Source organism: Pseudomonas sp. ERMR1:02, assembly GCF_002277815.1.
GTDB lineage: Bacteria > Pseudomonadota > Gammaproteobacteria > Pseudomonadales > Pseudomonadaceae > Aquipseudomonas.
Genome location: NZ_NKJI01000004.1, coordinates 173015 through 288357, shown reverse-complemented (window position 1 = coordinate 288357; position 115343 = coordinate 173015). Strand labels below are relative to the sequence as shown.

General features: G+C 58.7%; 93 protein-coding genes and 19 pseudogenes (2 of these 112 running past the window's edge). 66 read left to right on the top strand and 46 right to left on the bottom strand.

Features of this window, described 5'->3' with window-relative positions:
- On the bottom strand, positions 1 to 148 hold the beginning of the coding sequence (gene miaB, locus CES87_RS09995) for a tRNA (N6-isopentenyl adenosine(37)-C2)-methylthiotransferase MiaB (protein ID WP_128606002.1). The gene continues 1178 nt to the left of window position 1, outside the view; only the first 148 of its 1326 coding nucleotides appear in the window; its start codon is at positions 146 to 148; its stop codon lies off the left edge, out of view.
- Between the two features lie 135 nt (positions 149 to 283).
- On the opposite strand from miaB, the gene CES87_RS09990 reads away from it, so the two are divergent.
- Positions 284 to 613 (top strand): DUF1820 family protein, encoded by a 330-nt coding sequence (locus CES87_RS09990; RefSeq protein ID WP_077045543.1) that lies wholly within the window; start codon positions 284 to 286, stop codon positions 611 to 613.
- A 113-nt stretch (positions 614 to 726) separates the two neighbouring features.
- Here the strand turns inward: CES87_RS09990 and CES87_RS09985 are convergent, their stop codons facing one another.
- The 4 genes and pseudogenes from CES87_RS09985 to CES87_RS09970 form a co-directional block, all read right to left on the bottom strand.
- Positions 727 to 1281: a tetratricopeptide repeat protein gene (locus CES87_RS09985; RefSeq protein ID WP_128606001.1), complete on the bottom strand. Its 555-nt coding sequence runs from the start codon at positions 1279 to 1281 to the stop codon at positions 727 to 729.
- Positions 1282 to 1505: 224 nt separating this feature from the next.
- Complete coding sequence (hemL, locus tag CES87_RS09980; RefSeq protein ID WP_128606000.1) at positions 1506 to 2789, bottom strand: glutamate-1-semialdehyde 2,1-aminomutase; 1284 nt, start codon at positions 2787 to 2789, stop codon at positions 1506 to 1508.
- A 31-nt stretch (positions 2790 to 2820) separates the two neighbouring features.
- Positions 2821 to 3444 carry a thiamine phosphate synthase gene (thiE, locus tag CES87_RS09975; RefSeq protein ID WP_128605999.1) on the bottom strand — a complete coding sequence of 208 codons (624 nt, stop codon included), beginning with the start codon at positions 3442 to 3444 and terminating at the stop codon, positions 2821 to 2823.
- Between the two features lie 18 nt (positions 3445 to 3462).
- Positions 3463 to 4259 (bottom strand): annotated as a pseudogene (locus CES87_RS09970) (hydroxymethylpyrimidine/phosphomethylpyrimidine kinase).
- A gap of 364 nt (positions 4260 to 4623) precedes the next feature.
- On the opposite strand from CES87_RS09970, the gene CES87_RS33005 reads away from it, so the two are divergent.
- The 5 genes and pseudogenes from CES87_RS33005 (at position 4624) to CES87_RS09945 (ending at position 11135) form a co-directional block, all read left to right on the top strand.
- Entirely contained in the window at positions 4624 to 5307 is a 684-nt protein-coding gene (locus CES87_RS33005) for a 7TM-DISM domain-containing protein (protein ID WP_256590855.1), read from the top strand.
- Positions 5196 to 7004: a 7TM diverse intracellular signaling domain-containing protein gene (locus tag CES87_RS09960; RefSeq protein WP_256590861.1), complete on the top strand. Its 1809-nt coding sequence runs from the start codon at positions 5196 to 5198 to the stop codon at positions 7002 to 7004. The genes CES87_RS33005 and CES87_RS09960 overlap by 112 nt, the downstream gene beginning before the upstream one ends.
- Before the next feature lie 74 nt (positions 7005 to 7078).
- Positions 7079 to 8728, top strand: a complete 1650-nt coding sequence (locus CES87_RS09955; protein ID WP_128605998.1) for an acyl-CoA dehydrogenase family protein — start codon at positions 7079 to 7081, stop codon at positions 8726 to 8728.
- A gap of 195 nt (positions 8729 to 8923) precedes the next feature.
- Positions 8924 to 10422: pseudogene (gene amn, locus CES87_RS09950) on the top strand (AMP nucleosidase).
- A 71-nt stretch (positions 10423 to 10493) separates the two neighbouring features.
- On the top strand, positions 10494 to 11135 hold the full coding sequence (locus CES87_RS09945; protein ID WP_128605997.1) for a pseudouridine synthase: 642 nt from the start codon (positions 10494 to 10496) through the stop codon (positions 11133 to 11135).
- Here CES87_RS09945 and CES87_RS09940 read toward each other — a convergent pair.
- Together CES87_RS09940 and CES87_RS09935 are read right to left on the bottom strand one after the other, a co-directional pair.
- A complete protein-coding gene (locus CES87_RS09940) occupies positions 11130 to 11339 on the bottom strand; it encodes a DUF2788 domain-containing protein (RefSeq protein ID WP_128605996.1) in 210 nt (69 codons plus the stop codon). The two genes, CES87_RS09945 and CES87_RS09940, sit on opposite strands and share 6 nt — an antisense overlap.
- A 213-nt stretch (positions 11340 to 11552) precedes the next feature.
- Entirely contained in the window at positions 11553 to 12032 is a 480-nt protein-coding gene (locus tag CES87_RS09935) for an Lrp/AsnC family transcriptional regulator (protein WP_007894448.1), read from the bottom strand.
- A gap of 435 nt (positions 12033 to 12467) precedes the next feature.
- Between CES87_RS09935 and CES87_RS09930 the strand changes: the two are divergent.
- Positions 12468 to 13536 (top strand): annotated as a pseudogene (locus tag CES87_RS09930) (DUF6515 family protein).
- On the opposite strand, the pseudogene CES87_RS09925 reads toward CES87_RS09930, so the two are convergent.
- Together CES87_RS09925 and CES87_RS09920 are read right to left on the bottom strand one after the other, a co-directional pair.
- Positions 13521 to 14425, bottom strand: a pseudogene (locus CES87_RS09925) (cation diffusion facilitator family transporter). The pseudogenes CES87_RS09930 and CES87_RS09925 sit on opposite strands and share 16 nt — an antisense overlap.
- A gap of 29 nt (positions 14426 to 14454) precedes the next feature.
- The gene (locus tag CES87_RS09920; protein ID WP_128605995.1) at positions 14455 to 14874 is read right to left on the bottom strand and encodes a polyribonucleotide nucleotidyltransferase; all 420 of its coding nucleotides are present in this window, start codon (positions 14872 to 14874) and stop codon (positions 14455 to 14457) included.
- Between the two features lie 109 nt (positions 14875 to 14983).
- Here CES87_RS09920 and hrpB point away from each other — a divergent pair.
- From hrpB to argE, 7 genes and pseudogenes are all read left to right on the top strand, one after another.
- Positions 14984 to 17498: pseudogene (gene hrpB / locus CES87_RS09915) on the top strand (ATP-dependent helicase HrpB).
- A 493-nt stretch (positions 17499 to 17991) separates the two neighbouring features.
- A complete protein-coding gene (locus CES87_RS09910; RefSeq protein ID WP_128605994.1) occupies positions 17992 to 18354 on the top strand; it encodes a DUF6124 family protein in 363 nt (120 codons plus the stop codon).
- Positions 18355 to 18662: 308 nt separating this feature from the next.
- Complete coding sequence (locus CES87_RS09905; RefSeq protein ID WP_128605993.1) at positions 18663 to 19160, top strand: hypothetical protein; 498 nt, start codon at positions 18663 to 18665, stop codon at positions 19158 to 19160.
- Positions 19157 to 20497, top strand: coding sequence for a PAAR domain-containing protein (locus CES87_RS09900; RefSeq protein WP_256590854.1), 1341 nt, complete (start codon positions 19157 to 19159; stop codon positions 20495 to 20497). Before CES87_RS09905 ends, CES87_RS09900 begins: the two co-directional genes overlap by 4 nt.
- Positions 20498 to 20560: 63 nt before the next feature.
- On the top strand, positions 20561 to 20935 hold the full coding sequence (locus CES87_RS09895) for a hypothetical protein (RefSeq protein ID WP_128605992.1): 375 nt from the start codon (positions 20561 to 20563) through the stop codon (positions 20933 to 20935).
- 195 nt (positions 20936 to 21130) lie between these two features.
- Positions 21131 to 21808, top strand: coding sequence for a DUF1028 domain-containing protein (locus tag CES87_RS09890; RefSeq protein WP_128605991.1), 678 nt, complete (start codon positions 21131 to 21133; stop codon positions 21806 to 21808).
- Positions 21801 to 22963: pseudogene (argE, locus tag CES87_RS09885) on the top strand (acetylornithine deacetylase). Before CES87_RS09890 ends, argE begins: the two are co-directional and overlap by 8 nt.
- Positions 22964 to 23119: 156 nt before the next feature.
- Here the strand turns inward: argE and CES87_RS09880 are convergent.
- Positions 23120 to 24034: a LysR family transcriptional regulator gene (locus CES87_RS09880; RefSeq protein ID WP_128606106.1), complete on the bottom strand. Its 915-nt coding sequence runs from the start codon at positions 24032 to 24034 to the stop codon at positions 23120 to 23122.
- 376 nt (positions 24035 to 24410) lie between these two features.
- On the opposite strand from CES87_RS09880, the pseudogene CES87_RS09875 reads away from it, so the two are divergent.
- From CES87_RS09875 to CES87_RS09860, 3 genes and pseudogenes are all read left to right on the top strand, one after another.
- Positions 24411 to 25465 (top strand): annotated as a pseudogene (locus tag CES87_RS09875) (ABC transporter substrate-binding protein).
- A 309-nt stretch (positions 25466 to 25774) separates the two neighbouring features.
- Positions 25775 to 27039: pseudogene (locus CES87_RS09865) on the top strand (flavin-containing monooxygenase).
- A gap of 73 nt (positions 27040 to 27112) precedes the next feature.
- On the top strand, positions 27113 to 27538 hold the full coding sequence (locus tag CES87_RS09860) for a RidA family protein (RefSeq protein WP_128605990.1): 426 nt from the start codon (positions 27113 to 27115) through the stop codon (positions 27536 to 27538).
- A gap of 121 nt (positions 27539 to 27659) precedes the next feature.
- Here CES87_RS09860 and CES87_RS09855 read toward each other — a convergent pair whose 3' ends face one another.
- A complete protein-coding gene (locus CES87_RS09855; RefSeq protein WP_128605989.1) occupies positions 27660 to 28739 on the bottom strand; it encodes an endonuclease/exonuclease/phosphatase family protein in 1080 nt (359 codons plus the stop codon).
- 65 nt (positions 28740 to 28804) lie between these two features.
- A complete protein-coding gene (locus CES87_RS09850) occupies positions 28805 to 29479 on the bottom strand; it encodes a YciC family protein (RefSeq protein WP_128605988.1) in 675 nt (224 codons plus the stop codon).
- A 178-nt stretch (positions 29480 to 29657) separates the two neighbouring features.
- On the opposite strand from CES87_RS09850, the pseudogene CES87_RS09845 reads away from it, so the two are divergent.
- From CES87_RS09845 to CES87_RS09835, 3 genes and pseudogenes are all read left to right on the top strand, one after another.
- Positions 29658 to 30460: pseudogene (locus CES87_RS09845) on the top strand (DUF2076 domain-containing protein).
- Positions 30461 to 30620: 160 nt separating this feature from the next.
- Positions 30621 to 31100: an NYN domain-containing protein gene (locus CES87_RS09840; RefSeq protein ID WP_096514962.1), complete on the top strand. Its 480-nt coding sequence runs from the start codon at positions 30621 to 30623 to the stop codon at positions 31098 to 31100.
- Positions 31101 to 31122: 22 nt separating this feature from the next.
- Positions 31123 to 31732: pseudogene (locus CES87_RS09835) on the top strand (PolC-type DNA polymerase III).
- 129 nt (positions 31733 to 31861) lie between these two features.
- Here CES87_RS09835 and CES87_RS09825 read toward each other — a convergent pair.
- Positions 31862 to 32307: pseudogene (locus CES87_RS09825) on the bottom strand (Lrp/AsnC family transcriptional regulator).
- Positions 32308 to 32471: 164 nt separating this feature from the next.
- Between CES87_RS09825 and yedA the strand changes: the two are divergent.
- Together yedA and CES87_RS09815 are read left to right on the top strand one after the other, a co-directional pair.
- Positions 32472 to 33401 carry a drug/metabolite exporter YedA gene (gene yedA / locus CES87_RS09820; protein ID WP_128605987.1) on the top strand — a complete coding sequence of 310 codons (930 nt, stop codon included), beginning with the start codon at positions 32472 to 32474 and terminating at the stop codon, positions 33399 to 33401.
- A gap of 66 nt (positions 33402 to 33467) precedes the next feature.
- The gene (locus CES87_RS09815; protein WP_128605986.1) at positions 33468 to 34805 is read left to right on the top strand and encodes a DEAD/DEAH box helicase; all 1338 of its coding nucleotides are present in this window, start codon (positions 33468 to 33470) and stop codon (positions 34803 to 34805) included.
- Positions 34806 to 34929: 124 nt separating this feature from the next.
- On the opposite strand, the gene CES87_RS09810 is transcribed toward CES87_RS09815, so the two are convergent.
- Both CES87_RS09810 and CES87_RS09800 read right to left on the bottom strand, forming a co-directional pair.
- Entirely contained in the window at positions 34930 to 36171 is a 1242-nt protein-coding gene (locus CES87_RS09810) for a TIGR03862 family flavoprotein (RefSeq protein WP_128605985.1), read from the bottom strand.
- 284 nt (positions 36172 to 36455) lie between these two features.
- A complete protein-coding gene (locus CES87_RS09800; protein WP_128605983.1) occupies positions 36456 to 37376 on the bottom strand; it encodes a histone deacetylase in 921 nt (306 codons plus the stop codon).
- 93 nt (positions 37377 to 37469) lie between these two features.
- Between CES87_RS09800 and CES87_RS09795 the strand changes: the two genes are divergently transcribed.
- The 3 genes from CES87_RS09795 to CES87_RS09785 all read left to right on the top strand — a co-directional run bounded on the left by CES87_RS09795 (position 37470) and on the right by CES87_RS09785 (position 39604).
- The gene (locus CES87_RS09795; protein ID WP_128605982.1) at positions 37470 to 38039 is read left to right on the top strand and encodes a GNAT family N-acetyltransferase; all 570 of its coding nucleotides are present in this window, start codon (positions 37470 to 37472) and stop codon (positions 38037 to 38039) included.
- 105 nt (positions 38040 to 38144) lie between these two features.
- Positions 38145 to 39014, top strand: coding sequence for an acyl-CoA thioesterase II (tesB, locus tag CES87_RS09790; protein WP_128605981.1), 870 nt, complete (start codon positions 38145 to 38147; stop codon positions 39012 to 39014).
- The gene (locus tag CES87_RS09785) at positions 39011 to 39604 is read left to right on the top strand and encodes an HAD family hydrolase (protein ID WP_128605980.1); all 594 of its coding nucleotides are present in this window, start codon (positions 39011 to 39013) and stop codon (positions 39602 to 39604) included. The genes tesB and CES87_RS09785 overlap by 4 nt, the downstream gene beginning before the upstream one ends.
- 98 nt (positions 39605 to 39702) lie before the next feature.
- Here CES87_RS09785 and CES87_RS09780 read toward each other — a convergent pair whose 3' ends face one another.
- The 4 genes from CES87_RS09780 to CES87_RS09765 form a co-directional block, all read right to left on the bottom strand.
- Complete coding sequence (locus tag CES87_RS09780) at positions 39703 to 40674, bottom strand: alpha/beta fold hydrolase (RefSeq protein ID WP_128605979.1); 972 nt, start codon at positions 40672 to 40674, stop codon at positions 39703 to 39705.
- Complete coding sequence (locus CES87_RS09775; RefSeq protein WP_128605978.1) at positions 40675 to 41568, bottom strand: neutral zinc metallopeptidase; 894 nt, start codon at positions 41566 to 41568, stop codon at positions 40675 to 40677.
- Between the two features lie 148 nt (positions 41569 to 41716).
- Entirely contained in the window at positions 41717 to 42574 is an 858-nt protein-coding gene (locus CES87_RS09770) for a neutral zinc metallopeptidase (RefSeq protein ID WP_128605977.1), read from the bottom strand.
- Positions 42575 to 42735: 161 nt separating this feature from the next.
- Positions 42736 to 44469: an FAD-dependent oxidoreductase gene (locus tag CES87_RS09765; protein WP_128605976.1), complete on the bottom strand. Its 1734-nt coding sequence runs from the start codon at positions 44467 to 44469 to the stop codon at positions 42736 to 42738.
- 171 nt (positions 44470 to 44640) lie between these two features.
- On the opposite strand from CES87_RS09765, the gene CES87_RS09760 reads away from it, so the two are divergent.
- The 3 genes and pseudogenes from CES87_RS09760 (at position 44641) to CES87_RS09745 (ending at position 47512) form a co-directional block, all read left to right on the top strand.
- Positions 44641 to 45414 carry an IclR family transcriptional regulator gene (locus CES87_RS09760; protein WP_128605975.1) on the top strand — a complete coding sequence of 258 codons (774 nt, stop codon included), beginning with the start codon at positions 44641 to 44643 and terminating at the stop codon, positions 45412 to 45414.
- Positions 45415 to 45665: 251 nt separating this feature from the next.
- A complete protein-coding gene (locus CES87_RS09755; protein WP_128605974.1) occupies positions 45666 to 46481 on the top strand; it encodes a sugar phosphate isomerase/epimerase in 816 nt (271 codons plus the stop codon).
- A 155-nt stretch (positions 46482 to 46636) separates the two neighbouring features.
- Positions 46637 to 47512 (top strand): annotated as a pseudogene (locus CES87_RS09745) (DMT family transporter).
- A 125-nt stretch (positions 47513 to 47637) separates the two neighbouring features.
- On the opposite strand, the gene CES87_RS09735 reads toward CES87_RS09745, so the two are convergent.
- Positions 47638 to 48978, bottom strand: a complete 1341-nt coding sequence (locus CES87_RS09735) for an MFS transporter (RefSeq protein ID WP_128605972.1) — start codon at positions 48976 to 48978, stop codon at positions 47638 to 47640.
- 423 nt (positions 48979 to 49401) lie between these two features.
- Between CES87_RS09735 and quiC the strand changes: the two genes are divergently transcribed.
- Together quiC and CES87_RS09725 are read left to right on the top strand one after the other, a co-directional pair.
- Entirely contained in the window at positions 49402 to 51303 is a 1902-nt protein-coding gene (quiC, locus tag CES87_RS09730; protein WP_128605971.1) for a 3-dehydroshikimate dehydratase QuiC, read from the top strand.
- Positions 51304 to 51405: 102 nt separating this feature from the next.
- Positions 51406 to 52083, top strand: a complete 678-nt coding sequence (locus tag CES87_RS09725) for a TetR family transcriptional regulator (RefSeq protein ID WP_128605970.1) — start codon at positions 51406 to 51408, stop codon at positions 52081 to 52083.
- 76 nt (positions 52084 to 52159) lie between these two features.
- On the opposite strand, the gene CES87_RS09720 is transcribed toward CES87_RS09725, so the two are convergent.
- The 3 genes from CES87_RS09720 to CES87_RS09710 all read right to left on the bottom strand — a co-directional run bounded on the left by CES87_RS09720 (position 52160) and on the right by CES87_RS09710 (position 54510).
- Positions 52160 to 53014, bottom strand: coding sequence for a shikimate dehydrogenase (locus tag CES87_RS09720; RefSeq protein ID WP_128605969.1), 855 nt, complete (start codon positions 53012 to 53014; stop codon positions 52160 to 52162).
- 5 nt (positions 53015 to 53019) lie between these two features.
- Positions 53020 to 53460: a type II 3-dehydroquinate dehydratase gene (gene aroQ / locus CES87_RS09715; RefSeq protein WP_128605968.1), complete on the bottom strand. Its 441-nt coding sequence runs from the start codon at positions 53458 to 53460 to the stop codon at positions 53020 to 53022.
- 138 nt (positions 53461 to 53598) lie between these two features.
- The gene (locus CES87_RS09710) at positions 53599 to 54510 is read right to left on the bottom strand and encodes a LysR family transcriptional regulator (RefSeq protein ID WP_128605967.1); all 912 of its coding nucleotides are present in this window, start codon (positions 54508 to 54510) and stop codon (positions 53599 to 53601) included.
- Positions 54511 to 54631: 121 nt separating this feature from the next.
- Here CES87_RS09710 and CES87_RS09705 point away from each other — a divergent pair.
- Positions 54632 to 54837, top strand: a pseudogene (locus tag CES87_RS09705) (4-oxalocrotonate tautomerase family protein).
- A gap of 199 nt (positions 54838 to 55036) precedes the next feature.
- Here the strand turns inward: CES87_RS09705 and trmA are convergent.
- Together trmA and CES87_RS09695 are read right to left on the bottom strand one after the other, a co-directional pair.
- Entirely contained in the window at positions 55037 to 56116 is a 1080-nt protein-coding gene (gene trmA / locus CES87_RS09700) for a tRNA (uridine(54)-C5)-methyltransferase TrmA (RefSeq protein WP_128605966.1), read from the bottom strand.
- The gene (locus CES87_RS09695) at positions 56113 to 57408 is read right to left on the bottom strand and encodes an NCS2 family permease (RefSeq protein ID WP_128605965.1); all 1296 of its coding nucleotides are present in this window, start codon (positions 57406 to 57408) and stop codon (positions 56113 to 56115) included. The genes trmA and CES87_RS09695 overlap by 4 nt, the downstream gene beginning before the upstream one ends.
- 244 nt (positions 57409 to 57652) lie before the next feature.
- On the opposite strand from CES87_RS09695, the gene CES87_RS09690 reads away from it, so the two are divergent.
- Both CES87_RS09690 and CES87_RS09685 read left to right on the top strand, forming a co-directional pair.
- Entirely contained in the window at positions 57653 to 58090 is a 438-nt protein-coding gene (locus tag CES87_RS09690) for a DUF4879 domain-containing protein (protein ID WP_128605964.1), read from the top strand.
- 97 nt (positions 58091 to 58187) lie between these two features.
- Entirely contained in the window at positions 58188 to 58739 is a 552-nt protein-coding gene (locus tag CES87_RS09685) for a DJ-1 family glyoxalase III (RefSeq protein WP_128605963.1), read from the top strand.
- A 5-nt stretch (positions 58740 to 58744) separates the two neighbouring features.
- On the opposite strand, the gene CES87_RS09680 is transcribed toward CES87_RS09685, so the two are convergent.
- The 3 genes and pseudogenes from CES87_RS09680 to CES87_RS09670 all read right to left on the bottom strand — a co-directional run bounded on the left by CES87_RS09680 (position 58745) and on the right by CES87_RS09670 (position 60646).
- The gene (locus tag CES87_RS09680) at positions 58745 to 59032 is read right to left on the bottom strand and encodes a HigA family addiction module antitoxin (RefSeq protein WP_128605962.1); all 288 of its coding nucleotides are present in this window, start codon (positions 59030 to 59032) and stop codon (positions 58745 to 58747) included.
- Positions 59033 to 59045: 13 nt separating this feature from the next.
- Positions 59046 to 59323, bottom strand: a pseudogene (locus tag CES87_RS09675) (type II toxin-antitoxin system RelE/ParE family toxin).
- An 84-nt stretch (positions 59324 to 59407) separates the two neighbouring features.
- A complete protein-coding gene (locus CES87_RS09670; protein WP_128605961.1) occupies positions 59408 to 60646 on the bottom strand; it encodes an MFS transporter in 1239 nt (412 codons plus the stop codon).
- Positions 60647 to 61129: 483 nt separating this feature from the next.
- Here CES87_RS09670 and CES87_RS09665 point away from each other — a divergent pair, with 483 nt between their 5' ends.
- The 3 genes from CES87_RS09665 (at position 61130) to CES87_RS09655 (ending at position 63831) form a co-directional block, all read left to right on the top strand.
- Entirely contained in the window at positions 61130 to 62566 is a 1437-nt protein-coding gene (locus CES87_RS09665; RefSeq protein ID WP_128605960.1) for a cytochrome ubiquinol oxidase subunit I, read from the top strand.
- A gap of 3 nt (positions 62567 to 62569) precedes the next feature.
- Positions 62570 to 63577 (top strand): cytochrome d ubiquinol oxidase subunit II, encoded by a 1008-nt coding sequence (gene cydB / locus CES87_RS09660; RefSeq protein WP_128605959.1) that lies wholly within the window; start codon positions 62570 to 62572, stop codon positions 63575 to 63577.
- Between the two features lie 86 nt (positions 63578 to 63663).
- The gene (locus tag CES87_RS09655; RefSeq protein ID WP_128605958.1) at positions 63664 to 63831 is read left to right on the top strand and encodes a DUF2474 domain-containing protein; all 168 of its coding nucleotides are present in this window, start codon (positions 63664 to 63666) and stop codon (positions 63829 to 63831) included.
- A gap of 73 nt (positions 63832 to 63904) precedes the next feature.
- Here CES87_RS09655 and CES87_RS09650 read toward each other — a convergent pair whose 3' ends face one another.
- Positions 63905 to 65029 carry a methyltransferase gene (locus tag CES87_RS09650; RefSeq protein ID WP_128605957.1) on the bottom strand — a complete coding sequence of 375 codons (1125 nt, stop codon included), beginning with the start codon at positions 65027 to 65029 and terminating at the stop codon, positions 63905 to 63907.
- 161 nt (positions 65030 to 65190) lie between these two features.
- Positions 65191 to 65925 carry an autoinducer binding domain-containing protein gene (locus CES87_RS09645; RefSeq protein ID WP_128606105.1) on the bottom strand — a complete coding sequence of 245 codons (735 nt, stop codon included), beginning with the start codon at positions 65923 to 65925 and terminating at the stop codon, positions 65191 to 65193.
- Positions 65926 to 66255: 330 nt separating this feature from the next.
- On the opposite strand from CES87_RS09645, the gene CES87_RS09640 reads away from it, so the two are divergent.
- Positions 66256 to 67032: a ferredoxin--NADP reductase gene (locus CES87_RS09640; protein WP_128605956.1), complete on the top strand. Its 777-nt coding sequence runs from the start codon at positions 66256 to 66258 to the stop codon at positions 67030 to 67032.
- 123 nt (positions 67033 to 67155) lie between these two features.
- Here CES87_RS09640 and mscL read toward each other — a convergent pair whose 3' ends face one another.
- Complete coding sequence (gene mscL, locus CES87_RS09635; RefSeq protein ID WP_128605955.1) at positions 67156 to 67569, bottom strand: large-conductance mechanosensitive channel protein MscL; 414 nt, start codon at positions 67567 to 67569, stop codon at positions 67156 to 67158.
- 538 nt (positions 67570 to 68107) lie between these two features.
- On the opposite strand from mscL, the gene radA reads away from it, so the two are divergent.
- Complete coding sequence (gene radA / locus CES87_RS09630) at positions 68108 to 69475, top strand: DNA repair protein RadA (RefSeq protein WP_128605954.1); 1368 nt, start codon at positions 68108 to 68110, stop codon at positions 69473 to 69475.
- A 197-nt stretch (positions 69476 to 69672) separates the two neighbouring features.
- On the opposite strand, the gene CES87_RS09625 is transcribed toward radA, so the two are convergent.
- The gene (locus CES87_RS09625) at positions 69673 to 70041 is read right to left on the bottom strand and encodes a PilZ domain-containing protein (RefSeq protein ID WP_128605953.1); all 369 of its coding nucleotides are present in this window, start codon (positions 70039 to 70041) and stop codon (positions 69673 to 69675) included.
- A 158-nt stretch (positions 70042 to 70199) separates the two neighbouring features.
- Here CES87_RS09625 and CES87_RS09620 point away from each other — a divergent pair.
- The 3 genes and pseudogenes from CES87_RS09620 to yjiA all read left to right on the top strand — a co-directional run bounded on the left by CES87_RS09620 (position 70200) and on the right by yjiA (position 73571).
- A pseudogene (locus CES87_RS09620) lies at positions 70200 to 72265 on the top strand (carbon starvation CstA family protein).
- A gap of 14 nt (positions 72266 to 72279) precedes the next feature.
- Complete coding sequence (locus CES87_RS09615; RefSeq protein ID WP_008058222.1) at positions 72280 to 72477, top strand: YbdD/YjiX family protein; 198 nt, start codon at positions 72280 to 72282, stop codon at positions 72475 to 72477.
- 122 nt (positions 72478 to 72599) lie between these two features.
- Positions 72600 to 73571: a GTPase gene (gene yjiA, locus CES87_RS09610; protein ID WP_128605952.1), complete on the top strand. Its 972-nt coding sequence runs from the start codon at positions 72600 to 72602 to the stop codon at positions 73569 to 73571.
- A 103-nt stretch (positions 73572 to 73674) separates the two neighbouring features.
- Here yjiA and CES87_RS09605 read toward each other — a convergent pair whose 3' ends face one another.
- The 5 genes and pseudogenes from CES87_RS09605 to CES87_RS09585 all read right to left on the bottom strand — a co-directional run bounded on the left by CES87_RS09605 (position 73675) and on the right by CES87_RS09585 (position 82878).
- Positions 73675 to 74382: a GntR family transcriptional regulator gene (locus CES87_RS09605; RefSeq protein ID WP_128605951.1), complete on the bottom strand. Its 708-nt coding sequence runs from the start codon at positions 74380 to 74382 to the stop codon at positions 73675 to 73677.
- A 24-nt stretch (positions 74383 to 74406) separates the two neighbouring features.
- Positions 74407 to 75117: a FadR/GntR family transcriptional regulator gene (locus tag CES87_RS09600; RefSeq protein ID WP_128605950.1), complete on the bottom strand. Its 711-nt coding sequence runs from the start codon at positions 75115 to 75117 to the stop codon at positions 74407 to 74409.
- A 53-nt stretch (positions 75118 to 75170) separates the two neighbouring features.
- A pseudogene (locus CES87_RS09595) lies at positions 75171 to 76483 on the bottom strand (C4-dicarboxylate transporter DctA).
- Between the two features lie 1107 nt (positions 76484 to 77590).
- Positions 77591 to 78844, bottom strand: coding sequence for a serine hydroxymethyltransferase (glyA, locus tag CES87_RS09590; RefSeq protein WP_128605949.1), 1254 nt, complete (start codon positions 78842 to 78844; stop codon positions 77591 to 77593).
- 186 nt (positions 78845 to 79030) lie between these two features.
- Positions 79031 to 82878: pseudogene (locus CES87_RS09585) on the bottom strand (EAL domain-containing protein).
- A gap of 285 nt (positions 82879 to 83163) precedes the next feature.
- Between CES87_RS09585 and ettA the strand changes: the two are divergent.
- Both ettA and gdhA read left to right on the top strand, forming a co-directional pair.
- Complete coding sequence (gene ettA / locus CES87_RS09580; RefSeq protein WP_128605948.1) at positions 83164 to 84828, top strand: energy-dependent translational throttle protein EttA; 1665 nt, start codon at positions 83164 to 83166, stop codon at positions 84826 to 84828.
- Between the two features lie 350 nt (positions 84829 to 85178).
- The gene (gene gdhA, locus CES87_RS09575) at positions 85179 to 86516 is read left to right on the top strand and encodes an NADP-specific glutamate dehydrogenase (protein WP_128605947.1); all 1338 of its coding nucleotides are present in this window, start codon (positions 85179 to 85181) and stop codon (positions 86514 to 86516) included.
- Here the strand turns inward: gdhA and CES87_RS09570 are convergent.
- From CES87_RS09570 to CES87_RS09560, 3 genes are all read right to left on the bottom strand, one after another.
- Positions 86513 to 87007: a GreA/GreB family elongation factor gene (locus CES87_RS09570; RefSeq protein ID WP_128605946.1), complete on the bottom strand. Its 495-nt coding sequence runs from the start codon at positions 87005 to 87007 to the stop codon at positions 86513 to 86515. The two genes, gdhA and CES87_RS09570, sit on opposite strands and share 4 nt — an antisense overlap.
- A gap of 47 nt (positions 87008 to 87054) precedes the next feature.
- Positions 87055 to 88908: a DUF4105 domain-containing protein gene (locus CES87_RS09565; RefSeq protein ID WP_128605945.1), complete on the bottom strand. Its 1854-nt coding sequence runs from the start codon at positions 88906 to 88908 to the stop codon at positions 87055 to 87057.
- Between the two features lie 223 nt (positions 88909 to 89131).
- Positions 89132 to 89620, bottom strand: coding sequence for a DUF3015 domain-containing protein (locus tag CES87_RS09560; protein WP_128605944.1), 489 nt, complete (start codon positions 89618 to 89620; stop codon positions 89132 to 89134).
- A 279-nt stretch (positions 89621 to 89899) separates the two neighbouring features.
- On the opposite strand from CES87_RS09560, the gene CES87_RS09555 reads away from it, so the two are divergent.
- Both CES87_RS09555 and CES87_RS09550 read left to right on the top strand, forming a co-directional pair.
- Positions 89900 to 92338: a Lon protease family protein gene (locus CES87_RS09555; protein ID WP_128605943.1), complete on the top strand. Its 2439-nt coding sequence runs from the start codon at positions 89900 to 89902 to the stop codon at positions 92336 to 92338.
- Between the two features lie 309 nt (positions 92339 to 92647).
- Positions 92648 to 92989: a hypothetical protein gene (locus tag CES87_RS09550; RefSeq protein ID WP_128605942.1), complete on the top strand. Its 342-nt coding sequence runs from the start codon at positions 92648 to 92650 to the stop codon at positions 92987 to 92989.
- 6 nt (positions 92990 to 92995) lie between these two features.
- On the opposite strand, the gene CES87_RS09545 is transcribed toward CES87_RS09550, so the two are convergent.
- Positions 92996 to 94825: a hypothetical protein gene (locus tag CES87_RS09545; RefSeq protein ID WP_128605941.1), complete on the bottom strand. Its 1830-nt coding sequence runs from the start codon at positions 94823 to 94825 to the stop codon at positions 92996 to 92998.
- A gap of 158 nt (positions 94826 to 94983) precedes the next feature.
- Here CES87_RS09545 and CES87_RS09540 point away from each other — a divergent pair, with 158 nt between their 5' ends.
- The 3 genes from CES87_RS09540 to CES87_RS09530 all read left to right on the top strand — a co-directional run bounded on the left by CES87_RS09540 (position 94984) and on the right by CES87_RS09530 (position 96726).
- Positions 94984 to 95472, top strand: a complete 489-nt coding sequence (locus tag CES87_RS09540; protein ID WP_128605940.1) for a TIGR00645 family protein — start codon at positions 94984 to 94986, stop codon at positions 95470 to 95472.
- 207 nt (positions 95473 to 95679) lie between these two features.
- Positions 95680 to 95988, top strand: coding sequence for a DUF6482 family protein (locus tag CES87_RS09535; protein ID WP_128605939.1), 309 nt, complete (start codon positions 95680 to 95682; stop codon positions 95986 to 95988).
- Between the two features lie 120 nt (positions 95989 to 96108).
- Positions 96109 to 96726 carry an FKBP-type peptidyl-prolyl cis-trans isomerase gene (locus tag CES87_RS09530; RefSeq protein WP_128605938.1) on the top strand — a complete coding sequence of 206 codons (618 nt, stop codon included), beginning with the start codon at positions 96109 to 96111 and terminating at the stop codon, positions 96724 to 96726.
- A 125-nt stretch (positions 96727 to 96851) separates the two neighbouring features.
- On the opposite strand, the gene CES87_RS09525 is transcribed toward CES87_RS09530, so the two are convergent.
- From CES87_RS09525 to CES87_RS09515, 3 genes are all read right to left on the bottom strand, one after another.
- Entirely contained in the window at positions 96852 to 97109 is a 258-nt protein-coding gene (locus CES87_RS09525; RefSeq protein WP_128605937.1) for a hypothetical protein, read from the bottom strand.
- Positions 97110 to 97314: 205 nt separating this feature from the next.
- Positions 97315 to 97656, bottom strand: a complete 342-nt coding sequence (locus CES87_RS09520; RefSeq protein ID WP_128605936.1) for a zinc ribbon domain-containing protein YjdM — start codon at positions 97654 to 97656, stop codon at positions 97315 to 97317.
- A gap of 181 nt (positions 97657 to 97837) precedes the next feature.
- A complete protein-coding gene (locus CES87_RS09515; RefSeq protein WP_128605935.1) occupies positions 97838 to 98806 on the bottom strand; it encodes a polyprenyl synthetase family protein in 969 nt (322 codons plus the stop codon).
- A 240-nt stretch (positions 98807 to 99046) separates the two neighbouring features.
- Here CES87_RS09515 and rplU point away from each other — a divergent pair, with 240 nt between their 5' ends.
- The 5 genes from rplU (at position 99047) to CES87_RS09490 (ending at position 102808) form a co-directional block, all read left to right on the top strand.
- Complete coding sequence (rplU, locus tag CES87_RS09510) at positions 99047 to 99361, top strand: 50S ribosomal protein L21 (protein WP_003176051.1); 315 nt, start codon at positions 99047 to 99049, stop codon at positions 99359 to 99361.
- Positions 99362 to 99395: 34 nt separating this feature from the next.
- The gene (rpmA, locus tag CES87_RS09505) at positions 99396 to 99671 is read left to right on the top strand and encodes a 50S ribosomal protein L27 (RefSeq protein ID WP_003215862.1); all 276 of its coding nucleotides are present in this window, start codon (positions 99396 to 99398) and stop codon (positions 99669 to 99671) included.
- A 194-nt stretch (positions 99672 to 99865) separates the two neighbouring features.
- Positions 99866 to 101089 (top strand): Obg family GTPase CgtA, encoded by a 1224-nt coding sequence (gene cgtA / locus CES87_RS09500; RefSeq protein ID WP_128605934.1) that lies wholly within the window; start codon positions 99866 to 99868, stop codon positions 101087 to 101089.
- Positions 101090 to 101212: 123 nt separating this feature from the next.
- Positions 101213 to 102331 (top strand): glutamate 5-kinase, encoded by a 1119-nt coding sequence (gene proB, locus CES87_RS09495; RefSeq protein WP_077047080.1) that lies wholly within the window; start codon positions 101213 to 101215, stop codon positions 102329 to 102331.
- 12 nt (positions 102332 to 102343) lie between these two features.
- Positions 102344 to 102808: a CreA family protein gene (locus CES87_RS09490; RefSeq protein WP_128605933.1), complete on the top strand. Its 465-nt coding sequence runs from the start codon at positions 102344 to 102346 to the stop codon at positions 102806 to 102808.
- A gap of 198 nt (positions 102809 to 103006) precedes the next feature.
- Here CES87_RS09490 and rpsT read toward each other — a convergent pair whose 3' ends face one another.
- On the bottom strand, positions 103007 to 103285 hold the full coding sequence (gene rpsT, locus CES87_RS09485) for a 30S ribosomal protein S20 (RefSeq protein ID WP_007970922.1): 279 nt from the start codon (positions 103283 to 103285) through the stop codon (positions 103007 to 103009).
- A 388-nt stretch (positions 103286 to 103673) separates the two neighbouring features.
- On the opposite strand from rpsT, the gene murJ reads away from it, so the two are divergent.
- The 6 genes from murJ to ispH all read left to right on the top strand — a co-directional run bounded on the left by murJ (position 103674) and on the right by ispH (position 111162).
- Positions 103674 to 105212, top strand: coding sequence for a murein biosynthesis integral membrane protein MurJ (gene murJ, locus CES87_RS09475; RefSeq protein ID WP_128605932.1), 1539 nt, complete (start codon positions 103674 to 103676; stop codon positions 105210 to 105212).
- Positions 105213 to 105341: 129 nt separating this feature from the next.
- Positions 105342 to 106280, top strand: coding sequence for a bifunctional riboflavin kinase/FAD synthetase (gene ribF, locus CES87_RS09470; protein ID WP_178081409.1), 939 nt, complete (start codon positions 105342 to 105344; stop codon positions 106278 to 106280).
- Between the two features lie 13 nt (positions 106281 to 106293).
- On the top strand, positions 106294 to 109125 hold the full coding sequence (ileS, locus tag CES87_RS09465) for an isoleucine--tRNA ligase (RefSeq protein WP_128605930.1): 2832 nt from the start codon (positions 106294 to 106296) through the stop codon (positions 109123 to 109125).
- Positions 109118 to 109630 (top strand): signal peptidase II, encoded by a 513-nt coding sequence (gene lspA / locus CES87_RS09460; protein WP_128605929.1) that lies wholly within the window; start codon positions 109118 to 109120, stop codon positions 109628 to 109630. Before ileS ends, lspA begins: the two co-directional genes overlap by 8 nt.
- A gap of 7 nt (positions 109631 to 109637) precedes the next feature.
- Positions 109638 to 110075 (top strand): FKBP-type peptidyl-prolyl cis-trans isomerase, encoded by a 438-nt coding sequence (gene fkpB / locus CES87_RS09455; protein WP_178081412.1) that lies wholly within the window; start codon positions 109638 to 109640, stop codon positions 110073 to 110075.
- Between the two features lie 139 nt (positions 110076 to 110214).
- Entirely contained in the window at positions 110215 to 111162 is a 948-nt protein-coding gene (gene ispH / locus CES87_RS09450; RefSeq protein WP_128605927.1) for a 4-hydroxy-3-methylbut-2-enyl diphosphate reductase, read from the top strand.
- Here ispH and CES87_RS09445 read toward each other — a convergent pair.
- Positions 111139 to 111681: a GspH/FimT family protein gene (locus CES87_RS09445; protein WP_128605926.1), complete on the bottom strand. Its 543-nt coding sequence runs from the start codon at positions 111679 to 111681 to the stop codon at positions 111139 to 111141. The two genes, ispH and CES87_RS09445, sit on opposite strands and share 24 nt — an antisense overlap.
- A 129-nt stretch (positions 111682 to 111810) precedes the next feature.
- Here CES87_RS09445 and CES87_RS09440 point away from each other — a divergent pair, with 129 nt between their 5' ends.
- The 7 genes and pseudogenes from CES87_RS09440 to thiO all read left to right on the top strand — a co-directional run.
- Positions 111811 to 112284: a GspH/FimT family protein gene (locus tag CES87_RS09440; protein WP_128606104.1), complete on the top strand. Its 474-nt coding sequence runs from the start codon at positions 111811 to 111813 to the stop codon at positions 112282 to 112284.
- Positions 112281 to 112730, top strand: coding sequence for a type IV pilus modification protein PilV (gene pilV / locus CES87_RS09435; RefSeq protein WP_128605925.1), 450 nt, complete (start codon positions 112281 to 112283; stop codon positions 112728 to 112730). Before CES87_RS09440 ends, pilV begins: the two co-directional genes overlap by 4 nt.
- On the top strand, positions 112727 to 113440 hold the full coding sequence (locus CES87_RS09430; RefSeq protein ID WP_128605924.1) for a PilW family protein: 714 nt from the start codon (positions 112727 to 112729) through the stop codon (positions 113438 to 113440). The genes pilV and CES87_RS09430 overlap by 4 nt, the downstream gene beginning before the upstream one ends.
- Before the next feature lie 11 nt (positions 113441 to 113451).
- Positions 113452 to 113930, top strand: a pseudogene (locus tag CES87_RS09425) (PilX N-terminal domain-containing pilus assembly protein).
- 159 nt (positions 113931 to 114089) lie between these two features.
- Positions 114090 to 114367: pseudogene (locus tag CES87_RS09420) on the top strand (pilus assembly protein PilY); the annotation flags it as partial.
- 14 nt (positions 114368 to 114381) lie between these two features.
- Positions 114382 to 114783, top strand: coding sequence for a type IV pilin protein (locus CES87_RS09415; RefSeq protein ID WP_128605923.1), 402 nt, complete (start codon positions 114382 to 114384; stop codon positions 114781 to 114783).
- A 55-nt stretch (positions 114784 to 114838) separates the two neighbouring features.
- A protein-coding gene (gene thiO / locus CES87_RS09410; protein WP_128605922.1) for a glycine oxidase ThiO crosses the window boundary here: on the top strand, positions 114839 to 115343 show its 5' portion. It continues 596 nt past the right edge of the window; the window shows 505 of its 1101 coding nt (coding positions 1-505); its start codon is at positions 114839 to 114841; its stop codon lies off the right edge, out of view.

The window sequence follows — 115343 nt, the reverse complement described above, 5'->3', positions numbered from 1 at the left end:
AGCAGGTGTTGAGCAGGATCACGTCGGCGTCTTCGGCACGAGCGGTGACTTCCAGGGCCTGGTGTTTGCCCAGCAGATCGACCATGCGCGAGCTGTCGTACTCGTTCATCTGGCAGCCGTGGGTTTCGATGTAAAGCTTCTTGGCCATGGAAAAGGGTCATCACGTGATTCGAAGAACCGCGCATTATAGGGAACATGTTCCAAGGTTCCTACCGCTGCGCGTCCGGTGGCTATGCTATAGTTCGCGCCCTCTTTTTATCCCCCGATGTGTTGCTCGCCCACCATGACCAAACGTGAAGCTCCAATCTACAAGGTGATTTTCCTCAACCAGGGCCAGGTGTTCGAAATGTACGCCAAGCAGATCTATCAGAGCGATCTGTGGGGCTTTCTGGAAGTGGAAGAGTTCGTCTTTGGCGAGCGCACGCAAGTGGTCGTCGATCCGAGCGAAGAGAAGCTCAAGGCGCAGTTCGAAGGTGTGGTGCGCAGTTTCGTGCCGATGCATTCGATTGTGCGCATCGATGAAGTCGAGCGCCTGGGCACCCCGAAAATCAGCGAAGCCCGCGGTGCGGTTGGCAATGTGATGCCGTTTCCGGTGCCGATGCCTGAGAAGTAAGCCTCAAGACCGAGTCGCCTTATTCGCGGGCAAGCCTCGCTCCTACAAGAACAGCGCTGCCTTTGTAGGAGCGAGGCTTGCCCGCGAAAGGGCCAGGGGGATCAACGAGCAATTCAGGGAAGAGGAGAGAAAGGCGTACGCCCATCGGCGCTCTGCAATTCCATCAGGTATTTACGGAAAATCTGCCCGAGCACCTGAGTGGCGACTTCGAGTTCCTGGCGAGGCATTTTCTCGGTGACTTCGTCGGCAGTGTCCAGCGCATCTTCAGCGCCGTTGACCGCAGCCATTTTCAGCAGGATGTAAGCCTGGATGTTATTGGCCGGAACGCCTTCACCGTGGAAAAACATGGTGCCAAGTTTGAATTGCGCCTGGGCGTGGCCTTGCAGCGAGGCCTTTTCGAAGTAACTCAGGGCTTGATTAAGGTCGCGCGGCGCGTTTTTTCCTTCGTAGTAGAACTCACCCAACTCGTATTGCGCTTGTGCATCCCCTTCATCCGACGCTTTCTGGCAGGCGGCGAGTGCCTGTGCCAGATCTTGCGGCTGGGTATTGAGGGTGCAGCGACCCATCGCTGGAATTAACAACGAGTTACCGCCTGCTTGTGCGAGCGCGAGCAGGGGCTGAAGGAGCAACAGGCAGCCCAGTGAAAGGGCGCGGCCGGTGCGGTTCATGGGAATCGACTTACCTCTGAAGGGCGCGCGGACCCATCGAGGGATCCAATAAGCGCGCATTATGAAATAAGCAGGGCCAACCTTACAAAGTCTTTACTCGTTTTTCTGCTGCGCGGGGAATATATCGCCCACATTGCGGGGGATTATCGGCCGATGAGTAGGAAAAAGCGCGGGAGTGTAGGTGAAAGCTGACGCTGGCGATGGCCAACGTCAGCGCTACAGCGTCACTTCAATGCAGCGAATGCGCGCTCGGCGGCATCGAGGGTCAGTTTCAGCTCGGCTTCTCCATGGGCGATCGAGGTGAAGCCGGCTTCGAAGGCGCTCGGGGCCAAATACACACCGCCTTCCAGCATCAGATGGAAGAAACGACCGAACAGGGCGGCGTCGCTGGCCATGACGTCATCGAAGGTCACGATGTCGTCGGCGCCGCTGAAGTACAGACCAAACATGCCACCGGCCTGAGTGGTCACGAACGGAATGCCCGCCGCATCGGCACGCACTTGCAGGCCATCGAGCAGGCGCGTGGTGTAGTCGGTCAGCTCGGCGTGGAAGCCTGGACGGCTGATCAGGCGCAGAGTGGTCAGGCCGGCTGCCATCGCCAGCGGGTTACCCGACAATGTGCCTGCCTGATAAACCGGGCCGAGCGGAGCAATGCGCGACATGATTTCGCGCTTGCCGCCGAAGCAGCCTACCGGCATGCCACCGCCGATGATCTTGCCGAAAGTGGTCAGGTCCGGCGTAACACCGTAATGAGCCTGGGCGCCGCCGAGGGCGACACGGAAACCGGTCATCACTTCGTCGAAGATCAGCACCACGCCGTGCTTGTCACACACGGTGCGCAGGCCTTCGAGGAAGCCGGGAGCCGGCGGTACGCAGTTCATGTTGCCGGCTACCGGCTCGACGATGATGCAGGCCACTTCCTGGCCGACTTCGGCGAGCATGCTTTCAACGGCATCGATGTCGTTGAACGGCAGGGTAAGCGTGTGTTTGGCGAAGGCCGCCGGTACACCGGCCGAACTTGGTACGCCCTGGGTCAGGGCGCCGGAGCCGGCCTTCACCAGCAGACTGTCGGAGTGGCCGTGGTAGCAACCTTCAAACTTGATGATGCTGTCGCGACCGGTGAAACCACGGGCCAGGCGGATAGCACTCATTGTCGCTTCGGTACCGGAGCTGACCATGCGCACCATTTCCATTGACGGCACCAGTGAGCAGACCAGGTCCGCCATCTGGGTTTCCATCTCGGTTGGCGCACCGTAGGACAACCCATGCACAAGCTGCTTACGCACCGCATCCAGCACGTCAGGGTGGCTGTGACCGAGAATCATCGGCCCCCAGGAACCGACGTAATCCACATAACGCTTGTTGTCTTCGTCGGTGACGTAGGCGCCTTCGGCGTGCTTGAAGAACAACGGCGTGCCGCCAACGCTTTTGAACGCGCGAACCGGCGAATTCACGCCACCAGGAATGTGTTTCTGGGCATTGGCAAACAGGGTTTCGGAACGAGACATGATCGGGCTCTCAAATCAGATTTTAAGGCACTTAAATAGAAAGCAGGTCGTTGAACGCACGGGCGCGGCGGGTCACTTCAGCCGGGCTCTGGGCGCCAAACAGGCCATGTACCACGGCGAGCAGATCGACCCCGTGGGCCACCAGCGGCGCGGCATTGTCCAGGGTGATGCCGCCAATCGCGCAGATCGGCAGGTGCAACTGCCCGCGAGCCTTGTCGAGCAGTTCAAGGCTGCAGGTCGGCGCGCCGGGTTTGGTGCTGGAATTGAAGAAGCGGCCGAAGGCGACGTAACTGGCGCCTTCTTTGGCGGCCTGCTCGGCGAGTTCGAGTTGCGCATGGCAAGTCGAACCGATGATGGCCTTGGAGCCGAGCAACGCGCGGGCCGGGGTCAGCGGGCCGTCGGTCTGCCCCAGATGCACGCCAACGTTCAGGCGTGCTGCCAGTTCGGCGTCGTCATTGATGATCAATTGGGTCTTGTAGCGGTCGCACAAGTCGCGCAAGGCTTCGGCTTCACGCAGGCGGCGGGCCTCGTCGCTGCTTTTGTCGCGGTACTGCAACAGGGTGACGCCGCCTTCCAGCGCCGCCTCCACGTACGACAGGAATTTACCGGCCAGCAACGTGCTGTCGGTGATGGCGTACAGGCCACGTAGTTTCATCGGACAGGCCTCATGGCGTTACGAACAGAAGTCCAGTGGCAGGCGGCGCGGCACGAACTGGCCTTTGCCCAACTGCTCGGCATCACGCAGGGTGCGCCACGTGTAGTTAAGCGCGGTCTGAACAGCACTGGCGAGGTTTTCACCTTGGGCCAGACGACCGGCAAGCGCGCTGGCCAGAGTGCAGCCGGAACCGTGATAGCTGCCGGGCAGGCGCTGGCAGGTGTAGGTTTCGCACAGGCCATCGCGGCTATAGAGGCGATTGTGGATTTCGGTTTCGTCGCCATGGCCGCCGGTGATCAGCAGGTGTTTGACGAACGGCAGAAGCTTTTCAGCGCACTCGTCCGCGGTGCCTTCAGGCAGTTCGGCGAGGATTCGGGCTTCGGGGAGGTTGGGGGTGGCGATGATCGACAAGGGCAGCAGGCGTTCGCGCATGGCGTAGCCGACTTCGTCCTTGCCCAGACGTCCGCCGCCGCCAGCACGCAGCACCGGGTCGCAGACCACTGGCAAATGCGGGTGCGCCGAAAGCAGTTCGACAACGGTGTCGACCATTTCCAGGGAACCGAGCATGCCAGTTTGACCGCAGCGACTTCGGAGTCGTTGAGCACGGCATTGGCCTGGGCCAACACCCACTCACGGTCCAGGACGCGGAAGTCGGTGACATTGACGGTGTCTTGCACGGTCAGGGCTGTGACGGCTGGTGCCGCATGGCAACCCTGAGCAAGCAGGGCTTCGATATCTGCCTGCAAGCCGGCGCCACCACTTGGGTCGTGGCCGGAGAGACAGAGGACAACGGGGCGAGAGCTGTAGATATTCATGGTGCGCGAGCTTACCACCAGTCGACCAGCGAGTCATGACAGTCCCAGTAGGAGCGAGCTTGCTCGCGATGGTCGTTAACGATAACGCGGCGTTACAGGATAAACGCGGCGCTCTTGAGTACATCGCGAGCAAGCTCGCTCCTACAGACAGGTGGTTTGATCGAACAAATAGCTCTATCTCAATTATCTTCTCTGGAACTCCCGTGCTAGAGCCTTTGTAGGAAAAATTTCTATAGTGCTCAATAGCCATCAACGGCTATGCTAGAGTGGATCCAAACCAATAATAGGTAACACCGGTTTTACGTCTACTCAAAGGGAATGGGGGGCTTCCTGACAGAACCGGACAGGCCACGCTGGGGCATAAATGCGCTATTTGCTAATGTTGCTATTGTGTTTGCCCCTCCTGGCGAACGCCGTCGAATTCGATGAGTTCACTCAAAGCCTCCCCCTGGGCCGGACCCTGCAAGTGTTTGAAGATGTCGATGGTCAGGCGACCATCGCGCAAGTACGTACGCAAGCTGCGTCAGGCAACTTCAAACCACACGATAAAGCCACCCTCAATGCCGGGTATTCGCGTTCGGTTTTCTGGCTGAAAATCGATTTGCGTTACCACCCGACCAACCCGGCGACGCACCGTACCTGGCTGCTGGAACTGGCCTATCCGCCTCTCGATCACCTTGATCTGTATTTGCCCGATGCGGCCGGAAACTATCAATTGGTGCGCCAGACCGGCGATGCCCTGCCGTTCGCCAGTCGCGAGATACGCCAGAACAACTTCCTGTTCAATCTGGACTTCACTCCCGACCAGACGCAGACCCTGTATCTGCGCCTGCAAAGCCAGGGTTCGATCCAGGCGCCGGTCACGCTGTGGTCGAGCACCGCGTACCTCGAAGAGCAACCGTTGCGGCTCTACGTGTTGGGGCTGATCTACGGTGTATTGCTGGGGATGCTGGTCTACACCTGTTCATCTATCTCAGCGTACGCGACACCAGTTACCTCTATTACATCTTCTATATCGCCTCGTTCGGTTTGTATCAGCTGTCGGTGAACGGCGCGGCCGTGCAGTACTTCTGGCCGGACAATCCCTGGTGGGCCAATGCGGCGACGCCGTTTTTCATTGGCTGCGCCGGGCTGTTCGGCAGTCAGTTCGCCCGCGGTTTCCTGCAGATGGCCACTTACAGTCGCTGGCTTGACCGCTTGTTACTGGCGCTGGTCGCGTTCAGTGCGTTGGTGGTCGGGTTGTCGCTGATGACAAGCTATGCCCTGGCATTGCGCCTGGCGACGGCTCTGGCGCTGATCTTCACGGTGGTGATTTTTGCGGCGGGATTTTGCCTGGTTGCGCGGGCTGCGGGTCGCGCGTTATTCATTATTGCCTGGTCGGCGTTTTTGCTCGGCGGCATCATCAATACCCTGATGGTGCTGGGCTACCTGCCGAACGTGTTCCTGACCATGTACTCCAGCCAGATCGGCTCAGCCATCGAAGTGGCGCTGTTGTCGCTGGCGCTGGCCGACCGCATTAATGCCATGCGTGAGCAGCAGGCACAAACCCTGCTCGACGCCGGGCAAAAACTGGAAGTCCTCAACCAGCAGCTGGCGCGCAGTAACCGACTCAAGGACGAGTTTCTCGCGACCCTGACCCATGAGTTGCGCACGCCCATGAACGGCGTGATCGGTTCGCTGGAACTGATGCAAACCGTTGAAATGGACCCGGAGCTGGAGCAATACCAGCAAACGGCCTCGGGTTCGGCGCGGGACATGATGCGCATGGTCAACGGCATTCTTACGCTGACCGAATTGCAGGCCGGCAAGCTCAAGGTTTTCCCTTCGGCCTTTAGTCTGCGTGGCGTGGTCGAGGCATTACGCGCGCAATTCGACGGCAATGCTTGCAGCAAGTCGCTGGACTTCAAGGTCGACGTGGCGCCGGGTGTGCCGGATCGCTTGCACGGCGACAGTGCCAAGTTGGCGCAATGCCTGGAATGTCTGTTGGATAACGCCATCAAGTTCACCAGGGTCGGTGGCCTGGCGCTGCGGGTGACCGGGAAAATGGTCGGCCCTGATCGGCTGGCGTTGTCCTTCGCGGTGATCGACACCGGCATCGGCTTTACCGATCTGGGTGAGGCGACAATGTATCAGCGGTTTTTCCAGCTCGACGGTTCGATGACCCGTGAGTACGGCGGGCTGGGTGTTGGCCTGGCGATCTGCCGGCAACTCATCGAATTGCTCGGCGGCCGCCTGACGCATCGCTCCGAGCCGGGGCGTGGCAGCCGTTTCCAGCTCGACGTCGAATTTGAAATCCCGGTGGTCGAGCCTCCGTCAGTGCCCTTCATGACCGGGAATTTCCCGCGCCTGCGACTGCCGCAGGATTGCACCGTACTGCTGGTGGATGACAACAGCATCAATCAATTGGTGATGCGTGGCATGTTGCTCAAGCTCGGGTTCCGGGTGCGTACCGCCGACAACGCAATCGCCGCGCTCGATTTCCTGCAGCGTGAAACCTTTGATGCCGTATTGCTCGATAGCCAATTGCCGGCGCTGGAAGGTGAGTCCGTCTGCTGCCAGATTCGTGCATTGCCGGGTCGCGCCGAGTTGCCGGTGTTCATGCTCTCCCAGGGCGTGGATCGAGAGCGCTGCCCGACCGGCGCGCTGATTGATTACCTGAGCAAACCGGTGAAGTTCGAAGATTTGCAGGCTGCGCTCTATCGTAGGGTTCTCTGTCCGAAACAGGGCGAAAGCGCCGGCAGTTAGGCGGATATGACACTTTGTTCGGCCGAGGGGCAGTGCTTAACTGAAATTCCTTGGCTGACCAAAGGAGCCCCCTCATGAACCTGCATCAGTTCGCCGAAACCCACGAAGTCACCAACCAGCCGCCGTCACTGGACGGCGCCAACCTGTATCGCATTGATTTGCCATTGCAGGAGTGGTCGCGGCGTTTCGGGGCCGGTTGGGCCGAGTCGCGGATCGAGGCTTACGGCGCATTGGCTGGCGGGCCGCTGATGGAAGCGGGGTTTCTGGCCAATCAGAACAAACCGGTGTTCAACAGTCACGACCGCTATGGTCACCGTATCGATCTGGTGGAGTTTCACCCGGCGTATCACCAGCTGATGCGCGCGGCGATCGAGCATGGCTTGACCTCGCTGCCTTGGGCGCATCCGCAGGACGGCGCCCACGTCGCCCGGGCATCCATGACGTATCTGCACAGCCAGGCTGAAGCCGGCAGCGGTTGCCCGCTGACCATGACCTTCGCCAGTGTCCCGGCGCTGCGCCTGCAACCGGACCTGGCGCAAAAGTGGCTGCCAAAAATCCTCGCCACCGAATACGACCCGCGTAACGTCGGCATGGCCCACAAGGCCGGTGTCACCATCGGCATGGCCATGACCGAAAAACAGGGCGGCACCGATGTTCGGGCCAACACCACCAAGGCTTATCCGGTGGGTGCCAGCGGTCCTGGTCAGCCTTACGAACTGGTAGGGCACAAGTGGTTCTGTTCGGCGCCGATGTGCGATGCCTTCCTGACTTTGGCGCAGACGGATAAAGGCCTGACCTGCTTCTTGCTGCCGCGCCATCGCCCGGATGACACGCGCAATCAGTTCTACATCCAGCGCCTGAAGAACAAGCTCGGCAACTGCTCCAACGCTTCCAGCGAAGTGGAGTTCCGTGGTGCCTTGGCATGGATGGTCGGCGAAGAAGGCCGGGGCGTTCCGACCATTATCGAAATGGTCGCCATGACTCGCTTCGATTGCATGGTCGGTTCCAGTGCCTTGATGCGTCAGGCGCTGACCCAGGCCAGCCATCACTGCGCCCACCGTATGGTCGGCGGCAAACTGCTCAGCGAACAACCCTTGATGCAAAACGTGCTGGCGGACCTGGCGCTGGAAAGTGAAGCGGCGCTGGCTCTGAGCCTGCGCATGGGCCGGGCGCTGGATCATCTGGAGGACGCGCAGGAAGCGAAATTCGCCCGACTGGTAACGGCCGTAGGCAAGTACTGGATCTGCAAACGCGCGCCGGCGATGATCAACGAAGCGGCTGAATGCATGGGCGGTGCGGGATATGTTGAAGACAGCATCCTGCCGCGCCTCTATCGTGAAGCACCGGTGAACTCGACATGGGAAGGTTCCGGCAACGTGCAATGCCTTGATGTGCTGAGGGCCCTGTCGAAAGAGCCGGGCGTGCTGGACGCCTTGTTCAGCGAGTTGGGTGACGGCCATGGCGACAAGCGCCTCGCCGCCCACATCAATCAATTGCAGACAGCTTTCAAGGACACCAGCGACATTCAGTACCGCGCGCGGCAATTGACTGAAGATATTGCCCTTGGGCTTCAGGCCAAGCTGTTGCTGGAGGCGGGCAATTCAGTGGTGAGTGATGCGTTTATTGCCAGTCGTCTGAATGGCGGAGGCCGGGTCTACGGCGGATTGCCACGAGGGTTGGATGTGGGAGCGCTCGTCGCTCGTTCGACTCCGCAGGGCTTCTGATCACGGCTTCATGATCCACACTGAACAAATGTGGGAGCGGGCTTGCTCGCGAATGCGATTCAGCATTCAACAGTTGTATTGGCTGATAGTCCGCTTTCGCGAGCAAGTCGAATTGTCGCACCGCCGCTCCCACATTTGATTTTTGGTGAGCCAGTATTTGTGTAAGTGTTCCCGTGAAGCGGCGATGCAGGCAAGATGAAGCTCTGCAAGTCAGAACACAGGATGCTGATCGTGACCGAAGCTTTTATTGTCGTTCAAACCGCCGAGCAAGCCGTGGATCAGCTTGCGTATTTGCACCATCGTGCAACCACCGCACTGAGTCAGGCGCTCAAGCGCTATCTCAAGGATCGCATCGAGCCGGATGCCGAGCAGCGGGCGAGTTTTCGTTATCCCGAACTGCGCCTGACCTACCACTGCCAGGGCGAAGTCCCACAGACCACCCGCGCGTATGCCAAGGTCCAGTTGCCGGGCACCTACAGCGTCACCGTCACCCATCCATCCGCTTTCCGTAAGTACCTGCTGGAACAGCTGGTGCCGTTGATGCACGACTTCACCGTGACCGTGGAAGTCGGTGTCAGCGAGCAGAACATCCCTTATCCGTACGTGGTCGAGCAGGGCGATGAACTGGCCGGCTCTGGCGTCACCGCTGCCGTGTTGGCGCGGGTGTTCCCGAGTACTGATCTGTCGGCGGCGACCGACGGCATTGCCGATGGTTTGTACGATTGGGAAAACACCGATCCGCTGCCCCTGGCCTTGTTCGACGCGGCGCGGGTGGATTTCTCCCTGCGCCGCCTGGTGCATTACACCGGCAGTGACTGGCGCCATGTGCAGCCATGGATTCTGCTGACCAACTATCACCGTTACGTCGACCAGTTCATTGTCCACGGGCTGGAGCAGTTGCGCAGCGATCCGCGTTTTGTGCGCATGGTGTTGCCGGGCAACGTGATTATCGAAAAGAGCATGGACCACGGCGAAGCCTCGGCGATTGCCGCCGGTGTGGTCTGGCACCGTTACCAGATGCCGGCCTATCATCTGATCGCCAGCGATGGTCACGGCGTGACGTTGGTAAACATCGGCGTCGGTCCGTCCAATGCCAAGAACATCACCGATCACCTGGCGGTGTTGCGTCCGCATTGCTGGCTGATGATCGGTCACTGCGGCGGCTTGCGTCAGTCGCAGACCATTGGCGACTACGTGCTGGCTCACGCTTACATGCGTCGCGATGGCATTCTCGACCGCGTGGTGCCGCCGAACATTCCGATTCCGGCCCTGGCCGAAGTGCAGATGGCCTTGCAGCAAGCGGCGGCGAACATCACCGGCGAGAAAGGCGACGAACTGAAGAAACGTCTGCGCACCGGCACCGTGCTGACCTACGACGACCGTAACTGGGAACTGCGCTGGGCCCAGGAACGGCCGCTGATCAACCTGTCCCGCGCCGTGGCGGTGGACATGGAAAGCGGCACCATTGCCGCCCAGGGTTATCGCTTGCGGGTGCCGTACGGCACGTTGCTCTGTGTTTCGGACAAACCGCTGCACAGTGAAATCAAGCTGCCTGGCTCGGCCAACGCGTTTTATGAGCGCGCGGTCAGCCAGCACTTGAAATCGGTATCGAAGCGGTGGATCTGCTGCGTACCGAACTCAATTCGCTGCACTCGCGCAAACTGCGCAGCTTCGACGAACCGCCGTTCCGCTAACGGTTGTCATGGTCATTTGGCGGTCAGGCCACTAGCATAGTGAGCCCTGACCGTTAGATGTTCCCTCTCCCATGTCTCGTCCTCAACGTCCCGTCTCCCGCCGTCCTGGCGCGAAGCCCTCGTCACTATCCTCAGCCCCACGCCGTGTCGCCAAAGCGGCTCCGGCTGAACCAAAGCTGATCCTGTTCAACAAGCCGTTCGACGTATTGACGCAATTCAGCGACGGCGAAGGGCGGGCGACGCTCAAGGACTTTATCGAGATTCCAGGAATCTATCCGGCAGGGCGACTGGACCGCGACAGCGAAGGTTTGCTGCTGCTGACCAACGATGGCCAGCTTCAGGCGCGCATTGCCGACCCGAAGCACAAACTGGCCAAGACCTATTGGGTGCAGGTGGAGGGCGAGCCCAGCGCCGAGCAGTTGCAGCGTTTGCGTGAAGGCGTCGAGTTGAACGACGGCATGACCTTGCCTGCCCAAGCGCGACAACTGGATGAGCCCGAGTTGTGGCCGCGCAATCCGCCGGTACGCTTTCGTAAAAGCGTGCCGACGAGCTGGCTGGAGCTGGTGATTCGCGAAGGCCGCAATCGGCAGGTAAGACGCATGACGGCGGCGGTCGGACTGCCGACGTTGCGGCTGGTGCGAGTCAGGATCGGCGACTGGACGATCGAAGGGCTCGATCAAGGCCAGTGGAAGGAAGTGCCGGCGCGCTTATAAGGCGCCGGATTCGATCAGGCCGATCACCACGCTCTTGATGATGAACGCCGCCACCCCAAGGCCCAGCACGGAAAACAGAACGAACGAACCGAAGCGCCCGGCCTTGGACTTCTTCGCCAGATCCCAGACGATAAAACCCATGAAAATGATCAGGATGCTGACCAGTCCGGTCATCATCCACTCTTCTAATACTGCAGGATCCATTGGACATCTCCAGCGTGGGCGGGGCTAAAAGGCGCTGGAGTATAAGGCATGGAGGGTGCGTGCAGTGCTGGCCTGCGGCGGTGTGTCGCAGCTATTCGTCGCCTGTACCGGCCTCTTCGCGGGCAAGCCTCGCTCCTACGGGTTTTGTGTCGGTCGCGAAAATTTCGTCCGACACAAAACCTGTAGGAGCGAGGCTTGCCCGCGAAGGCGTCATTAGCTACGCAGATGAGTCAAAGGTAGTTCGGTGCTGTTGAGGACTTGGTTCAGCACAAAACTCGAACGCACACTGGTGACCCCTTCAATCCGCGTCAGGTGCCCCAGCAGCAGCTTCTGATAATGGTCCATGTCCGGTACCACGACCTTGAGCTGATAGTCGGCATCCATCCCGGTCACAAGGCTGCATTCCAGCACTTGCGGCAAGGTGCGGATGGCTGCTTCGAAGTTCTCGAAACGCTCCGGGGTATGGCGGTCCATGCCGATCAGCACATACGCCGTCAGGCTCAGGCCCAGCATCTTGCGGTCGAGCAGCGCGACCTGGCGAGTGATATACCCATCATCTTCCAGTTGCTTGACCCGACGGGAGCAGGGTGAGGGTGACAGGCCGATGCGTTCGGCCAGCTCCTGATTGGAAATGCGCGCATCGCGCTGCAATTCAGCCAGAATGCTCAGGTCGTATCGGTCGAGTTTGCTCATCAATCGGCTCCTTGTTGTAACTATTGCGGAAGATTATCTATCCAGGGTCAAAAATTGCGCAAGTGATGTTTATTTGAGCAATCTTCGCAATCCTCTGCCGGCGCTCAGAGCCTATTCTTATCACCAGAATCACTGCTCGGACAAACAGTCCAGTGCGGCTCGCCCAAACAGGCCAGCTGCGGTCGCCACCCCCACAGGGGATGAGCCGGCCCCCGAGCTACACACTGTCCAGAAGACGGCGTGAGGTGAGCCGACGTCAAAAGCGTCGAGCACGGACGAAGTTCTCAAGGGGAGGCCGACGGGTCTCCCCTTTTTCTTGTCCGAAATTTGGCACCCGCCCTCAATAAATAAGTTGCGCGACTGCTAACCTGTTGCAGAACCGGCCTGAGCTTTCCCAGTCTTACGTACAGGCCCTAACCCGCAGTGAGGAAAAGCATGAAGTCGCGCATCTGGCGTTTAGCCGGTGTTGGTTTGTTGTGTATCAGTGTCACTGCGCACTCTCTGGCCGATGACCCACAGAGCCGGCGTCCCGATGGCGGCAGCGCGGGGAGGGTGAACATCAGGGCAATAATCAGGGCCATGGTGGCAACAATCAGCCACGTCAGCAGCAGAATGGTCAGCAACAGAATGACCAGCAACAGAACCAACCGCGTCCGCACAACAACGATGTCATTCGAGGCGATAACAGCCGCCAGTTCGAACACAACGGCCAGCATCAGAACAATGGCCAGTGGCAGAATCGACCGCAGCCCGACTTCAACAATCCCGTTCGATCGCCACCACCATCGCCGCAATTGCCGGCCAATGACCTGCCGATCCAGCCGCGCCCCGACGCCGTGCGCCAGACCCAGCAACCACAGCGTGGTTACTACCAGGACCAGCCGCGGCGCAATGATAACAATCAGCACTGGAACGGCTATATAGGCTCACCGTCCCATGACAATCGGGAGCCTGGGCACGGTAACGGTTGGGGCCGGGGCCGCAGTATCGGCCTGGTCAGGTGATCGACCGTTTCCCGGACCGTGACTACCGCGTGCCTTACCGTGGCATGGATTACTTCTATTCCGGCGGTTACTGGTATCGTCCATTGGGGCCGCGTTATGTGGTTGTAGAACCGCCGCGCGGGATTCGGGTCAGCTATTTGCCGGACTACGCCGAGCAGGTCTTGATCGGAGGGGCGGTGCTGTTCCTTGCGGCCGGTTCGTACTACGCCTATCAAGAGAGCACCCAGGATTACGTCGTGGTCGAGCCACCCATTGGCAGCGTGCAGCCGCAACAGCCGCAACCGGCCAGCAGCGGTTATGACGTGACGGCATATCCAGCCAACGGGCAGTCGCCGGAGCAGGTCAATCGGGATGGTTACGAGTGCTATCAATACGCGGTGCAGCAGAGTGGCTTCAATCCGCGAACCGCGACCTATCAACCAGACCCGTCAGTGGTGCAAGCCTACCGCCAGGCACAGGGCAATTGCCTGGGCAGTCGCGGGTATCAAGTGAGCTTCTGAGCCTTGGTGGCTTTCACCACTTCCTGCGGGTCGGCGTGCACCAGCACTTCGGCCCGCGGGTAGGCCGCATGAATCGCGTCGACGGCCTGATCGCTGATGCCATGGGCGACTGACAAGGTCAGCTCCCCCGGCAATTCCAGATGCAACTGCACAAACCACTGGTTGCCGGAAATCCGCGTGCGCAGGTCGTGCGCGCCTAGCACCCCCGGCACGCTGCAAGCCAGTTCCAGCATGTGCTGGCTGACATCCGGCGGCAGTTCCTCATCCATCAACACCGTGAAGCTTTCCCGAGCGATCTGTACCGCACTCCAGAGGATGTACGCGGCGATCCCCAGGCCAAACCAGGCATCAACCTGAGGCCAGCCAAAACCGGCCAGCACCAGCGCCAACAGGATGCTGCCGTTGAGCAACATGTCCGAGCGGTAATGCAGTGAATCGGCGCGCACCGCGTTGGAGCCAGTGGCCTTGACCACCCGATGCTGCAACATCAGCAATGCCAGGGTCAAACCCAGCGAGAACACAATCACCCCGATGCTGATCCACGGCGCGCCCACTGGTTCCGGATGCTTGAGCCGATGGAATGCCTGCAAGCAATCAGTACCGCGCTGCCGCCGATGAACAGCGCCTGCGCCATGCCGGCCAGCGATTCGGCCTTGCCATGGCCGTAGCGATGGTCATCATCGGCGGGGCGCAGGGCGTAGTGAACGGCCAGCAGATTGAGCAGCGAAGTGACGCCGTCAAGTGCCGAGTCGGTGAGCCCGGCGAGCATGCTCACCGAACCGCTCAGCCACCAGGCGATGGCTTTGGCGATGATCAGTGTGCAGGCCACCGCCACCGAGGCACGGGTTGCCAGCCGCAGCAGGCGGGCGTGTTCGGAGCTGGAATTCATGAGTGCGGCTATTCCTTCAAATGCACCGCTTAAGCGGCAGGTTGTAGGCCGAACATTGCCAGTTGCTGCGTGCTGCCCTTGTGCTGGATCAAACGTGGATCATCCAGCGGCAAGCTGCGGCCCAGTTCACGCTCCAGAATAGTCTGCAACTTGAGGTTATCGACCTTGCCGTCGGCACCGATGGCTTGCTTGAGTTTTTCCGGGGCGACCTGGGCAGTCTTGCCCGGTTCGAAGTAAATCGCGCCGGTGGCGAAGTCCACGGCAAACGCGATCAGGCCGGGGATGATGTAGAACAGCAGGCCCACGGCATCGAGTACGGCAATCGCCGGGTCGATCTTGCCGTCGATCTGGCCACGACGATCCGGGTAGAAAATCGAGCCGCAAGCGGTCACTTGGGTCAGCAGGGTCGCGACCAATACACCGCCAATCAGGCGAAAGGGAATACGCATATGAAATCTCCTGAGTAATCTCAAAACGAAACGTCGTCGATATGAATTAGGACCGCAACGAACACCGGGCAGTTCGCCGTTATACTCGGCCCTCTGTTTGGGAGCCAGCATGAATTCTTTGCCAATCGATGAAGTTTTACCCGCCCTGCGTGAAGCCCTCGCTACACGCCACGAAGCTGTGCTCGAAGCACCGCCCGGCGCCGGTAAAACCACCCGCGTGCCCCTGGCCTTGCTCGATGAGCCGTGGCTGGCCGGCAGACCATCCTTATGCTCGAACCGCGCCGCTTGGCGGCGCGGGCGGCGGCGGAGCGTCTGGCCAGTGAACTGGGTGAGAGGGTAGGCGAAACCGTGGGCTATCGCATTCGGCTCGACAGCAAGGTCGGCCCCAACACCCGTATCGAAGTGGTCACCGAAGGCATCCTCACCCGGCGTTTGCAGGATGACCCGGCGCTGGAAGGCGTGGGGCTGCTGATATTCGACGAATTCCATGAACGCAGCCTCGACGCTGATCTGGCGCTGGCCCTGAGCTTGAATGGCCGGGAACTGTTCCGTGACGATCAGCCGCTGAAAATCCTGTTGATGTCGGCCACCCTCGAAGGCGAGCGTCTGGCCGGGTTGCTCGACGATGCGCCGATCCTGCGCAGTGAAGGCCGCATGTACCCGGTGGCGATGCGCTGGGGCCGTCCGTTTCAATCCGGTGAATTCATCGAGCCACGGCTGGTGCAGACCATCCTCGAAGCCCTGAACGATGAAACCGGCAGCGTACTGGTGTTCCTGCCGGGGCAGGCGGAAATCCGTCGTGTCCATCAACAATTGGCCGATGCGTTGGGCGACAACCCTCAAGTATTGCTCTGCCCGTTGCACGGTGAACTGGACCTGAATGCGCAACGTGCGGCGATTGATCCGGCACCGGCAGGCAAACGTAAAGTGGTGCTGGCCACCAACATCGCCGAGACCAGCCTGACCATCGACGGCGTGCGGGTGGTGATCGATGCCGGGCTGGCGCGGGTACCGCGTTTCGATCCTGGCAGCGGCATGACCCGCCTCGACACCCAACGGATTTCCAAGGCCAGCGCTACGCAACGCGCGGGCCGGGCCGGGCGCCTGGAGCCGGGCGTGTGTTATCGCTTGTGGTCGCAGGATCAGCACGAACAACTGGCGGCCTACGGCAGTGCGGAAATTCTCTCTGCCGACCTCGCCGGGCTGGCCTTGCAACTCGGCCGCTGGGGCGTGGTACCGGGCAATTGGTCTGGCTCGATGTGCCACCGGCCGCGGCCTATGCACAGGCGCAGGATCTGCTCGAACGCCTGGGCGCATTGGAAGGCGAGGCGCTGACCCGTCACGGTCAGGCCATGGCCGAATTGCCGGCCCATCCACGCATCGCCCATTTGCTGTTACGCGGACAGGCGTTGGGGCTGGCGGACATGGCTTGCGATGTCGCGGCGCTGCTTGGCGAGCGCGATATCTTGCGTGGTGCCGGGGCGGATCTGCACAGCCGGCTGGTGTTGTTGTCCGGCGAAGAACGGGCCGCTCGGGGCGCCCAGGGCGGGGTGCAACGGGCCCGGCAACTGGCGCGGCAGTATCGTGGTTATCTGCGCGGCAAGGCATCGGAGCCGGTCAGCGATCCCGATCATCCGCGCTGGCTCGGCGCGTTGCTGGCGCTGGCCTATCCGGATCGCGTCGCCCAGCAGCGCCGAGCCGGCGGCGCGGAGTATCGCTTGGCCAACGGGCGTGCCGCGTTGTTCGCCGAAGCCGACAGCCTGATGAAACAGCCGTGGCTGGTGATCGCCGATCTTGGCAGCCGTCAGGGCCAGCGTGAAGAACGGATTTATCTGGCGGCGGATTTCGATCCGGCGTTGTTTGACTCGGTGCTGGCTGAACAGGTGCGTTGCGTCGATCAACTGGACTGGGACGAGCGCGAAGGCGTGTTGCGCGCCGAGCGCCAGCGCAAGGTCGGTGAGCTGATCCTCAGTCGTGAACCATTGACCGGCCTCGACGAAACCGCCCGCAGTCAGGCGCTGGTGAGCCTGGTGCGGCGCAAAGGCCTGGAGTTGTTGCCATGGACGCCGGAACTGCGTCAGTGGCAAGCGCGGGTCGCGTTGCTGCGTCAGCTGGATCTTGGCGGCAAAGGCGAAAGCGAATGGCCGGATGTCAGCGACGCCGCACTGCTTAAAAGCCTCGAGCACTGGTTGATGCCGTACCTGGGCAAAGTCTCGCGGCTCAGTCATTTCGCCAATCTGGATCTGTCCAGCATCGTCCACAACCAGCTGCCATGGCCGCTGCCGCAACGGCTAGACGAGCAGGCGCCGCATCATTTGAGCGTGCCTTCAGGTTCGTCGATTCGTCTGGACTACAGCGAGCAGCCGCCGATTCTGGCGGTGCGTTTGCAAGAACTGTTTGGCCTGGCAGAAACCCCGCGCATCGCGGGTGGCCGCCAAGTGGTGAAGCTGCATCTGTTGTCCCCAGCGCGGCGACCGGTGCAGGTGACCCAGGATCTGGCGAACTTCTGGCGCAGCACCTACGCCGAGGTGAAAAAAGACCTGAAAGGTCGCTATCCGAAACACTATTGGCCGGACGACCCCTTGGTGGCCGAGGCCACGGCACGCATCAAACCGCGCAAATGAATGTAGGAGCGAGCTCTGCTCGCGATGGACGTCAACGATCACGCTGGAAACCTGACACCCCTCGGCGTTCTCGGGTTCATCGCGAGCAGAGCTCGCTCCTACAGATGTTCATCTTTGTAGGAGGCACGCGTCAGCTCGTTAAACGCTGATGAGGAGATCACGTTTAAGCGTCATCGAAATTACTTCCTGAAAGCCACGCAACCTTGCGCCGTTGCCTACCGTTACGCCAGAATCCGCCGGCTTGTGCGCCTTGGAGCCGCTGGGTAACTTGATTCGCGTCACTGCCCATCAGTGATCGGGTTTAGCAGCCCGTGGTATTACGAGCGCATTTGCATCCAGACAGTCAGGTCATTTCATGCCTGCACTTCATGGTAGCTGTGTGCAGGGCGCCCTCGGGCGCGCCGGTTTCGTACTCCCGGTCTGCTAACCTGCGCACAGCTGCCACCCTTCGTTTAGCAGCGATTCGGTGACGGCACCACTTAGAGTACGAAGTATGAAAAAGCCTTCACCAAACCCGCCGGACACCGATCCGGCATCCCCGTACGAAAGCCCCGATTCAAACAAGCTCAACGAGGCCGCCGAACGTGCCCTTGACTTCCACTTCCCCTCGACTGCCGACATCAAAGCCACCCCGCGCTCACCCAGCACACTGTTTTCCGTGGACCCTGAAGCCACGACGGAAACCCTGGTGGTTTATCTGGTCGAGACGCTGGCCTCGGTGGATGTGATGGTTCATCAGTTGGTGGATCACCTGGACGGTGGATCGCGTAATGCGCTGTTGGGGATTTCCAACAGCGTGATGCTGGCGGAGATCACCGCGAACCGGGTGCTGGATCAGATTGATCCGCCTGAGTAGGGAAATGGGGACATCCTTTGGCCTTGAGTAGAAATTGGCTAAAGGATGTCCCTTTTGCATTCCTGAGCGCCGCAGGAAAAGGATCTATGGTCCCGAGGCATTTCGGCTTGTCGACCAGACTGTTATGTAGGAATCGGCTTCGTTACTTTGCAGAAATTTCCTAATCGCTCCTGACGGCCGTGCCACCGGGCTTGCAGCCTGTAAGCGCCAAGCCGTCTTATTGTCGTCGCCCCTATGTTCGTCCGGCACAGTGTTCCTGCCGAGGCCGAAGGGAAACTCTCAAGCCGACAACGATAAGGAATCTGCAAATGAATGGACCTCTGCACCCCTCGTATACCAACGAAGTCTCCCCTGAGTTTTTCCGCAGTCTGAACAACTCGCCTTTCACCGAGGCGCAACTCGCGCAATTTGACGAAGAAGCCCGGGCGATCATTGATCAGCAGCGTGCTTACCTTGAAGCTCATCCCCCTCGCGCCATTTACCGATTTGCAACCGAAGGTAGCCAAACCCGCGACGGCGGGGTGATCCACCATGCGACCTCGCGGCTGGAGTTCACATTGGACTGTGGCCGGAAAGTGCGTGCGGCACAGCAAGGCGATGTCGCCATTTATGCCGATGGCAGAACGGCGCAGATCGTAACCACTGCCGGGGAAGGGAACAGTTATCTGGCGCTGGTTGGCAGCCGTCTCAGCAACGGCGACGAAATCATCAACACGCCGCAAGACATTGGCTTGTTCGTCGTACACGAAGGTGACTCGATGTCAGACGATTTTCTGCCCTCTACCGAGGGAGAGAAAATCCCATGACCAAAGGCTATTTCATTGGCAAGGATGACAAGACTGCCTGCGGTGGCAAGGTACTGGATGGCGATACTCACGCCATAATGCATGGCGTCGCCCGTGCTCATGAGGGTGATCGAGTCACCTGTGGCAAGGACGGCAAGACGTACACCATTGTCGGTGGCATTCCGTATATGACCAGCAACGGTAGAGCCGTGGCTGGCACGTTGGACAGCCGTAGCGGTTGTCCGTGCAAAGCGGAATTGATTCCGTCGGTATTTTCGGCCGGTTACCGCACCGAAATGTCTGCACCGCCAGTGCCCAGGCGAACCGCTCCACCCGTCGAGCCGGTGGTAAGCAGCCGTTCGGTGGCGAGTGGGCAATCCGGTTTCGGTCCGGCAAGCCATCCACTATCACCGGTATTCGGCAGCGCGCTCGCTGAGGAACCCGGCTTCTATGTCGCGCCTGAAAGCATGACTCGCGAAGCACTGGAAGCTGCGCTTTTCGGCTCGCGCGATCCGGCGGTAATGCGCAAGTTTCAAGCGCTGAATCCCGGTCTTGGCGACGTCAAGGCGGGTTCGATGATCGTGCTGGGCGATCCGAAAAACACCTCCTGCACTTATCAGGAAGCCCAACTGATGCAAGCCGCGCAACAGGTCAAAGCGGCCCTTGAACCTCTGACGCCGGATGAGGCCGAGTTCATGCATCGCCACGCGGCGGAAATCGCCAGCTTTACCGGCCAGACCTCGACCTGGCTCGGTGTCAGCGCGGCGATGATGGAACAACATCTGAACCGAATGCGCGACACACTGCTCGCCATGGAACGCCTGCATCAGGATACCTATCGCCAGCACGGTCATCTCAGGTCGCCCCAGTTTTTCCAGTATCGCAAGCACCTGCTGAGCCAGCTCGATGCCCAACTGCTGAACTCCACCCGCCTGCGTGGCCAAACGACCCTGGGCGATCACCCCAAGCTTAAAACCGCCCTGGGCATTTCAAGCCGCAGCCTGGTGCATCGCTGGGACAAAGCCGGTGGGCCGGGGCAGATACCGGGTTATGCGACGCACGTGGATGCCACCAGTCGTGCCGCCAAATACATGCAGACCGGTGGTTACATCGGGATCGGACTGGGTGCGGTTTCTTCGTTGCTGGCTATTCAGGAGGTTTGTAATGGTGGGTCGGGGGAGGCTTGCGAGAAAGTCTGGTTTACAGAGGGTGGCAAGTTTACCGGATCTGTCTTTGGGGGCTCCGTCGGCGCAGCGCTTGGACAAGCTGTCAGCGAATCAGCCTGCGTGGCACTAAAGCGCACACCGGTTGGCGGGGTTATCTGTGTTCTTATCGGGACTGGGGTGGTGCATGGGTAGGCGCGTCTTTAGGAGAGGACGCTGGTAAGTTAATGGGAGAAATTTGTACGAATCGACACTGCCATGATGGGCGAAAACTTTTGGTCGTCTTGGACGGCTTTTTGGTTAGCGGGCAGCACTTTCGTGCTGGACTTTCTGTTTCTTGCATTCAATTTTTACCTGAGTCGGCGTTATCTGGATGCAATGATAGAGGCCTTGCCTAACAGTCGATACCTTTACCTCTGGGAAACGTATTGGAAGAATTTTGGGTGGTTTGGTCGTTTCTGGCTGATGAACAAAATCGCAGCCATGGTGGTGTGGCCGTCGACACATATCCGTTGGGGTAATGTAGACCTTATCGATCTTCAGAACATCCCTCCTCACCTCAAGCGACTGATACGCATCCATTCAATTTTGCTTTACGGTGCAGGGATCTGGATGCTTGTTTCTACGCGCTGAGGAAGCTCGGATGATTGTTGGGGCAACGTAGTCGTAGATTGAAAAAAAACGGGCGCCATCGAGGCGCCCGTTTGATTTACTCATCAGCGCACCCCAGTTTTTCCTACCCCAAAGCCACAAAAAACCTGCTTTCTCCCTTTCCTGTGCATGAACAGAATACAAATCCGCCTGCACAGGAAATCTAAGGAGTGAGCCATGACGTTCTCAATTATCGGGCGCTGCCCTGAAACCGGGCAGCTCGGTATTGCCATCAGCTCTTCAAGTATTGCGGTAGGCGCACGTTGCCCTTGGGCGCGGGCGGGTGTCGGTGCGGTTTCTACGCAGAACATCACGTTACCGGCCTTGGGGTCGCAGATTCTGGATCTGTTGGAGCATCAGCATCTGGAGCCTGATGCGGCACTGGACAAGGCCCTTACGTCCAATGGCTGGAGTCAGTATCGGCAGGTCACGGTGATCGATGCGTCGGGGCGTATTGCGTTCTTCAGCGGCAAGGAGTCGTTGGGCGTGCATAACGCGGTCAAGGGTGAGCAGTGTGTTGCGGCGGGTAATCTGCTCAGCGACGTGCGGGTCATTGAGGCCATGGTCGCGGCGTTCGAAGCCGAGCCGGGTCAGTTGGCTGATCGTTTACTGGCCGCCATGCACGCGGCCATGGCGGCCGGTGGTGAGGCTGGAGCTGTTCACTCCGCAGCGCTCAAAGTGGTGGGTGACTACACCTGGCCGATCATCGACTTGAGGGTCGATTGGGCTGAGGAAGATCCGATTGGTCAGCTTGACGGGCTCTGGCAGGCGTATCGACCGCAAATGCAGGACTACCTGACTCGCGCGCTCAACCCGACGGCAGCGCCGAGCTACGGAGTGCCTGGGGATGAGTAACGCGTCCAGCCGCGACCTTCTGGAGCGTCTTGTAGCCTTCGCCACTGTCAGTCGCGACTCTAACCTCGAACTGATTCGCTTCATCGAGGCGTACCTGGCCGGGCATGGCGTTCAGAGTGAGCTCTTCTATAGCGAAGAAGGCACCAAGGCCAATCTGTTCGCGACCATTGGCCCCCCAAGTCAGGCGGAGTGGTGCTCTCTGGTCACACCGATGTCGTGCCGGTTGATGGTCAGGCCTGGACGGTTGATCCGTTCTGTCTGACTGAAAGGGATGGGCGACTTTACGGTCGTGGTACCGCGGACATGAAAGGGTTTATCGCCTCGGTGCTCGCAGCGGTCCCTGTCTTTGTGCGGCGTGCGCTTCTTGCTCCGGTGCACCTGGCATTTTCTTACGATGAAGAAGTGGGGTGTCTGGGCGTAAGGCCGATGCTCGCCGAGTTGCAGAAGCGGCCACACAAACCCAGGCTCTGTTTGATTGGTGAGCCGACCGAGCTCAAGCCTGTGCTTGGACACAAAGGCAAATTGGCGATGCGTTGCGAGGTGCGCGGTGCCGCTTGCCATTCCGCCTATGCGCCTTATGGGGTAAACGCGATCGAATATGCCGCGCAACTGATTGGCCGGCTGGGCGCAATCGGTGCCGAGCTTGCGCATCCTGATCACCATGACGAGCGTTTTGATCCTCCGTATTCCACGGTGCAAACGGGTGTCATCAAAGGTGGCAGGGCGCTGAATATCGTGCCCGCTGAATGTGAGTTCGATTTCGAGGTCAGGGCGCTGCCGAACTTCGATGCGCAGGAGGTGGCTGATCAGCTTCAGGTATTCGCTCAGGAACAGGTATTGCCAAAGATGCGGGCGGTGCAACCGCACACGGACATCCGTCTACGTCCACTGAGCGCTTATCCCGGTTTGGCAACTTCGCCTGAGAGCGAGGCGGCGCGACTGCTTGCGCTGTTGAGTAACTCATCAGAGTTCGGAACAGTGGCGTTCGGCACCGAGGGCGGGCTGTTTGACCAAGCTGGCATACCGACGGTTGTCTGTGGTCCTGGCAGCATGGATCAAGGGCACAAGCCAGATGAGTTCATCGCGCTGGATCAGTTGAGCGGCTGTGATGCGATGCTGATTCGATTGGCCGACTATCTGTGTGCCGCTGAGTAACAACGCTCTGTCAAACGTCACCGGTAGCCGGGCTGGTTGCGATCCATATGTAGGAGCGAGCCTGCTCGCGAAAAACGTCCGGTCAACGCGTTCATTCAGATAGGGAGCGTTATCGTTGACGACCATCGCGAGCAGGCTCGCTCCCACAGAAGCATTTTAGTGTTCAGCATTTTGGCTCAACTGCTCGCGGCAAAAATCCACGAACAATTGCGCAGGCTTGGTCAGCTGACTGCGTTTGAGGTGAGCGGAAGCCAGGCCGGACGTTGATACCGGTTCTTTTATATCGACGGTTACCACTTTTTTCCCATCGTAAGTGCACTCCGAATGCGGGCGGGTCACGAGGATAGAAAATCCGAATCCCTGGCCCACCATGCCACGCACCATCTCGATCGAAGGCGAGCTGAACACGATGTTCGGCGTCAACTCCAGTTCGTGGAACAGGCTGACAAAGTAGGTTCTGCTCGGTTGCACATCGAGCAGGATCATTGGCTCGCTGCACAAATCCCTAAGCGATACCTCTTTCTGGTCTGCGAAGCGATGGCCCTCAGGCAGCAGGATGTAGGGCTTTTGCGGCGGCATCAGCGGGGTGGTTTGTATGGTGCCATCAAGCCCGTGATCGTAGAGGAAGACAACGTCGAAAGTGCCTGCGGTCAAGCCTTGAACCAGCTCCTGCTGCTCGCCGTCGCGAATGCGGATGTCGACGCCAGGGTAGAGCTTGCGAAAGTCTGCGATGAGCTGTGGCAAGTACAGCGGGGCTACTGTCTCGAAGCAGCCGATGTCGATTTGTCCGGACACCGTATCGTTGTCCGCCAAAGCGTTCTGTTCAAACTCCCTGGCCATGCGCAGTAGCTCTTGCGCCTTGTGGTAGAACCGCGTGCCGGTGGGCGTCAGGGAAACGCCCTGGGCGTGGTGGCGGATAAACAGCTGGACGTTGAAGGACTCCTCCAGACTTTTGATCGCCGTTGAAACCGATGGCTGCGCGATATAGAGCTGTCTCGAAGCTTCTGCCACGCTGCCGGCTTCCACCGTTGTGACGAAGTACTTGAGTTGCCGCAAGGTATAGGAAGCCACATGCACCTCTTTCTGCTCTTGTTCGTGGTGAAGGCCTGAATGGCCCATGTCGCACGAATCTTGACTGAACCTTACCTTATGACGGTTCTGAGCTGGTTAAGCGTTAGCCCAGTTTTTTCTTATACCCCGAGCATATTTTTAATAATTTTCCTCTGAGCTCGCTTGACGCACTATCTCTACATCCTCCGAAAACGACCTGGCCACCCTGGCGGTCGAGAAGGGAAGCGTAGCGTGTTCGACCTTTGGCCGCGCACTTGAAGAGGGTGCGAATTAAAACAACAAGATGTCCTTGCGCGGATTGTCATTCGCGCATTTACGGCCGCGTGGTCGTGACTGCCTCAGTAACTAATCACAACTAAAAAGTGAGGGAGATTCTATGTTCAAGTATTCGTCTTCAAGCGTGAAATCGGTCGCTGGGTTAGCTGCGTTACTTGTATGCACGGTGCCGGTCGTCGCGCACGCAGAAAGTCTTACTGTTATTTCATTCGGTGGCGCGACAAAAGCAGCGCAAGAGGGTGCTTATTTCAAACCTTTTGAAAAAAGCGGTGCCGGTAAAGTGGTGGTCGGTGAATACAGTGGCGAACTTTCTAAAGTGAAAGCCATGGTTGATGTTGGCCAGGTCAGCTGGGATGTTGTCGAAGTTGAAAGTCCCGAGCTCTTGCGAGGATGTGAAGAGGGGTTGTTCGAGCGGCTCGATCCGGCACTGATCGGTGAAGCCGGTAACTACTTGCCTGGGGCTGTCAGCGAGTGCGGTGTGGCCAGTTACGTGTGGTCAATGGTGCTTGCCTACAACTCGAGCAAAGTCACCGCGGCTCCAACATCCTGGGCGGACATGTGGAATCTGCAGCAGTATCCGGGCAAGCGAGGCCTGCGCAAAGGCGCCAAGTACACGCTGGAAGTTGCCCTGCTCGCCGATGGCGTTAAACAGGCAGACCTTTATAAAGTCCTGGGTACCAAGGAGGGCGTGGATCGGGCGTTCCACAAGCTTGACCAGATCAAGCCCTCGATCCAATGGTGGGAAGCCGGTGCCCAGCCCCTCAATGGCTCACGGCAGGCGACGTAGTCATGTCGGCAGCCTACAACGGCCGTATTGCTGTCGCGCAAAAAGAAGGCTCGAAACTGGCGATCTCATGGAACGGCCACCTTTACGATCCTGATCACTGGGCCATTGTTCGCGGCAGTCCGAACAAGGCGCTTGCTGAGCGCTTCATCGTTTTTGCCAGTCAGGCGAGCGGCCAGAAGTCCTTCTCCACCCAGATCCCCTACGGCCCGATTCGCAAGGATGTGCTGGCGCAGCTCCCGGCCGACACGCTAGCCCAGCTCCCCACAGCTCAAGCCAATCTGGCTGAAGGTCAGCTGGTAGATGCCACATTCTGGGTCGATCACGGCGAAGAGCTGGAGGAACGCTTCAACGCTTGGGCGGCACGCTAAGTTATTCAATGTAGGAGCGAGCCTGCTCGCGAAGAACCTGATTGCGTCGCGGGGTGTCAGGCTTGTCGCGTAATCGTTAACGACCATCGCGAGCAGGCTCGCTCCTACAGTTGATGCGTTAATACATAACAATTAAAACGAACATGAGCGTGACGGCTAAGTAGTTTTTTCATAAGCAACAACTACAAAAATCATATTTTCGCTATTCGCACTTATTGAACAAAATATAAGTATTCCGCGAACAAACTCATAACAGCGGAACTTATTAATTAAAGCAGCTGATCTGTCGCGATCAAGAAGGGCACAAGCATGACTGTTAACAAGATCGAAGTAGATACGCTTGTTGTCGGGGCCGGCCAGGCTGGCGTCGCCATGAGTGAGCACTTGAGCAAACTGGGTGTTCCCCACCTCGTTCTGGAGCGTAACCGCATTGCTGAAGCGTGGCGCACCGGGCGCTGGGATTCGCTGGTTGCCAACGGTCCGGTCTGGCATGACCGTTTTCCCGGCCTGGCCTTCGAAGACCTTGAACCCGATGCCTTCGCTTCAAAAGATCGCGTAGCGGCTTATTTCGAAGCCTATGCCGAGAAATTCGAAGCGCCGATTCGCACCGGTGTCGAAGTCAAGAAAGTGATACGCAACGCCGATCGCCCAGGCTTCACCATCGAAACCTCCGAAGGCGTGATCGAGGCCAATCGCGTGGTGGCGGCGACCGGCCCGTTCCAGCGCCCGGTCATTCCGCCGATTGCTCCAAAAGACGAGCGGATCACGCAAATTCATTCGGCTCAGTATTTCAACCCGCAGCAACTGCCCGAGGGCGGCGTGCTGGTGGTGGGTGCAGGCTCTTCCGGTGTGCAGATCGCTGATGAATTACAGCGCGCCGGTAAACAGGTCTATCTGTCTGTCGGCCAGCATGACCGTCCACCTCGCGCCTATCGCAACCGTGACTTCTGCTGGTGGCTGGGGTTCTGGGGCTTTGGGATGCTGAAGTCATGCAGCCAGGTCGTGAGCACGTCACCATCGCGGTAAGCGGTGCGCGTGGCGGCAATACCGTCGATTTTCGGGCGCTGGCCAAGCAAGGTGTCACGCTGGTGGGGCTGACTAAATCCTTCAGCGACGGCGTGGTGACTTTCCAGCAGGATCTGGCGCAAAACGTCGCTGCCGGAGACGAAAACTATCTGTCTCTGCTGGATGCAGCGGATGCCTACGTAACGCGCAACGGTATTGACCTGCCAGAAGAGCCCGAAGCCCGGTTTATGCTTCCCGACCCTGATTGCATCACCCGTCCGATCCTGGAGCTTGATCTTGCCGAGGCGGGCATCACCTCGATCATTTGGGCAACCGGCTACGCCGTCGATTACAACTGGCTGCAGGTCGACGCGTTTGACGACAAGGGCAAGCCGCGTCATCAGCGCGGTGTATCGAGCGAGCCAGGTGTTTACTTCGTGGGTCTGCCGTGGCTGTCGCGTCGCGGCTCTAGCTTTATCTGGGGCGTCTGGCACGACGCCAAACATGTCGCAGGCCACATTGCCACTCAGCGCCAGTACCTTGAATACCGAGCACCGTCGCAGCGCTAAGAATCGATCGAAGGAATGGTCTTGTGGCCATTCCCGACCCAAAACACAAATCAGGTTTCAGGGGAGTCAGTTGATGCCTACTCACACTCGAATTCGCATGTTCAATACCAAAGACACCTATCCCAACCAGTCTCTGGATAATGATCTTTGCCAAGCCGTACGGGCTGGCAACACGGTTTATGTACGGGGCCAGATCGGCACTGATTTTGACGGTAACCTCGTGGGACTTGGCGATCCGGGTGCACAGGCCGAACAGGCGATGAAAAACGTCAAACAGCTTCTGGAAGAGGCTGGCAGCGATCTTTCCCATATCGTCAAAACCACGACTTACATCATCGATCCACGTTATCGCGAACCGGTTTACCAGGTTGTGGGCAAGTGGTTGAAGGGCGTTTTCCCGATTTCGACGGGACTGGTGATATCCGGGCTCGGCCAGCCTCAATGGCTGATGGAAATCGACGTGATCGCGGTCATTCCGGATGATTGGAAGATGAATTAACCGCTCTTCTGTAGGAGCGAGCCTGCTCGCGAAAAACCAGAGGGCGCCGCTGGGTATCTGATTTCCCGCGTAATCGTTGACGTCCATCGCGAGCAAGCTCGCTCCTACAGGAGATGGGTCGTCAAGGGGTGGCGGGTAGGAGAAACCGCGCAATCACCGGCAAATGATCGGAGATGCGCAACGTATCGTCCTGCCTGACCATTGCCTCGACCCGTTTGATGCGCGGGCTGTAAAACAGGTAATCGACAGTGCGGTCCGGGCCGTTCAGGCCCTGGTCGTTCGGGTAGTGGGTCAGCCAGCGGGCGCGATCGATGCCGCTGGCTTCGTTGTTGGTGGGGATCATCGGGTACTTGTCCCACAGCACATGCAGTGCGCTGTCGGCGGAGTAGGGCGTGCGTTGCTCGCTGGGCAGACGCTGGTATTGCCCCAGCGGCAACAGATTGAAATCGCCGCCGATCAGCCACGGCGTACCGCGGCTTTCGAATTTGTCGAGGACCTTGGCCACGGCCGAGATCTGCATTTGCAGCGACTCGTCGGGTTGCGTCACGCGGTCCAGATGGGTGTTGAGCACCGCAATCTGGCCGCTGTCGCTCAACGGCAGATAGGCGACCAGCAAGGCGTTTTTAGGCTGGAACTGGCGGCTGATCAGGTTGGCCGGCGCGACCGGCAATTGCAGGCGCTGGGCATGTTCGATCTCAAAGCGGCTCAAGATTGCGAGTTGCCGGCCAACGCTGCCGAAGATATGCCGATCAGGGACAAAGTCAGCCTTCCAGTCGAAGGCGAAGACACTGCACGGATACAGATCAGCGACCCGTTCCTGAAGTAGTTTGAGCTGGTTCTGGTAATCGCTGGCCTTGGCGCCGTCATCGAGTTCCTGCAACAGCACGATGTCCGGTTGCTCGTCGCGAATCACCCGCGCCACTTCATCGAGGCTGAAGGCCATGTCTTCGTGGGTCGGGGATTCGTCGGTGCCGGAAGCCAGGTCATTCCAGAACACATAGCGCTTGCCCGCCAGGTACTGGACGTTCCAGGTCATGACTTTCAGCGCTTGGCCGGGAGCCAGGGTCGGCGCTCGGGTACTGCAACTGACTGGCAGCACTTCACGGGCGGCGGGGCGCCAGGTCAGGCTGTAGATCGTCGCGCCGGTCAGACCGATCACGATCAACATTCCCAGCAAGGTGTAGCGCAGCAGTCGGGTCATGGCTCGGCTTATCGCGTTACGGAAGTTGACCCGAGCATACCCGAGTGACGGGCGGTCGCCCAAGGTCAGAGTGGTTTGTCGATTTTTTCCGGTACTTCGCTGATCAGCATGAACAGGCGAAACAGCACCACGCTGGTAAACAGTTGCAGGAAGCTGTGGGCGCTGTCGATCAGCAGCGAGATTACCGGGTTCTGCGGCTCGGGATACGCTGCCAGCGTTACACCCTTGAGCAGCCACAACGGCCCCATCACGCACAGAATGCACACCAGGATGCGCATGAAATGTCCGCGAGTCAGGCGCAGGCTTTCCTTCATCGCCGCCAGCGGCGCCAGGCCACGCAGCACCAGCAGGTACTCACCAAACGCCAGGGTCACCATCAGATAGATACCCGGCAGGAAGTACAGCGACAAGCCGAGCAAGATCAGCAGGGTATTGAGGGCGGTCAGCAGGGCGAAGCGCGGCCACAGGTAAGCGGATCTCGACAGCAGATCACGGTTGCGTGGCGATTCGCCACGGCTGCGGGCATCGAGGAACAGAATCAGCGCGGCGGTGTACAGTGGATAAACCAGCAGACCGACGATCACGCTGACTCCGGGGAAACTGTCCGGCTCGGTTGAGTGGTCGACTACTTGTTGCAACAGGGCTTCGATGATCACCAGCGGCAGGCAAAGCTGCACGATCTGGCCCAGATTGCGCTTGAAGAAATACAGGGAGTCACGCAGTACATCTAACGGATTCATCAGTCGGTATCGCTGGTCATATGCAGTCACACACTGTAACCGATGATGTACCGCCACAAGCAAACGTAAACGTTCGGTAAAGGTCATTGAAACATCTTGTTTCAGCCTCCATTAAGGTCGAGCACCTTATCCTTAGTGGAAAAGGACAACGATTTCCCCGGCAATCTACGAGGTCGCCATGAACAGCGAAGAACAAACCCTGATCGATGGACTGTTTTCCCGGCTGCAACAGGCCGAAACGAACTCAGCCCCGCGCGACGCCCAGGCCGAGGCGCGGATCAAGGAACACCTGACCCGCCAGCCTGCGGCAGGTTATTTCATGACCCAGGCGATTCTGGTGCAAGAGGCGGCGATCAAGAGCCTCGATGAACAGAACAAACAACTGACCCAGCAGATCCAGCAATTGCAGGCTGACCTGCAGCAAGCCAGGGCGCAGACAGCGGCTTCGGCTTCGGCTCCGGCTCCGGCACAGAGCAGCGGTGGTTTCCTGTCGAGCATTTTCGGTGGCGGTTCCCGTGATCAGCAGCCCGCCCGAGCCAGAGCGCACCGGTGTCGAACGGTGGTGGTTGGCGTGAGCCGGGGCGGTCCTCGTTCAATTCGCAACCACCACAGCAGAATTTTGGTGCTGCGCCGCAACAGAACTTTCCTCAGCAGAGCTATGCACCGCAACAAGCGGCACCGATGGCAGGCAGCAGCTTCCTCGGCGGTGCGCTGAAAACCGCGGCAGGCGTGGCGGGTGGCGTGATGCTGGCCCAAGGCATCAGCAGCCTGTTCCATCACAATCAGCAACCGCAAGAAATCGTCGAAGTCATCAAGGAAGAGCCAGCCCAGGTCAACGACCAAGGCAACAATGGCTGGGGTGACGACCAGCGCATGGCCGGTAACGATTCCTATAGCAAGGACCAGGGCGGTTTTACCGACGCCGACTACAGCGATGACAGCTCATCGTTGTTTGGCGGCGACGACGACTCCTACGTCTGATACGCCATTCGTCCGGAGCGCTGCGGCGCTTCCGGCCGATTATTCGCGGAACCCTCCTTCAGGCTGGCATACTGGGCGACTTTTCGGGCCTGGTGCCTGTTTCTGCCTGCGCTCTTGCGCGCCAAAGGCCAGCGCGTCAGCGCTCTAATGAAGGTGTCCGGTGAAAAAAATCGCAGTGTTCGCCGATGTCCAGAACCTCTATTACACCGTGCGTCAGGCTTACGGTTGCCACTTCAACTATGCCGCGCTGTGGGCTGAAATCAGCAAGCAGGGGCAGATCGTCGAGGCCTACGCCTACGCCATCGATCGTGGCGACAGCAAACAACAGCAGTTCCAGCAGATCCTGCGCAACCTCGGTTTCACCGTGAAGCTCAAACCGTATATCCAGCGCAGTGATGGCTCAGCCAAGGGCGACTGGGACGTGGGCATCACCCTCGACATCATGGACGCGGCGGACCATGTCGACGAAGTGGTACTGGCTTCCGGCGACGGTGATTTCGACATGCTGCTGGAACGCATTATCAGCAAGCACGGTGTGCAAGCGGTGGCCTATGGCGTGCCGGGCCTGACCGCCAACTCGCTGATCCGCGCTGCCAGCCGCTATGTGCCGATCGAAGGCGCATTGCTGCTCAAGAATTGATTTTTACGGAGTTGAAACAGGTTTGGAACGCATAGCAGTCATCGACTTTGAAACCACCGGGATCTCCCGAGCAGCAGCTGCCGGGCCACGGAAATTGCCGTGGTGATCCTTGAACAGGGGCGCATCGTCGAGCGTTACCAGAGCCTGATGAATGCGGGCGTACGCGTCCGGCCTTCATCGAACAACTCACCGGCATCAGCAACGCCATGTTGCGCACCGCGCCATCGGCCGAAACGGTGATGAACGAGGTCAACGAATTCGTCGGCTGCACTCCATTGCTCGCGCATAATGCGGCGTTCGACCAGAAGTTCTGGGACTTCGAACTGGGGCGAATCAAGCGCACCCGTCTGCAGAACTTCGCCTGCTCGCTGCTGCTCGCCCGCCGCCTGATGCCTACCGCGCCGAACCACAAACTCGGCACTCTCACCACCTTCGCCAACCTGCCCCACACCGGCAAGGCTCACCGGGCCATGGCCGATGCGGAAATGGCCGCCAACCTGACGGCGCATCTGGCCGAAGAATTACGCCAGAAGCACGGCTTGCGCGAGTTGTCCCATGATTTGCTGTGCAAGTTGCAGAAAGTGCCGGCGGCGAAAGTGGGTGAGCATCTCAAGCGCTATCGCGGATTTTAAGAACACCACCAATCAGGTGTGGGAGCGGGCTTGCTCGCGAATGCGGTTCATCATTCAACATTAGTGTTGACTGACATACCGCATTCGCGAGCAAGCCCGCTCCCACATTTGATCGCATTCGACGTTAAATTATTTCCCTTCCAACTGCCCCAGCGGCACCCGCTTCTCTATCGCGCTCGACAACACAATCGATGTCTTGCTGAACCCGAACTGGGCGACGCGATTGATCAACTCTTCGAGCTCCGGCATCGAGCCCACCGCGCTTGCATGATCACGCACGGGTCGCCGGTCACCCGGTGGCATTCGGTCAGTTGCGGGATCTTGATCAGGTCGTCGTAGGCTTTCTGATTGCCGTGCTGGTTCAGGCGCAGTTCGATGACGCATTGGATCGGCAGCCCGACCTTGGACATGTCGACTTTCGCCTGGTAACCGGTGATCACGCCACTGGCTTCGAGTTTGGCTACGCGCTCGGCCACGGCCGGGGCGGACAAATTCACCTTGCGCGCGAGATCGGCGTAGGACGCGCGACCGTTTTCCAGCAGGGCGCTGAGCAGCATCCGGTCATACTTATCCATCGTGGCAACTCCTGAAAAATGGCTGACTTTCGAAAACACGGTTTATAGCCATGAACTCCGTGTTTTGAAAAGTCTACCGACGCTTTAAACAGGTTTTGTAACTTATTTTCCGGCGTCAGCCTTTCTAGAATAGCCCTTCACTTATCTTGTCTGTGAGCTGCCCCATGTCCGCGATACGTCGCTTCCCCTTACCGTTGATCGCTGCCTTTTTCGCCTTGTATGTGATTTGGGGCTCGACTTACCTGGTGATCCGCATTGGCGTGGAGTACTGGCCGCCATTGCTGCTCGCCGGCATCCGTTTCGTGATCGCCGGGAGCCTGATGTACGCATTCCTGCGCTGGCGCGGGGCGCCAGCGCCGACTTGGGTGCAATGGAAAGCCGCCGGTATCATCGGCGTCTTGTTGTTGGCGTGCGGCAACGGTGCGGTCAGTGTGGCTGAACACACGGGCGTGGCTTCCGGAGTGGCCGCGTTGGCGGTGGCGACGGTGCCGCTGTTTACCTTGCTCTGTGGCTATTTCTGGGGCGCGCGCAATACCCGTCTCGAATGGGCCGGAATCGCGCTCGGAATGATCGGCATCGCCATGCTCAACCTCGGTTCCAACCTGCAATCGAGCCCGTTGGGTGCTGCGTTGCTGATTTTTGCGGCGGCCACCTGGGCCTTCGGTTCGGTGTGGAGCAAACATTTGCCATTGCCTCAGGGAGCAATGGCCAGTGCGGTGGAAATGCTGGTGGGTGGCGTGGTGTTGCTGATTGGCAGCGCGGTCAGCGGTGAGCACCTGGAGCAGGTGCCGCCGATCGAAGGTTGGGCCGCGCTGGCGTACCTGACCGTGTTCGGTTCGATCATCGCTTTCAACGCGTACATGTATCTGTTGAAACACGTCCGTCCAGCGGCGGCCACCAGTTATGCCTACGTCAACCCGGCGGTGGCTGTGTTGCTGGGGATCGTGTTTGTCGGCGAGACCATCGGTATTGAGGAAGCGCTGGCCATGCTGGTGATCATCAGCGCCGTGGTGCTGATCGGCCTTCCGCAGTGGCGGCGGACGCCGCAGCGGCCGGTGGTGAAGGCAGTGCCGACAGAATCCCGTGTGAATTAGGGTAAACTGCGCGCCATTGCACACTTGTTTTGAACAACCCGCGCTGAATTTTCCTACGGTACTTCCATGACTTTCGCCACACTTGGCCTGATCGAACCCTTGCTGCGCTCTCTTGAAACGCTCGGCTACCAGACTCCGACGCCAGTTCAGGCGCAAGCCATTCCGGCGGTGCTGGCCGGTCGCGACCTGATGGCCGCGGCCCAGACGGGCACTGGCAAGACCGCCGGTTTCGCCTTGCCGCTTCTGCAATTGCTGGCCATGGAAGGGCCGAAAGTCACCGCCAATTCGGTGCGCGCACTGATCCTGGTGCCGACCCGTGAACTGGCCGAGCAGGTTCACGAAGCCGTGCGCCAGTACGCCGAGAACCTGCCATTGCGCACCTACGCGGTATACGGCGGCGTCAGCATCAATCCGCAAATGATGAAGCTGCGCAGCGGTGTGGATCTGTTGGTCGCGACCCCGGGCCGTTTGCTCGACCTGTTCCGCCAGAACGCGCTGAAGTTCAATCAGCTGCAAACCCTGGTACTGGACGAAGCCGATCGCATGCTCGACCTGGGTTTTTCCGAAGAACTGGCGAACATCTACAAGGCACTGCCGAAAAAACGTCAGACGCTGCTGTTCTCCGCGACCTTCTCCGACGACATCCGTCTGCTGGCCGGGCAAATGCTCAACGACCCGCTAAGCGTCGAAGTCAGCCCGCGCAACGTGGCGGCCAACACCGTCAAGCAGTGGGTGGTGACGGTGGACAAGAAGCGCAAGCCGGAACTGTTCGTGCACTTGATGCGCAAGGGCAAATGGAAGCAGGTGCTGGTGTTCGCCAAGACCCGCAACGGCGTAGACGCCCTGGTGGAAAAACTCCAGGGCCTGGGCATCAACGCAGACGGCATCCACGGCGACAAACCCCAGGCGACCCGTCAACGCGCACTGGACCGCTTCAAGGCCAGCGAGGTGCAGATCCTGGTCGCCACCGACGTTGCGGCCCGTGGTCTTGATATCGAAGACTTGCCGCTGGTGGTCAATTTTGATTTGCCGATCGTGGCCGAGGACTACATCCACCGGATCGGTCGTACCGGGCGTGCGGGTTCGACCGGCGAGGCAATTTCCCTGGTTTGCGCTGATGAAGTGAATCTTCTGTCGGCCATCGAGACGTTGACCCGTCAGACCTTGAAGCGTCAGAACGAACCGGATTTCGAGCCTGAGCATCGGGTGCCGGATACCGATGCCAGCGGTCAGGTGGTGAAGAAGCCGAAGAAACCGAAGAAGCCAAAGGCTTCGGGTGGTGGCGGCAAACGCAACCTCGGTAAATGGGTTGATAGCGGGGAGGTTTCTGCGCCGGAACCTTCGGTCAAACCTGTGCGAAAAGTGCCGGTGTTCAACACCGGGCCGCGTAAGCGTAAACCTTGATTAGCTGCGGCGTCTGTTAGGCCGCCTTCGCGAGCAAGCCCGCTCCCACATTTGAACAAGTTCGCATGAACGACACCGATCAAATGTGGGAGCGGGCTTGCTCGCGAAGGGCGCGCCGCTGTCTTCAGCCCTTGCGCTGCAACCACTCAACGATGCCAACTCCAGCCGCACGCCCACTGGCGAAACACGCGGTCAGCAAATAGCCGCCCGTCGGCGCTTCCCAGTCGAGCATCTCCCCGGCGCAGAACACGCCCGGCAATGTCTTGAGCATCAATCGCTCATCCATCGCTTCAAATTTCACACCGCCGGCGCTGCTGATCGCTTCGTCCAATGGCCGGGTTTTCACCAGGGTCAAGGGCAGCGCCTTGATCGCTTTGGCCAATAGCGTCGCATCGGCAAAACACTCGACCGGGGTCAGTTCGCGCAACAATGCCGCTTTCACACCGTCAATTCCCAGCTGACTGTGCAGATGCTTGGCCATGGAGCGCGAGCCGCGCGGTTTGCTTAGCGCGGCCTGGACTTTATCCACAGGTCGGCCCGGCAACAGATCAAGATGGATGGTCGCCGAACCGTGCAGGTTGATGGCCTCGCGGATCGGTGCGGACAGGGCGTAGATCAGGCTGCCTTCAATGCCGGTCGCGGTGATCACGCACTCGCCCAACCGTGGAATGTCGTCGTTTAGGCCGATGGCAATGTTTTTCAACGGGGCGCCAGCGAATTTGCTGACCATCAGTTCGCTCCAGGCCTGCACTTCGAAGCCGCAATTGCTCGGTTGCAGTGGCGCCAGTACTACGCCCCTCTGCTCCAGTGGCAACATCCATGCGCCATCCGAACCCAGGCGCGCCCAACTGCCGCCGCCCAAGGCGAGCAAGGTGGCGTCAGGCGTCAAGGCTCTTTCACCCTCAGGGCAGGACACTTTCAGACTGCCATCGGTGTTCCAGCCCAGCCAGCGATGGCGGGTGTGGATAACTACGCCAGCATCTCGCAGGCGTTTGAGCCACGCACGCAGCAATGGCGCGGCTTTCATGTCGGTCGGGAATACCCGGCCGGAGCTGCCGACAAAGGTTTCGATGCCCAGGTCATGAATCCACTGACATAACGCATCGGCACCGAAGCTGCGTAGCAACGGAGCAATCTGCGGTGCCCGTTCAGCGTAGCGCGAGAGGAATGCCGGGTAGGCTTCGGAGTGGGTGATGTTCATGCCGCCGACCCCGGCGAGGAGGAATTTTCGCCCTACAGAAGGCATGCCGTCGTACAGGTCGACCTTGATCCCGGCCTGGCTCAACACTTCAGCCGCCATCAGACCGGCGGGGCCGCCGCCGATGATGGCGACTTGGGAAGGGGAGGAGGTCGAGGATTGGGTCATGGGAAGCGCTGCGGTTTTGGCGAATGAAGCCGGGGATTCTACCGCACAGATCAAATGTGGGAGCGGGCTTGCTCGCGAAAGCGGTGAGTCAGACAACATCTATGTTGAATGTTAAATCGCTTTCGCGAGCAAGCCCGCTCCCACATTAGATCTTCAGTGCTGACCGAAGGGTGGTCAAAAAACAACCACCACTCTGTAGCCCTTACTTCGCATGGCCTGCAGTCCCTTTCGCTCAGGTTATCCACAGGTGGTTCCACAGGCATTGTGGGTAAAGCATCCACAACTCAATGACATCCTGATGACTGCCAGACCCGCTGTGCGCTGTGGTGGAGAATGCCGTGCCGTCGCGCCAGGGCCCTGCGGTCCTTGCTGTAGCCGCCGCCGATCACCCCGACCACCGGAATATCCCGGCCCAGGCAATGGCGCATCACGCTTTCATCGCGGGCGGCAACGCCCTGGTCGGTCAGCTTCAAGTAACCCAGCGCGTCATCTTTATGCACATCAACACCGGCGTCATACAGCACCAAATCCGGCTGATAGAGCGGCAGCAAATAGTTGAGCGCATCGTCCACCACCTTCAGGTAATCGGCATCGCCCATGCCGTTGGGCAGCGGGATGTCCCAGTCACTTTCGGCCTTACGTGCAGGAAAATTCTTCTCGCAATGCAGGGAGACGGTAATGGCCTCCGGGGTGTTGTGCAGGATTCGTGCAGTGCCGTCGCCCTGATGCACGTCGCAATCGAAGATCAGCACCCGGTTCACCCGGCCGCTTTCCAGCAGGAAATGGCTGATCACCGCCAGGTCATTGAAGATGCAGAACCCGGCGGGGTGGTCGTAGTGTGCGTGGTGCGTACCGCCGGCCAAGTGACAGGCCAGGCCATGTTCCAGCGCCTGTTCGGCCGCCAGTAGGGAGCCGCCGACCGCCCGCACCGTGCGCCGGGCCAGGGCTTCGCTCCAGGGCAGGCCAAGGCGGCGTTGATCTTCGCGGGACAATTCGCCACCCATGTAGCGTTCGATATACGAAGGGTCATGGGCGAGGGCCAGAATCTCTGGCGGGCAGAGTTCCGGGCGCAGCAGGTCGGTGTCGCGGGTCAGGCCGCTTTCCACCAGGTGATCACGCAGCAGGCGAAACTTGTCCATGGGGAATCGGTGATCCGCCGGGAACTCGGGACTGTAGTCTTCGTGGTAGATCAGTGGCAGGGGCATGACTGCTTTGTCTATAAAAGGCGAACTGGAATGAGTGAACGATCCTACCAGCGTTGTAGACTTGCGACATCCAAGCGGAGGGGGCGGGGGACGATGGAGCCGATACTGAAACTCGAGAGCGCGCGACTGTTGATGCGCCAGTGGCGCGACGAGGATTTGCCGGATTTCGCGGCGATGTGTGGCGACCCACAGGTCATGCGCTATTTTCCGGCGCCCTTGAGTCGGCTGGAAAGTGCTTCATTGATCGGGCGAATCAGAGGTCATTTTGCCGAGCACGGGTTTGGCCTGTGGGCACTGGAGCGCAAGGACACTGGGCAGTTCATCGGTTTTACCGGTCTGCTTGTGGCCGGGTTCGACGCGCCGTTCACTCCGGCCACTGAAATCGGCTGGCGCCTGGCGCGGGAACACTGGGGCCTGGGCTATGCCAGCGAAGCGGCGTGGACTGCTCTGCGCTGTGGGTTTGACCGTTTACTGCTGAACGAAATCGTCTCGTTCACCGCTGACAGCAACTTGCCGTCGCAGAAAGTCATGCAGGCAATCGGCATGCATCACGACCGCGCCGATGACTTCGAGCATCCGAAGCTTGCCGCTGATCATCCCCTGCGTCACCACGTCCTCTATCGCATCAGCCGTGAACAATGGCTGCAAACCTTGCATGGCTAACCTGACACGGACGTTTACAATGTCCCCATGTTGGCATTGGCCAGAATCTGAATCGACCGACGCAGCCAGGACTGCGCGGCATTGCGTTGTGTGAGGAGAGTCAGAATGAGCCAAGTGTTGGAAGATCTGGTGGACCTGCTGACCCTGGAACCGATCGAAGAAAACCTTTTCCGTGGCCGCAGCCAAGACCTGGGATTTCGTCAGTTGTTTGGCGGCCAGGTGCTCGGCCAGTCGCTGTCGGCGGCCAGTCAGACCGTCGAAGAGACGCGCCACGTGCATTCGATGCATGGCTACTTCCTGCGTCCGGGCGATGCCGGGTTGCCGGTGGTCTATCAGGTTGACCGGGTTCGTGATGGCGGCAGTTTCAGCACGCGTCGGGTGACGGCGATTCAGAAGGGGCACCCGATCTTCACCTGCAGCGCTTCGTTCCAGTACGACGAAGAGGGTTTTCAGCACCAGAGCCAGATGCCGCAAGTGGTCGGCCCGGAAAACCTGCCGTCGGAACTGGAGCTCACCCAGCAACGCGCGCACCTGATCCCGGAAAAAATGCGCGAAAAACTGCTGTGCCCTAAACCGATCGAATTTCGGCCAGTTACCGAGAAAGATCCCTACAACCCGCAACCTTCCGATCCGGTCAAGTACGTCTGGTTTCGCGCCGACGGTGCCTTGGCCGACTCCCCGGCGTTGCACAAATACTTACTGGCCTATGCCTCGGACTTCGGTCTGTTGACCACCTCGATGCAGCCCCATGGCAAATCGGTCTGGCACAAGGACATGCAGGTCGCCAGCCTCGACCACGCGCTGTGGTTCCACGCCAACCTGCGTGCTGATGACTGGTTGCTGTACGCCATGGACAGTCCGTGGGCCGGCAACTCCCGCGGGTTTTGCCGTGGCAGCGTGTTCAACCGCGCCGGGCAACTGGTGGCTTCGGTCACTCAGGAAGGCCTGATTCGCCATCGCAAGGATTGGGCATGAGTCTGGCCGATGTACGTCATTGGGTGTTCGACATGGACGGCACTCTGACGGTGGCCGTGCATGACTTCGCGGCAATTCGCGTGGCATTGGCGATCCCGGCCGAAGAGGACATCCTGACTCACCTCGCTGCACTGCCGGCCGATGAAGCCGCGGCTAAACACGCGTGGCTGCTGGAACACGAGCGGGACCTGGCGCTGGGCTCGAAACCGGCAACGGGGGCCGTGGAACTGGTACGTGAATTGGCCGCACGCGGATATCGGCTGGGCATTCTCACGCGCAATGCCCGTGAGCTGGCGCATGTCACCCTGGAGGCCATCGGCCTGGCCGACTGCTTCGCGGTGGAGGATGTGCTCGGTCGCGATGAAGCGCCGCCAAAACCGCATCCCGGTGGTTTGCTGAAACTGGCCGCGGCCTGGAACGTGCCGACGCGCGAGATGGTGATGGTCGGTGATTACCGCTTCGATCTGGATTGCGGGCGAGCGGCGGGGACGCGGACGGTGTTGGTGAACCTGCCGGATAACCCCTGGCCGGAGTTGGCGGATTGGCATGCGGCGGATTGTGTCGAGTTGCGGCAGATGCTGTCGGCTTGAGGGCCCCATCGCGGGCAAGCCTCGCTCCTACAGGGGAGTGCGATCAACTGTAGGAGCGAGGCTTGCCCGCGAAAGCGTCGGGCGAAGCACTACAACACCTACTGCCCAAACAACGCCTTCTGCCCCTCAGGCGAGGTAAACATCCCATCCCCGTTATGCCCCACCCCGGGCACTTCGATCAGTTGCTGATTCAACCCTTGCGGTTGCAGCCGCTTCAGATAATCGAAGTAAAAACGCCCACGAGCCAATCGGTAAGGGCCTTGGGCCTTGGCCTCGCAGCTTTTATCCAGCGCCGGATGATTCGGGTTCATGTCCTGCTGCCCCACTAGATAAACGATGTCGCGCTTGAGGTATTTTTCCTGCAATTGCGCGACGGTTTGTCCTTCGGCGTAGGCGGGTAAATCTGTCAGTCCATACTTCCATCGATTGAAGTCCGGGCATCCGGCGTGGTTGAAGGCCACCGGTCGGCGCTCATCGAAATACGCATAGGATGACGGGTTGGCGATCACGTAGCGCACCTGTACGCCGGCGGCTTCCAGCGCTGGTTGATCGTGGCCCAGCAGAGCGTAGCGCTGAACCACTTGAGCACCGCCGGAGTGTCCGGCGATGACGATTTGCTTCACGTCCGGAAACTGCTGGCGATCACCCAGTCGGGCGACGATTTCATCCAGTGCATCAAAGGAACTCAGACGAAACGGTGCGGTGGATTCGCCACCCGCCATCCACTCATCGCCCTGCCAGCGCAAAACCGTGTCGGCCACGGGATGTAGCGCGACGTCGGTTTCATTGAGAAATTGCGGGGCGATCACCAGGGTCGTTGCGCTTTGCCCGGCCAGTTGCGCCGCATGTTCGCCGCTTTGCAGGTAGGTTTGCGCATTGCGCAAGCGGCCGTGAACGATGATCAACACGCGTTCGATTTTTGCCGGGGCGGGGCTGATGCCTACCGCCATTTCACCTGATTTCAACAACAGGCGTCCGGGACTGATCTCCTTGACACCCTGCTCGGCAGCCCAAGTATTTGTGAAAGGACTTGCGCAAGTGAACAGCAACGCCAACAACCATTTTTTCATTTACAGATTTTTCGCCGCGAAGGTATCGCACTGGCCGACCTGGCCTTGTGCGAATCCGGTTTTGAACCAGCGCACCCGTTGCGCCGACGTACCATGGGTAAACGAGTCCGGCACCACACGGCCCTGACCCTGTTGCTGCAATCGATCGTCGCCGATGGCGTTGGCTGCGTTCAGAGCTTCTTCGATGTCACCCGGTTCCAGCCAATTCAGACGTTTTTGTGCATTGTTGGCCCAGACCCCAGCCAGGCAATCGGCTTGCAGTTCCTGGCGTACCAGCAAGCCGCCGTCGCCTTCCATCTGCCGGCCCTGTTGCCGAGCGGCCTGAATCTTCGCGGAAACGCCGAGCAAGGTCTGCACATGGTGTCCGACTTCGTGAGCGATCACGTAGGCCTGGGCGAAATCGCCGGCGGCTGCAAAGCGTTGGGACATCTCCTGGAAGAAACTCGTATCCAGATAGACTTTCTGGTCTGCCGGACAATAGAACGGGCCGGTCGCCGACGTCGCCAAGCCGCAAGCCGAGTTGACGCGACTGCTGAACAGCACCAGGGTCGGGTCCTTATATTGACGGCCAGCCTGCTGGAAAATCTGCCGCCAGGTGTCTTCTGTATCGCCGAGGATCGAGCGGACAAATTCGGCCCCTTCATCATTGGCCGGTGGCGCCTTGCGGGTCTGGTTGGTGGCCGGTGCCGATTGCTCGCCCATCTGGCCTGTGAGTTGGCCGAGGATCTGCATCGGGTCCTGGCCGGTGATCCAGCCGATCCCGACAATCAGGAGGATCGCCGTCAGGCTCAGGCCCTTGCCGCCGAAGCGCATCCCGCCGCCACCACCACCGCCGCTATCATCGCCACGGGCATCGACCACGTTGTCGCTGCGTCGGCCTTTTTTCCATAGCATGTGGGAATCCTCTTCTGTTCTGGGTAAAGCTCCGTGCGATGAGTGTTGCTGCCAAGTGGGACCGGCGCCAGTCCGGTCGTCAGACAGCCTTGTGCAGCGCCGGTTCTGTGCATGGGGTGACATTAGTGGTTTCGTTGACCGACGGGTCTTATAAGTCGATGGCGGCGAAGGTGTCACACGCCTGCGTGCGGCCAGTGTCAAAACCGGTTTTGAACCAGTTCACGCGCTGCTCTGAGGTGCCATGGCTGAACGTCTCTGGCCGAACCGCGGAGTTTCGGGAGCGTTGCAGGTTGTCGTCACCGAACACTGCTGCGGCATGTAATGCGGCTTCGATATCGCCAGGTTCAAGCCAGTCCAGGCGCTGTTGCGCATGGTGTGCCCAGACGCCGGCCAGGCAATCGGCCTGCAATTCCGCACGGACCTCCAGACCCCCATCGCCCATGACGGGTTGCTGGTCGAGCAGAGCCTTTTCGAATGGATCGGAAAGGTCCAGTTCAAGCTGCACGTGATGGCCGATCTCGTGGGCGATGATGTAGGCCCGTGCGAAGTCTGCGACCACTGAAAAGTGCTGTTCCAGCTTCTCGAAGACTGCCAGGTCGAGATACACCTGTTGGTTGCTCGGGCAATAGAACGGAGCATTGGCCGGGTTGGCGAACCCACATTCCGAAACAATGCCTTTGTCGAACAGCGTCAGTGTCGGGGGCGCGTATTCCCGTCCCGATTGTGCAAAAAGTTGTTTCCAGGTGTCTTCGGTCTCGCCCAGCACTGACTGGACAAACTTCAGTTGCAGATCTTCGGTGGGCTCGATCGTGAGGGGGGAGGCGGGTGGTTCATGAATGTCCGAAGGGGCAACGGGGCTGTCACTCAGCAACGAGTAAAATCCTGCACTTGCCAGTGCGATAGCGGCCAGTCCGGCGCCCAGGGTTTTCCCTGTGAGTGTGCGGGCATCCTTGCCCTCCCGAGTGTCGTTTACGTTGTCGCTGCGTCTTGCCTTGTTCCATAACATGGTTGCGGTCTCTCATGGATTGATGGGCGGATATCGCCGATTCCATGAATAACCGCACAGGCAAGATGGTGTGGGAGAAATGTGTAAGGGTTGGTAAGGCCATGACCATTTCCCGGTTACTGGTCGAACGCATCCCACACTGGCGCAAAGTCCGGGCTGACCTAGTCGACCTCCTGTTCATAAGCAGTGATTCCTGCAATGTGGCGTGCGGCGATGTAGCCGAACGTCAGCGCCGGGCCGATATTGATGCCGCCGGCGGGGTAATGCCCACCCATGATGCTGGCCATATCGCCGCCTGCTGCGTAAAGCCCGGCGATGGCCTGGCCCGAGTCGTCGAGGACCTGGGCGTGTTGATTGACCTTGAGCCCGGCGAAGGTGCCGAAGCAGCCGGGCTGGACCTTCACCGCATAGAACGGGCCGTGTTCGATGGTGGCGATACACGGGTTGGGCCGTTGCGACGCATCACCCTGTTTGCGGTTGTAGGGCGTCGAACCCCGGCCGAATTGCGGGTCTTCACCATTGCGAGCGTGACGGTTGTAGTCCGTGACGGTGTTGCGCAAGCCGACCGGATTGATGCCGCAGGCCGACGCCAATTCCTCAAGGGTGCTGCCAGTTTTCAGATAGCCGCTGCGGATAAAGGATGACAGTGGCACCGGAAACGGCCGAGAGATGCCCAAGCCATAGCGCCGCTGAAAAGCATGGCTGCAAAGCAGCCAGGAGGCGACTTCTTCACCCTCCGGTGCGGCAGCGACCATGGCCGTCACATAATCGTAATAGCCGTTGGCTTCGTTGACGAAGCGCTGGCCGTTGCTCAGCACGCCGATGATCCCTGGCTTGCCGCGCTCGATGATGTGCGGGAAGTGGCCAGTGTTGCTGTCGCTGTGTGGCACTTGGGAAACCGGTGCCCAAGCAACAGGGGATTGCATGTCGGTATCCACGCAGGCGCCGACGCTTTCACCCAGTCGCAGGCCATCGCCGGACACGCCGACTGGCGGCAAGGCCAGGTGTTCATGTCCGGTGGGTGTGCGCGGGAACAGCGCCTTGCGACGTTCGATGTCATTGGCGAATCCGCCGGCCGCAAGCACCACAGCCTTACGCGCCTTGATGCGTACCGAACCGTTGGCGGTACTGACCACGGCGCCGTGCACTTTGTTGTTTTCGCGCAGCAATTGGGTGACCGGCGCCGACTCCCGGAGCAGCACACCAAGGTCTTCGGCGGACTTTGCCAGGCGCGCCACCAGCGCCACGCCATTGACCAGTTGCATCGCCCGTCCATACACGGCGAGGTCGATCAGGTGGCGAGTAAAACGTCGGGTTACATGCCAGGCCGCCGACAGCGAGCGGGTCAGGTTCAGGAACGCCGTAAGGTCCGCACCCGCCATGATCGGCATGCCCATGAAGGACGTTTCCCGCATGGTTTTGCGCAGACGTTTGAGCAGCTTGCCGACTTTTCGTGCGTCATACGGCGCGGCGATTACCGAGCGTCCACCGGTGCCGGCGCCCGGCGTATCGCCATGAATGTCGGCAATCGCATTACCGTCAGCGAATTGCAGCGAGGTGTGCTTTTCGAAGAATGCGACCATTCGCGGGCCAGCCTCCAGAAACGCATCGATCATCGCCGGCTGGTAACGCTCGCCCAACTCGTGTTTCAGGTATGTGCGGGGCAACTCCGCGTCCTCGACGATGCCGGCGCGCCGGGCCAATGGATTGCATGGCACCCACGCCCAGCCGCCGGACCAGGCCGTGGCGCCGCCAAACACCGGGTCTTTTTCGACCACGATGACTTTCAGGCCATGGAACGCTGCAGTCACTGCCGCCGACAACCCGGCCGCACCGGAACCGACGACCAGCACATCGCAGTCAATGTCGGGGAGAAAATTCTCTTCGGCAGACATTATTGGAGCTCCAACGTTATATTTTTGGAATTGATTCCGAAAAATATAAGGAGCGGGTTGGAGTAGGCAAGAATCTTGTGCCAAAAACGGGCGGTTATCGGACATTTGGTTCCAGATTTCGTAATCCGTCGGTTGTCTTCTAGAATCGAGAAAATTTACGTGGAGACGCCTATGGCCGGCAGCCAGATCGAACGTGTTTTCAGTGTGCTTGAAAGCCTCACTAGCGACCCTCGCGGTCTGCCGATGCAGACTTTGGCGGAGCAACTGGACATTCCCAAAAGCGCTACTCACCGCCTGCTCGCCGAGCTGATCCGCCTGGGTTATGTGCGGCAGAACCCGGAAAACCTGCGCTATCACTTGTCGACCAAACTGGTGGCGATGGGGTTTCGTTACCTGTCGAGCAGTGGCGCCGATATCGTGCAACCGGTGCTCGATCGCCTGGCTCAGGAAACCGGCGAACTGGTGCGTCTCGGAGTGATCGAGGGTGATCGGCAGACCTGGATTGCCAAGTCCCAGGGCGCCCGTTCCGGTCTGCGTTACGACCCGGACATGGGTCGTGATGCACCGCTTTTCTACACAGCTTCGGGGCATGCCTGGCTGGCGTGCATGAGCGATGCCGAAGCCTTGTCACTGGTGGAACGCCAGGTGGCGGACCGGCCGCTGGAGCTGGGGCCGAATGCACCGCGTTCCAATATCGAACTGCTCGAGCGCCTGCGCCTGGCGCGCGAGCAGGGCTACGCCTGTGTCGAGGAAAGTTCAGCGGTAGGCACCTCGGCGATTGCCGCAGTGGTGCGCCATCCGGGTGATGGTCGGGTGATCGGTGTACTCAGCATCGCCGGGCCGAGTGCGCGGATGCCGGGGGCGCGGTTGCATGAACTGGCGCCGTTGTTGTTGGCGTTTACCGATGAGTTGTCGGCGGCGAGTGTGGCGTCAGAGTTGTTGTAGGAGCAAGCTTGCTCGCGATGAACGATGACGCGGTCCCTAATGAAAAACGGCGGCGTCTGCATCGCGAGCAAGCTTCGCTCCTACAGAAGATGTGCGCTGTTCGAACACTATCTGTTCATGCTTGTGTCGTAATCTGGAACCTGGTTCTAAATTGTTGGAATTCATTCTTCCAACAATAACCAAGAGGACCGCACCATGAGTTCGCCCCTTCGCATTGCCCTGATCGTCCGCACCGTGATCGAGGGCTGACCATGAGTGAACGCATCTTTTCCCTGGCCAGTCTGACAGTGCTGGAGCTGTCACCGCCCGACATGGTCGAGGTTGCGGCGAGGGCTGGTTACAGCCATGTCGGCTTGCGCCTGGTGCCGGCGACGCTGGAGGAACACCACTTTGCGTTGGTGGCCGATGGCGAACTGCGGCGCCAAACCCTGGCGCGTCTGCGCGACACAGGCATTGGTGTGCTGGATGTTGAAATCCTGCGGCTGAAGCCGGAAACCGTCGTTGCCGATTTCGAGAAGATTCTGGCAGTCGGTGCCGAATTCGGTGCCAGCGAATTACTGGTGGCCGGTAACGATTCCGACGAGCTACGGATGACGGAAAACTTTGCCGAACTTTGTGATCTGGCAGCGTCTTATGGTTTGCATCCGCATCTGGAGTTTATGCCCTGGACCGATGCGCGCAATCTTGAGCAAGCGGTGCGCATCGTCGAGGGCGCCGGGCGCGAAAACGGTGCGGTGCTGGTGGACGCGTTCCACTTCGACCGTTCGGGTTCAAGGCTTGAAGATCTGGCCAGGGTTGCGCCTTCACGGTTACGGTATGCCCAGTTGTGTGATGTCGCCGGAACGCGACCGGCTGACATGGCCGAGATCTTGCGTCAGGCGCGTAACGAGCGACGTTTTCCCGGTGATGGTGATTGCGATTTGTCGGGGTTGTTGCGCTGTTTGCCGGCTAACGTTCCATTGAGTCTGGAGATTCCCACGGTGCAGCTGCTGGAGCAGGGCGTGAGTGCGTTGGAACGGGCGCAGATGGCTTTGGATAAAACCCTGGATTTGTTGGCGCGGCTGTAAACGGTGCTGCGCACTGTTCACCTGTAGGAGCGAGCTTGCTCGCGATGGACGGCAGGACACCGCTGGGTTTCAGGCACCCCGCGTTATCGTTTACGACCATCGCGAGCAGGCTCGCTCCTACACGCGAAGCTTTTGACTTTATGTAAGGAAACCCAATGACCGTCAGCACCCCGCTTTCCGGCGTCAATCAGCCCTTCAAGGGGATCTTGCTGATCGTTGTCGCAACCTTCCTGTTTCCAGCCATGACGCGTTATCAAAGTACCTTTCCGGGTTCTATCCAATTGTCATGGTGGTGTGGGCGCGATATGTGGTTCACACCTTGTTGATGGCCGGGATCTTTCTGCCGCAATCCGGGCTGCGGGTTTTACGCACGAAGCGCCCGTTGCTTCAGCTGATCCGGGCCCTGTGCTTACTCGGCACCAGCCTGTTTTTTACCACCGGGTTGATGTACATCCCGTTGGCCGAGGCCACGTCGGTCAACTTCCTCGCACCCGTGCTGGTCACCGCGTTGTCGGTTCCGCTTTTGAAGGAGCGGGTAACGCGGGGGCAATGGCTGGCGGTGATTTGCGGTTTCATCGGGGTGCTGATCATCGTTCACCCGGGTGGTGAGTTGTTTACGCCAGCGGTGTTGCTGCCCCTCACCTCGGCGCTGTTTTCTGCTTCTATCAGTTGCTGACACGCAAGCTCAGTGAGATCGACAGCCCGACCACCAGTAACTTCTTCGCCGGGCTGTGTAACACCCTGGTGATGAGCGCGCTGGTGCCTTTCTTCTGGCAGGTGCCGAGCCTGTTGCATGGCGCGATGATGTTGGCGTTGGGGGCCTGCGGAATGACGGCGCACCTGTTTTGACCCAGGCTTTCCGCCATGCCGCACCGGCCTTGCTGGCGCCATTCAGCTATTGCCAGATCGTGTTTGCCGGCCTGCTGGGCTGGCTGTTGTTTTCCCACACGCCGACCCTGACCACTGTGATTGGCATCGCCGTGATCTGCTGCAGCGGGCTGGCGGCGGCCTGGCAGCAAAGTCGCAAGTAGAAGGTCCCAAAAAACACTGTGGGAGCGGGCTTGCCCGCGATGAGGTCGGCACATCCAACACTAATGTTGGCTGAACCACCGCCATCGCGGGCAAGCCCGCTCCCACAGGGTATTGCGCCGGACTTTTACTCGGTGACGGTTGGAATCTTGCGCGGTGCCATGAAGTACATCCAGGTCAGCGCGATGAAATACATCGCCGGAATCAGGGTGAACAGCACGGTGTAGTTGTTGTTGGTGACGGTCAGGATGTGGCCGACCAACTGAGTCATAAACATCCCGCCAATCGCGGCACACATGCCGCCGAAGCCGAACACCGTACTCATCATGTGCTTGGGCGTGTAGTCCATCACCAGGCTCCAGATGTTGGCGGTCCAGGCCTGGTGCGCGCCGATCGCCAGGGAAATCGCGAATACCGCCACCCACAGGCTGCTGGAGCCGGCCGCCATGATCACGCCGATGATGCAGCAGGCGAACAGGAACATGGACATCAGTCGCGCCTTGATCGGGTTGACACCGCGGCCGATCAGGAACGAGGACAGAATCCCGCCGCCGACACTGCCGAAGTCGGCGGTGAGGTAAATGATGATCAGCGGAATGCCCATCTGGGTCACGTTGATGCCCAGGTTGTATTGCTGATTGAGGAACGGTGGCAGCCAGTACAGGTAGAACCAGAACACCGGTGCGGTTAGCGAGTAGGCGATGGCGAAGGCCCAGGTGCCGCGCATGCGCAGGATTCGCGAGAAGGGTACGCGGGTTTGTTCCGGTTCGACTTCGTTCTGAATGTAGTCCAGTTCCGACTGTTTGACGCTCGGGTGATCTTCCGGGTTGAAGTACTTCAAGCCCCAGAACAACAGCCAGATCCCGCCCAGTGCCGACATGCACAGGAATGCGGCCTGCCAGCCCCAGACGTGCAGGATCAGCGGCAGCAGCATCGGGGTGAACATCGCACCGACGTTGGTCCCGGCGTTGAAAATACCGGTGGCCACGGCGCGCTCACCGGCCGGGAACCACAGGCGCGTGGTCTTCACACAGGCCGGGTAGTTGGCGGCTTCGGTCAGGCCGAGAATGAAGCGGCAGACCATGAAACCGACCGCTGAAGTGGCCAGACCATGGGCGCCGGTCGCCAGGCTCCAGAGCAGCACGGCGCAGAAGAACACACGCTTCACGCCGACCCGGTCGATCAAGCGGCCTTGCAGCACAAAACCGATGGCGTAGCCGACCTGGAACCAGAAGTTGATGTTGGCGTAGTCCATCGCCGTCCAGCTCATTTCCTTGGCGAGGATCGGCTGCATGACGCCGAGGGCGGCGCGGTCGATGTAGTTCAGGGTGGTGGCGAAGAACACCAGCGCCAGCATGCCCCAACGGGTTTTGCCGACGGCCATGGCGCCGCGGATTTTGTCGCCGATACCGCCGCTGACAGGATTCATGGACGAACTCGCCATGCGTGAACTTTGGGAAGGAGTCATGTATGCCACCCGATTTTTGAAATTTTTATGTGGTGTTCTGGGTCTTTTTTAACCGGGACCGATGGTTCATGAGTGGCCCCGATGTGCAGTTGATGTTGCGCAGTGAACAAAAAATCGTCAATTCGCCAAAGGCCATTGTGTTCGATAATCGCACGCAAAACTAACTGGGTAGTACACTTTAAATTGCTGTGTTGGATCGTGCAGCCAATAATTCACTTCAAGATAAACGCAATCCCTGTAGCAGCTGCCGAAGGCTGCGTTCGGCTGCGAAGCAGTCGTTAAACCTGCGCACGCGATCTATCAAACCGAGTAGCCCGAATTCACGTCTGCTGCGCAGCCGAACGCAGGCTTCGCCAGCTGCTACATAAAGCGAAAGCGTGCAGAGCCTCCAACAAGATTGCCTCCACCACCGGGAGTCGAAATATGCAGCGTTCCATTGCCACCGTGTCCTTGAGCGGTACCCTGCCGGAAAAGCTCGAAGCCATTGCCGCCGCCGGTTTTGACGGCGTGGAGATTTTCGAGAACGACCTTCTCTACTACGACGGCAGCCCGCGGGAAATCAGACAGATGTGCGCCGATCTCGGGATCGCCATCACCCTGTTTCAACCGTTCCGGGATTTCGAAGGCTGTCGCCGGGACCGCTTGTCACGCAATCTGGAACGGGCCGAGCGCAAGTTCGACCTGATGCAGGAGTTGGGTACCGACCTGGTGTTGGTGTGCAGCAACGCGTCGGCCGACTCCATTGGTGATGAGCAAATTCTGGTCGATGACTTGCGCCTGCTGGCCGAACACGCTGGTGCGCGTGGTCTGCGCATCGGTTACGAAGCGCTGGCCTGGGGCCGGCATGTGAACACCTGGCAGCAGGTGTGGAACATCGTCCGTCAGGCCGGTCACCCCAGCCTCGGTGTGTTGCTCGACAGCTTTCATACCCTGTCGCTCAAAGGTGATCCGAGCGCTATCGCGCAAATCCCCGGTGACAAGATCTTCTTCGTGCAAATGGCCGACGCGCCAATCCTGGCCATGGACGTGCTGGAGTGGAGCCGGCATTTCCGCTGCTTCCCGGGTCAGGGAGAGTTCGATTTGCCGGGTTTCCTCGCCCCGATCATCAAAAGCGGCTACACCGGGCCGCTGTCGCTGGAGATCTTCAACGACGGTTTCCGCGCCGCGCCACCAAGGGCCAACGCCGCCGACGGTTTGCGCTCATTGCTGTACCTGGAGGAGAAAACCCGCCAGCGTCTGGCGCAAGAAACCCAACCATCGACCAACCTCGACATCCTGTTCGAAACACCGAAGGCCAGCGAGTACAACGGCATCGAGTTTCTCGAATTCGCTGTGGATGAAAGCCTCGGCGCCAAGCTCTCCCATTGGCTGGAGCGCCTGGGCTTCGTCAAGGCCGGCCAGCACCGCTCCAAGAGCGTCAGCCTGCTGCGCCAGGGTGATATCAACCTGATCCTCAACTCCGAGCCTTACTCGTTCGGCCACAGTTTCTTCGAGGCGCACGGTCCATCGCTGTGTGCCACTGCAGTGCGGGTCAAGGACAGTGCCAGCGCTCTGGCACGGGCCGTGGCCTATAAGGGTCAGCCTTATCGCGGGCTGGTCGGTCCGAATGAACTGGAGCTCGCCGCCGTGCGCGCGCCGGATGGCAGCCTGATTTACCTGGTGGATCAGGACGCCGACGTCTACGGCACCGACTTCAATCTGCTACCGAACGCAATAGCCCGCGGCGGTCTCAAGCGTATCGACCATATGGCCATGGCGCTGCCTGCCGACAGCCTCGACAGTTGGGTGCTGTTCTACAAGAGCCTGCTGGATTTTGAGGCCGATGACGAAGTGGTCCTGCCCGACCCCTATGGCCTGGTGAAAAGTCGTGCACTGCGCAGTCGCGACAGCTCAATTCGGTTGCCGCTGAACATTTCCGAAAACCGCAACACCGCGATCTCACATGCGCTGTCGAGTTATCGCGGCTCCGGGGTGCATCACATTGCGTTTGATTGCGACGACATCTTTGCCGAAGTCAGCCGTGCGAAAGAGGCGGGCGTTCCGCTGCTGGATATCCCGCTCAACTACTACGATGACCTGGCGGCGCGCTTCGATTTTGACGATGAGTTCCTCAGCGAACTGGCCTATTTCAACGTGCTGTATGACCGCGATGCCCAGGGTGGCGAGCTGTTTCACGTATACACCGAGCCGTTCGAGGGGCGTTTCTTCTTCGAGATCATCCAGCGCAAGAACGGTTATGTCGGTTACGGTGCGGCCAACGTCGCGGTGAGACTGGCAGCCATGGCCAAATCCCGAAGTGGTGCCGTACGTCAGACAAAGTTGTAGGAAAATCGTAATCACGTCGACAAACCGCTGCCGCACGGCTTCCTTCACTGTGTGGCGCGGCTCATAATCGCCAACCTGTGCAGTGATGGCCGTGAGCCCGCAATGACAATGACTTCAGACTTCTCCGCAGCGACCGACCAGCCTATTGCCGAACCGCGCAAGAGTCGCAAGAACAACCCGGAAAAAACCCGCGAGAACATCCTGCAGGAGGCGATTGTCGAGTTTGTTCAGCAGGGGTTGTCCGGTGCTCGCGTCGATGCGATCGCCGAGCGCATCCAAACCTCAAAACGCATGATCTATTACTACTTCGGCAGTAAGGAACAGCTCTACGTTGAGGTTCTGGAAAAGCTCTACGGCGATATCCGAAACACCGAAAACCGTCTGCACCTGGCCGAACTGGCGCCGGTAGAGGCGATTCGTCGTTTGGTGGAATTCACCTTCGATCACCATGATCGTAATGTCGATTTCGTGCGCATCGTCAGTATCGAGAACATTCACAATGCCGAGTATGTGAAGCGCTCCGATGCAATCAAGGCGATGAACAACACCATCCTCGATTCACTGAGCGAGATTCTGCGTCGCGGTGCGCAGGAAGGGCTGTTCCGTGCGGGCCTTGATCCGCTGGATGTGCATTTGCTGATCAGTTCGTTCTGCTTCTATCGCGTGTCGAACCGCCACACCTTCGGCGAGATTTTTCAGATCGACTTACCGGACGAAAGCGTCAAGCAGCGTCATCGCGAGATGATTTGCGAGTCGGTTTTGCGCTATTTGCAGGCCTGACGCCTTCGCGGGCAAGCCTCGCTCCTACAGGTTCTGGTTGCCTTTGTAGGAGCGAGGCTTGCCCGCGAAGCTTTTTTCAGACATTCATGCTCTGAAAATGCGCGAGCATCCGCTGCGCATCTGGCACTACGCCGCTGAACAATTCAAACGCCTTCACCGCCTGGAATACCGCCATGTTGCCGCCATCCAGCGTCCGGCATCCCAGGGCGCGGGCATTGCGCAGCAGTTCGGTTTCCAGTGGGAAGTAAACAATCTCCGCCACCCACAACTCAGTCCGAAGCAGCTCCACCGGCACCGGCATGCCGGGCAGTTTTTTCATGCCCATCGGCGTGGTGTTCACCAGGCCATCAGCCTGGGCCAGAGTCAGCGCCAAATCATGACCGGCCAGGGCGCGACCGCTGCCGAAATGTTGGTTGAGGTTGTCGGCCAGGCTCTGGGCGCGGCTGATTTCCACATCGAAAATGCACAGTTGCTGTACGCCTTCGCTCAGTAGCGCGTGAGCCACCGCCGCGCCGGCGCCACCGGCACCCATCTGTACTACGCGCTCAAGGGCAACGCCGTTCAGGCCCCGGCGAAAACCTTCGGCAAATCCCAGGCAATCGGTGTTGTGGCCAATGCGTTTGCCGTCCTTCAGGACAACGGTGTTCACCGCGCCAATGCCGCGGGCCTCCGGCGACAATTCGTCGAGCAGCGGGATGATTGCTTGCTTGCACGGGAAGGTGATGTTCAGCCCGGTGAAGTTCATGCGTTCGGCGGCCATCAACAGGTCGGGCAGGGCATTGCTGTCGATTTGCAGTTGATCGAGATCGATCAGGCGATAGAGGTAGCGCAAACCCTGGGCATCGCCTTCATGTTCGTGCAGCGCCGGCGTGCGCGAAGCCTGGATGCCAGCGCCGATCAGTCCGGCCAATACCGTTTGGTTCTGATTCACGATGTTCACCCTTTCAGACGTTGGCTGAAATGCTCCAGCGCCAGGCGATAGCCGTGGCTGCCGAACCCGGCCATCACTGCGGTGGCAATGGCTGAAACGAAGGAGTGATGGCGGAAAGGTTCGCGGGCATGGACGTTGGACAAGTGGACTTCGATCACCGGCAGTTCGCAGGCGACCAGCGCATCGCGAATCGCCACCGAGGTGTGGGTCCAGGCTGCGGGGTTGATCACGATACCGGCGCAACGGCCGCGTGCATTGTGAATCCAGTCGAGCAGTTCGCCCTCGTGGTTGGTCTGGCGAAACTCCACTGCCAGGCCGAATTCTTCGGCGGCACGGCCGCACAGGGCTGAAATGTCTGCCAGGGTTTCGTAGCCGTAATTGGCCGGTTCCCGGGTGCCGAGCATGTTCAGATTCGGGCCGTTGAGCACCAGAATGATGGGCGACATCAAAGTTTCTCCACTTTTTATTTTTGGATTGGCTGATGATTTCAGCCTGTGGAGATAAATTGTACTAACTGGTTAATGCGGTCAATTGAAGAGCTGGCTCGCCGGCTGTTTGTGTGCGGTGATCGGACGGTTTCGTTTTCAGCGTGGCAAATGCTCCACCAGGAAATCGATAAACGCCCGCAATCGCAGGGGCATATGGCGGCTTTGCGGGTAGAGCAGGGTGAACGGCCGCGAGCGCCCGCCATAGGGTTTGAGCACTTCCACCAGCGAACCATCAGCCAATTCTTTTTCGACGATAAAGCGATAAGTCTGAAACAACCCTGCGCCGTGTTTGGCCAGCGTCACGCCACCCAGCACGTCATCAGAGCAGCTGAAGTTACCCTCTGCCAGAATCTCACGCGGAACAAAGTTGTCATTGAACAACCAGGCAATGCGCCGGCCGCTGCTGGGCAGTTCGTATTGAATGCATTCGTGCTGCTGCAAGTCGTCGAGGGTTTGCGGGGTGCCGGCGCGCTTGAGGTAGTCGGGGCTGGCAATCATCACCAGCGCAGCATCCTCCAACTGCCGGGCGATCAGGCCGGAATCAGGAATCGCGCGCACGCGAATCGCCATGTCATAGCCTTCACCGACGAAATCGATGTTGCGATTGCTGATGTGCGACTCGACCTTCACCGCCGGAAAGCGCGCACGAAAGGCCGGTAATAACGGCAGGATCCGGTGGTGGGCATACGTGGTCGGAATACTGATCCGCAGAGTCCCGGACGGTACCTGCTGCTGGCCCATGACTTCGCGCTGGGCTTCCACCAGTTGCGCCAACGCCTGGCGGCATTCTTCGTAATAGCGTCGACCACTGTCGGTCAGATTCACACTTCGGGTAGTGCGCGCAAACAGCCGCACGCCCAAACGCTCTTCCATGCGCGACACCGAGCGGCTCACCGCGGCCGGCGTGACGCCCGCCACCAGCGCGGCCGCGGTGAAGCTGCCGGCCTCGGCGGCCAGGCAAAACAGCTCGATGCTGCCCAACTGAAGATCGTCGAATTGTCGCTGCATGATTGATTACGCCAAGGATCAAATGAAGTGTGTGAATCAGTATTTCTCAGATGCCTGCACACAGATACAGTTGAGCTTAAATTGGTAAGCCTTTCGTAATCAGCCGAGCAGGAGAAGCAGCATGCCTTTCGTCAGCGTACGTATTACCCGTGACGGCGTTACCCGTGAGCAGAAAGCCCAGGTCATCGCCGAAATCACTGAGACCTTGCAGCGCGTCCTCGGCAAACCGCCAGAGCTGACCCACATCGTGATCGAGGAAATCGACACGGATAACTGGGGTATAAGGGCATTACCACCACTGAATATCGAAAAAATCAGCCGGGGTAATTCTCAGCCGGGTTGGTTGAGGTAGATGCGCATATCAACTGTAGGAGCCGGCTTGCTGGCGAAGACGGCATATCAGCCAACAATGCAGTGCCTGGTAAATCGCCATCGCCAGCAAGCCGGCTCCTACAGGTGTGTGAGTCAGAAGTCGTCCACAAAAAAGCCGTCGTAATGACGGCTGATTTGTTTGTGGTCTCTGCAATTACCGCCGGGTCAGCAACACCCCGGATTCCATGTGATGCGTCCACGGGAACTGGTCGAACATCGCGCATTGGGTGATGCGGTGGGTGTCGTGCAGTTGGGCGATGTTGGCCGCCAGGGTTTCCGGGTTGCAGGAAATGTAGAGGATGTTGTCGAAGCGCCGGGTCAGTTCGCAGGTGTCCGGGTCCATGCCGGCGCGGGGTGGGTCAACGAAGACGCTACCGAACTCGTAGCTTTTCAGGTCGATGCCGTGCAGACGGCGGAATGGCCGCACTTCGTTCAGCGCTTCGGTCAGTTCTTCGGCGGACAGGCGCACCAGAGTGACGTTATCCACAGCGTTTTCGCTGAGGTTGCTCAATGCCGCGTTAACCGAAGTCTTGCTGATTTCGGTGGCCAGCACCTTGCGCACACGGGTGGCGAGCGGCAAGGTGAAGTTGCCATTGCCGCAATACAACTCCAGCAAGTCGTCGTCGCGATCACCGAGTGCGTCGTACGCCCAGTTGAGCATTTTCTGATTCACGGTGCCGTTTGGCTGGGTGAACGCGCCTTCGGGCTGGCGGTAGCTGAAGGTGCGACCGCCGACGTCCAGTTTCTCGACCACGTAATCGTGGCCGATGACTTCGCGTTTACCCTTGGAGCGGCCGATGATGCTGATGTTCAAATCGGCTGCGAGCTTTGTGGCCGCCGCGTGCCAGTGCTCGTCCAGCGGGCGGTGATAGCACAAGGTAATCATCGCATCGCCGGCCAGGGTGGTGAGGAACTCCACCTGAAACAGCTTGTGGCTCAGGGCCGAACTGGCCTGCCATGCTGCTTTGAGCTGCGGCATCAACTGATTGATGCGCAGGCTGGCAATCGGGAATTCTTCGATCAGGATCGGCGTGCGTTTGTCTTCCTGGGAAAACATCGCGTAGTGGCGCTCGCCGGCCTCACGCCATAAGCGGAATTCGGCGCGCAGGCGGAAATTCTGCAGTGGCGAGTCGAAGACGACCGGCTCCGGCGCATCGAAAGGGGCTAGCAGGTCACGCAGACGCGTGACCTTGTCTTCGAGTTGAGCGGCGTAGGCCTGGGAATCAAAAGTCATGCGTTAAACCAACCCAGCTTGATCACGAACAGAATCGACAGAATCACCAGTGCCGGATTCAGCTCACGGCCGCGACCGGACATCAGCTTGATCGCGGTCCAGGCAATGAAACCGAAGGCGATGCCGTTGGCGATGGAATAAGTGAACGGCATCGCCAGGGCGGTGATCACCACCGGCGCGGCAACCGTAATGTCGTCCCAGTCTATTTCGGCCAGGCCGGATGTCATCAGCACGGCGACGAACAGCAGTGCCGGCGCGGTGGCGAAGGCTGGAACGCTGGCAGCCAGTGGCGAGAAAAACAGTGCCAGCAGGAACAGGATCGCCACGACGACGGCGGTCAGGCCGGTGCGGCCGCCGGCACTCACGCCGGCTGCGGATTCTATGTAGCTGGTGGTGGTCGAGGTGCCCAGCAGGGAACCGGCCATCGCGGCGGTACTGTCGGCGATCAGGGCGCGGCCCATTTTCGGCATGTGGCCGTCCTTGCCCATCAGGCCCGCGCGTTTGGCGACGCCGATCAGGGTGCCAGAGTTGTCGAACAGGTCGACGAACAGGAAGGCGAAAATCACGCTGACCAGACCAATGTCCAGTGCGCCCTTGATGTCCAGTTGCAGGAAGGTCGGCGCCAGCGAAGGGGGCATCGACATCACACCACCGAACGGGGTAAAGCCCATGACGATGGACACGATGGTCACGACCAGAATGCCTATCAACACCGCACCGCGCACGGCGAGGGCTTCGAGGGCGACGATCAGGGCAAAGCCGAGCGTGGCGAGGATCGGTGCCGGTTGTTTCAGATCACCGAGGCCAACCATGGTCGCCGGATTGCTGACCACAATGCCGGCGTTGTGCAGGGCGATCAGTGCCAGGAACAGGCCGATGCCTGCAGCAATCGCCGAACGCAGCGGCAGCGGGATGCTGTTGATGATCCATTCACGGATACGGAAGATCGACAGCAGAAAGAAGCAAACCGCCGAGATGAACACCGCACCCAGCGCCACTTGCCAGGTGTGACCCATGTGCAGGACCACGGTATAGGTGAAGAAGGCGTTCAGGCCCATGCCCGGTGCGAGGGCGATCGGGTAGTTGGCGATCAGGCCCATCACCGTGGAGCCGAAAGCGGCTGCCAGACAGGTGGCGACGAACACTGCGCCCTTGTCCATGCCAGTCTCGCCGAGGATGCTCGGGTTAACGAACAGAATGTATGCCATGGCCAAAAAGGTCGTGACGCCCGCGAGAATCTCGGTACGTACGTTGGTGTTGTGTGCCTTGAGTTGAAACAGCCTTTCCAGCATGTCTGCTCCCCGTGGCGCGCCCGGCGCCGTGAATGTATCGACCTCAACAGCAAAGCACAGGCCGCTGCAGGCGCCTGGGAATTTACGGTGGGTCGGAAAAAGCCGCGCATCATACCAGTCGCGTGGGGTTATGGCTGCTTATGGCGGTGATCGTCGTCGATGTTTTGCGTTTAGCCGGAGTCAGCCATACTGCGCGCTGGTTTTTGAGGTGGTTTTTCGGGGTGAGTTTTTTGGTGGGTAGTGCATGAAAAAGTGTCTGTTTATCTTGATGGCAATGTTCCTGGGGGCACAAACCGCCTCGGCGGCCTCGGCACCGCCGTTGACCCAGGTGAAAGTGCTCAAGGTCGAGTCGCCGGGCTGTGGTTTCGAGTCGATTGACGAAGGACAGACGCAGACGCGCTGCAATCACAGTGGCCCGAACATCAGGATCTACGTGCTGGAAGTGGGCTACGGTCGTAGCCAGCCCCATGTCGCACTGGATGGTTTCGACGTGAACGGAACCCGCACACCGGTCTGCGCCTACGATAACGGCAACCTGACCGATTGTGTGGCCGGTCGAAAAACCGTCGGCAATTTGTACGTTTTCGATCTGGCGGGCAAACAGGAAGGCACGTTCACCTTCAGCAACACCTCGATCAATGCACCGGGCAACACTTTGTCGACGCAGCTTTATATCAAGTAGCTTTACATCAAGTAGCTTCACATCAAGAAACAGCGGGCCTCGAACAAGGCTAGGGAAAGCTGACTACGCTTTAAGGATCATTCTGTGGATTGCACTCATGACCTTTAGAGCTTTGATTACCCTCGCCGAGGGCATCGATGATCTGCAAGCCGTAACCTTGGTCGATGTGCTGCGTCGTGCCAAGGTGGAAGTGGTAGTGGCGAGCATCGAAGGGCGGCGCATGCTCACCTGCGCCCGCGGTACTCGCCTCACCACCGATGCGATGCTGGTGGACTTGCTGGCCCAACCTTTCGACCTGATCGTCCTGCCCGGCGGCGCCGTGGGGGCGCAACATCTGGCGGCACATCAACCCCTGCAACAACTGATCAAGGACCAGGCTGCGGCCGGTCGCCTGTTCGCGGGCATCGCCGAAGCACCGGCACTGGCGCTGCAAACCTTCGGTGTACTGCGCCAGCGGCGCATGACCTGTCTGCCCTCTGCCAGTCACCAACTGTCAGGCTGCAACTTCGTCGATAAACCGGTAGTGGTCGATGGCAACTGCATTACCGCCCAGGGTTCAGGCGCCGCACTGGCATTTGCCCTGACGCTGGTGGAACAGCTGTGTGGCAAAGCCACGCGGGCGAAGGTGGCGGGGGAGCTAGTGGTTTAGAAACGTCAGGCGTGAGCAGCGATGGGTTTGATGACCGGCTGCTCGCGGCGTTCCGCTTGCCACAGATCATAGTCAGTTTGAACCCCTAGCCACATGCGCGCCTTGCCAATTCCAGCGCGCTCAAGACGAACCGCAAGGTCCGGACTGATGGGCGCATGCCCATGCAGCACCCGTGAAAGGTGCGGGCGCGCAAAGCCAAGGTGTCGGGCCAGCTCCGCGATGCTGATGCCCAGTTCGGGCAATACATCCAACAACAATGTTTCGCCTGGGTGCGGCGGGTTGTGCATGGGCATGTCCTGCCTCCTTTCAGTGATAGTCCAGATAGTCGACCAGCTCTACGTCCGAACCGACAAAGCGGAAAATTACCCGCCAGTTACCTGAAACACTCAGTGACCAGTAGTTGTTCAACTCCCCCTGAGCGGGTGTAGTCGCCATCCTGGAATATCGAGATCGCCGGGTGCAGTCGCGCGATCCATGAACTGCAGCATTCGAGACAGGCGCTTGGCATGGTCTGCACGTATCCCACGTGTCGAACCAGTTTCATAGAAGCCCCGAAGGCCTTTGTGCTGAAAGGATTTGATCATGTGGATGAGTGTAAGGCGATACATTACACTTTATGCGTTATTTATGTATCGCACCTTGTCGGCAAATCTGTAATCAGCGACGCTTCAAACTTTCATCTCCTGCACCGGCACATGCATTCGATCGCGCTGGGCCAGAGTCGGGAAAAGTTTGATCCAGGTACCCGTCACCACCAGCGTGCCGATGCCGCCCATGACCACCGCCTGTACGGTGCCGAACCAGTGTGCGGTCAGGCCGGATTCGAATTCACCCAACTGGTTCGAAGCGCCGATGAACAGACCGTTCACCGCGCTGACCCGGCCGCGCATTTCGTCCGGGGTTTCCAGTTGCACGAAAGACGCACGGATGACCATGCTGATCATGTCAGCCGCACCCAACACCACCAGCACAGCCAGCGAAAACCAGAGTGACGTCGACAGGCCGAAGGCGATGGTCGCCACGCCGAATACCCCTACGGCGGTGAACATCACCCGCCCGACATTGCGTTCCACGGCAAACCTTGCCAGGAACAGCGACATCAGCAGCGCACCCACCGCCGGCGCCGAGCGCAACAGGCCCAGGCCCCACGGGCCGGTGAGCAGAATGTCCTTGGCGAATACCGGCAGCAGCGCCGTCGCGCCACCGAGCAGGACGGCGAACAGGTCCAGGGAGATCGCCCCGAGAATATCCGGGCGACTGCGAATGAAGCGGATCCCGGCGAGCAGCGAGTCCAGGGTGGCTTTGCCTTTGTTCAGTGGCGTTTGCCGGGCCGGCAAGTTGAGCATCAGCGTGCAGGCAATGATGTAGAGGATCACTGTCGGGCCATAGACCCACACGCTGCCGAAGGCGTAAAGCAAACCGCCGAGAGCCGGGGCGACGATGGTCGCTGATTGCTGGGCCGATTGCGCGGCGGCCACGGCCCGGGGGAACAAGGCGCTGGGCACAATACTCGGCAGCAAGGCCTGGGTGGTCGGCATCTCGAAGGATCGGGCGGCGCCCAGCAGGAAGGCGAGGATGAAGATCATTTCCCGGGTGACATGGTCGGTCGCGCTGCCGATGGCTAGCGAAAGGGCTATCAGTGCCTGCAGGGACTGGCAGATCGCCGCAACTTTGCGCCGGTCGTAGCGGTCCGCGACGTGCCCGGTGTGCAGCATGAACAGCACACGCGGCGCGAACTCCACCAGCCCTACCAGCCCCAGATCGAGCACGTTGCCGGTCAGTTGGTAAAGGTTCCAGCCAATGGCCACTGTGAGCATCTGAAAGCCGCTGGCAGTAAAAACCCGGGCCAGCCAGAAGGCAAGGAAGGGGCGGTGGTGACGTAACAGCAAGGGCTCTTGGCTGGGCATTTGAAGGCGAATCTGGGGGAGGGGAAGGGCGAGACTATCACCAAGCTGTAACAGGAAGTTGCCATGCCGGAAAATTTCGTTAGCCAGACATCGATTTCTTTAGCCCGATAAAACCCTGTGGGAGCGGGCTTGCCCGCGAAGACGGTGGCACAACCAAAAATGATGTAACTCATATACCGCTTTCGCGGGCAAGCCCACTCCCACAGGGATTGTGTTGCAGATCATAACGGTGCCCATGAGGCAACTTGTCACGCGGCAAAAGACCACGCGGTTCATCCTCGCAAATGGGACTACTCTTTCAACATTGCTTGATCCAGATCAAAACTCTCAAAGGAATTGATCCGGCGGCCGTAAGGCCAGACTCCCTGCGTAGCGATGCGTGTAAAAAAAGAACAAATAGAGATTCGCCACACTCCATTATCCGTGGGGGCCGTGGGTGCAGGCTTCCAGCCCGCAGCCGTACTACCTGACAGAGGAAGACTTATGTTCGGTTTAGAGGCACTTGATCTCGCCCGAATTCAGTTCGCGTTCACTATCTCGTTTCACATCCTGTTCCCTGCCATCACCATTGGCCTGGCGAGTTACCTGGCCGTACTCGAAGGCTTGTGGCTGAAAACCCATAACGATACCTACCGTGACCTCTACCATTTCTGGTCGAAGATCTTTGCCGTCAACTTCGGCATGGGCGTGGTCTCGGGGCTGGTCATGGCCTATCAGTTCGGCACCAACTGGAGTCGCTTCTCGGACTTCGCCGGCTCCGTAACCGGGCCGTTACTGACGTACGAAGTACTGACGGCTTTCTTCCTTGAAGCCGGTTTCCTCGGCGTGATGCTGTTCGGCTGGAACAAGGTCGGACGCCGCTTGCACTTTTTTGCCACGGTCATGGTTGCCATCGGCACCTTGATCTCGACCTTCTGGATTCTCGCCTCCAACAGTTGGATGCAGACCCCGCAAGGTTTTGAGATCGTTAACGGCCAAGTCATTCCAACCGATTGGTTCGCGGTGATCTTCAACCCTTCATTCCCGTATCGCCTGATGCACATGGCCACGGCGGCGTTCGTCGCGACGGCATTCTTCGTAGGCTCCTCCGCGGCTTGGCACTTGCTGCGCGGCAAGGACAACCCGGCGATCCGCAAGATGCTCTCGATGGCGATGTGGATGGCGCTGATCGTCGCGCCGATACAGGCCGTTATCGGTGACTTCCACGGCCTCAACACCCTTGAGCATCAGCCAGCCAAAATCGCCGCGATCGAAGGCCACTGGGAAAACAAAGGCAACGAGCCGACCCCGCTGATCCTGTTCGGCTGGCCGGATATGAAAGAAGAGAGGACCAAATTTGCCGTCGAGAGCCCGTACCTGGGCAGCCTGATCCTGACTCACTCGCTGGACAAACAGGTGCCAGCCCTCAAGGAATTCCCGCCTGAAGACCGGCCGAATTCGACCATCGTGTTCTGGTCGTTTCGGATCATGGTCGGCCTGGGTTTCCTGATGATCTTCACCGGTCTGTGGAGCCTGTGGCTGCGCAAACGCGACACGCTCTACACATCGCGACCGTTCCTGTACCTGGCGTTGTGGATGGGGCCATCGGGCCTGATCGCGATTCTCGCCGGCTGGTTTACCACTGAAATCGGCCGTCAGCCATGGGTGGTGTATGGCCTGATGCGCACGGCGGATGCGTCTTCCAACCATAGCTTCATGCAGATGAGCATCACGTTGATCCTGTTTGTCGTGGTTTATTTCGCGCTGTTCGGCGCCGGTTTGGGCTACATGATGCGCCTGGTGCGCAAAGGGCCGAAGGTCGACGAGGGCAAGGAAACCAACGACGGAGGGCCCGGCCAGAAACGCACGCCGGCGCGTCCGCTGTCGGCAGCCGATGACGAGCACGCTGATGCGGGCATCAGCCTGACCAAGGAGATTTGAATCATGGGTATTGATCTTCCGCTGATCTGGGCCGTGATCATCATCTTCGGCATCATGATGTACGTGGTCATGGATGGCTTCGACCTGGGTATCGGGATCCTCTTCCCGTTCATTCCGGGCAAAACCGACCGGGACGTGATGATGAACACCGTCGCCCCGGTCTGGGACGGCAACGAAACCTGGCTGGTACTGGGCGGCGCGGCATTGTTCGGTGCCTTTCCATTGGCCTATTCGGTGGTCCTTTCGGCGCTGTACCTGCCGCTGATTTTCATGCTGATCGGGCTGATTTTCCGTGGCGTGGCTTTCGAGTTCCGCTTCAAGGCCCGGGACGATAAACGCCATCTCTGGGACAAGGCATTCATCGGCGGCTCGATCGCTGCAACGTTCTTCCAGGGTGTGGCGCTGGGGGCCTTCATCGATGGGCTGCCGGTGGTCAATCGTCAGTTCGCTGGCGGTTCTCTGGACTGGCTGACGCCCTTCACGATGTTCTGCGGTGCTGCGTTGGTGGTGGCTTATGCGCTGTTAGGCTGTACCTGGCTGATCATGAAGACCGAAGGCAAGTTGCAGGAGCAGATGCATGACCTGGCGCGGCCATTGGCGTTCGTGTTGTTGGCGGTGATCGGTATCGTCAGCATATGGACGCCGCTGGCCCACGCCGAAATCGCCGCGCGCTGGTTCACCCTGCCTAATCTGTTCTGGTTCCTGCCGGTGCCGATTCTGGTGCTGGTGACCCTGTACGGCCTGATCCGCGCGGTGGCGCGCAATGCGCACTACACGCCATTCCTGTTGACGCTGGTTCTGATCTTCCTGGGTTACAGCGGCCTGGGAATCAGCCTGTGGCCGAACATCGTGCCGCCGTCGATCTCGATCTGGGACGCTGCCGCACCGCCACAAAGCCAGGGCTTCATGCTGGTGGGCACGCTGTTCATCATCCCGTTCATCCTGGGCTACACCTTCTGGAGCTACTACGTGTTCCGCGGCAAGGTCACCCACGAAGACGGTTATCACTAGCTCCTGCATCGCGAACCCATGTGGGAGCGAGCTTGCTCGCGATGGCGTCGGTAGCGGCGCCATCGATCTGAAAGAGGATCGAAGCAATGTCCAGCAAACCTTCCTTGCACGACATCGAACAAGCCGAAAAAAAGCCGCTATGGCAGCGGCTTGGTTGGTTGGCCCTTATCTGGATTGGCAGTGTCGGCGCACTGTTCATCGTGGCCAGCCTGATGCGAATGTTCATGAACGCCGCCGGCCTGACGACGCACTGAAAAACCTGACATGCCTCCCGTCGCCTTTGGGCGCGGACTTGCAACCCTCCGACTGGAGGGTTTTTTTTGATCGTTATTTACGGGCCTTGAGAATCACGAACTTGGGCGTGGCCGCCACTTGCTCGACTCCCCGGAACAACCGCGCCAGCTTGCTGTGGTAACCCAGGTGACGATTGCCGACGATATAGAGCGCACCGCCCACCACCAACGCTTCCCGGGCTTGCTGGAACATCCGCCAGGCCAGGAAGTCGCCGACGACTTGTTGCTGGTGAAACGGTGGATTGCACAGCACCACATCCAGCGACTGGGGTTCCTGTCCGGCCAGTCCATCGTCGGCACGCACGATGACATCGCGCTCACCCAGCGCTGCGCGCCAGTTTTCGGCAGCCGATTGCACCGCCATGAACGATTCGTCCACCAGCGTGTAATGAGCTTCGGGGTTTTGCAGGGCACTGGCGATGGCCAGGACGCCGTTGCCGCATCCGAGGTCGGCAACTCGAGCCGCGCCAAGGTTCTTTGGTAGATGCGGCAAAAACGCCCGCGTACCGATGTCCAGGCCTTCACGGCAGAATACGTTGGCGTGGTTGAGTAGTTCGATGGCGGGTGTGTCGAGACGGTAGCGCGTCGGATAGGGGGACGTTACCGGCGCTTTGGCTTGAGTCGTGGCAATCAACAACCGGGCCTTCTTCACCGCAAGCGATGCCTGCACCGGCCCGATGTAACGCTCAAGCAGGTCGCCCGCGGCGCGTGGCAGATGTTTGATCATCGCACCGGCGATCACTTGAGCGCCGGGAGCCAATTGGCCTTGAAGGCGGATCAGTTGTTCTTCCAGCAACGCCAGGGTCTTCGGCACCCGTATCAAGACCCGGTCAAACGGTCCCTGCGGTGTTTCGCTGGCGGGAATGGCCGGCACCGCATCAAACGCCTGGCCATTGCGGGCCAGGTTTTTTTCCAGCCCTTGAAACGCCAGGAACGAGTCGCCGCTGCTGGTCACGTTGACTTTGCCGGACAGGCTCGCGGCCAACGCGCCAAAACTGTCGTTAAGCACCAGAATCCGCGTATCGATCGAGGGCTGCTGTTCGGCCAGATGAGTGAGCAGGTACTCGTCTGCCGCATCAAAGGCTTGCAGTGGTTCGTTCTGCTGTTCGGGCTGGCGGATCAGGTCGAGGCTGGCGAAAGGCGTTTCGAGCAAAGGCATGGGGCGGGGCTCTGGATAATCAACGGGTATCCCGCGCCTGGGCGTCGTAGCGAGCGGGACCGTCCGAGTGGACTGCGTCGTGAAAAACTCACACGCCATCACTCAGGAGGAACCGCGAATGGTACGTTTTTTTGTGTCGGATTACTCTCAGGTTTTTCGGATCAGCGCATCGCGTCGCTATTGAGATAGCCAGCCTTCACAGCGGCAATGACCGCAGAAACCTTGTTGTTGACCCCGAATTTGCGGATGGTTTCCTGCACATGGAAATTGACGGTGCGGGCACTGAGATTAAGAATCCGGGCGCTCTCGTATGCCGTTTTGCCAGTTGCCGCCAGTTTCAAGACATCAATTTCCCGTGGCGATAAATGCACCATGGACGATTTGGCCGGTTCCTTGGGCAGTTTCTCTACGACCAGGTTATGCAGGTGACGACCAATGAAGACGGAGTAGCCGAGATTTTCATACAGCTCCCACCCACTGACCGGGCAATGGCTCCTGGCCAAACTCAGAATGCTGCAGAAACCGCTATGCTCGTCATGCACCGCTTGTGACCAGCCATATTGCAATCCTTGTTGCTCAAGTGCCTCCCAAATCCAGGGAACATTGCAGAAGAGCTCTTCACTCCAAAGAATCGGCAGCATGGATTGATTGCAATGCGCTATTACTGGGTCGGTGGTGCCTGACTTGATTTTTTTTTCATACTCGGTGTTCCAGGCTGTCGGGTAATTGTTGAAACGCGTTGTATGAAAATGTTCAGTTTTTGTTGGGCAAGTCGTTGAAAAAGCGAAAAATTTAAACCCAATGTTTTTCGCGAAATTCAGTGATATCTGGTAAGCAGTCTCAAGTTCTGTTGTGGATGATATTTGTTTGAGTTGTGACTCCTTCCACCTTTCCATCATGGAGCTCCGGTCGTAATAGATTGAGAGTGCGCCTTGGATCCAAAAGATCGGCGCGAAGGGAAGTGTAGGATGTTTCCTACTTTTTTGTTGAGAATTTTTGGGTTTGCTAATGGCTTTTAAATAGAGGTCTGGTTCTAACGATACTGCACTGTTGTGAGCTGATTTAAATGTCGGTTTAAATTCTACCGATTCGAATTTAACCGGTTAGTTCATAGTTTGTATAAGTTTTGTGAGTTTACGAACGTTTGCAAAAGACACTACAAATCACCAGTGTTTATGTCATCCACTTTGCGAGACACTGCGGCTATCCGTTCAATGGAGCCCCTCATGACCGCCAGCGAAGAGAAATTCACTCGCCAAACCTTGCTCGAGGTTCAGCCGTTGACCCCCAACCTGTTCACCCTGCGTGCCACGAGGGATGTGGGTTTTCGTTTTCGCGCAGGGCAATTTGCCCGGCTGGGCGTGACCAAGGCTGACGGGAGCACGGTGTGGCGTGCCTATTCCATGGTGTCGTCTCCGTTCGACGAATTCCTCGAGTTCTTTTCCATCGTCGTACCGGGAGGTGAGTTCACCAGCGAACTCAGCCGGCTGGGCGTTGGCGATACGCTACTGGTCGACCGCCAGGCCTTCGGATACCTGACGCTGGATCGTTTCGTCGATGGGCGTGATCTGTGGTTGTTATCCACCGGCACTGGCCTGGCGCCGTTTTTATCGATTCTCCAGGACTTCGAGGTATGGGAGAGGTTCGAGCGAATCAACCTGGTCTATAGCGTGCGCGAATCCCGAGAGCTGGCCTATCAGGAACTGATCGCAGGGTTGATGCAGCGCGATTACCTGGCGGAGTTCGCGCACAAGTTGCAGCTCATCAACACGGTGACGCGAGAACAGCATCCCGGCGCCCTGAACGGACGGATTACTACGCTGATAGAAAACGGCGAGCTGGAAAGGACGGCGGGGGTGGCGCTGACACCCGAGCACTCACGGATCATGCTGTGCGGCAACCCGCAGATGATTGATGACACGCGCAAATTGCTTAAGCAGCGAGACATGCATTTGAGCCTCAGCCGGCGACCCGGACAGGTGGCTGTGGAAAACTTCTGGTGAAAAATCGGCGCCTGTAGGAGCGAGCTCGCTCGCGATGGACTACAGAACGCCGCGTTTACCCAGGGAACACACGTTTTCGTTCACGACCATCGCGAGCACGGCTCGCTCCTACATAGAGGCTACTCAAGGCCGGTTGTTCTGAGCCTTGAGCAGATCGCGGATCTCGCCCAGCAACTCCTCTTCCTTGGTTGGAACTGGCGGAAGAGTAGGTGCGACGGCCTCTTCGCGCTTCAGACGGTTGATGGCCTTGACGGCCATGAAGATCGCGAAGGCAACGATCACGAAGTCAATCAGGCTCTGGATGAATTTACCGTACGCCAGCACCACCGCCGGGACATTGCCCTGCGCGGCCTTGAGCGTAATGGCCAGGTCACTGAAGTCCACCCCACCAATCAACAGCCCAATGGGAGGCATGACCACGTCACCGACAAACGACGTAACGATCTTGCCGAAAGCGGCGCCGATGATGATCCCGACGGCCATGTCGACCACATTGCCTTTGACCGCGAAGGCCTTGAACTCACTTATCACGCCCATAGGTTATTTCCTTGTTACAGATGAGGTTGGTGAACGCAGTGTAAATCAGCAAGGTGCATCCTGCTCGAAACAACTGCTTACAGGGCTTGCCTGCAATCGACGGGATGAACGTGGTCAGGGCCGCAGTCGCTGTTGCAAATCTCAATAAAAACTCAGCGATGCAAACTTTTGATGTATTGATTTGCTCTTCATACGTCTTAAGTAAATACTCTAAATCTGAACAGAAATTCGAGGCGGTATTTGATAGTCGTTTTGATCTCATTTTTTAAGATGAAGTTGTACGGTTGGTTGTTTAATTTGTAGGGTTTGTACAGGTTTTATATTTGAATGCTGGCGATTTTTTAAACGTTGTCATCTCGTGTTGCTTGTGCGATTCAAGAACTGTTTCAAGTTGTAAGTGTTCAATCAAGTGTTACATGTCCGAGCCTGCTCGCTACGGGATATCAAAAGAACCTCTGCCTATCGAAACCCGTCGGGTCACTGCCCGCGCTGATCTCGCTCGCCTGAGCTATCATCGCGGTTTTTGCCGGGAGTTCAGATGGCCAAGGCCAAGCGCATGTACGGCTGCACCGAGTGTGGCTCAACCTTCCCCAAGTGGGCCGGCCAGTGCGGCGAATGCGGCGCCTGGAACACGCTGACCGAAACCATGGTGGAAAGCGGCGGGGCCGCGGCGCCTACCGGGCGCACTGGTTGGACTGGCCAACAGGCGCAGATCAAGACCCTGGCCGAAGTCAGCGTGGAAGAGATCCCACGCTTTTCCACCGCATCCAGCGAACTGGATCGGGTACTGGGTGGCGGTCTCGTCGACGGCTCGGTGGTACTGATCGGCGGTGATCCCGGCATCGGCAAATCGACCATTCTGTTGCAAACCTTGTGCAACCTGGCCAAGAGCATGCCGGCCTTGTACGTCACGGGTGAAGAATCCCAACAGCAAGTGGCCATGCGCGCCCGGCGTCTGGGCTTGCCACAGGATCAACTGCGGGTCATGACCGAAACCTGCATTGAAACCATCATTGCCACGGCTCGACAGGAAAAGCCCAAGGTCATGGTGATTGATTCGATCCAGACGATTTTCACCGAGCAACTGCAATCGGCGCCGGGTGGTGTGTCCCAGGTGCGTGAAAGCGCGGCATTGCTGGTGCGCTATGCCAAGCAGAGCGGGACGGCGATTTTCCTTGTCGGCCACGTGACCAAGGAGGGCGCGTTGGCCGGCCCGCGCGTGCTGGAGCACATGGTCGATACGGTTCTGTATTTCGAAGGCGAGTCCGATGGACGCTTGCGTTTGCTGCGGGCGGTGAAAAATCGTTTCGGCGCGGTCAACGAACTGGGCGTGTTCGGCATGACTGACAAGGGCCTGAAAGAAGTTTCCAATCCTTCGGCTATTTTCCTGACACGCGCTCAGGAAGAAGTCCCGGGCAGTGTGGTCATGGCGACGTGGGAAGGCACCCGGCCGATGCTGGTGGAAGTGCAGGCGCTGGTGGATGACAGCCATCTGGCCAACCCGCGTCGGGTAACATTGGGACTGGATCAGAATCGGCTGGCGATGTTGCTGGCGGTGCTACACCGTCATGGCGGTATTCCGACTCACGATCAGGACGTATTCCTTAATGTGGTCGGCGGCGTAAAGGTGTTGGAAACGGCCTCTGACCTGGCATTGATGGCGGCGGTAATGTCCAGTTTGCGCAACCGGCCGTTGCCTCATGATTTGCTGGTGTTCGGTGAGGTCGGTCTGTCTGGCGAGGTGCGCCCGGTGCCAAGCGGTCAGGAGCGCCTGAAGGAAGCGGCCAAGCACGGCTTCAAGCGTGCCATCGTGCCTAAGGGCAACGCGCCGAAAGAGTCACCGCCGGGGTTGCAGATCATTGCCGTCACTCGTCTGGAACAGGCGTTGGACGCACTGTTCGAATAAACGCATCTCTTTGTAGGAGCTGGCTTGCCAGCGAAGGTGGTCAACGATGACGAGTGACGCCTGACTCGCCGGCGCGCTCTGGTTTTTCGCGAGCAAGCTTGCTCCTACAGGTTGACGCCAACCTGCGGCGAAGACGGCCTGAAAAAAATCACAAGGTTCAAGCCCATTCGCCAGCAAGCCGGCTCCTACAATGGCGTTCACACCTCTATAAGCGCACCCAACTCCCGCTCAAGCTCCTGCGGATCACCCAGATTGAGCTCAATCAATCGCCGCAGACGCTCAATGGACTCCAGGCTGATGTGCCGGCAGACGAACCCGAGCTGGCCGTAGTCTTCATGGGTCAATTGCACATCCATTTCGATGTCGATGTCTTCGCTCAGATGAATGTTGCAAAAAAAATCCTGCTGCGGGTTGCCCACCCACGGTTCAGGCCGTTCGATCAACAAGCCCTTGAGCGAGAGGTCGAGCAGCTTTACTGGCCAGACGAACTCCCCCTGGCTCAGCTCGGTTTTGGCATCGAACGCAATACGTTTGAAGCGGCGGCGATCGGCGGGGTGGTCGCTCATGGCGCAATCCTCTGGATGTTCGCTGACTATAGACCCGCATTATTAAAACCTGCCAGCCGGGGCAGGGCTCTAGACCAACGTTGGGGTATGGCCTTTGCCGTCAGGAGAGCTAAACTCGGGGTGGCTGTCTTTCTGTCCACTCTGGCTGGAATAATAAAATGAACAATAATAATAGCCCGCTACGGCATTTACCCTGGCTGCTGCTGGCAATCGTTGGAGCGTGCGCCCTTGGTGTAGTGGCATTGCGCCGAGGGGAGGCGATCAACGCCTTGTGGATTGTGGTCGCTGCGGTGGCCATTTATCTGGTCGCGTATCGCTACTACAGTCTGTTCATCGCTAACAATGTGATGCAGCTCGACGCGCGACGGGCCACCCCCGCCGTGCTCAACAATGACGGTCTGGACTACGTTCCAACCAACAAACATATCCTTTTCGGTCACCACTTCGCGGCCATCGCTGGCGCGGGGCCTCTGGTCGGCCCGGTATTGGCAGCGCAGATGGGCTACCTGCCCGGCACACTGTGGCTGATTGCCGGCGTGGTGCTGGCCGGTGCCGTGCAGGACTTCATGGTCCTGTTCATGTCCACCCGCCGCAACGGCCGTTCCCTCGGTGACATGGTCCGTGAAGAGATGGGCCGCATCCCCGGTACCATCGCACTGTTTGGCTGCTTTTTGATCATGATCATCATCCTCGCGGTGCTGGCGCTGATCGTCGTCAAAGCCCTGGCTGAAAGCCCTTGGGGATTTTCACGGTGATGGCAACCATCCCGATCGCGATGTTCATGGGTATTTACATGCGCTACATCCGTCCGGGGCGCATCGGTGAAATCTCCGTCGTCGGCGTGTTGTTGCTGTTGGGTTCTATCTGGCTGGGCGGGCAAATTGCCGCCGATCCGGTGTGGGCCAAAGCCTTCAGCTTCACTGGCGTGCAGATTACGTGGATGCTGGTCGGTTACGGTTTCGTGGCCGCCTCGTTACCGGTCTGGCTGATTCTGGCGCCACGAGACTACCTGTCGACCTTCCTGAAAATCGGCACCATCGTCGCCTTGGCAATCGGCATCCTGATCACCATGCCCGAGCTGAAAATGCCGGCACTGACCCAGTTCATCGATGGCACCGGCCCAGTGTGGAAGGGCGGTCTGTTCCCGTTCCTGTTCATCACCATCGCCTGTGGCGCGGTATCGGGTTTCCACGCGCTGATCGCTTCCGGCACCACGCCGAAGCTGCTGGATAACGAGACCAACGCCCGCTACATCGGTTACGGCGGCATGTTGATGGAGTCCTTCGTAGCCATCATGGCCATGGTTGCGGCGTCGGTAATCGAGCCCGGCGTGTACTTCGCCATGAACAGCCCGGCGGCGGTGGTTGGCGGTGATGTGGTGGCGGTGGCGCAAGCGGTCAGCAACTGGGGCTTTGCGATTACGCCGGAAGCGCTGCAAGCGGTGGCCAGGGACATCGGTGAAACCACCGTCCTGGCCCGTGCCGGCGGTGCGCCGACCCTGGCGGTGGGTATCGCGCAGATCCTGCACAGTGTGCTGCCGGGTGAAAACACCATGGCGTTCTGGTACCACTTCGCGATTCTGTTTGAAGCGCTGTTCATCCTGACGGCGGTCGACGCCGGTACCCGTGCCGGACGATTCATGTTGCAGGATTTGCTCGGTTCCTTCGTACCGGCGCTGCGCCGCACGGAATCCTGGACCGCCAACCTGATCGCAACCGCCGGTTGCGTGGCCATGTGGGGGTGGCTGCTGTATCAAGGCGTGATCGATCCATTGGGTGGCATTAACACCCTGTGGCCACTGTTCGGTATCTCCAACCAGATGCTGGCCGGTATCGCGCTGATGCTCGGTACGGTTGTGCTGATCAAAATGAAACGCCAACGCTACATCTGGGTGACCTTGCTGCCAGCGGTGTGGCTGCTGATCTGCACCACCACCGCAGGCTTCATCAAGCTGTTCGACGCCAATCCGGCGATCGGCTTCCTGTCGCTGGCCAAGAAGTACAGCGATGCCCTGGCCAATGGTCAGATCCTCGCCCCGGCCAAGGACATCACGCAGATGCAGCACGTGATCTTCAACGCCTACACCAACGCAACGCTGACCGCGCTGTTCCTGTTCGTGGTGTTCAGCATCCTGTTCTATGCACTCAAGGTCGGCATCGCCTCCTGGGGTACAAAAGAGCGTACGGATAAAGAATCGCCCTTCCAGGCGCTACCGGATGCGTAATCGAGGATTGCAGCATGTTCAATGACCTGAGTCGCCTCGGTAAATACCTCGGGCAGGCCGCGCGCCTGATGGTCGGCATGCCCGACTACGATAATTACGTCGAGCATATGCAAAGCAAACACCCGGACAAACCGGTGATGAGCTACGAGGCGTTCTTTCGCGAACGTCAGGAAGCCCGTTACGGTGGCAAGGGCGGGCCGAAGTGCTGTTGATGCACTTGGGCCAGATAACACACCTCTGTAGGAGCACGGCTTGCCGGCGATAGCGATCTTAAGGACGCCTTCGCCAGCAAGCTTGGCTCCTACAGTTTTTTAGCGCATGGGAGATTTTTGTTTTGCTCACTCCAATTCCTGTCACCATCCTCAGCGGCTTCCTCGGCGCTGGCAAAACCACCCTGCTGCGCCACCTGCTCAAAGCCGAGCACGGCCTGAAAATCGCCGTGATCGAAAACGAATTCAGCGACGCCGGTATCGACACCCAGCTATTGGGTGATGAGCCGGTGCAAGTGATGACGCTGTCCAATGGCTGCGTCTGCTGCACCATTCACACTGACCTGACCAAGGCCCTGTACCTGCTGCTCGAACGACTGGACAGTGGTGCAATCGCCTTCGACCGTCTGGTAATCGAATGCACCGGCCTGGCCGATCCGGCACCGGTGGCGCAAACCTTCTTCATCGACGAAGAGCTGCGCGAGCGTTACATCCTTGATGGCATTATCACCCTGGTAGACGCCGCACACGCCGACACTCACCTGGCCCAGACCATCGCCCAGGCGCAGATCGGGTTTGCCGACCGCCTGCTAATAAGCAAGCGCGATCTGGTGGACGAACCAACGTTTACCGCGTTGAGTGAACGCCTGACCCGCATCAACCGCCGCGCACCGATCCGCTTGGTCGATCACGGCAAGATCGATCTCGCCGAATTGCTCGATGTGCGCGGCTTCAACCTCAACGCCGACCTTGGTGGCGGATTGAGTTTGCGCCCGCTCACCAACACATCGTCCATTGACCGCATTTCCAGCCTCGTGCTGCGTACCGACAAGCCGCTGGATATCGACAAGCTCAGTGAATTCATGAACGAATTGCTGGAAGACCATGGCAAGCAATTGCTGCGCTACAAGGGTGTGCTGAACATCCATGGTGAGCCGCGACGCATGGTGTTTCAAGGGGTGCTGAAGTTGTACGGATTCGATTGGGATACGGACTGGGCTGAAGATGAGCCGCGTGAAAGCGTGATCGTGTTCATTGCCGATGATCTGCCCGAAGAGAAAATTCGCGAGGGCTTTGCACGGGTGGCGGCTGAATAAGGCTGGATATCTTCAGCGTGCTCAAGACCGCTTTCGCGAGCAAGCCCGCTCCCACATTTGGAATGCATTCCCCTGTGGGAGCGGGCTTGCTCGCGAAGGCTTTCTATCCGGCAACGCGATTTTGAATGGGCCTCGATCCAGAGTTCAGCAATGTTTCCTCCAGATGATCCAGATGCCGGTTCAGCAAAGTCTCGGCCTTCAGCGCATCCCCACGCTCCACAGCATCCAGAATCCCTTCGTGTACCTGCCAATCGCAATAACCCTCCGTCGGCGTATCGAACTGCGCAATCGCCAGTGCTGTCAGCGGCACCAGACTGCAGAGAAAATGCGCCAGCGGTGCGTTCCCTGCCATTTCAGCCAACTGCAAATGAAACTCTCCTGACAGCCGAATCGCCGGACCACGCGCCGTGCATTGGCGCTCGCTCTCGATCAATGCGCGCAGGCGTTTCAAGTCTTGTGGAAGAGGTTGCTGACAAGCCAATCGCACCAGCGTGGTTTCAGCCAGCCGCCGGGCATGCAGCGTTTGTCGGGTTTGTTCAAAATCTGGCGCAGCGACACGAGGGCGATGATGGGTTCGAAGGACGATGATTTGCTGATGGGACAGGCGCGTCAGCACGTTACGAACTTCACTGCGTCGAACGTCGAACATCTGCCCCAGGCTGTCTTCGGTAATGCGGCTGCCGGGCAGGATGCGCTGTTCAAGAATGGCATCGAAGATCCGTGAATACAGATCATCTGCTGACGGCTTCCTGAAATTTTTTTGCGCAAAGGGCAGGGCAGCAAGCGTGTGTGGTGAAGCGAAGCTGTTCATGGCCTGTCTCCAGTTCGAAGGGGGTCAACTGCCGAAGTTATCGTCCGGGATGTTCAACTCGATGCCCATCCGCTGGCCTTCACGCAGAATGTGCCGGCGCATCTCGGCGCTGGCCTGGGCGCTGTTTTTGCTGCGGATCGCTCGCACCACGGCTTCGTTTTCTTCCAGGCGTTCGGCCAGATGCTCGGGTGAGTTGCGCAGCACTTCAGCGCTCTGCTTGAGGGCGTTACTGGTTTGTTGCACCACACTCTGGAAAATCGGGTTTGAGGTCAGCGTGAACAGTTCTTCGTGAAACGCAATGTAGGCGCTAACTCCGGCCTCGCTGTCGTTGGCCTCCAGGGCTTCGCGCATGTCCATGAGGGTCAGGCGCAGTTGCCCGACTTCCTTGCTGCTGATCGACTGCGCAACCAGACCGACGATGAACGGCTCAAGGGTGTAGCGCAGTTGCAGCACATCCTCGAGGCTGGCGCCGGCCACCGCGCTGTCGTGGCTCTGGCTCTGGCTATCGCTGAGCTGCGCGTCAAGCACTACCACGCCTTTGCCTGGCATTGACCGCACCAGCCCGAGGGTTTCCAACACGATGACTGCTTCGCGCAGGCTGGGACGGCTGATGCCCAGTTGCTCGGCCAACTCACGTTGCCCCGGCAGCATGTCGCCGGAGCGCCACTGACCACGGGCCAGGGCGGCCCGGAGTTTTTCTACCACTGAATTTACGACGGTTGACGTGGTGATCACTGTTTGCTCCAGGTCGCGATAAATGTGCCTGCCCGTGGGCAGGCGCACGTTGTTTAAAATTCTTGCTGATGTGTCGGGGTAACCGGTTTTCTCGGCTGGAAGGTATAACCCACCTGCCCGCAAAGCACCTTGTTCGCCCGTTGTACATCAATGTCTTTTCCCAGCGGGCGATGGCCACCGTGGCGACGCAGTTGCCGATCAGGTTGGTCAGCGCCCGGCCGATGCCCATGAACCAGTCCACCGCCAGCACCAACACCAGACCGACGACTGGAATAGCCGGGATCGCGGTCAGGGTCGCCGCCAGGATCACCAGTGCGGAACCGGGAATGCCGTGGGCGCCTTTGGATGTGATCAGCGATACCAGCAGAATTGTCAGCAGGTCGGTCATGGCCAGCGGCGTGCCAGTGGCGTTGGCGATGAAGACGATGGCCAGGGTCAGGTAAATCGAAAAGCCGTCGAGGTTGAACGAATACCCGGTAGGGATCACCAGTCCGACCGTCGAGCTGCCGATCCCGAGGTGTTCCAGTTTGCGCATGATCTGTGGCAACACCGCGTCGGACGAGGCCGTACCCATAACGATCAGCAGTTCTTCACGCAGGTACTTGAGCAGAGGCCACATGCGCAGGCCTGACAGGCGCATCACCAGCCCGAGGATCAATGATACAAACGCCATGCAGGTCAGGTAAAACAACCCCACCAGGCTGCCCAGATGCTGCAGTGAGTCCAGGCCATATTTGCTGGTAGTGAAGGCGATAGCACCGAACACGCCGATTGGCGCCAGGCGCACGATCATGCCCATGATTCGGAAGATCACATGGCTCAGTTCGTTGATCAGCCGCGAGATCCCGGAAGCGGCTTCGCCTACCAGATTAAGGGCGCTGCCGAACAGCACCGAGAACAGCAGCACTTGCAAAATGTTGTTATCGGCGAAAGCACCAATCACCGAAGTCGGGATCAGATCCATCAGGAACTGGGTGGTGGTGTGCATGTGCTGGCCGCGCTGGGCTATATCGCCCATGTCGGCAGCGGAAAGCTGATCCAGATGAATATTCGCGCCGCTGCCAATGCCGGTGCTGAAGGCGAATACCAAGCCGATCACCAAGGCAATGGTGGTCAGCACTTCGAAGTAGATCACCGATTTCAGGCCGATGCGTCCGACCTTCTTCAAGTCGCCTGCACCGCTGATACCGCTGACTACCACGCAGAATACAATCAGGCCGATGAGCATTTTTATCAGCTTGATAAAACCGTCACCGAGCGGTTTGAGCTGAGCGGAGTATTCGGGAAGGGTCAGCCCGCAGACGATGCCGAGCACCAGTCCGAGAACCACTTGGAGGAAGATTGAACGCGAGCACCATCTGAGCATGGGAGAAATCCTGGTCGGTGTCCTGGCGGCCAATGCTGAGCGCATGGCATTCAGGACTTAATTATTGTGGTCTTACCGGTATGTCCAGTGCAGCCGCAGTCTAGTCGCTGATTTCGTGGGATCGCAAGCGGAAATTGAAAAATTGGCATGACCGGTCTTACCAGTGGTGGTACGCCCCCGACGTCTGGTTTTTCCAGGTGCCTGAAAGTGCGGGCTAGATAGTCAGTCGTCGCCCGCCGATTTAATATTCGTACATCAAACTTCGTCAGGACCGTTTATGTAAGGTGCATTTCTTTCCAGTATGTTGAAGTTGAAAGTTCGAGGCATTCCGCCGTTATCCGCTATATAGATATACGGAGAGCCTCGGATAATTTTTGTACGCAATAGTCCGGAATCTCTGACTTGTAAGTAGGTGCAGAATGTAGTGTCGCTGACATGCTCAATATTAAGCGGCATGCCATTATCCCTCAATAGATTGAAGGTGCTTGAGTCGGCTGAGGGGAATGCTCCAATTAATCCTTGGTCGCTGACGCTGAGGCACATTCCATGATATGGACCCGGTGAACGGATATAGAGTCTGTAACTGGAGTTGGTATGCCTGAAATAAAGCGTCAGTCGAGGCTGGGTGTTCATCGGTACTTCTGGGTGCACCCCCAAAAATGCGAGTGGTCCCGTGTTTGTGGGGCGCCGGTGAAGAATCCACCACTGAATTGTGTATAGGTGACCATCGTCTGCTTACCGCGCATTTCACTCAGGAAGTGTAAAGGGGCGTTTCCTGTGCTAATGGTTGCGATAAAAGATTTTTTCCGGTCTGTAGTCATATGGTATTCACTGTAAAAAGAGGTTATAAGTGTTTTTCGATGTCGGTATCATTATTCAAGATAAGAGTCGGTTACTGTGTTTGAACAATCAGCAAAATTTTTTATAAAGCGGAGTTTTGCTGGTGAGTTAATAAGCTAGCAGTAAGATGGTAGGGGGTAAGCAGTTATTTGGTGGTTGAATATTTCAGAAGTTGTCGCTTAGAAGAAAATGCGAAAGTTGCGTTAGATTTTCTGGGCAAAAAAAAGCCCGGCCAAATTGGCCGGGCTTTTTTTAAACTTTCTACTATCAGGCGCCGTATACCGGCAGCTTCTTGCAGATGGCTTTTACTTTCTCACGAACGGCGTCGATCACCGCTTCGTTGTTCAGGTCAGCCAGGATGTCGCAGATCCAGCCAGCCAGTTCCTTGCACTCTGCTTCCTTGAAGCCACGAGTGGTCACAGCCGGAGTGCCAAAGCGCAGGCCGGAGGTGACGAACGGGGAGCGTGGGTCGTTTGGCACGGAGTTCTTGTTTACGGTGATGAATGCTTTGCCCAGAGCGGCGTCAGCATCTTTACCGGAGATTTCCTGCTTGATCAGCGACAGCAGGAACAGGTGGTTTTCAGTCCCGCCGGAAACCACGTCGAACCCACGCTCGATGAACACGCTGGCCATGGTCTGGGCGTTTTTCACCACTTGTTGCTGGTAAGCCTTGAACTCAGGCTGCAGTGCTTCCTTGAAGCAGATCGCCTTAGCGGCAATCACGTGCTCCAGCGGGCCACCTTGGGCGCCCGGGAATACTGCGGAATTCAGCTTCTTCTCGATGTCGGCGTTGGCGCGAGCCAGGATCAGGCCGCCACGCGGACCGCGCAGGGTCTTGTGAGTGGTGGTGGTCACGACGTCAGCGAATGGAACCGGGTTCGGGTAGACGCCAGCGGCGACCAGACCGGCCACGTGAGCCATGTCGACGAACAGGTAAGCACCTACCTTGTCGGCGATAGCACGGAAGCGCGGGAAGTCCAGGATCTGCGAGTAGGCAGAGAAACCGGCTACGATCATCTTCGGCTTGTGCTCGACCGCCAGGCGCTCGACTTCGTCGTAGTCGATCAGGCCGTTGGCGTCGATGCCGTATTGGATGGCGTTGTACAGCTTGCCGGAGGACGAAACGCTGGCGCCGTGGGTCAGGTGACCGCCGTGGGCCAGGCTCATGCCCAGGATGGTGTCACCGGCCGACAGCAGGGCCAGGTAAACGGCGCTGTTGGCTTGCGAACCGGCGTGCGGCTGAACGTTGGCGTAATCGGCGCCGAACAGTTGTTTTGCACGATCGATGGCCAGTTGCTCGACCACGTCGACGTACTCGCAACCGCCGTAGTAGCGCTTGCCCGGGTAGCCTTCGGCGTACTTGTTGGTCAGTACCGAGCCTTGAGCTTCCATCACCGCAGGGCTGGTGTAGTTTTCCGAAGCGATCAGCTCAATGTGCTCTTCCTGGCGCTGAGCTTCTTGCTCCATGGCGGCAAAGAGATCGGCGTCGTACTTGGCAATAGTCAAATCACGGCTGAACATGGCGGTCCTCAAGGATCGGGGGCAGAAAAGGGGGGCATTCTACCCCAACCGGTTTTGGAAGGCATATGAAAGGACATCATGTCGCAGACAAGTGGCCTTCATGCGGGATCAGTGGTGATCGTGCAGCCCTCTTCGCTGTAGGAGCGAGGCTTGCCCGCGAAGAGGCCGCCCGGAACAGCGAAAATCTCAGTCGAACACGAACAACGCATCATTGCTGAACTGCACTTCGAACTTCCTGGCCGGCATCGGACGGCCAAACAAGTAGCCCTGAACCTCATCGCAACCATGCTCCCGGAGAAAATCCAGCTGCTCCTGAGTTTCCACACCCTCGGCGATTACCGCCAGGTTGAGGCTGTGGGCCATGGCGATGATTGCCCGGGCGATCTGCGCATCCTGTTCACCCGACGGCAGGCCGTCGACGAAGGTGCGGTCGATTTTCAGTACGTCGATCGGGAACTGCTTGAGGTAGTTGAGCGATGAGTACCCCGTGCCGAAGTCGTCGACCGCAATGCTCAGGCCGAGGTTTTTCAGACCGTCGAGAATCTGCATCGCTTCGCTGACTTCGCGCATCAGGATACTTTCGGTCAGCTCCAGTTCCAGGCACGCCGGCGGCAGACCGGTGTCCTTGAGGATGGTAGCGATGCGCGTGCCGAGCTGACCGTCGGAGAACTGCCGCGCCGAGATGTTCACCGACACCTTCGGCACCCGAACCTTGGCTTGATGCCAGGTCTTGAGCTGACGGCAAGCCTCGCTGATCACCCAGTCGCCCACATCCACTACCAGACCTAGCTCTTCGAGCACCGGTATGAAGTCCCCTGGCGGTACCAGGCCGCGGCGCGGATGACGCCAGCGCAACAGGGCTTCGGCACCTGTCAATCGTTTGCCATCACCACTGAATTGCGGCTGGTAATACAGCACAAACTCGTTCTGTTCCAGGGCATGACGCAAGTCACCTTCCAGTTCCAGGCGCTCCAGGGCGCTGGCGTTCATGTCCGTCTGATAGAACTGGAAGTTGTTCTTGCCGCGCTCTTTGGCGTGGTACATCGCTGTGTCGGCGTTTTTCATCAACTGACTGAGCTCGTTGCCATCCTGCGGGCTCAGGGCGATGCCGATACTGGCCGTGACGAAGAATTCGCGGCCTTCGAGTACGAACGGTCTCACCAGGCTGGCGAGAATCTGTTCCGCCACGTGAATCGCCCTGTTCAAGGCGATTTCACGGTTGGCCCGCGGTTGCAGGAGCAAGGTGAACTCGTCGCCGCCCATGCGCGCCACAGTGTCGTCATCGTCGACGCAACCGAGCAGGCGAATGGCCATTTCCTTGAGCATGCGATCGCCGGCGGCGTGACCTAGCGAGTCGTTGATCGGCTTGAAGCGGTCGAGGTCAAGGAACATCAACACCACCCAGGACTTCTGCCGATCGGCCGCTTGTAACGCCGTGTGCAGGCGATCCTGGAACAGCGTGCGGTTGGGCAGGTGCGTCAAGGCGTCGTAATAGGCGAGGCGGTGGATCCGCTGCTCACTGGCCTTGCGCTCGCTGATGTCGCTGAAGAAGCATACGTAACTGGCCAGATCGCCTTCGTCGTCCAGCACCGCGGTAATGCCGACCCACGCCGGGTAATGCTCGCCATTGCGCCGTTTGAGCCAGACCTCGCCTTCCCAGGTGCTGTTCTGATTGAGTTGTTTGAGCACATAACGCAGATGGGCTTCCTGCTGCTCATCGACGGTGAGCATGTTCGGCAACTGGTCGAGCACCTGTTCCACCGCATAACCACTGACGCGGCTGAAGGCTTCGTTGGCCTGGACGATATAGCCGGCCGGGTCCGTGATCAGGATCGCCGAGGTCGAATGTTCAAAAACCGTGGCGGCCATGCGCAGGTCTTTTTCGGCACGGCGTTGCTGGCTGATGTCGCGACCGACCCCGAGCACGCCCTCGAATGCACCATGCTCGTCCCAGACCAGCACCAACCGTAGCTCGATGGGATCTTGCGCCCGTCGGCCCGCAAGCAGTCGAACAAGAACAACTGGGTCTGCACCTGGTTGCGCAACAGTGCCAGTTGCTCGGGTTGATCCAGCGCCTTGCTGACCCGATCCATCAGGCTATAGATACCGGTCAGTTGCTGCGGGTTGGCGATGGTCGAATGCCAGCCGTTCTGGAAAATCCATTCGGCGTCGTAACCCAGCACGGCTTGCACCGACGGGCTGACGTAGTTGAGCGTCATGCGGTTGTCGGTGGAGAAAATCACGTCGCTGATGCTTTCGGCGAGCATTCGGTAGCGCTGCTCGCTGTCGCGCAGAGACTCACTGGCTTCGATCTGCTCGGTGATGTCCTTGGCCACGCCAATGATGCGGGTCACCTGGTCGTGTTTGTCTCGCGCCAGGGCCTGTTCGCGAATGTCGAAACGCCGCCACTCCCCATCCCGGTGACGGAAGCGCAACTGGCATTGCATCAATTGGCTGTAGCCACCATGCCGTTGGGTCTGGCGCGAGCGGTGGTAGTAGTCGGCATCATCGGGGTGCAGGAGGATTTCCCAGAAGTACTCGCCCATCTGTTGCAGTTCGGTGCGGTTGTAACCGAGGGTCTGGCCAAGATGGTGGTTGCTGTAGATCATGCGCTGACTGATCACGTCCTGCACGTACAGGTGATCGGGCACGGTGCGCACCACATCGGACCAGAACCCTTCGCGCTCCTGTAGCGACAACTCGATGAGCTTGCGGCTGGTGATATCGGTGATGCTCAGGATCACCGCTTTATAGTCTTCCGGGTTTTCCGGCAGGCGCAACACCAACCACAGGTGCTGGTCGCGGCCAGTGGCGTCTTGGAGTTTGATTTCCAGCTCAAGTTGCTGCTGCTGATTGAACACTGCTTCGAGCACTTGATTGCCGATGGCGCTGTCATCCAGCGGGTTGCCATCGATCAGCAGGTCCCAGGCTTCTCCGCAGGTGCTGGCGTTGAGCAACTGCAAGGCAACCTGATTGACCTCGGTAATACGCAGCGCCTGTAGCAAATACAGACGTTGCTCCGGATCCTCCAGCCAGCCTTGCAGTTGTTCGTTGCTCTGCAGTCGGGCCCTGTCGAAGATGATCTTGAGGCCGGACATGTCGAGTACGCACAGCGCGACGCCGGTGCCTTCGAAAACTTCCTGATAACGGCGGCGGCCTTCATGCAGTTGGCGCTGACGTCGGCGCGTGTTCAGCAGGACGATAAACGGCAGCACGGAAAAGGCCAGCCCCAGCAGGCATTTGCCAATGAAGGCCGGTAGCAACTCTTCGAGCACACGCTGGCGATCGAACAGCCCGCGCAGTTGCCAGTCGCTGCCGCTCAGCGGAACGGTCAGCACGCTGTTGCTGACATCATCCTGGGTCAGCGTGCCCGGGTTGACCAAAGGCAGCGCTTCATCGCGGCTGATGATCTGGTGGTTGAAGCGGTTTTCCACCAGCCACCGCGGACGCCCAACGGACTCGTTGAGTTGGGTCAGGGACGAAAACAGCGTCGGTTTGAAGCGCAAGGCCCAGTAGCCACGGGTGCTGCCGCTGGCCTGATGTAACAGCAGGTGAACCATCGAGCCATCGATGGCATTGCTGAAGTAGTGAGGCTGAGCACGACTGCGTCGGACCAGTTCGCTCAGGTAGTCGGCGTCTTCGCTGTTGGTCGCGCTGTCAGTGAGGATTATTCCGGACGGGCTGAGCAAGGCAAGGCTGGTCAGGTCGGGCAAGGACTTTTGCAGCTTGCGCAGCAACTCCTGCTGTTCGTCGGTACTTTGCGGCTGTTCGACGATCGGTAGCAGGTTAAGGGCGATCTGCGCGTTGAGCGCCATGTTCAAACTGACTTGTGCGGCCAGGTCGGCGGTGTAGTCGATGGTGTATTGACGCTGGTTTTTCTGGGTTTCGCGCAACTGGTCCAACAGTTGCCAGAACAGCAGTGCCAGCAGCAGTAGCACCAGTGTCGCCAACGCACCTTTCAGGGTTCCGCGCAGGGGCGAACCGGGCGCCGCAGTCGGTGCACTGGTGGTCAGGGGCGGAGGGACATTGGACAAACTTTAATCCTGCGGTTTGGCTGGACTGGCGCGACGTGCACTATAAGCCGGACGCCCGGAACGCGGCTAGCATGCCTTGAGTTGTGGCAAAGTGCCAGCCCCGCTCGGCTGGACGGCTATCTGTCATTAAGGTAGCTTTGCCGGTTACGCGGGAGCGTTCCAGCTCCTAGAATCAGACTTTTTCAGCGCGCACGCATTGGTGCACATCAAGCGGTCAACGCGCACGGTCTGGCCGGGCATCGCCTGCGCTCTATTCATTCATCAGTCACTGACCCAAGGTTCTCCATGGCTCAATACGTATTCACCATGCATCGGCTGGGCAAAGTTGTGCCGCCGAAGCGGGAAATCCTGAAAAACATCTCCTTGTCGTTCTTCCCCGGCGCCAAGATCGGCGTGCTCGGCCTCAACGGTTCGGGTAAATCCACGCTGCTGAAAATTATGGCCGGCGTCGACACCGAGTTCGAAGGTGAAGCCCGTCCGATGCCGGAGCTGAACATCGGTTATCTGCCGCAGGAACCCATCCTTGATCCAACCAAAACCGTGCGTGAAGTGGTCGAGGAAGCGGTCAGCGTGATCAAGAACGCCCAGGCTCGCCTGGACGAGGTCTACGCGGCTTACGCTGATGAGGATGCCGACTTCGACAAACTGGCTGCCGAACAGGCCAAGCTCGAAGCCATTCTGCAAGCCAGTGACGGTCATAACCTGGAGCGTCAGCTGGAAGTCGCCGCCGATGCGCTGCGCCTGCCGGCCTGGGATGCCAAGGTCGAATTCCTGTCCGGTGGTGAAAAGCGTCGTGTGGCCTTGTGCCGCCTGCTGCTGTCCGCCCCTGACATGTTGCTGCTCGACGAACCGACCAACCACCTGGACGCCGATTCCGTCGCCTGGCTGGAGCACTTCCTGCACGACTTCCCGGGCACCGTGGTAGCGATCACGCACGACCGTTACTTCCTGGACAACGTCGCTGGCTGGATTCTGGAACTCGACCGCGGCGCGGGCATTCCTTACGAGGGCAACTATTCCGGCTGGCTGGAAGCCAAATCCGATCGTCTGGCTGCCGAATCCAAGCAGCAGTCGGCCCATGAAAAAGCCATGAAGGAAGAACTGGAGTGGGTGCGCAAAGGCGCCAAGGCCCGCCAGTCGAAATCCAAGGCTCGTCTGCAACGCTTCGAAGAAATGCAGTCGCAGGAATTCCAGAAACGCAGCGAAACCAACGAGATCTACATCCCGGCTGGTCCGCGCCTGGGTGACAAGGTTATCGAGTTCAAGAACGTCACCAAGGGCTACGGCGATCGCGTGCTGATCGACAACCTGTCGTTCTCCATGCCGAAAGGCGCGATTGTCGGCGTGATCGGTGGTAACGGTGCGGGTAAATCCACACTGTTCCGCATGCTGATGGGCAAGGAAACCCCGGATTCGGGCAGCATCGAAGTCGGCGAAACCGTGCAGCTTGCTTGCGTGGATCAGAGCCGCGAAGACCTGGACGGCGGCAAAACTGTGTTCCAGCAAATCTCCGACGGTTCCGACCAGATCCGCATCGGTAACTACGAGATCCCGTCGCGCACCTACGTCGGTCGTTTCAACTTCAAGGGCGGCGACCAGCAGAAGTTCGTCAAGGACCTGTCCGGTGGTGAGCGCGGTCGCTTGCACCTGGCCCTGACCTTGAAAGAGGGCGGCAACGTCCTGCTGCTCGACGAACCATCCAACGACCTCGACGTCGAAACCCTGCGTTCCCTGGAAGAAGCCCTGCTGGACTTCCCGGGCGCCGCCATTGTGATCTCCCACGATCGGTGGTTCCTTGACCGCGTCGCGACTCACATCCTGGCGTACGAAGATGACTCGCAAGCAGTGTTCTTCGAAGGCAACTACTCCGAGTACGAAGCCGATCGCAAAAAGCGTCTTGGCGAAGCGGCGGCCCAGCCGCATCGTGTACGGCACAAAAAACTGGCCTGATTTCGGGTTGGTTGCATGAAAGAGAACGGAGCCTTCGGGCTCCGTTTTTTTTTGCGTGTTTTTCAGGGACACCGCTGCGCAGCTTTCGCGAGCAAGCTTCGCTCCTACAGGAGCGGCACGATCAACTGTAGGAGCGAGGCTTGCCCGCGAAGCAATTTCACTGATGGTGCAAAGCTTGAATCAAGGCTCCCTTTTTCGGTGCAAAATCGGTAGAAAACAGGGTTTATTTATATCCTGTGCACCATTTAATTTCATAAGTGCGACATTTTGCGCTGTTCTTGTGCGCGAATCGTTTGCTACAGTCCGGCCAAATTTCTTCCAACGACAATAAATTTGCCGAGACTTTGTCCATGATCGAATCCGTCGAATCCTTCCTTGCCCGCCTGAAAAAACGCGATCCGGACCAGCCAGAATTTCATCAGGCTGTCGAAGAAGTCCTGCGCAGTCTCTGGCCCTTTCTTGAGGCCAATCCGCATTATCTGACTTCGGGCATTCTGGAGCGGATTTGCGAGCCGGAGCGGGCGATTGTGTTTCGGGTTTCCTGGGTCGACGATCACGGCAAAGTGCAGGTCAATCGCGGATTCCGCATTCAAATGAACAGCGCCATCGGTCCGTACAAGGGCGGCTTGCGTTTCCACCCTTCGGTGAACCTGGGCGTGTTGAAGTTCCTTGCTTTCGAGCAGACCTTCAAAAACTCCCTGACTTCGTTGCCCATGGGCGGTGGCAAGGGCGGTTCTGACTTCGATCCGAAAGGCAAAAGCGATGCGGAAGTCATGCGTTTCTGCCAGGCCTTCATGAGCGAGCTGTACCGTCACATCGGTGCCGACGTTGACGTGCCGGCTGGTGATATCGGCGTCGGTGCCCGCGAAATCGGTTTCCTGTTCGGCCAGTACAAACGTTTGAGCAACCAGTTCACCAGCGTGCTGACCGGCAAGGGGCCAAGCTATGGCGGCAGTCTGATTCGCCCGGAGGCCACCGGGTTCGGTTGCGTGTATTTCGCCGAGGAAATGCTCAAGCGTCGCGGCCTGACGGTTGAAGGCAAGCGCGTGGCGATCTCTGGTTCCGGCAACGTCGCGCAATACGCGGCACGCAAGGTCATGGACCTGGGCGGTAAAGTGATCTCGCTGTCCGACTCCGAAGGCACGCTGTACTGCGAGAGCGGTTTGACCGAGGCGCAATGGCAAGCAGTACTGGAACTGAAAAACGTCCAGCGCGGGCGCATCAGTGAATTAGCCAGCCGTTTCGGTCTGGAGTTCCTCGCCGGGCAGCACCCGTGGGGACTGAGCTGTGACATCGCGCTGCCATGTGCCACACAAAACGAACTGGATGCCGATGCCGCTCAAGCGTTGTTGCGCAACGGCTGCGTCTGTGTGGCGGAAGGCGCGAACATGCCAACCACTCTTGAGGCGGTGGACCTGTTCATCGACGCCGGCATTCTGTTCGCACCGGGTAAGGCGTCCAACGCCGGCGGGGTTGCCGTGAGCGGGCTGGAGATGTCGCAGAACGCCATGCGCCTGCTGTGGACCGGCGGTGAAGTGGACAGCAAGCTGCATGCGATCATGCAGTCGATCCACCACGCCTGCGTGCATTACGGTGAAGAGAACGGTCAGGTCAACTACGTCAAAGGCGCGAACATCGCCGGTTTCGTCAAGGTCGCCGACGCCATGCTCGCCCAAGGCGTGGTTTAAGCCGGGTCGATGCGGATGATCTCGATCAGGTAATCGCCGGCGGGGCGCTGCCACAGCACCTCGTCACCGAGTTGCGCCCCGAGCAACGCCCGACCCAGCGGCGATCCCCAATTGATCAGGCCTTTGGCGGCAGCGGCCTGGTCTTCACCGACCAGTTGCACGCGTTGCTCAGTGCCATGCTCATCGGTGTAGGTCACCCAGCTGCCGATCTGAACCTTCTTTGTTGATGTCGCGAGCGGCACAACCTGTGCACTTTGCAGGCGTTGGTGGAAATAGCGTAGATCGCGCTCAAGGTTGGCCATCAGCTGTTTGTCAGCCTGATCGCCGCGCGCCGATTGTTCGCCGTGCAGCGCGTGCAACTCGGCGACCTTGTCTTGCAACAGGCTCAGGCCGGCGGGCGTGACGTAATTGGGCTGCGCACTGACCTGCCGCTCGACTGGCTGATCGGCTTGCGCGGCGGCGTTATCTTCATTGATGAAGGCGCGACTCATGGTTTTCTCCCGGTATGGGGTTTGGGCCTGATCGATCGGTTCCTGAATCAATAGTGATACCACTTCACCTCTAGCAATACCTCGTTCTCGGGTGTTGCCAGGTGACTGAATTCGCGCTGGGCACTCAGGCGCACGCCAAGGTTGCGCGACAGTTCCCACTGCTGATTCAGGCTCACACTGCGGCGCACTTCGCCATTGGTGAAAAAATCACCCTTGGTTTCCAGACTGAAGTTGCCCAACGGGTTTTTCCATAGCAGGCCTGTGTTGAAACCCGCCGCAGGAGCAATAAACCCGGCGAAGTCATTGTTGTGTTCCACGCGCACGGTGCCCAGGGCAAAACCCAGCATGTCGTCGCTCAATTGCCAGGTTCCACCACCGCCGCCATTGACGTGGCTGACCAGGGTTTCATCCTCATGCTTTCCCGGTACCCGCTCCAGGCCACCGGTGACTTGCCACGAAAGCGGTTGGAGCAGCTCATTGCGTGGAGTCAGAGAGCGAATGGTCGCCAGGTCCAGTTGCTGTACTTGCCAGTCATTGCCTTCGTACTGACGCAGTTTCAGTTGCAAAATTTCGATCTGCGCACCGAGGGGGAAACTTTCGGCATTGTCGTTGAGGTCGTGATAGGCCATGCGCAGGCCATATTCGCCAAACGCGCGGTCGCCTCGGGTGCCGATTCCGGCCTGCCAGGTGCGGGATTCGTGGCCATCCTCGGGCAGTCCGGGTTGCGGGATGTCCAGCTCCGGTGGCGGGTTCTGGTTGATCGCCCGCAGCAGTTCGAAGCTGCGTTGCGCCCGTTGCGGGTCACGCTCCTGACCGTTGGCGCGGTAGCGTTCCAGACGATAGGCCGCATCGATGATCAGCGCCTGACGGTCGCGGGGTTGCGCCTTGAATTCCGCGGTTTGCAGTTGTTTCTGGTCGGCGCTGACTTTCAGTACCCACTGCTGCTCTTCATCAGTCAATGGCTCGGCACGGCTGAGCAGTTCGCGCTCGCGGGAAGGGCGGTACTGAATGGACTCCACCAGCCCGGCCTCTTTCACGGCTTTGACGGTGTCGGTGGGGATGGCGGTCAGCGGGAATTGCTCGGTCAGCCTCAGACTCGGGCGCGCCACTTGCAGCAGTTCCAGCAGGCGATAAGAGCAGTTTTCGTCGAAGAAGAAATAGTCGAACTGGATCTGTTTGAGTTCCCAGACATGCTCGACCATACGCTCGGTTTCGGCCTTGGTCAGGTTCAGACGGTACTCCCACAGGTCGCGGTTTTCCAGGCTGCGGTATTCCGAGAGTTTTTCCTGGTACGGCACCAGCGCAAACAGTCCCGGATAGCCGCCCATCAAGCCTTTCCAGGCATAGAGGATGCTGTTGTCCGAGCCTTCAATGTAGGCGCCGAAATTGATCGCATAACTGAGCAGCGAGGTCTTGTCACTCTGGACGTCGGCCTGGTCGATGCGCAGCAAGGTATGGCCGAACATTGAGGATGGGCTGTTGAGGTAGGCCGCCGGGAAAATCATCACCGCGCTGTGGGGCGAGACGTCCTTGAACCATTGCTTGAATTCGGTGCAGTCCGGCGTCGGCAGATCGGTCAGGTTGAGTTGCGCTTTGAGCCAACGAGTACGCGCCGGGTAAACGCATTGCGCATGCTGCTCGCCGGCACTGACCGGGGCATACAGCGCGCGTACAGTGGCCGACAATTCGTGGTCCGGGTGCTCGTTGCCATCGGCGGCGAGGAAGAACTTCTTGTCGCTGACATAGCTGCGCCATCCACCGAGCTTGGCGGTTTCGTAATGGCCCAGGGAAATCCAGAAAGGGTCGTTGGCCAGTTGCTGCAAACGTTGATTGTCGATAAGTGGCGCGGCAGACAGCTGGGCGCAGACACAGAGCGCCAGCCAGGCAAGGCGTTTGAGCATAAGTGGCAACTTAAACAGGATAAAAACAAAGACCCAGCGGGGTTGATGCCGCTTAACTGTAGGAGCTGGCTTGCCAGCGATGGTCGTTAACGATGACGCGTGCTAACTGGATGAACACAGCGCCTTAGAGACCATCGCTGGCAAGCCAGCTCCTACAGGTGAATGGCATGGGCAGGTCCAAAAAATAAAACCCGCTTCCCAAGAGAAGCGGGGCGGGTCGAGCTTAAGCTTGAGTAGCGTACTTGGCCAGACGGGGATCGTTCTTCAGAACGGCCAGAGTGTTGGTATGCACATCTTCCGCGGTCACGTCAGCCTTGCTGAAGATCTGCTGGAAGTGCTCGTGAGTGACGGCGGCGAAGTGCGCACGGTCTTCCGGCGCCACGCCCAATACCACGGCATATGTGGTCAGTGCTTCACCCTGACCTTTAGCCATGTCTTCGGACAGCTCGTTCATCATGCCATTCATGGCAAACCAGGATTTGCCGCCATAGGTCAGCGACGCGTTGGTGGCGCAACCGTTGGTGCCAGAGGTCATACCGAAGGTTGCATTACCGGAAGTGCCGTTGGTGGTGGAGGCCAGCATGTGAGCCGGAGTACCACGCTGACCTTCGAACAGCATGTTGCCCCAACCGCAATCCGGGCCGCCAGGCGCCTGAGCCATGGCGTTGATGGATACAACGGTGAAGAGAGTACCAAGAAGAATCCGTTTCATAGCTTTGTTCTCTTGTGTGCGTACCAATGGACAAGGGATCTGGCGCGTATCTGACGCCAGTTGGGCCGGTTATTAGTCCAGCCGCGCAGTTTGGAGTTTAGGCACGATCACGGGGTTCCGTGATTTTTTGCAAAACATACGTTGAAAACAGTGATTTGGCGCCTCTCTGCGCCGGGGTTTCGACTTGTCTATGCTTTGGCCTGAGGCGCTCCTTGCCAGTCAGGCATGGGCAGCGCCAGAATGCCGCTATCTGCCCCGCCTGATTGTTAAGGAAGCCCGATGCCTGATCCTGTTGCTGCCAGCTTGCGTCTAGCGCCCGAAGCGCTGACCCGTCCGTTTTCCGCTGAACAGTTCAGCTTCTCTACCACCAATGATCTGGAGCCCTTTCGCGGTGTGCTTGGCCAGGAACGCGCGGTTGAAGCCTTGCAGTTCGGTGTGGCCATGCCACGCCCCGGTTACAACGTTTTCGTCATGGGCGAGCCCGGCACCGGCCGGTTTTCGTTCGTCAAACGCTACCTGAAAGCCGAAGGCAAGCGCCTGCAGACCCCGGCGGACTGGGTCTACGTTAATAATTTCGATGAGCCGCGCGAGCCGCGCGCATTAGAGTTGCCATCGGGCACCGCCGGTGCCTTTATCGGTGACATCAACGGATTGATCGACAACCTGCTGGCAACCTTTCCAGCAGTGTTCGAACACCCGTCCTACCAGCAGAAAAAAAGCGCTATCGACCGTGCGTTCAATCAGCGCTACGACAAGGCACTGGACATAATCGAGCGTTTGGCCCTGGAGAAAGACGTCGCGCTCTACCGCGACAGCAGCAATATCGCTTTCACTCCGATGCTCGAGGGCAAGGCGCTGGATGAGGCAGAATTCGCCCAGTTGCCGGAAGCCGAGCGCGATCGCTTCCACGAGGACATTTCCAACCTCGAAGAGCGCCTGAACGAAGAACTCGCCAGCCTGCCACAGTGGAAGCGCGAGTCGAGCAATCAGATGCGCCACCTCAACGAAGAAACCATCACCCTGGCCTTGCAGCCATTACTGTCGCCTTTGTCGGAGAAATACGCCGAGAACGCGGCGGTCTGTGGTTACCTGCAAGCCATGCAGGTGTACCTGCTCAAAACCGTGGTCGAGCAACTGGTTGACGACAGCAAGACCGACGCCGTCGCCCGCAAACTGCTGGAAGAACAGTACGCGCCGAGCCTGGTGGTCGGTCATTCGGCCAGTGGCGGTGCACCGGTCGTGTTCGAACCTCACCCGACCTACGAAAACCTGTTTGGCCGCATCGAATACAGTACCGATCAAGGTGCGCTGTACACCACCTATCGACAGCTGCGACCGGGAGCGCTGCACCGGGCCAACGGTGGTTTCCTGATCCTTGAAGCGGACAAAATGCTCAGCGAGCCGTTTGTGTGGGACGCGCTGAAACGTGCCCTGCAATCGCGCAAGCTGAAAATGGAATCGCCACTCGGCGATATGGGCCGTTTCGCCACTATGACCCTGACGCCGCAACATATTCCGCTGCAGGTTAAAGTCGTCATCATCGGTTCCCGTTCGCTCTACTACACGCTGCAAGACCTCGATCCGGACTTCCAGGAGATGTTCCGCGTCCTGGTGGATTTCGACGAAGACATCCCGATGGTCGACGAGAGCCTGGAGCAGTTCGCCCAGTTGCTGAAAACCCGTACCTCGGAGGAAGGCATGGCGCCGTTGACCGCCGATGCCGTGGCGCGACTGGCGACGTACAGCGCGCGTCTGGCCGAGCATCAGGGGCGATTGTCGGCGCGGATCGGTGATCTGTTCCAACTGGTCAGCGAGGCGGACTTCATTCGTCATCTGGCCGCAGACGAAATGACCGACGCCGGTCACATCGAGCGGGCGCTCAAGGCTAAGGCCACCCGCACCGGACGCGTGTCGGCGCGGATTCTCGATGACATGCTGGCGGGGATCATTCTGATCGATACCGCTGGCGCAGCCGTCGGCAAGTGCAACGGGTTAACGGTCCTGGAAGTCGGCGACTCGGCCTTCGGTGTGCCGGCGCGGATTTCCGCCACGGTATACCCGGGCGGCAGCGGCATCGTCGACATCGAGCGTGAGGTCAACCTCGGTCAACCGATCCACTCCAAAGGCGTGATGATCCTCACCGGTTATCTGGGCAGCCGCTACGCCCAGGAGTTCCCGTTGGCGATTTCGGCGAGTATCGCCCTGGAGCAATCCTACGGTTATGTGGATGGCGACAGTGCGTCCCTGGGCGAGGCGTGCACCCTGATTTCGGCCCTGTCGAAAACCCCGCTCAAGCAGTGCTTTGCCATCACCGGTTCGATCAACCAGTTCGGTGAAGTGCAGGCGGTGGGCGGGGTCAACGAGAAGATCGAAGGGTTCTTCCGTCTCTGCGAGGCCCGCGGTCTGACCGGCGAGCAGGGAGCGATCATTCCACACGCCAACGTGGCCACGCTGATGCTCGATGAGAAAGTGCTGGCCGCGGTGCGCGCGGGGCAGTTCCATGTCTACGCGGTACGCCAGGCCGACGAGGCGCTGAGTCTGTTGGTTGGCGAACCGGCGGGCGAACCGGATGAGAATGGCGAGTTTCCGGAAGGCAGTGTCAACGCGCGGGTGGTGGAGCGCTTGCGGGTCATTGCGGAAATGATCAGCGAAGAAGATCTGAAAGAGGCCGAGAAAGAGCTGGCAGTCGAAGCACTGGTGGAGGCCAAGCCTGCATAACACGCCATCAACCCTGTAGGAGCGAAGCTTGCTCGCGAAGACGTAGTGCCAGTCGACATTATTATCGCCTGACACGCCGCCTTCGCGAGCAAGCTTCGCTCCTACAGGTTTTTGGGGGGAGTCGAAATTCAGAAGTGCCATCACTCTGGCGTCAATATTCACACAATGACCATTCGGCGCCTTCTGGTCTGACCTGACGTACTGGTCAAACTTTTCTTCTATTATCAGCTCAGGGATATCGACAGTATCACTGGATCGAGACAGCCTTCCCGTGGAGGCTGAATACCGGATCTACCGAGGGTCGCCGCCATGTCGCGCAACCTCTGCCTCACCCGTCAATGTCTGGGTCTTGTGACTCGTATCGAATGCGCCATCAAGCCATTGGCTGGCGATACGGGCATGTGGACCTTGCTCTTCGCCGCCGGAATGGCCGGCGAGCAACCTTCAGCCATCAAAGCCCAAGGCCCGTTTCATGGCCCTTTCGTTGCTGAGTCCATCCTCGACACCATTGTTGAAAGCCTGACCCTGCACGGCTACGAACTGGCCGACGATCCGCAAATCTGGTGCCTGCATCTGCAAGCCCAGCTGCGGGAAATCAATGGAGGCCGTTGCCGCAACGTCGGTAGCTTCGAGTTCCGGCCCGAACATTGACCCGCACTATTGGGCCAGTTTTGACGTGTCAGCCTTGTCGAGTTTGACCTCGTAACCATATTGCACGGTGGCGAGGTCGGTTCGCTGATAGGTTTCCAGGCGCGTGGGTTGCCCGTAGAAGTAATGCACGGCAAATAGCGGCGGGCCTTCCGGGCTTGCGTCATGGTTGACCGCAAGAATTTCCTTGAGGTAGTTGCCGCTGTCGTCCTTGGCGAAAAAACGCCAGTCCTGATCCGGAAAGATTTTCTGATCCACCACCAGTGCATTGCCTTTGAGCTCAAGCCCCTTCGGCAACTGGTGGGCGTCGAGGGTCTTTTTGTCGACAGTGGCCAAAAACAGCGGCATGGAGCCCACCACATAAGCCGGAGTTTCGGGGAACAGGTTCAAGTCGTAAGTGATTGAGCCGCGCAGGGGATCGACCTGATACGCCTCCGGTGGCAGTTCTATCGGCTCATCACGTTTGCCACTGCTGTCCTCGGTGAAGAAACTGACCGGGTTTTCGCCAGGATTGAAAGAGGTGCCGAGCAGTTCATCATTGAAGCTTCTGAGGTGACTGAACTCGATTCGCGCAGCGCTCGGGTCCTCCACCGATTGGCTGATCCTGACACCCTTTTTCAGTTGTTCCTCGGTCAGCGTCGCACCCTTGAGCCAGCTCGGCGCCTGGTCGTCATACACCACCACAGGCAAATTCAGGGGCTCAATAGTCTTTCGCGTGGTATGGCGGTCGAAGCGACGGACCGGCAGGTTCAGATCCTTGCGGGTCACCATGACGGTTGAAAAATCCAGCAGGCTGACTTCGAGGGTTTCGATCGGGCCGTTGAAATACACCTTCGAATAACGGTGGGATTGCTGCTTCTCGAATGTGCGCTGTTCTTCATCGATTTGCTTTTCGAACGCGTCGCTCCAGCTCTTCTGTTGCTGCATTTTCACCAACTGCTGCTGGTAAAAGGCAATCTGCGCAGCGGTTTCGTTGATCGAGCCGGAGCGCGAGAGAAATTGCCCGGTGGCGTCCCTGGCCTGGACGATGAGCGGGTTAAGTGACGTTTCCCCGATCTCCGGGGCCTGTGGCGCACTGTTATTGAATTCGAGTTCGGCGTAGTTATTGGTCAGTTTCAGCAGCGTGACGCTGAGGTTGTCATTGGTACGCGTCTGGCCAACATCCTTTTTCGTCAGGTCGAAGCTGTAGATCCGGCTTGGTGCAATGACTTCCACCTTGCCTAGCAGGCTGACCGGCTGCGGCTGCTTCTTGATATCGATATCGAGGCCCTCGATGAACGGATAGGTCACGGTCAGGTCATCGGGGTTGGTCAGGTTGGAGCTCGAGGGGCTCAACTGAATGCCGGGATCGGTTTCAGACCATTCCGGCTGGAAGGCAATGACACGTTTGTTGCTCAGGGTGACTGACTGCCACTCCAGGCCATGGGGAAAGAGAAACGTGGCCGCAATGCTGAAGCTGAAAGGAAACACCGGCTGCAGGTCGGTCAGGTAGTCGGAGCTGGAATCTTTATGCAACACGAACAGGCCGTTGATGTAGGTGTCGACCAGGGCCTGCGGTGTGGGGTAGTGCTTGAGGACGGCGAGGGCATCTTCACCGTATTCGGTCACCACCGGTTTGCTGTCGAGCTTGAGTTGCGCGCGTTCGAGTAGCAACAGCGAGCCGCCGAGCTCGGCCACGGCATCCTTGAGTTTCGGGTCGGCAATGGCATCCAGCGATTTTTCGAACTGCGCCGTCTTTTCCTCAAGGCTGACCTCGCGCTTCTCGTCGCTGGGCGAGCAGCCACTGAGCAACAGTACCAGGCAGATTACGGCACTGGTTAAAGGCAAACGCAGATCCATTTCCAGTCTTCCTGTCCGATATCACTGAGCTGTCAATGGTTTGGACACTAGCAGAAAAACTTTGACACACACGCGCAGGTGGCGGATTTCCCGATGGTTTCTGGGCGCAACAGGCGGCTGTTATACTCGCGCCCATTTTCAAACACGTGTGAGATTCAATGGAACGCTTTATCGAAAACACAATGTACGCCTCCCGCTGGCTGCTGGCGCCAATCTACTTCGGCCTGTCCCTTGGGCTGCTGGCCTTGGCGCTGAAATTCTTCCAGGAAGTCTTCCACGTCATCCCAAACGTCTTTTCGATGGCTGAATCTGATCTGATCCTGGTGCTGCTGTCGTTGATCGACATGGCGCTGGTAGGCGGCTTGCTGGTGATGGTGATGATATCCGGCTACGAAAACTTCGTTTCCCAGCTGGACATCGATGACAGCAAGGAAAAACTCAACTGGCTGGGCACCATGGACTCGTCTTCCCTGAAGATGAAGGTCGCGGCTTCCATCGTGGCGATTTCTTCCATCCATTTGCTGCGCATCTTCATGGACGCCAAGAACGTCGATCCCGAGCATTTGCAGTGGTACGTGATCATTCACATGACGTTCGTGGTGTCGGCATTCGCCATGGGCTATCTGGATAAATTAACCAAGCACTGATTTACCCTCCCTCTGTATGAGCTAGGCTTGCCCGCGAAGGCGGTGTTACAGGCACACCTATGTTGTCTGACACAGCCTCTTCGCGGGCAAGCCTCGCTCCTACAGCGGATTGTGAAACAGACGAGCGGCATGATTTGTGGCTTGTACTTTGATGCGTCGAGGCATATGCCTGTAAAGGTATGACTCGCCACTGCACGAGGTGCGCTCATGAACCTGCAAGAGTTGAATGCTTATGCCGTCGCCGGGAAGGTCGATGAGCTGAATCTGATCTCGATGGAAGGCGGGATCTACCTGCTGGAGGCACGGATGCATGGCGCAGCCTATCCTTTGAGCGATACACACGGTCACATGATGCACCTGCGCTCGGTGGAGCATGCCCGTGATGTGCTGCGCTCCTTTCCCAAGCTGAACTTCAACCTTGTGCACACCCTGGTGCATGACGAGATGTGCGGGCTCGGTGGCATTGAAGAAAATCTGAAGGTGCCAATCGACCTTCGTTCCACGCGACAGGGCTGACACCCTCATCAACACGATGGCATCTGTGCTAGTCTGCTGGCCCTTTTGGTTCCGGGCGCACCGGGACGCGCTGTGCACGCACGGCAAGTTCCCGGGCCGTCCACACAGCGGAGCAGTGTCATGTCCGAAGTAAATCTGTCCACCGACGAAACCCGCGTCAGCTACGGTATCGGCCGTCAGCTGGGCGACCAACTGCGCGACAACCCGCCACCGGGCGTTAGCCTGGACGCGATCCTGGCAGGTCTGACTGACGCCTTCGCAGGCAAGGAAAGCCGTGTGGGTCAGGAAGAAATGTCCGCCAGCTTCAAGGTGATCCGCGAAATCATGCAAGCCGAAGCTGCAGCCAAGGCTGAAGTGGCCGCTGGCGAAGGCTTGGCCTTCCTGGCTGAAAACGCCAAGCGTGACGGCATCACCACCCTGGCTTCCGGTCTGCAGTTCGAAGTACTGACTGCTGGTGAAGGCGCCAAGCCATCCCGTGAAGACACCGTGCGTACCCACTACCACGGCACCCTGATCGACGGCACTGTGTTCGACAGCTCCTACGATCGTGGCCAGCCTGCAGAATTCCCGGTCGGTGGCGTAATCGCCGGCTGGACCGAAGCCCTGCAACTGATGAATGCCGGCAGCAAATGGCGCCTGTACGTGCCGAGCGAACTGGCTTACGGCGCTCAAGGCGTTGGCAGCATTGCGCCGCACAGCGTACTGGTGTTCGAAGTCGAACTGCTCGACGTTCTGTAAGCTTTTGATCTTGTAGGAGCTAGCTTGCTCGCGATGAACCCAAGGACACCGCGTTCATTCAGAATGCACGCGTTATCGTTGACGTTCTTCGCGAGCAAGCTCGCTCCTACAGGGTTTTGTGTTTCTCATACTTCGATCTTGTGATGCAGTTCGGTTGTCGGGCGCAATGCCCGGGCATAGCAGAACAGGAACAGATTTCTCACCACCTCCTTGAGCACCACCGGCTCGCTGGAACTCAAACCATTGAGGTCCAGGTCACCTTGATCCTGCAACTCGCTCAAGGCTTCTTCTTCAAGCACCGCACAGACTTCCCCGGTTTCCCGATGCAGGATCCTCAGGTAAGGGTGTGGACGGTCCAGCCAGGCATCGATCAAATAAGTCATGTCTCATCTCCATTGATTGGTTATCAATGAGAATAATTCGTATTCATCAAATAGCAAGGGTCTATTGGCCGATTGCGGCTTTTTGCGGGTAAAGATTGAGTAAGGTCAAGGCTGGGGCGTTTGGCTATTGCGAGGATTTGTTGGGTGAGGCGGGAGGAGGGCGAGCCTCCATCCCACGCAGGGCGTGGGATGGAATACGGCGTTATCAGACTTTTCTGACGAACTCGGATTTGAGTTTCATAGGGCCGATGCCGTCGATCTTACAGTCGATGTCATGATCGCCGTCGCACAGACGGATGTTCTTGACCTTGGTGCCGACCTTGACCACCAGGGAAGTGCCTTTGACCTTGAGGTCCTTGATCACGGTGATGGTATCGCCGTCCTGCAGGACGTTGCCGACCGAATCCTTTTTCACCGCGTCATCGGACACCGCTTGGGTTTCGCCGCTGGCGGACCATTCGTGGGCGCACTCGGGGCAGATCAGCTGGGCGCCGTCTTCATAGGTGTATTCGCAATTGCATTTCGGGCAGGGTGGCAACGTGCTCACTAAGGCTCCTTGGATTCAGGATCGCTAAAAAGCGCACATTATATAGGGTTTTTCCAGGGAGGAACTAATCCTGTAGGAGCGAGCATGCTTGCGATGGAGGCTAACGATTGCGCGGGATACCTGAATGCCCGCGTTATCGTTAACGACCATCGCGAGCATGCTCGCTCCTACAGGAAAGCGTTTAGTGCGTGCGGGCTACCGCAAACTCGCTCAATTCGACCAGCGCATCGCGATATTCGCTGGCGGGCAGCGCTTCGAGGCACTTGATCGCACGCGCTACGTAATCGCGGGCCAATTTTGCGGTGTAGTCCAGCGAGCCCGAGGCTTCCACGGCTGCACGGATGCTTTCCAGATCTTCGATTCCGCCTTTCTGGATCGCCTTGCGCACCAAGGCTGCCTGTTCCGGCGTGCCTTCGCGCATGGTGTAGATCAGCGGGAGGGTCGGTTTGCCTTCGGCCAGATCGTCACCGACGTTCTTGCCCAGGGTTTCAGCGTCGCCTTTGTAGTCCAGCAGGTCGTCGACCAGTTGGAAAGCCACGCCCAGGTGATCGCCGAAGGTGCGCAGCGCTTCGCTCTGCTCAGGCGTTGCACCGGCCAGGGCCGCAGCGCTGTGGGTCGAGGCTTCGAAGAGCATCGCGGTCTTGCCGCGGATGACTTCCATGTAGGTTTCTTCGGTGGTGCTGGCGTCACGGACCTTCGACAACTGCAACACTTCGCCTTCGGCGATGATGCGCGTAGCTTGCGAAAGGATCTTCATCACCGGCATGGAGCCCAGTTCGACCATCATTTCGAAGGAGCGCGAATACAGGAAATCTCCCACCAGCACACTTGGCGCATTGCCCCACATGGCGTTGGCGGTCGAGCGGCCGCGGCGCATACCGGACATATCGACCACGTCGTCATGCAACAGGGTCGCGGTGTGCAGAAATTCGATGGTCGCGGCCAGCAGGCGCATGTCATCGCCTTCGCGGCCCAGAGCCTTGCCACACAGCAACACTAATAAAGGTCGAAGGCGTTTGCCGCCGGCCGAAGTGATGTAGTCGCCGATTTTGGAAACCAGCGGCACTCGGGAAGTCAGCTGCTTCTTGATGATGCCGTCGACGGCGCTAAAATCGTCCGCCACCGCGCGGTAGAAAGCTTGGGGTTGCATCAGCGACAGTCGCTCCAGAAGGGTTGCGCGGCATGCTAGGACCCACGTTCGGGCCTGTCAAGGCGCGATGGACGGCCTATTGCAAGGCGCTCGTGCCTTGCGTACAATCGCGCACCCTGAACTTCCTGGGCAGCACCTGCCTTACGCAATTGCAAACGGGCCTTCCAGCCCAATGCAGCCATGCCAGCCAATACCTCTTCTTATAAAGAGCTGGGTGAGCAGGATTATCGGAGAAATACCATGTCTTATGCAGTAATCGTTACTGGCGGCAAGCAATACAAGGTCGCCCCGGGTGAATACCTGAAGATCGAAAAACTGGAAATCGCTACCGGCGAATCCGTTACTTTTGATCGCGTTCTGTTGGTTGCCAATGGCGACGACGTGAATATCGGCGCTCCAGTTGTTGCCGGCGCTACCGTTGTGGCTGAAGTGATCTCCCAAGGTCGTCACGATAAAGTCCGCATCATCAAGTTCCGTCGTCGTAAGCACCACATGAAGCGTATGGGCCACCGCCAGTGGTACACCGAGATCAAAATCACCGGTATTCAGGCTTAATTTCAGCCTAATTCCTCACTAGGAGAATTGACTCATGGCACACAAAAAAGCTGGTGGTAGTACCCGTAACGGTCGCGACTCAGAAGCCAAACGCCTTGGCGTGAAGATGTATGGCGGCCAGGTTATCATTCCGGGCAACATCATCGTGCGTCAGCGCGGCACCCAATTCCACGCCGGTTACGGTGTTGGCATGGGTAAAGATCACACTCTGTTCGCTAAAATCGACGGCGTGATCAAGTTCGAAGTAAAAGGCGCTTTCAATCGCCGTTACGTGAGCATTGTCCCGAAGACTGAAGTCGTCGCGGCATAATTACGTAGATGCTGGAAAAGCCCTGTCTCGCGACGGGGCTTTTTCGTTTGTGGGGTGAGTCTCTTGCAAAACTGTTTGTATGGGCTGCCGGCGCTGGTTTTTGCGGTCGTTGATTGAGGTCGCTGCGCTCATTTTTGCAAGAGTCTTATGTCTTGGTTTTTTCGGCTCGTCCGTATGGCGAGAGGCGTTTTGTTATGAAGTTTGTTGATGAAGTATCGATTCGAGTAAAGGCTGGCGACGGCGGTAACGGTTGCATGAGTTTCCGTCGCGAAAAATTCATCGAAAACGGTGGTCCGAACGGTGGTGATGGCGGTGATGGTGGCTCGGTCTACATGATCGCCGACGAAAACCTCAACACCCTGGTGGACTACCGTTACACCCGTCACTTCGATGCTGAGCGTGGCTCCAACGGCGGCAGCACCGACTGCACCGGCAAGAAAGGTGAAGAGTTGGTGCTGCGTGTGCCGGTTGGCACCACGGTGATCGACTCCGCGACTCAAGAAGTGATCGGTGACCTGACCAAGGCTGGCCAGAAATTGTTGGTTGCTCATGGCGGCTGGCACGGTCTGGGTAATACCCGTTTCAAATCCAGTACCAATCGGGCGCCACGCCAGACTACGCCGGGCAAGCCGGGCGAGCAGCGTGACCTCAAGCTGGAAATGAAAGTGCTGGCAGACGTGGGTCTGCTGGGATTGCCAAACGCTGGCAAAAGTACCTTTATCCGTTCGGTATCCGCCGCCAAGCCGAAAGTCGCCGACTATCCGTTCACCACGCTGGTGCCAAACCTGGGCGTGGTCAGCGTCGATCGTTGGAAAAGCTTCGTGGTTGCGGACATTCCGGGTCTGATCGAAGGCGCTTCCGATGGTGCAGGTCTGGGGATTCGCTTCCTCAAGCACTTGTCGCGTACGCGTCTGCTGCTGCACCTCGTCGACATGGCGCCACTGGATGAAACCAGTGCTCCGGATGCTGCAGAGGTCATCGTCAACGAGCTGACCAAGTTCAGCCCGTCCTTGGCGGAGCGTGATCGCTGGCTGATCCTGAACAAATGTGATCAGATCCTTGATGAAGAGCACGATGCTCGCGTCAAGGAAATCGTTGATCGTCTGGAGTGGACGGGTCCGGTTTACGTGATCTCGGCCATCGCCAAGCAGAACACCGAGCGTCTGTGTCACGACATCATGCGTTACCTGGAAGATCGTGCTGATCGTCTGGCTAACGACCCGGCCTACAAAGAAGAGTTGGCCGAGCTCGATCAGCGCATCGAAGATGAAGCCCGTGCCCAGCTGCAGGCGTTGGATGATCAGCGTGCCCTGCGTCGCAGCGGCGTGAAGTCGGTCCACGACATCGGTGACGATGATTGGGATGAAGAAGATGTGGATGACGAAGATGGTCCGGAAATCATTTACGTGCGTGACTGATTCGTTGCGATAAACTTAAGCGCCGCTCAATCGAGCGGCGTTTTAGTATCTGGAAATCGTTAGTCACGAATAACGTCACGGGCAGCGTTGTGTCGCGCTGCCCTCAAGCTAAGGTTGAAGATGATGCGGAGCAAGGTGACAGGTGCGCAGCGTTGGGTCGTGAAAATCGGCAGCGCTTTGCTGACGGCGGACGGCAAGGGTCTGGATCGCGCGGCAATGGGTGTCTGGGTAGAGCAGATGGTGGCCTTGCATGAGGCGGGTGTCGAGCTGGTGCTGGTGTCCTCCGGGGCGGTGGCGGCAGGTATGAGCCGTCTGGGCTGGACCTCGCGACCCAGTGCGATGCATGAACTCCAGGCCGCGGCTGCAATCGGTCAGATGGGGTTGGTGCAGGCCTGGGAGTCGAGCTTTGCTGAGCATGGCCGGCACACCGCGCAGATTCTGCTGACCCACGATGATCTGTCCGACCGCAAGCGCTACTTGAACGCCCGCAGTACCTTGCGCGCTCTGGTCGAGCTGAAGGTTATTCCGGTGATCAACGAGAACGACACCGTGGTCACCGACGAAATCCGTTTCGGCGACAACGATACGCTGGCGGCGCTGGTGGCCAATCTGGTCGAGGCGGACTTGCTGGTGATCCTGACGGATCGCGATGGCATGTTTGACGCCGATCCGCGCAACAATCCGGATGCTCAGCTGATTTACGAGGCGCGCGCCGATGATCCGGCGCTTGATGCGGTGGCGGGCGGTACCGGTGGTGCGCTGGGGCGCGGTGGCATGCAGACCAAATTGCGCGCTGCGCGTCTGGCGGCGCGTTCCGGCGCGCATACGATCATCGTCGGTGGGCGCCTTGAGCGCGTACTGGATCGCCTGAAGGCGGGTGAGCGCATCGGCACCTTGCTTTCGCCAGAGCGCGGCATGTTGGCGGCGCGCAAGCAGTGGCTGGCTGGGCATTTGCAAACCCGTGGCACGTTGGTGCTGGATGCGGGTGCAGTGACGGCGTTGTCCCAGGGCAACAAGAGTTTGCTGCCCGTGGGTGTGAAATTGGTCCAGGGCAGCTTTCGTCGTGGCGAGATGGTAGTTTGCGTGGCGCCGGACGGTCGAGAGATCGCTCGTGGCCTGGCCAACTACAGTGCGCTGGAGGCACAAAAAATCATCGGTCAGTCGTCTGATGCGATTGTCGGTTTGTTGGGTTACATGGCTGAGCCGGAACTGGTTCATCGCGATAACCTGATCCTGGTCTGAAGGAATACCTCCATGCGCGTGGCAAAAGGATTGTTGGGGTTGCTGCTGGCGATACCGCTGTTGGCTTCGGCTGAGGAAATTGGCCAGGTGTCTACGGTGTTCAAATTCGTCGGTCCGAACGACCGGATTATCATCGAGGCGTTCGATGATCCGAAGGTTGAGGGTGTGACCTGCTATCTTTCGCGCGCCAAGACTGGTGGTGTGAAGGGTGGTCTGGGATTGGCTGAGGACCGTGCCGAGGCTTCGATTGCTTGTCGTCAGGTCGGGCCCATTCGCTTTAAGGGTGAGCTGAAGGATGGTGACGAGGTGTTCAAGGAGCGCACATCCCTGGTGTTCAAGACCATGCAGGTGGTGCGTTTCCTCGACAAAAAGCGCAATACACTGGTTTATCTGGTCTACAGCGATCGTTTGATCGAAGGTAGTCCGCAGAATGCGGTGACGGCAATTCCGATTTTGCCGTGGGCGAACGCTCAATAGTCTCGCGCAGTACGAAATGTGGGAGCGGGCTTGCTCGCGAATGCGGTTTAACATTCAGCATTGATGTGGCTGAAAGTGGGCTTTCGCGAGCAAGTCGAATCGTCGCACCGCCGCTCCCACATATTTTTGCGCTGAATTCACCAAATTGCAGGCAATAAAAAACCGACCCTGAGGTCGGTTTTTTAATGAGCGTGTCGCTTAGGCAGCAGCGGCAACGTTCAGGGCCTTTACGTGGCCATTCAAGCGGCTCTTATGGCGAGCGGCTTTGTTCTTGTGGATGATGCCTTTATCGGCCATACGGTCGATAACTGGCACAGCCAGAACGTAAGCAGCTTGAGCTTTAGCAGCGTCTTTTGCGTCGATGGCCTTAACTACATTCTTGATGTAGGTACGAACCATGGAACGCAGGCTGGCGTTGTGGCTGCGACGCTTCTCAGCCTGTTTTGCACGTTTTTTGGCGGAAGGTGAGTTGGCCACCGTCGAGCTCCTCGAAAGACTTTTTAGGAAATAGCAAACAAAATAGGCCGCGAATCATGCCGATGAGTTGAAGTCTTGTCAAGGGCGGAGGAAACGTTCCGCTAAGTGGTCGGCCCCGACCCCATGAAAACTACTGCGCTCGGCAATACAGCGTTGAAAGCAGGCTCGAAATGCTCATTGACGTTCGTCAACTCCGCTTTCTCGCCTGCTTTCGCCTTGTCTTGCCTTCGCTCGTCACGTTTTCATGAGGTCGTCTGCGCGGGATATTTCTTTCCGGCGTGTGACCTGTAAACTCGCGAGCTTTGGCTCTGTGCTGTTGCGGCGCGGAGTATCGCATAAGTAGGCGCGTAGTTCGCCTGCTGTTTATCGACAGGCACAAACTCTTTCAATGAATCTGCTCAAATCGTTGGCCGCCGTCAGCTCTATCACGATGCTTTCCCGGGTTCTCGGGTTTGTTCGTGACACCCTTATTGCGCGCGCATTTGGCGCGGGAATGGCGACCGACGCCTTCTTTATCGCCTTTAAATTGCCCAATCTGTTGCGACGCATCTTCGCCGAAGGGGCGTTTTCCCAGGCGTTCGTGCCGATTCTTGCCGAATATAAAACCCAGAAGGGTGAAGAGGCGACGCGAACGTTTATTGCCTATGTCTCGGGCTTGTTAACGCTGGTTTTGGCGCTGGTGACGGTGTTGGGCATGCTTGCCGCACCGTGGGTCATCTGGGTGACGGCGCCGGGTTTCGCCGACACCCCGGAAAAATTCGAACTGACCTCCAGTCTGTTACGGGTGACCTTTCCCTATATTTTGCTGATTTCACTGTCTTCACTGGCAGGCGCGATTCTCAATACGTACAACCGTTTTTCGGTGCCGGCCTTCGTGCCGACACTGCTTAACGTAAGCATGATTGTTTTTGCGCTGTTCCTGACGCCATATTTCAATCCGCCAGTGATGGCGCTGGGTTGGGCGGTTCTGGTGGGCGGCCTGGCACAGTTGCTCTATCAGCTGCCACACCTGAAAAAAATCGGCATGCTGGTGCTGCCGCGCCTGAACGTGCGTGACAGTGGCGTCTGGCGCGTGATGAAGCAGATGCTGCCGGCGATCCTCGGGGTGTCGGTGAGTCAGATTTCGCTGATCATCAACACCATTTTTGCCTCGTTCCTGGTCGCCGGTTCCGTATCCTGGATGTACTACGCCGATCGCTTGATGGAGCTGCCGTCCGGCGTATTGGGCGTGGCATTGGGGACGATTCTGCTGCCGACCCTGGCCAAGACCTACGCCAACAAGGATCGTCAGGAATATTCGCGCATCCTCGATTGGGGTCTGCGTCTGTGTTTCGTGCTGGTATTGCCTTGCGCACTGGCGTTGGGGATTCTGGCCGAACCACTGACGGTTTCATTGTTCCAGTACGGTCAGTTCAATGCTTTTGACGCGGCCATGACCCAGCGAGCGCTGATCGCCTACTCGGTCGGGTTACTCGGAATTATTGTAATTAAAGTGCTGGCGCCAGGCTTTTATGCGCAACAAAACATCCGAACTCCGGTAAAAATCGCGATTTTCACCTTGGTCGTCACGCAGTTGTTCAACCTCGTACTGATCGGCCCGCTGGCTCACGCCGGCCTGGCGCTCGCCATCAGTGCTGGGGCCTGTCTCAATGCCGGGCTGCTTTTCTATCAACTGCGCAAGCAGCAGATGTACCAGCCGCAACCGGGTTGGGCGAAGTTCGGCTTCAAGCTGGTGATCGCGGTGGCCGTGATGTCCGGCGTGCTGCTGGTCGGGATGCACTTCATGCCGGCCTGGGGCGAGGGGCATATGCTTGAGCGTTTCCTGCGCCTGGGCGCCTTGGTGGCCGCCGGTGTGGTGGCGTATTTCGGCATGTTAGTGTTGATGGGCTTCCGTTTGCGCGACTTCAATCGCCAAGCGCTGGGCTGAGGATAAAACCTCGATAAGCACGGGCGGGCCGGCATTTTTGTCGGCTCGATTACTTTGGGTTGCGGTGTTGCCTGTCGTCGGCCGCCGGGTGTGGTTATAATCGACCACTTTATGAGCAAGAAGCGCGTTATGCAGCTGGTTCGAGGCCTCCACAATCTGCGCCCCCAGCATCGGGGCTGCGTCGCCACTATTGGCAACTTTGACGGTGTACACCGTGGCCACCAGGCCATCCTGGCGCGGCTGCGTGAACGTGCGCTCGAGTTGGGCGTGCCCAGCTGCGTGGTGATTTTCGAACCGCAGCCAAGGGAGTTCTTCGCACCCGATACGGCGCCCGCGCGTCTGGCCCGGCTGCGGGACAAGCTGCAGTTGCTGGCCGCCGAAGGTGTCGACCGGGTCCTGTGCCTGGCGTTCAATCAGCGTCTGAGCAAGCTCAGTGCCAGCGAATTTGTCGATACCATTCTGGTGGATGGCCTCGGCGTGCAGCACCTTGAAGTCGGTGACGACTTTCGTTTCGGCTGTGACCGGGTAGGGGATTTCGATTTCCTGCAACAGGCCGGCGTCATGCAGGGCTTTACCGTCGAAGCGGCGCAGACCGTCGAGCTGGACGGCATCCGGGTCAGCAGCACCCAGGTGCGTAATGCACTGGCCGCCGCTGACTTTGTCCTGGCCGAACGTCTGCTCGGCCGCCCGTACCGGATTGCCGGTCGCGTGCTGCACGGCCAGAAGCTGGCGCGGCAGCTGGGTACGCCCACCGCCAACATTCAACTCAAGCGTCGTCGCGTACCGTTGACCGGGGTTTATCTGGTCAACGTCGACATCGACGGCAAGACCTGGCCAGGCGTCGCCAATATCGGCGTTCGCCCTACCGTCCAGGGAGATGGCAAAGCCCACCTCGAAGTACACCTTTTAGATTTTGCCGGCGATCTGTATGACCGGCGTTTGACGGTGGTTTTCCACCACAAGCTGCGTGAAGAGCAGCGTTTCGCCTCTCTGGAGGCGCTGAAAACGGCGATCAACGCGGATGTCGCCGCCGCCCGTGCACTAGCCGCACCTAGCGCCCATCGCTAATGAAGAGCCTTAAATGACCGACTATAAAGCCACGCTAAACCTTCCGGACACCGCCTTCCCAATGAAGGCCGGCCTGCCTCAGCGCGAACCGCAGATTCTGCAGCGCTGGGACAGCATTGGCCTGTACGGAAAGTTGCGCGAAATTGGCAAGGATCGTCCGAAGTTCGTCCTGCACGACGGCCCTCCATACGCCAACGGCACGATTCACATCGGTCATGCACTGAACAAGATTCTCAAGGACATGATCATCCGCTCGAAGACCCTGTCGGGCTTCGATGCGCCGTATGTTCCGGGCTGGGACTGCCACGGTCTGCCGATCGAGCACAAGGTCGAAGTGACCCACGGCAAGAACCTGGGCGCGGACAAGACCCGCGAACTGTGCCGGGCCTACGCCACCGAGCAGATCGAAGGCCAGAAATCCGAATTCATCCGTCTGGGCGTGTTGGGCGACTTCGCCAACCCGTACAAGACCATGGACTTCAAGAACGAGGCCGGTGAAATCCGCGCCTTGGCCGAAATCGTCAAGGGCGGTTTCGTGTTCAAAGGCCTCAAGCCTGTGAACTGGTGCTTTGACTGCGGTTCGGCCCTGGCTGAAGCGGAAGTCGAGTACGAGAACAAGAAGTCCTCGACCATCGACGTGGCGTTCCCGATTGCCGATGAAGCCAAACTGGCTGCCGCCTTCGGTCTGCCGTCGCTGACCAAGCCTGCTTCGATCGTGATCTGGACCACCACACCGTGGACCATCCCGGCCAACCAGGCGCTGAACGTCCACCCGGAATTCAACTACGCCCTGGTTGATGTCGGCGACAAGCTGCTGGTGCTGGCTGAAGAGCTGGTCGAGTCGTGCCTGGCCCGCTATAGCCTGGAAGGTTCAGTCATCGCGACCACCACCGGTAAAGAGCTGGAACTGATTAACTTCCGTCACCCGTTCTACGATCGCCTGTCGCCAGTTTATCTGGCCGAGTACGTTGAACTGGGCGCCGGCACAGGCGTGGTTCACTCCGCTCCGGCCTACGGCGTTGACGACTTCGTGACCTGCAAGAAATACGGCATGGTCAACGATGACATCCTCAATCCAGTACAAAGCAACGGTGTTTACGCGACCTCGCTGGAATTTTTCGGCGGCCAGTTCATCTGGAAGGCCAACCCGGCCATCGTCGACAAACTGACCGAAGTCGGTGCGCTGCTGCACACCACCATCATCGAACACAGCTACATGCACTGCTGGCGCCACAAGACGCCGCTGATCTACCGCGCCACCGCGCAGTGGTTCATCGGCATGGACAAGCAGCCAACCACTGGCGACACCCTGCGCCAGCGCTCGATCAAAGCCATCGAAGACACCAAATTCGTCCCGGCCTGGGGCCAGGCGCGCCTGCACTCGATGATCGCCAACCGTCCGGACTGGTGCATCTCCCGTCAGCGCAACTGGGGCGTGCCGATCCCGTTCTTCCTGAACAAGGAGAGCGGCGAGCTGCACCCACGTACCGTCGAGCTGATGGAAATCGTGGCCAAGCGTGTCGAAGTCGAAGGCATCGAGGCCTGGTTCAAGCTGGACGCCGCCGAACTGCTGGGCGATGAAGCGCCGCAGTACGACAAGATCAGCGACACGCTGGACGTCTGGTTCGACTCGGGCACCACGCACTGGCACGTCCTGCGCGGTTCGCACCCGATGGGCCACGAAACCGGTCCACGTGCCGATCTGTACCTGGAAGGCTCGGACCAGCACCGCGGCTGGTTCCATTCGTCGTTGCTGACCGGCTGCGCTATCGACAACCACGCACCGTATCGCGAGCTGCTGACCCACGGTTTCACCGTTGACGAGTCCGGCCGCAAGATGTCGAAGTCGTTGGGCAACGTGATTGCGCCGCAAAAGGTCAACGACACACTGGGCGCCGACATCATGCGTCTGTGGGTGGCGTCTACCGATTACTCGGGCGAAATGGCGGTTTCCGAGCAGATTCTGCAACGCAGTGCGGACGCCTACCGGCGTATCCGTAACACCGCACGTTTCCTGCTCTCGAACCTGACCGGTTTCAACCCGGCTACCGACCTCTTGCCGGCCGAAGAAATGCTGGCACTGGACCGTTGGGCCGTGGACCGCACCCTGCTGCTGCAACGCGAGTTGCAAGAGCACTACAGCGAATACCGCTTCTGGAACGTCTACTCCAAGATCCACAACTTCTGCGTGCAGGAGCTGGGCGGTTTCTACCTGGATATCATCAAGGACCGTCAGTACACCACTGGCGCCAACAGCAAGGCTCGCCGTTCGGCGCAAACCGCGCTGTTCCACATCAGCGAAGCGTTGGTGCGCTGGATCGCGCCGATCCTGGCATTCACCGCCGACGAGCTGTGGCAATACCTGCCGGGCGAGCGCAATGAGTCGGTCATGCTCAATACCTGGTACGAAGGCCTGAGCGAACTGCCGGAAGGCTTCGAGCTGGACCGTGCGTATTGGGATCGAATCATGGCGGTCAAGGTCGCGGTCAACAAGGAAATGGAAATCCAGCGCGCGGCCAAGGCCGTCGGTGGCAACCTGCAAGCCGAAGTAACGCTGTTCGCCGAAGACGCCCTGAGTGCCGATCTGGCCAAGCTGAGCAACGAGCTGCGATTCGTCCTGATCACGTCCACCGCCAGTGTTGCACCGTTTGTGCAGGCACCGGCCGACGCCGTGGTTACCGACGTTGCCGGTCTGAAGCTCAAAGTGGTCAAGTCGAGCCATGCCAAGTGCGCCCGTTGCTGGCACTGCCGTGAAGACGTCGGCGTGAACCCGGAGCATCCGGAGATTTGCGGTCGTTGCGTCGACAACATCAGCGGCGCTGGTGAGGTTCGCCACTATGCCTAATGCCGTTGGCCGTTTTGGGCGGCTGAGCTGGCTCTGGTTGAGTTTGCTGGTCCTGGTCATCGACCAGGCCAGCAAGTTCTACTTTGAAGGCAAGCTCGCGATGTACCAGCAGATCGTGGTGATCCCCGATTACTTCAGCTGGACCCTGGCCTACAACACCGGCGCGGCGTTCAGCTTCCTGGCCGATAGCTCTGGCTGGCAGCGCTGGTTGTTTGCCTTGATTGCGGTCGTGGTCAGTGCGGTGCTGGTGGTCTGGCTCAAACGCCTGGGGCGCAACGAAACCTGGCTGGCAGTCGCTTTGGCGCTGGTGCTGGGCGGCGCGCTCGGCAATCTGTATGACCGCATTGCCTTGGGCCATGTGATCGATTTCATTCTGGTGCACTGGCAAAACCGCTGGTACTTCCCTGCGTTCAACTTTGCCGACAGTGCTATCACTGTTGGCGCTGTAATGCTGGCACTGGATATGTTCAAAAGTAAAAAGACCGGAGAAGCCGTTCATGACTGAACAGGTATTGGCTGAACAACGTATCGGCCAGAACACGGAAGTCACCTTGCATTTCGCATTGCGCCTGGAGAATGGCGACACCGTGGACAGCACCTTCGATAAGGCTCCGGCGACCTTCAAGGTCGGTGATGGCAACCTGCTCCCAGGTTTCGAAGCGGCGCTGTTCGGTTTCAAGGCGGGCGACAAGCGTACGCTGAACATCGAGCCGGAAAACGCTTTCGGCCAGCCCAACCCGCAAAACGTGCAGATCATCCCGCGCTCACAGTTCCAGGACATGGACCTGTCACCGGGTTTGCTGGTGATCTTCAATGATGCGGCCAATACTGAATTGCCCGGCGTGGTAAAAGAGTTCGATGACGCGCAAGTGACCATCGACTTCAACCATCCGCTGGCCGGCAAGACGCTGACCTTTGACGTGGAAATCATCTCGGTCAAAGCGTTGTAACCGCTTTTCTGTAGGAGCCGGCTTGCCGGCGAAGAGGCGCTGAAACCTTGCGGTGAATCAAAGGGCCCCTTCGCTGGCAAGCCAGCTCCTACAGCGGGTTGTAATGATCTAATTTCTGGCGCAAGACACGAGGCACAGCATGCAAATCAAACTCGCCAACCCCCGTGGCTTCTGCGCCGGTGTGGACCGGGCGATCGAAATCGTCAACCGCGCCCTGGAAGTCTTCGGGCCGCCGATCTATGTGCGCCATGAAGTGGTGCACAACAAATTCGTCGTCGAAGACCTGCGCAACCGTGGCGCGATCTTTGTCGAGGAACTGGATCAGGTGCCGGACGACGTGATCGTGATCTTCAGTGCTCACGGTGTTTCCCAGGCTGTGCGTACCGAAGCCACCGGCCGTGGCCTGAAAGTGTTCGATGCCACATGCCCGCTGGTGACCAAGGTGCACATCGAAGTCGCGCGCTACAGCCGCGACGGTCGTGAATGCATCCTCATCGGCCACGCCGGTCACCCGGAAGTCGAAGGCACCATGGGTCAGTACGATGCCAGCAACGGCGGGGCGATCTATCTGGTCGAAGACGAAAAAGACGTCGCTGCGTTGCAAGTGCACAACCCGGAAAAACTCGCTTTCGTGACCCAGACCACGCTGTCCATGGACGATACCAGCCGCGTCATCGACGCCCTGCGTGCGCGTTTCCCGGCCATTGGTGGTCCACGCAAGGACGATATCTGCTACGCCACGCAAAACCGTCAGGACGCGGTCAAGCAACTGGCCGATGAATGCGATGTGGTGCTGGTGGTCGGCAGCCCGAACAGTTCCAACTCCAATCGCCTGCGTGAACTCGCCGAGCGCATGTCCACCCCGGCCTATCTGATCGATGGTGCTGAAGACCTGCAGAAGAGCTGGTTCGACGGAGTCGAGCGAATCGGCATCACCGCTGGCGCCTCCGCACCGGAAGTCCTGGTGCGTGGCGTGATCCAGCAATTGCAGGCATGGGGTGCGACAGGCGCCGATGAGCTGGCGGGTCGGGAAGAGAACATCACGTTCTCCATGCCTAAAGAACTACGCGTTCGTTCCCTGCTCTGAGTCTTCACCGCCAACGCATAACGCCTGCTCGGTTTTACTGCTGCGCAGGCTGACGCGACCGTTCGACGCCAGCACCACCTGGTGCAGGCTCACCGGCTCGCGTGCTGCGCAAATATGCAATGTCCCTGATGAAAATCCTCCGCTTAGCGGACGGCCAAAGTTGTTGAAGCGTATGGACGTCCCGACATTTCGATTGCCGTAAACAGGCAATCGAATGCCACTGCGACGTTCCATCAGCAGCGGATTGCTGTCGTCCTCAAAGCCCTTGCCGCTCACATCCAGAATGATCCGCCAACCCTGGCTCCAGTCGCCGTCTATGCCATGAATCATGACGGTCTGGTTACGTGAAATCGCTTCATTTCTTGCGCTGCGCATTCCACTGACAAGTGACCTCGCAGCTTCCTCGCGATAATTCGACTCCATCACGGCTGCAAATGCCGGACTGACCAAATGCAGAACAATCCCGACAATCGTCAGTCCCATCAGTAATTCGATCAGGCTGAAACCCCGTTGATGCATTGCATATCCCTCCCTGGAGCGTTTGGCTCGTGCGATCCGTGCACGGGTATTGGCATAACAATCACGCCTGTGCGGTCGATTGTTTTAGCGCGTGAGAGCAGGTATAGCGGACGGCAATGGAAGGCACCGATTGATCATCCTACAAAAGGTTTCACGCTGATCGAGTTGCTGGTCGCCATAGCGATTTTTCTGGTCCTGATCACCCTGGCTGTCCCGTCATTCACCCGCTCTACGCAAGTTACCCATGCCGACACCGAGATTGGCGATCTGCAACGTGGCCTGAATTTCGCCCGGCTGGAGGCTATCAACCGAGGCGTGACTGTTCGGATTCGACCCACTGCGGGCGCTAGCGTCTGGACGGAGGAGTTGTCTGTGTATGACGGTACCGGCACTTCAGCCAATGTATTGCGTGTTGTACCAGCGATGAGCAGCGGTGCGACTCTGACGCTAACCTCAGGAGTGACCTCCATCGATTTCAACGATCTGGGTGGCTTGTCGCCACCGTCCACGGCGGTGGTGATCAGCTACAGGCTAGGCGCGCAAAGCAGGACGCTGAATGTGTGTTTGAACGGACGAATTCTATTGGGTGGAAGTTGCGGATGAGGCAATGGAGCAAGCGTGCACAGGACGGCATGACGTTGATCGAAGTTCTGGTGGCGTTGTTGATTTTGAGCGTGGGGCTGTTGGGGGCGGCGGCGATTCAATTGAATGCGCTGAAGTACACCGACAGTGCGCGCATGACCAGCCAGGCCAGTTTTATCGCCTACGACATGATGGACCGCATTCGCGCCAACGCTGCCGCCGATTACTCTGTCACACCGCCCGCCTCGGGCAACGCCAATATCGCCCGGGACCAGGACCTTTACGATTTCACCAGTAATATCATCAATTTCGGTGGCGCTACGGCCACCGGCAGTATCAGCCTTAACCAGCGCGTGTACACCATCACCATCACCTGGGACGATTCCCGAGCCGCCAACAGCGCCAACGCCCGCCGCAGTTTTGTTCTCACCAGTCGCGCGAGCGTCGACCCGGTGGCGAAGCCATGAACCGGTTCCACAAAGGCTTCAGCCTCATCGAACTGCTGATCGCCCTGGCTTTGAGTCTGATCGTGGTGTTGGGCGTGGTGCAGGTTTTCATCGCCGCGAAAAACACTTATCTCAGCCAGAACAGCGCTGCGGCCATGCAGGAGGATGCGCGTTTCGTGCTGAGCAAAATGATTCAGGAAATCCGCATGGTCGGGATGTTCGGCTGTCTGGGGAAAATTACCGATGCGAGCCTGGGTCGGCGGTTCAACGCCAGCCAGGTCACTCCGATCAGTTGGGACAACGCAAGCCAAAGGTTGACCCTGGTGACAGCAGATGTCGGCAGCGGCGGAGGCGTCCCGACCTGGACGGTGATTTCCGATTGTCGAAACACTGCCACGGCATACTCCAACCTACAGACGCCTGCCTTGGGCCAGCTGGCGTTTCCGATACGTCGGCTGATCTACAGCTTCAAGAACGGCCAGCTGATAATGGCTTCCGGGATCGATACCCAAAAACCAAGCGTGCTGGCGGATAACGTCAGCGCCTTCAACGTGAGCTTCGGCCTCGCCAGTTCCGCCGCTGATACAGCCGCTTCCAGTTACAGCAGCAACCCATCCGATCCGGCTCGCATACGCAGCGTTCGATTGAGCCTTACCCTTACCGATCCGAACAATCGGGTGAGCGATCAAACCTTCAATGTGGTTGCCGCTTTGCGCAACCGCCTGCCATGAGGGGAAGGCCAATGAGTGTTTCTTCCACATCATCCTGTTCCCAGCGCGGCATGGCCCTGCTGGTCAGCCTCGTGTTCCTGTTGCTGTTGACGCTGATCGGCATTTCATCGATGCAGAATGCGACATTGCAGGAAAAAATGGCCGGCAGCGTGAGCCTGCGTAATCAGTCATTCCAGTCCGCGGAATCAGCATTGCGTGTTGGCGAAAGCGCGGTGCAACTCAACAGCTATTCGTTGGCGGAGTGCAGCGGCACTATCCAGTGCGCACCGCCAGCCGAGTCCTCTACCGTTAATGCGGCTGGCTTCAACTCGACCTCTGGAGTGAGCTGGATCGCTTCCGGCAATGGCTTTTACGGCGTGCAAAACATTGGCCCGACGCGGACGGCAGTCAACGTACCGAGCAACACCCGGCAACGTTGTATCGAGTGACCGCAGTGGGCGTCGCGGGCAATTCGCGCAGTGTGGTGGAGAGCATTTATGCGAAGTACTGAACGGCACGCGGGACTCTGGCGGTTATTGAGCGGCATCGTTCTGGGGCTGTATCTCTCAGCGCCGGCCGGCGCGCTCCCCCTTCAGATTCGCCCTATGAGCCGCTCGTCATCACTTGCAAGCCGAGCTTCGGTGGTAGCGGTGTCACGCCCAGTCTCTCGGACCCCTGTGCAAACTTCGGCACTGGCAACTGGTCGAACGCGATGCGTTCAGCGGTAAGATGCGCGATTATGCGGTGCCCGGCACCCCTGGCAACGGTGTGATCGACAGCCCCGACGCGGTGTCCAACGGCGTGATCTTCACCGGAGGCATCCCGACCCCGAACGCAATCGATGGTGCCGCCCGCAAAATAGTGAACGATTCCAGTGGCAGCATCACCACACCGGTGGAAAAATCCCCCGGCGGCAGCCGTCGCATCATGTGGCGACAAATACAGTAAGCGAGAGTTGAGGCATGCACAGATCCAACCGCGGTTTTACCCTGATCGAAATCATGATCGTGATTGCAATCATCGGGATTGTCATGACCATTGCCATGCCGAATTTTACCGAGTATTTGAACAAAGGGCGTCGTACTGAAGTGGCCGGTTTGCTTTCCGAACAGGCGCAGATCCTCGAGCGTTTTTATTCACAGAACAACGTGTACACGGGCGTCACCGGTCTCAGCGCTGGCAACGACTACTACACCATCACGCCGACGTTGACCGATCAGGCCTTCCTGCTGACAGCGGTGCGTAAGGCTGGAAAAAGCATGGCCACTGACAAATGCGGTGATTTCACTATCGCCAATACCGGTGTTCGTAGCATGGTCAACGCCACGGCCGGGCTGACTACCAAAGATTGCTGGGGTCGCTGAGTTTTCTTTTCGGGCGCCTTTGCGTCCTTTGTCTATTTATCGGTTGGATCAGAATATGACCAGGCAACAGCAAGTGGTGATTGTCGGTGGTGGGGTAATCGGTCTGCTGACGGCCTTCAATCTCGCGTCCGAAGTGCAGAGCGTTGTGCTGCTGGACCGTTCGAACGTTGGTCAGGAGTCGTCCTGGGCGGGTGGTGGCATCGTATCGCCGCTCTATCCATGGCGTTACAACTCGGCGGTCACTGCGTTGGCCCATTGGTCCCAAGACTTTTATCCACAACTGGGCGAGCGCTTGTTTGCCGCTACCGGGGTCGATCCCGAGGTGTACACCACTGGCCTTTATTGGCTGGATCTGGATGACGAAGCCGAGGCGCTGGCCTGGGCTGCGCGGGAGAATCGGCCGTTGCGGGCTGTGGATATCTCGGCGGCTCACGACGCGGTGCCGGTGCTGGGTGGCGGTTTTTCCCGGGCGATCTACATGGCCGATGTGGCCAACGTACGCAATCCGCGGCTGGTGAAATCCCTCAAGGCTGCGCTGCAGGCGCTGCCAAACGTTACGA

Coding starts and splice junctions, on each gene's coding strand:
- CES87_RS09990 (WP_077045543.1), top strand. CDS start 284: ATGACCAAACGTGAAGCTCCAATCTACAAGGTGATTTTCCTCAACCAG.
- CES87_RS09985 (WP_128606001.1), bottom strand. CDS start 1,281: ATGAACCGCACCGGCCGCGCCCTTTCACTGGGCTGCCTGTTGCTCCTT.
- hemL (WP_128606000.1), bottom strand. CDS start 2,789: ATGTCTCGTTCCGAAACCCTGTTTGCCAATGCCCAGAAACACATTCCT.
- thiE (WP_128605999.1), bottom strand. CDS start 3,444: ATGAAACTACGTGGCCTGTACGCCATCACCGACAGCACGTTGCTGGCC.
- CES87_RS33005 (WP_256590855.1), top strand. CDS start 4,624: ATGCGCTATTTGCTAATGTTGCTATTGTGTTTGCCCCTCCTGGCGAAC.
- CES87_RS09955 (WP_128605998.1), top strand. CDS start 7,079: ATGAACCTGCATCAGTTCGCCGAAACCCACGAAGTCACCAACCAGCCG.
- CES87_RS09945 (WP_128605997.1), top strand. CDS start 10,494: ATGTCTCGTCCTCAACGTCCCGTCTCCCGCCGTCCTGGCGCGAAGCCC.
- CES87_RS09940 (WP_128605996.1), bottom strand. CDS start 11,339: ATGGATCCTGCAGTATTAGAAGAGTGGATGATGACCGGACTGGTCAGC.
- CES87_RS09935 (WP_007894448.1), bottom strand. CDS start 12,032: ATGAGCAAACTCGACCGATACGACCTGAGCATTCTGGCTGAATTGCAG.
- CES87_RS09920 (WP_128605995.1), bottom strand. CDS start 14,874: ATGCGTATTCCCTTTCGCCTGATTGGCGGTGTATTGGTCGCGACCCTG.
- CES87_RS09910 (WP_128605994.1), top strand. CDS start 17,992: ATGAAAAAGCCTTCACCAAACCCGCCGGACACCGATCCGGCATCCCCG.
- CES87_RS09905 (WP_128605993.1), top strand. CDS start 18,663: ATGAATGGACCTCTGCACCCCTCGTATACCAACGAAGTCTCCCCTGAG.
- CES87_RS09900 (WP_256590854.1), top strand. CDS start 19,157: ATGACCAAAGGCTATTTCATTGGCAAGGATGACAAGACTGCCTGCGGT.
- CES87_RS09895 (WP_128605992.1), top strand. CDS start 20,561: ATGATGGGCGAAAACTTTTGGTCGTCTTGGACGGCTTTTTGGTTAGCG.
- CES87_RS09890 (WP_128605991.1), top strand. CDS start 21,131: ATGACGTTCTCAATTATCGGGCGCTGCCCTGAAACCGGGCAGCTCGGT.
- CES87_RS09860 (WP_128605990.1), top strand. CDS start 27,113: ATGCCTACTCACACTCGAATTCGCATGTTCAATACCAAAGACACCTAT.
- CES87_RS09855 (WP_128605989.1), bottom strand. CDS start 28,739: ATGACCCGACTGCTGCGCTACACCTTGCTGGGAATGTTGATCGTGATC.
- CES87_RS09850 (WP_128605988.1), bottom strand. CDS start 29,479: ATGAATCCGTTAGATGTACTGCGTGACTCCCTGTATTTCTTCAAGCGC.
- yedA (WP_128605987.1), top strand. CDS start 32,472: ATGTCCGCGATACGTCGCTTCCCCTTACCGTTGATCGCTGCCTTTTTC.
- CES87_RS09815 (WP_128605986.1), top strand. CDS start 33,468: ATGACTTTCGCCACACTTGGCCTGATCGAACCCTTGCTGCGCTCTCTT.
- CES87_RS09810 (WP_128605985.1), bottom strand. CDS start 36,171: ATGACCCAATCCTCGACCTCCTCCCCTTCCCAAGTCGCCATCATCGGC.
- CES87_RS09800 (WP_128605983.1), bottom strand. CDS start 37,376: ATGCCCCTGCCACTGATCTACCACGAAGACTACAGTCCCGAGTTCCCG.
- CES87_RS09795 (WP_128605982.1), top strand. CDS start 37,470: ATGGAGCCGATACTGAAACTCGAGAGCGCGCGACTGTTGATGCGCCAG.
- tesB (WP_128605981.1), top strand. CDS start 38,145: ATGAGCCAAGTGTTGGAAGATCTGGTGGACCTGCTGACCCTGGAACCG.
- CES87_RS09785 (WP_128605980.1), top strand. CDS start 39,011: ATGAGTCTGGCCGATGTACGTCATTGGGTGTTCGACATGGACGGCACT.
- CES87_RS09780 (WP_128605979.1), bottom strand. CDS start 40,674: ATGAAAAAATGGTTGTTGGCGTTGCTGTTCACTTGCGCAAGTCCTTTC.
- CES87_RS09775 (WP_128605978.1), bottom strand. CDS start 41,568: ATGCTATGGAAAAAAGGCCGACGCAGCGACAACGTGGTCGATGCCCGT.
- CES87_RS09770 (WP_128605977.1), bottom strand. CDS start 42,574: ATGTTATGGAACAAGGCAAGACGCAGCGACAACGTAAACGACACTCGG.
- CES87_RS09765 (WP_128605976.1), bottom strand. CDS start 44,469: ATGTCTGCCGAAGAGAATTTTCTCCCCGACATTGACTGCGATGTGCTG.
- CES87_RS09760 (WP_128605975.1), top strand. CDS start 44,641: ATGGCCGGCAGCCAGATCGAACGTGTTTTCAGTGTGCTTGAAAGCCTC.
- CES87_RS09755 (WP_128605974.1), top strand. CDS start 45,666: ATGAGTGAACGCATCTTTTCCCTGGCCAGTCTGACAGTGCTGGAGCTG.
- CES87_RS09735 (WP_128605972.1), bottom strand. CDS start 48,978: ATGACTCCTTCCCAAAGTTCACGCATGGCGAGTTCGTCCATGAATCCT.
- quiC (WP_128605971.1), top strand. CDS start 49,402: ATGCAGCGTTCCATTGCCACCGTGTCCTTGAGCGGTACCCTGCCGGAA.
- CES87_RS09725 (WP_128605970.1), top strand. CDS start 51,406: ATGACAATGACTTCAGACTTCTCCGCAGCGACCGACCAGCCTATTGCC.
- aroQ (WP_128605968.1), bottom strand. CDS start 53,460: ATGTCGCCCATCATTCTGGTGCTCAACGGCCCGAATCTGAACATGCTC.
- CES87_RS09710 (WP_128605967.1), bottom strand. CDS start 54,510: ATGCAGCGACAATTCGACGATCTTCAGTTGGGCAGCATCGAGCTGTTT.
- trmA (WP_128605966.1), bottom strand. CDS start 56,116: ATGACTTTTGATTCCCAGGCCTACGCCGCTCAACTCGAAGACAAGGTC.
- CES87_RS09695 (WP_128605965.1), bottom strand. CDS start 57,408: ATGCTGGAAAGGCTGTTTCAACTCAAGGCACACAACACCAACGTACGT.
- CES87_RS09690 (WP_128605964.1), top strand. CDS start 57,653: ATGAAAAAGTGTCTGTTTATCTTGATGGCAATGTTCCTGGGGGCACAA.
- CES87_RS09685 (WP_128605963.1), top strand. CDS start 58,188: ATGACCTTTAGAGCTTTGATTACCCTCGCCGAGGGCATCGATGATCTG.
- CES87_RS09680 (WP_128605962.1), bottom strand. CDS start 59,032: ATGCCCATGCACAACCCGCCGCACCCAGGCGAAACATTGTTGTTGGAT.
- CES87_RS09670 (WP_128605961.1), bottom strand. CDS start 60,646: ATGCCCAGCCAAGAGCCCTTGCTGTTACGTCACCACCGCCCCTTCCTT.
- CES87_RS09665 (WP_128605960.1), top strand. CDS start 61,130: ATGTTCGGTTTAGAGGCACTTGATCTCGCCCGAATTCAGTTCGCGTTC.
- cydB (WP_128605959.1), top strand. CDS start 62,570: ATGGGTATTGATCTTCCGCTGATCTGGGCCGTGATCATCATCTTCGGC.
- CES87_RS09655 (WP_128605958.1), top strand. CDS start 63,664: ATGTCCAGCAAACCTTCCTTGCACGACATCGAACAAGCCGAAAAAAAG.
- CES87_RS09650 (WP_128605957.1), bottom strand. CDS start 65,029: ATGCCTTTGCTCGAAACGCCTTTCGCCAGCCTCGACCTGATCCGCCAG.
- CES87_RS09645 (WP_128606105.1), bottom strand. CDS start 65,925: ATGGAAAGGTGGAAGGAGTCACAACTCAAACAAATATCATCCACAACA.
- CES87_RS09640 (WP_128605956.1), top strand. CDS start 66,256: ATGACCGCCAGCGAAGAGAAATTCACTCGCCAAACCTTGCTCGAGGTT.
- mscL (WP_128605955.1), bottom strand. CDS start 67,569: ATGGGCGTGATAAGTGAGTTCAAGGCCTTCGCGGTCAAAGGCAATGTG.
- radA (WP_128605954.1), top strand. CDS start 68,108: ATGGCCAAGGCCAAGCGCATGTACGGCTGCACCGAGTGTGGCTCAACC.
- CES87_RS09625 (WP_128605953.1), bottom strand. CDS start 70,041: ATGAGCGACCACCCCGCCGATCGCCGCCGCTTCAAACGTATTGCGTTC.
- CES87_RS09615 (WP_008058222.1), top strand. CDS start 72,280: ATGTTCAATGACCTGAGTCGCCTCGGTAAATACCTCGGGCAGGCCGCG.
- CES87_RS09605 (WP_128605951.1), bottom strand. CDS start 74,382: ATGAACAGCTTCGCTTCACCACACACGCTTGCTGCCCTGCCCTTTGCG.
- glyA (WP_128605949.1), bottom strand. CDS start 78,844: ATGTTCAGCCGTGATTTGACTATTGCCAAGTACGACGCCGATCTCTTT.
- ettA (WP_128605948.1), top strand. CDS start 83,164: ATGGCTCAATACGTATTCACCATGCATCGGCTGGGCAAAGTTGTGCCG.
- gdhA (WP_128605947.1), top strand. CDS start 85,179: ATGATCGAATCCGTCGAATCCTTCCTTGCCCGCCTGAAAAAACGCGAT.
- CES87_RS09570 (WP_128605946.1), bottom strand. CDS start 87,007: ATGAGTCGCGCCTTCATCAATGAAGATAACGCCGCCGCGCAAGCCGAT.
- CES87_RS09565 (WP_128605945.1), bottom strand. CDS start 88,908: ATGCTCAAACGCCTTGCCTGGCTGGCGCTCTGTGTCTGCGCCCAGCTG.
- CES87_RS09560 (WP_128605944.1), bottom strand. CDS start 89,620: ATGAAACGGATTCTTCTTGGTACTCTCTTCACCGTTGTATCCATCAAC.
- CES87_RS09555 (WP_128605943.1), top strand. CDS start 89,900: ATGCCTGATCCTGTTGCTGCCAGCTTGCGTCTAGCGCCCGAAGCGCTG.
- CES87_RS09550 (WP_128605942.1), top strand. CDS start 92,648: ATGTCGCGCAACCTCTGCCTCACCCGTCAATGTCTGGGTCTTGTGACT.
- CES87_RS09545 (WP_128605941.1), bottom strand. CDS start 94,825: ATGGATCTGCGTTTGCCTTTAACCAGTGCCGTAATCTGCCTGGTACTG.
- CES87_RS09540 (WP_128605940.1), top strand. CDS start 94,984: ATGGAACGCTTTATCGAAAACACAATGTACGCCTCCCGCTGGCTGCTG.
- CES87_RS09535 (WP_128605939.1), top strand. CDS start 95,680: ATGAACCTGCAAGAGTTGAATGCTTATGCCGTCGCCGGGAAGGTCGAT.
- CES87_RS09530 (WP_128605938.1), top strand. CDS start 96,109: ATGTCCGAAGTAAATCTGTCCACCGACGAAACCCGCGTCAGCTACGGT.
- CES87_RS09525 (WP_128605937.1), bottom strand. CDS start 97,109: ATGACTTATTTGATCGATGCCTGGCTGGACCGTCCACACCCTTACCTG.
- CES87_RS09515 (WP_128605935.1), bottom strand. CDS start 98,806: ATGCAACCCCAAGCTTTCTACCGCGCGGTGGCGGACGATTTTAGCGCC.
- rplU (WP_003176051.1), top strand. CDS start 99,047: ATGTCTTATGCAGTAATCGTTACTGGCGGCAAGCAATACAAGGTCGCC.
- rpmA (WP_003215862.1), top strand. CDS start 99,396: ATGGCACACAAAAAAGCTGGTGGTAGTACCCGTAACGGTCGCGACTCA.
- cgtA (WP_128605934.1), top strand. CDS start 99,866: ATGAAGTTTGTTGATGAAGTATCGATTCGAGTAAAGGCTGGCGACGGC.
- proB (WP_077047080.1), top strand. CDS start 101,213: ATGCGGAGCAAGGTGACAGGTGCGCAGCGTTGGGTCGTGAAAATCGGC.
- CES87_RS09490 (WP_128605933.1), top strand. CDS start 102,344: ATGCGCGTGGCAAAAGGATTGTTGGGGTTGCTGCTGGCGATACCGCTG.
- murJ (WP_128605932.1), top strand. CDS start 103,674: ATGAATCTGCTCAAATCGTTGGCCGCCGTCAGCTCTATCACGATGCTT.
- ribF (WP_178081409.1), top strand. CDS start 105,342: ATGCAGCTGGTTCGAGGCCTCCACAATCTGCGCCCCCAGCATCGGGGC.
- ileS (WP_128605930.1), top strand. CDS start 106,294: ATGACCGACTATAAAGCCACGCTAAACCTTCCGGACACCGCCTTCCCA.
- lspA (WP_128605929.1), top strand. CDS start 109,118: ATGCCTAATGCCGTTGGCCGTTTTGGGCGGCTGAGCTGGCTCTGGTTG.
- ispH (WP_128605927.1), top strand. CDS start 110,215: ATGCAAATCAAACTCGCCAACCCCCGTGGCTTCTGCGCCGGTGTGGAC.
- CES87_RS09445 (WP_128605926.1), bottom strand. CDS start 111,681: ATGCATCAACGGGGTTTCAGCCTGATCGAATTACTGATGGGACTGACG.
- pilV (WP_128605925.1), top strand. CDS start 112,281: ATGAGGCAATGGAGCAAGCGTGCACAGGACGGCATGACGTTGATCGAA.
- CES87_RS09430 (WP_128605924.1), top strand. CDS start 112,727: ATGAACCGGTTCCACAAAGGCTTCAGCCTCATCGAACTGCTGATCGCC.
- CES87_RS09415 (WP_128605923.1), top strand. CDS start 114,382: ATGCACAGATCCAACCGCGGTTTTACCCTGATCGAAATCATGATCGTG.